Below are 115,343 nucleotides of genomic sequence, written 5' to 3'. Positions count from 1 at the left end.
ACCACGCCGAGCCCGCCCGCCTCGACCGCCTCCGGTCGGCCGAGCGCCTCCAGGACCTCGATGTCCCTGGCCAAACCCGCCGAGTTGCGCCGTGAGCCGCCCTGTTCCATGGCCGCATCGTAAGTCGTGGTTGCCATATCGCCAACGGCCGTTGTGCATAAGAACACCCCCTCCTTATCGTCCTCGACCATCGGCAACGCGGCCGAGAAGGAGGGCACCTCGTGACCGGACTCCACCTCGTACGACTGGACGACTTCCTGGCCCGCCGCTGGGAGGACGTCGTCGACCTGACGTTGCAGCACCTCGCCGCCGTGGCGGTCTCCCTGGCGCTGGCCACCGCGATCGGTGTCCTCATCGGCCTGCTCGTCTGGGACCGCCCGGTCCCCCGCGCGGTCTCGCTCACGGCGGCGGGCATCGCGATCACGATCCCGTCGCTGGCGCTGCTGGCGCTGCTGAGCCCGGTCCTCGGGCTCGGGTGGGCGCCGACGATCGTGGCGCTGGTCTTCTACTCGCTGCTGCCGATCGTGCGCAACACCGTCGTGGGCCTGCGGGAGGTCCCCTCGCACCTCGTCGAGTCCGCGCAGGGCATGGGGATGACGCCGGCGCGCGTGCTGCTCTCCGTGCAGCTGCCGCTGGCGTGGCCGGTGATCGTGACCGGCATCCGGGTCGCCGCGCAGCTCACCATCGGCATCGCGGCGATCGCGGCCTACGTCGCCGGCCCCGGCCTCGGTGTGTACATCTTCCGCGGGCTGTCCTCGCTCGGGTCGGTCAACGCCCTCAACTTCGCCCTGACCGGGACGCTGTGCGTGGTGCTGCTGGCGCTGCTCGTCGACGGCCTGTTCGTCCTCATCGCCCGCCACAGCACGCCGAGGGGCCTCCGTGTCTGAACCCACCACCACCGCGGGCGTCGGCATCGAGCTGGACGGCGTCACCAAGCACTACCCCGGCCAGCGGCAGAGCGCCGTCGAGGACTTCTCGCTGCGGGTAGAACCGGGCGAGCTGCTGATGTTCGTCGGCCCCAGCGGCTGCGGCAAGACGACCACGATGAAGATGATCAACCGGATCATCGAGCCGACCTCGGGCTCGATCACGATCGACGGCGAGGACGTCCTGTCGCTGGACCCGCACGAGCTGCGCCGCCACATCGGCTACGTGATCCAGCAGATCGGGCTGTTCCCGCACATGACCATCGCGGAGAACATCGCCACGGTGCCGAAGCTGCTCGGCTGGACCAAGCAGCGCACCGCCGAGCGGGTCGACGAGCTGCTGCGCACGGTGGCGCTCGACCCGGCCGTGTTCGCCCACCGCTACCCGAAGCAGCTCTCCGGCGGTCAGCAGCAACGCGTCGGGGTCGCCCGCGCGCTGGCCGCGGACCCGCCGGTGATGCTGATGGACGAGCCGTTCGGCGCGACCGACCCGATCACCCGGCAGGGCCTCCAGGAGGAGTTCCTGAGGCTGCAGGCCGACATCGGCAAGACGATCATCTTCGTCACCCACGACTTCGACGAGGCGGTCCGGCTCGGCGACCGGATCGCGGTGCTCGGCGAGCGCAGCCGGATCGAGCAGTGCGACACGCCCGCGAACATCCTGGCCGCCCCGGCCAACGACTACGTGGCCGGGTTCATCGGCCGCGGCGCCGCCCTGATGCGGCTCGCCCTGATCCCGATCGGGACGGTGGCGCTGGAGCCACCCGGCGGTTCGGCACCCAGGCTCGACGCGGACGGCTCGCTGCGCGACGCCCTCGACCTCCTGGTGCTCACCGGGGCCGAGCGGGTCGACGTCACCGACGCGACCGGTGCCGTGGCGGGATCCCTCACCCACGCCGGGATCTCCACCGCGCTGGGCGCGTCCCGGCAGGCCGCGGGGTCGACGCCATGACCGTCCACACCGGACCGCAGCGCACCCGCTTGCTGCGCCACGTCGCGACTCCACTCGCCGTGACCGTCGTGCTCGTCGCCCTGTTCGCCTGGGTCGGCACGCTCCGGCTCGACTCGATCGAGTCCCGCACGCTCAACGCGGGCTACCTGCTCGACCGCACGCGGGAGCACCTGGTCCTGACCGTCACCTCCTCGGCGCTGGTCGCGCTGCTCGCCATCCCCACCGCCATCGCGGCGTACCGGGTGCGGTCGCGGGTCGTCAAGGCGGTCGTCATCGCGCTCGGCAACATCGGCCAGGCCACGCCCGCCGTCGGCGTGGTGATCCTGCTGGCCATCGTCTGGCGGACCGGCTTCACCACGGCGCTGGTCTCGCTGGTCGCCTACTGCTTCCTCCCGGTGCTGCGCAACACGCTCACCGGCCTCGAACAGGTCGACGCCGCCACCCGCGAGGCGGCGCTCGGCATGGGCATGACACCGCGCCAGGTGCTGTGGCGCGTCGAGCTCCCCCTGGCCTCGCCGGTGATCCTGGCCGGGCTGAGGACGGCGCTCGTGTTCTCCGTCGGCGTCGCCACCATCGCCACGTTCATCAACGCGGGCGGTCTCGGCGACATGATCATCAACGGCCTGAAGCTCCAGAGGTTCTCCGTCCTGCTCGTCGGCGCGGTGCTCGTCGCCGCCATCGCCGTCCTCATCGACTGGGCCGCGGGCCTGGTCGAGGACTGGACCCGCCCCCGCGGTCTCTGACCCACCCCACGACACCTCCAAGGAACAGCCATGCCCAAGCACGCCCCCGCACTGCTCTGCGCGATAGCCGCGAGCGCCCTCGTCCTGTCCGCCTGCTCCGGCTCGTCCTCCCCGGCGGGCGACGCGAGCAAGGGCGAGGAGCTCAAGGGCCTCAGCGGCCAGATCGGCTCCAAGGACTTCGCCGAGCAGTACATCCTCGCCCACCTCACCACCAAGCTGCTCAACGCCCACGGCGCGACGCTGGAGGCCAACACCAAGCTCGTGGGCTCGGCCAACGTGCGGCAGGCGTTGGAGAACAAGCAGTTCGTCGGCTACTGGGAGTACACCGGCACCTCCTGGATCACCTACAACAAGCAGACCCAGCCGCTCAAGGACGCCAAGGAGCAGCTCGACGCCGTCAAGACCGCCGACGCCGCCAAGGGCATCGAGTGGGTGGCGCCCGCGCCGTTCAACAACACCTACACCTTCGCGATCCGCAGCGAGAAGGCCAAGGAGCTCGGCGTCACGAAGATGAGCCAGATCGCCGCGCTGCCCGCGGACCAGAAGACGTTCTGCATCGAGAGCGAGTTCTCCACCCGCGACGACGGCTGGCCGGGCGTGTCGTCCACCTACGGCTTCGGCGCGGGGAAGGACGACGTGAAGCTGCTCGACACCGGCGTGATCTACACGGCGACGAAGGACGGCAAGGACTGCAACTTCGGCGAGGTGTTCGCCACCGACGGCCGGATCGCGTCGCTGGGGCTGACCGTGCTGGAGGACGACAAGAAGTTCTTCCCGATCTACCAGGGCGGGTTCACCCTCCAGGCGCAGGTGCTCAAGGACCACCCGAAGATCGCAGAGGTCCTCTCCCCCATGGCGGGCAAGCTGACCACCGAGGAGATGCAGAAGCTCAACTCGAAGGTGGACGTGGACGGCGACGAGCCGGACAAGGTCGCCGAGGACTGGCTGACCGAACAGGGGCTGATCTAGGTGCTGATCGGGGAGAGCTTCGTCGGCGAGGGCGTCAACGCCGCCCACGTCAACACCGTGCTGGGCCACCGGGACGGTCCGGCGGGCACGGCGTGGGCGACGGCGCTGGCCACGCCGAGTGCCGGGCACGTGCCGTTCGTGGCGGTCCTGCGGCCGTCGCTGCCGGTCAAGCCGCTGACGTTGTTCGTGACCAAGGCGGCTCCCGCCGACGACGGGCACGGGCTGCTGATCTGGGGTCCGGCGCAGGCGGGGATCGCCGCGGGGGTGGCGGACGCCGTCGCCGCCGGGTCGATCCCGGAGGCCCACGCGTCGACCCACGTGCTGATCGCGGCGGTGTGGGTCAACCCCGCCGCCGACGACGCCGACGCCGTGTACCGCAACAACCGCGAGGCCACCCGGACCGCGCTGGCCAACGGCGCGGCCGACCTGCCGCCGTTGCACGCCGTGCTGGCCGCGCGCGACGAGCCGTCCAACCCGTTCTACACACCGGCGAAGGAGAGCACCTAGTGGCAGGCGACGCGCGACCGACCGTCGGGTTCATCGGTCTGGGCAGCATGGGTTCGGGCATGACGCGCAACCTGCTGCGCGCCGGGTACCCGTTGGTGGTCAACGACATCCGCCCCGAACAGGGGGCCGGCCTGGTGGACGCGGGGGCGCGGTGGGCCGACACGCCCGCCGAGACCGCGGCGCGCAGCGACCTGGTGATCACGATGCTGCCGACGCCCCGGCACGTCGCCGACGTGCTGGGCGGTCCGGCGGGGGTCCTGGCGGGGATCGCCGACGGCGGCACGTGGGTCGACATGTCCACGTCGGTGCCCGAGGTCGCCGACGGCATCCGGCTCGCCAACCCCGGACTCCACGTCCTGGACGCGCCGGTCAGCGGGATGTCGAGCGGCGCGGCGGCGGGCACGCTGCAGATCTTCGTCGGCGGCGAGGCCTCCGACGTCACCCGGCTCAGACCCGTGTTCGAGGCGATGGGCTCGCCGGAGCGGATCCTGCACGTCGGCGGGCACGGCGCGGGCTACGTGGTGAAGCTGCTGATCAACCAGCTGTGGTTCTCCCACCTGGTGGCCACCGCCGAGGTGCTGGCGGTCGGCGTCAAGGCGGGTGTCGACCTGGGGGTGCTGCGGTCCTCGCTGGTGGCCAGTCCGGCCAACAGCGCGTTCGTGGAACGCGACGTGCTGTCCGTGCTGGAGCAGGGCGACTACGACGAGGGCTTCGCCATCGCGCTGGCGTGCAAGGACCTCGGCCTGTCGATCGACCTGGCCCGCGCGGTCGGCGTGCCCACGGAGCTGTCGGCGCTGGTCGAACAGGTGTACCGGCGGGCCCGCGCCAGCTACGGGGACCGCGCGGGCGAGATGACGCCGATGCGGCTCTACGAGGACCTGATCGAACGGGAGCTGCGGCTGTGACGACTGAACGGGACCTGCTGGACCGGGTGCCCACCGGACTGCACGTCGACGGGGCGTGGAGCGCCGCGGGCGACGACCGCGTGTTCGACGTGCTCGACCCCTCCACCGAGGAGGTGCTCGCGAGCGTGGCCGACGCCGGTCCCGCCGACGGGCTGCGCGCGCTGGCCGCCGCCCACGCCGCCCAGTCGGCGTGGGGGCGGACCCCGCCGCGCGAGCGGGCCGAGGTGCTGCGGAGGGCGTTCGACATCGTCGTCCGCCGCACCGAGGAGATCGCGCTGCTCATCACGTTGGAGATGGGCAAGCCGCTGGCCGAGTCGCGGGCGGAGGTGGCCTACGGCGCGGAGTTCCTGCGCTGGTTCTCCGAGGAGGCGCCACGGATCTCCGGCCGGTACACCACCGCTCCGGACGGCCGCAACCGGTTGCTGGTGACCAAGAGGCCGGTCGGGCCGTGCCTGCTGGTGACGCCGTGGAACTTCCCGCTGGCGATGGCGGCCCGCAAGGTGGCGCCCGCCATCGCGGCGGGCTGCACGATGGTGCTCAAACCCGCCGAGCTGACCCCGTTGACGGCCCTGCTGCTGGCCGAGGTGTTCACCGAGGCCGGTCTGCCGCCGGGTGTGCTCAACGTCGTGCCGACCAGCGACCCGGCCGCGCTGACCGAGCCGCTGCTGGCCGATCCCCGGCTGCGCAAGCTGTCCTTCACCGGGTCCACGGCGGTCGGCAGGCGGCTCATCGCGGGCTGCGCCGACCAGGTGCTGCGGATGTCGATGGAGCTGGGTGGCAACGCCCCGTTCCTGGTGTTCGCCGACGCCGACGTGAGCGCCGCCGTCGAAGGGGCGCTGGTGGCCAAGCTGCGCAACGGCGGCGAGGCCTGCGTGGCCGCCAACCGGTTCCTGGTGCACGAGGACGTGGTCGAGGAGTTCACCTCGCGGCTGGTGGCGCGGATGCGGGAGTACCCGGTGGGCCGCGGCACCGAGGCGTCCACCCGGATCGGCCCGCTGATCGACGGGAAGACCCGGTCGAAGGTGTCCGGGCTGGTGGCGGACGCGGTCGACCGGGGAGCCACCGCCGCGATCGGCGGGAACGCGTTGGAGGGCAAGGGGTTCTTCTACGAGCCGACCGTGCTCGTGGACGTCCCGGCGGACGCCCGGATCCTCGCCGAGGAGGTCTTCGGACCGGTCGCGCCGATCACCGCGTTCGGCTCCGAGCAGGAGGCCGTGCGGCTGGCCAACGCCACCGAGTTCGGGCTGGTCTGCTTCGCCTACACCCGCGACCTGGACCGCGGCCTGCGCCTGGCCGAGGAGCTGGAGACCGGGATGCTCGGGCTCAACACCGGCGTGGTGTCCAACCCCGCGGCGCCGTTCGGCGGCGTCAAGCAGTCCGGGCTCGGGCGGGAGGGCGGCGCCGAGGGCATCGAGGAGTACCTCGAGACCTGCTATGTGGCCGTGGCCGACCCGTTCGCGACGCTGCCGCACGACAAGACGGGGGAAGCCTGATGGACTTTGACGACTTCGGCCTCGACCTGTTCTCCCTCAAGGGCCGCAGCGCCATCGTCACCGGCGGCAACACCGGGCTCGGGCAGGCGTTCGCGGTCGGGTTGGCCAAGGCGGGCGCCGACGTGTTCGTGCCCAGCGTGGTGTCCGACGACGGCGAGACCCAGCGGCTGGTGGAGGCCGAGGGGCGCCGGTTCGCCTCGACGACCGCCGACATCACCCGGCCCGGTGTGTGCGCGGAGGTGGTCGACATGTGCGTCGACCACCTGGGGTCGGTGGACATCCTGGTCAACTCGGCGGGCATCAGCCTGCTCGACGACGTCGAGTCGTTCGACCGCTCCAAGTGGGACCCGATGGTCGCGGTGAACCTCACCGCGGCGTTCGAGATCGCGCACGAGGCGACCCGGTACATGATCCCGCAGCGCTCCGGGAAGATCATCAACATCGCGTCGCTGTTCTCCTTCCTCGGCGGCCGCTCCTCCCCCGCCTACGCCGCGACCAAGCACGGCATCGTCGGGTTCACCAAGGCCTACTGCGACGAGCTGGCCCAGCACAACATCCAGGTCAACGCCGTGGCACCGGGCTACTTCGACACCAGGATCACCGAGGCGACGCGCGCCGACCCCGAGGCCAACCGCCGCATCGTCGAGCACATCCCGGCCGGGCGCTGGGGCAGGGCGGGCGACCTCATGGGCGCCGTCGTCTTCCTCGCGGGCCGCGCCTCCGACTACGTCAACGGGCACGTGCTGGTCGTCGACGGCGGTTACCTCGTCCGCTGAACCACCCCCGAACGAAAGCGAGACCGCACCGATGACCACCATCCCCGCCCCGACGCCGTCCACGGCGTCCGCGTCCGACCTGGACCGGGGCGAGATCGTCGCCGGGCTCGTCGACCTGCTCGGCCCCGAGAAGGTGAGCGTCGACGAGCAGGAGCTGCGCGAGGCGAGCGTGGACCGCTTCCGCAAGTACACCGCGGTGCACGGCATCTTCGACGGCCCGATCCCGGCGGCGGTGGTCCGCCCGTCGAGCACCGGGGAGGTGGCGGCGGTGCTGGCGTTCGCCGACCGGCACCGGGTCAACGTGGTGCCGCGCACCGGCAGGACCGCCACCGAGGGCGGGCTGGAGACCGTCGTGGAGGACACGATCGTGCTCGACGCGTCCACGATGGACCAGATCGTGGCGGTCGACCCGGTGAACATGATGGCCACGGCGCAGTGCGGGGTCCCGTTGCAGCGCCTGGAGGACGCGCTGCGGGAGCAGGGTCTGACCACCGGCCACTCGCCGCAGTCCAAGCCGCTGGCCCAGATGGGCGGGCTCGTCGCCACGCGGTCCATCGGCCAGCTCTCCACGTTGTACGGCGGGATCGAGGACATGGTGGTGGGCCTGGAGGCGGTGTTCCCCGGCGGTGCCGTGAGCCGGATCAAGAACGTGCCGCGCCGCGCCGCCGGTCCGGACATCCGGCACGTGGTGATCGGCAACGAGGGCGCGCTCTGCGTCATCACCGAGGTCACCGTGAAGGTGTTCCGGTACCAGCCCGAGCACAACCGCTACTACGGCTTCCTGCTCGACGACTTCGGCGCGGCCGTGGACGGGCTGCGCACCCTGGTCACCGACGGGTACCGGCCGTCGGTGTGCCGCGCCTACTCCCCCGAGGACGCGGGCCAGCACTTCGCGCACTTCTCCCGCGGCAAGAACGTCGTGGTGCTCGTCGCCGAAGGGCCTGAGGGCATCGCGCGGGCCACCGGGGAGGCCATCGAGCAGGTGTTCGCCTCCGCCGAGGCCGTCGACCCCCAGTTGGTCGAGGACTGGTTCGCCGACCTCAACTGGGGCCAGGACAAGATCGACGCCGAGAAGCGGGCCATGCTCGACACCCGGCACCTCGGCTACACCACGGAGGTGTCGGTCGACTGGTCGAACGCCGCGCCGCTGTACGAGGCGGTGCTGCACCGGATCCGCACGACGTTCCCGCGGGTGGACGACCTCACCCTGCTCGGCGCGCACTCCTCGCACAGCTACCAGACCGGCACGAACCTCTACTTCGTCTACGACTACGACATCTCCTGCCCGCCGGAGCAGGAGATCACCGAGTACCACATCCCGTTGAACGCGATCATCGTCGAGGAGGCGCTGCGGCTGGGCGGGTCGATGGTGCACCACCACGGCATCGGCAAGTACCGCACCCCGTGGACCCGCGAGGAGCACGGCACCGCGTACCCGATGCTGGAGGTGCTCAAGCGCGGCTTCGACCCCAACGGGATCATGAACGCGGGCACGATCTTCCCGCTGGCGGGTCCGTGACGGCGTACCTGGTCGCGATCGACAACGGGTCGCAGAGCACGAAGGTGTCGATCGTCGACGAGGTCGGGGCGGTGCACGCCTCGGCGCAGCGGCCGCTGCGGCCCTACGCCCATCCCCGACCGGGGCAGGTCGTGCACCCCGACGACGACCTGTGGGACTCGATCGCGGCCACCTGCGCCGAGGCGATGCGGTCGTTCACCGGCGACGTGTCGCGGATCGCGGGAGTCGGGCTGTGCACGATCCGGTTCTGCCGCGCCCTGCTCGACCACGACGGCGGCCTGCACGAGCCGTTGTTGAGCTGGATGGACGAGCGGCTGGCGCGCGCCCAGGAACCGAACCCCGCGATCCGGCACGTCACGACGTCCTCGGGCTACGCGACCTACCGGCTGACCGGGCGACGGCGCGACACCGCCGGGAACTACCAGGGCATGTGGCCCATCGATCCCACGACGTGGCGCTGGTCCACCGATCCCGAGCCCTACACCGCGACGGGCATGCGCCGGGACCAGCTGTTCGACCTGGTCGACCCCGGCGACCTGCTGGGGCACGTCACCGACGCCGCCGCCGCGACGACCGGCCTCCCCACCGGGCTCCCCGTGTTCGCCACGTCGAACGACAAGGCCGTCGAGGCGCTGGGCAGCGGCCTGCGCCGCGACGACGAGGTGCTCGTGTCGTTGGGCACCTACATCGCCGCGATGACCACCGGTGACCACCACTCCGTCGACGACTCGGGCCGCTTCTGGACCAACTTCGCCTCGGTGCCCGACCGGTACCTCTACGAGAGCGGCGGGATCCGCCGGGGCATGTGGACGGTCAGCTGGTTCCGCGACCTGGTCGGAGCCGACCTCGCCGAACTGACGGCGGACGCGGCGACCGTCGAACCGGGCAGCGGCGGCCTGATGGCCGTCCTGGACTGGTTGGCACCCACCGACCACCCGCACCGCCGCGGCGCTCTGCTCGGCTTCGACGGCACCCAGGGCAGGCACCACGTCTACCGCGCCATCGTCGAGGCGATCGCCCTGACCATGCACCAGCACTGCACCGCCATGGCCACCGCCCTGGACCGGAACTTCACCGACATCATCCTGTCCGGCGGCGGCTCCCGCTCAGACCTGATGGCCCAGATCTTCGCCGACGTCTTCGCCCGCCCAGTCCGCCGCACCCGGATGAGCGACGCCGCAGGCCTAGGCGCCGCCATCTGCGCCGCCGTCGGCAGCGGCATCCACCCCGACTGGAACACAGCCATCCGCGCGATGGCAAGCACCACCGACCTCACCACCCCAACCACCGACGGCATCCACGCCTACGCCTCGATCGCCCCCAGGTACGCACGCATCACCGAATTCACCGACCCCCTGTTCACCGCCCTCGCGACCACCGAGGACCACCCAGCCGGATAGGCCGGACGACCCCGCGCCCCTGTTCACCTCACCCACGACCACCCAGCCAGGTAGACCGGGTACCCCGCCCCCTGCACCGCACCCGCAACCACCTAGGGCCACCCGGCCGGATAGGCGGGGCGCCCCCGCGCCTATCCCTACGCACGCGCGACCTCACCCTCCAGCTTCTGGACGGTGGAGTGAGAACTGGTGTCAGGGTCTGCCTCGGTGCCAAGGGTTCCCGGTCCGGTGTCAGGGACGGGGAGGGATCTGACCGGTGCGCACCACCCGGCGCAGCAGCACCACTGCGGCCACCAGGCACACCACCAACGACACCAGGCTCGCTTCCGGACCGAACCCACCATCGGTCAACGCCACCGGACCGGTCAACGAGGTGTGCAGCAGCCCCTCCGGAGCCTGGTCCGAACCCGACACCACCGTGCCGAACCCACCCAATACCAGGATCAGCGCCATCACCGCGGTGAACAGGCCACCGCCGAGCAGCGCGCCCCGGCGCAACCCCGACCACATGTCCCGCCGAACCAGTTCGGGCACCTCCAGCCGCCCCTCCACCGGCGTGGTCGGCCGGCGGTAGACCAGCACCCCACCCACTCACAACCGCCGATTCCCGCCGCGCCCCCTTGGGCATCACCGCGACCAACCAAGCACAGCCCGCGATCAGTGATCCGATGTGGACTCGTGATGACCTCCCGAAGCAGTGAGTACAGCCGCGATCCACTCTTCACGCGCCCCGCGCCCACCTCCAGTTCGACCTGCCGGTGACCCCCGAACCACTCGACCATCGACGGCGAGGTCACCACCAGCCCGTCGGCGAGGGGAACGCAGCGGGTAAGACCCTGCGGACTGAGTCGCGGAATGCGCTGTCCCGCACCAGATCCGCTAACTTGATCCACGCCTGGAGCTGCTCGGTGATCTGCTGTCGCCATCAGGTATGACCAGTCAGGCCCTGAGGGGGCGGGGGTTACTGGGTGCAGGTCAGGTCGGTGGTGGGTAGGTTGCCGGTGTCGAGGTAGGCGTTCACGGCGGTGTCGACGCAGTCGGAGCCGCGGAACAGGTAGACGCCGTGGTCGCGGGCGCCTTCCAGGGTGATCATGCGGGAGCCGCTGAGTGCCCGGTGCATGGCTTGGCCCATCTCCAGGACGGCGTTGACCTCACCGGCAGCTTGGACCACCAGTGCTGGTGTGCCGTTGCGGACGCGGACCGGACGTTCCCGTGGTGGGTTCGGCCAGAACGCGCAGGGGGTGATGTTGTTGCCCAGCGGACCGAACAGGGGATTCCCAGTGCGCGCCGCCTCGATGTCGCGCCAGTACGCCTCGACGTCCCGTGACACTGGTGCGTCACCGCACTGCACGGCGGTCGCGGCGCTGTGTTGCGCGGACTCCCGACCGGTCAACTGGCCCGCCAACGTGTCCGAGAGGGCCTGGGTCGGCTCGGCGCCACCGGTGTCGGCTGCCTGCGCCAGCACCTGAACGGTGGCCGCGAGTTCGACCGCGCTCTCCTCGCTGTCGTCGACCAGGAGGCCGAGGACGAGTGCGGGGACGACGGTGTCGTCCACCAGGTACGGGCCCACCCGCAGCGGTGTGTCGGCGGCGGCACGGTAGACCCGGTCCACCGTGGCCAGCACCTGCTCGGCGGTGGTGCCCAGGTGGAACAGGTCGTCGTGCTGGGCGGCCAGCGCGGCCCACTCCCCCAGCGCCGCCGCACGGCGGGAGGCGGCCGTGCGGTCCGACAGGATCGTGACGCCCGGACGGTCCGGGTCGATGGCGCTGTCGAGCACGACCCGCCCGGCTCGCCCGCCGAACCGCTGGAGGTACTGGGCGCCCAGGTAGCTGCCCTGCGAGTAGCCGAGGAACGACAGCTTGGGCGCGCCGAGCGCGGCCCGGACGACGTCCATGTCACGCGCGGCGTCGGCCGTGGACGCGTAGGGCAGCACGTCGGCGTTGGTCCGGGCGCACCGGTCGGCCAGGTCCTTCGACAGCGCGACCATCCGGTCGAAGCTCTCCCGGTCGGTACCCGCGGACCGCGGCAGCCAGCCTGCCTGCCAGCCGCAGTCGATCGGCGAGCTGCGCCCGGAGAACCGGACGTCCATGCCGATGACGTCGAACTTGGCGCCGGTCACGCCCAGCCCTTGCCTGGCGAGCGGCACGGTGGACAGCACCGGGGTGGCTGGGCCACCGAGGTTGAAGAGCAGCGGACCGGCGTAGTGGGCTGTATCGGTGGCCTTGCTGCGAGCGATGGCGACGGTGATGGCGCGCCCGCCGGGGTGCGAGTAGTCCAGCGGCACCCGGATGTCGGCGCATTGCACACCGGCTTCGTCCAGCGCGCGGCCGTCGCCGTCGTCCGGGCCGCGTTGGCACGCTCTCCAGTCGACGTGTTGCCGGTGGTACGGACCGAGCCCCGCGTCCTGCGTCGTGTCGGCGCCCGCGACGGGGGCCGCAGCGAGTCCCGCAGCCGTGGCCAGCACCGCGCCCAGCAGTGCGCGTCGTGATCGGTTCATCGAATTCTCCTTGGGTGATGGGGTGACCAGGTCAGACGTCCCGGTGGTGCGGTCGCCACGCGGCGAGCCCGAGGATCATCCGCATCGTGGTGGACTTGCCCGCGCCGTTCGGGCGGAGGAAACCGGTCACCAGCCCAGGGCGGACCGTGAAAGTCAGCCCGTCGACGGCCAGCGCGCCGCCGTACCGCTTCGTCAGTCCCCGCGTCTCGATCATCGCCTGTGCTCCTCCGCGTCGTCCGGCAGGCATAAACGCTGCCAGGGCGGGAAGGTGCTGTAAGCCGGGCTACCAGCCCCACGGGCTTGGGGTTTTCCCCACCCTCGACAGCAGGCTTTCCCGGTGGTCGGCCGACGGCGGGATGCCTAACGTTGTGCCCATGACCTCAGCGAGCACCGATGCCAGGACGGACGCGCGGACCACCGGCCCGCTCGCCCTGCTGCGACCGCTGTCGTCGCACCGCACCTGGCAAGCCACCTTCCACGCGGTGGCGGGGATGTTCCTCGGCGCCGCGACGGGTGTGGTGGTCGTGCTCCTGGGCGTGTTGTGGTGGGCCGCCGTGATCAGCCTGGTCCAGGGGGCGAACGGCCACTGGCTGCTCACCGCGCTGTACGTGGTCGTCGCGCTGTTGGCCCCGCTGGCGGTGCCGCCGTGGGTGCGGTTCATCAGCGCACTCCAGCGGGAGCGGTTCCGGGCGCTGCTCGGTGTCGAGATCGCCGCGCCGGGGCACGCCCCCGGCTCCGGGTGGCGGTCGATCCTGCGGCCGTGGACCACGGGGGCCACCTGGCGCCAGCTCGCCTACCACCTGCTCACGCCGCTGCTGGGCGGTCTTGGCGGGGTGGTCGTCCTGGCCTGCTGGTCAGCGCCCGTGCTCCTGCCCTTGTCCGTGGGCACTCCGTCCGGTCCCGAGTACCTCCTGCGGTTCGTCGGGGCCATCGCCCTGCTGTTCGCCGCGCCGTGGGTCGCGCGCGGGGTCGCCGGAGCGGACACGGCCGTGGCCCGGCACCTGCTCGGTCGCGGCCAAGCCGAGGAGCTCGCCGAACGGGTGGAGTCGTTGGCCCGCAGCCGGGCCGACCTGACCTCCGCCGCCGACAGCGAACGGCGCCGGATCGAACGGGACCTGCACGACGGCGTCCAGCAGCGCCTCGTCTGCCTGGCGATGAACCTGGGCATGGCCCGCGCGACGCTGACCACACCAACGGAGGAGGCATTGGAGGTGATCGCTGCGGCCCATGACGAGGCCACCGCGGCGCTGGCCGAGCTGCGTGACTTCGTGCGCGGGCTGCATCCGGCCGTGCTCGACGACCGGGGGCTCGACGCGGCGCTGTCCGGCGTCGTCGCGCGGGCGCCGTTGCCGGTGAAGTTACGCGTGGACGTCCCGCGGCGGTGCTCGCCGAGCATCGAGGCGATCGCCTACTTCGCCGTGTCGGAGGCGCTGACGAACGTCGCCAAGCACGCGGAGGCGAGCCGGGCCGAGGTCGTGACGGAGCAGGTCGGCGACCGGCTGGTCGTCACCGTGACCGATGACGGTCGGGGCGGGGCGTCGTCCGAGGGCGCAGGCACCGGTCTGCGTGGGCTCGCGCAGCGGGCGGCCGCCGTCGACGGTGGTCTGACGGTGGTGAGCCCACCCGGTGGCCCGACGACCGTTACCGTGTCCGTCCCATGCGAGTAGTGCTAGCCGAAGACTCCGTCCTGCTGCGGGCAGGCCTCACCAAGCTGCTCACCGACGGGGGCTTCGAGGTCGTCGACGCGGTGCCGGACGCCGACCGGTTGCTGACCGCCGTCGACGCACACCGGCCCGATGTCGTGGTCGTCGACGTGCGGATGCCGCCGACCCACACCGACGAGGGCATCCGGGCCGCGCTCGTCATCCGGCGGTTGCACCCCGAGATCGCGGTGTGCGTGCTGTCGCAGTACGTGGAGGAGCGGTACGCCACGGATCTGCTGTCGGTCGGTACCAGTGGTGTCGGGTACCTGTTGAAGGACCGGGTCGCGCAGGTGTCGGACTTCCTCGACGCGCTGCGCAGGGTGGCCGCCGGGGGCACGGCGCTGGATCCGGAGGTGGTCGCCCAGCTGCTGGTGCGTCGCGACGATCCGATGGAGCGTCTGACTCCGCGGGAACAGGAGGTGCTGCGGTTGATGGCGGAGGGTCGCTCCAACAACGGCATCACGGCGGCGCTGAAGGTCGGCCACAGCGCGGTGGAGAAGTACGTGACCAACATCTTCGCCAAGCTCGATCTGCCGCCGACCGACACCGACCACCGTCGGGTGCTGGCCGTGCTCAAGTACCTGGGCACCTGAGAACAGTCAGGTTCCACCGTGGCGTAGCGAGGGTGTTACGCGGCCGACTGTTCGCCGTGGTGTCGGGCAGGGAGTGCAGTGCTGGGGGTGACCGATGAGTTCGGGGGCGTGCGGAGGTCATCACTGGTAGGACCGCTTGTCGACCGGCGCGGTCGTGATGGAGGAGGAGCATGGCGAAGCTCATCTACTCGATGATCACCTCGCTCGACGGCTACGCCGAGGCGGCGGAAGGCGGCCTCGGCACCGGGCCTGCCGAGGACGAAGAGGTGCACGCGTTCATCGGGGACGTCTTCCGTCCTGTCCGCACGTTCCTCTACGGCAGGCGGATATACGAGACGATGGTGTTCTGGGAGACCGCGCACACCGAGCCCGACCAGCCGCCGCAGTTCGTGGAGTACGCGCGCGACTGGCAGGCCGCGGAGAAGGTCGTGTACTCCACGACGCTGGAGTCGGTGTCCAGCGCGAGGACCAGGATCGAGCGGACGTTCGACCCGGACGTGGTGCGCAAGCTCAAGGCCGAGTCCGACCACGACCTCAGCATCGACGGCCCGACCATCGCGGCTCAGGCGATCGCTGCCGGTCTGGTGGACGAGTACCACCTGTTCATCACGACGACCGTGGTCGGTGGTGGCAAGCGATTCTTCCCCGACGGCGTGCGCTTGGACCTCGACCTGGTGGAGGAACGCGCGTTCGACAGTGGGCTGGTCTACGCGCGCTACCGCACCCGCTAAGCCACAGCGGTCGATGGCGCCGCTGGCGGCAAGGCCAGGTCAGGTGGGACCGAGACGCGGGGCGCAGGCGGGTCGGGTTCGTCGGTGCGCTGGCGCACCGACGACGGTGGACTTTGGCCAGGAGTGGTGGGCCGAGACGGTGGTATGGACTCCCCTTCGGCCACGAGCACAGGCAGAGCGAGTGCGTCGGTGTGCTGGTGGACCGCGATGGTCGACTTCGACCAGGTGTCTGGGCCGAGGCGGTGGCACGGTCTTGCTGGCGGCTGTGGAGCGCGGGTGGGGCGAGTGTGTCGGTGGGCTGGAGGACTACGACAGCGGGCTTCGACATAGCGACGCAGGCCGAGATGGTGGCACGGATGGCCTTGGGGCCACGGGGTGCAGGCGGGGTAGGTGTGCTGGGGCGGCATATGGCGGTGGATTTTGGTTGGGAGTGGGCGGGTTGGGTTGGTGGTATGGGATCCGTTCGGCCAGGGGCCGCTGGTGAGTAGGTGTGTTGGTGAAGCGGGTGCGCCTCGGTGGTGGTCGTCGGCGAGGAGTGGGTGAGGTGGTGGGGGCTTCTTTGGCCTTGGGGTGAAGGTGTATCGGTGGTAGCTGTTCTGGTGTGGGTGCGCTGGCGAACTGCCTTCGCGGGACTCGGTGACCCAGTAGGGTTGATCCGGTTCTGAACTCACGGAGGTCGGATGCGTGACCGCCCCAAGTCGGGCACTCGCCGCCCGTACCAGCAGCGGCCTCGGCCGGCTGCGGCATCAGCCGCCGCACCGCCCGCCACCCCGGTGTGGAAGCGGGTGCTTGGCAAGCCGGTGGTGTGGTTGGTGACGTTGTTGCTGGCGGCGACGGCGGCTTACTTCTCCGACTACGTCAAGAGCTTCTTCGGGGCGTTGTTGCCTGTTGACGAGGCTGAGGAGGCGTCGGGGCGGGCGCCGGTGGAGGTGCGTGACGTGCACTACCTGAACCTGAACTCGGCGTACTTCCTGAGCAGGCCACCGTCCGAAGAGGACATCGCGGGGTGGGATCGGAAGGCGGGTCCGCCGTCGGCCGAGTGGCTGGAGCGGCAGGGGGAGGTGCCGTTGGACGTGGCCCGGTGGGAGGTGACGTTGGAGGGCAGGCGGACGTCGGAGGTGGTCGTGACGGACATGCGGCCGAAGCTGGTGGCACCGTGCGAGCCGCCGCTGGACGGAAGTCTGGTCGAGACGCCGGCCCAGGGGGCGGGTGACAAATTCCGGTTCGGTGTGGCCGTGGACCGGCCCAATCCGGTCATGATGACGATCGGGGGTGGTACGGCGCCGTTCCCGTACTTCGAGCAGAAGACGATCAGGCTGCCCAAGGGTGAGAAGAACGTGGTCACCGTCGAGGCGACGACCTCGGGCCCGCACTGCCGTTGGACGATCGAGGTCGACTACATCGCCGACGGCAAGCGCGGGCAGATGTCGGTCACCGCGCCGGGCGGCAAGCCGTTCGAGGTGACGGGGCACCTCGACCCCGCGCGGTACTCGTCGGTATTCCTCGCCGCCCTGCGCAAGTGCCCGCAGCCCTACCGCCGAGTGTCCGGCGCCGAGTACGCCGAGATCCAGGCGGGCACCAAACCCGAGTGCGGGTAGGGAGAACGGTTCACGCCCTCCTCCGCCTGAGCACCACCACCGCGATCACGGCGGGCACCCAGCCCCAGACCACGCCGAACCTCGTCGCGTGGAGGACGTCATCGGTCGACGGTGGGAACGCCACGGCGTCGACGACCCCGCCCAACGCGCTCGCGATCACGACGACTCCCCACACCGCCACGAACACCGCGGCACTCCCGGCGGTCGGTCGGATGCCGCCAAGCGCCCAGCGCAGCAACAACCACAACACCACAAGGGACAGGACCGCCGACACCGATCCCGGCACCCACCGCTCCGCGCCGACCACCTCGCCGAACCCCGCCTCAGGGTCGGCCTGCGGCCGGAGCTGCAACCGCGGGTGCAGCACGACACCGGCCACCTCCTCGACCAGCCGGATCTCCTGTTCGGACTTCCCGGAGTAGGAGAAAGCACCGCCCAGCAACGCGAGCGCCACGATCGGCAGCGAGCAGGCCAACGCCAGGTTCCCCGTCCGCACGGGGCCGGCGTCGGTGGCGGGCGGGTCGGCGAGGGCGTCCCACGGGCGTCCGGCGAACGTCCACAGCAGCCGTTGGAGGAGGAACCCGATGACGACGATGCCGGTGCACAGGAAGCCGAAGTACAGCGCGTCGTAGGTCCAGAAGATCCCCGCGCTCGCCAGGTCGACCGCGACGCTCCCCGCCCCGTCCGACCGCGCGACCACCACCGCCAGCCCGACCAGGTCGGCCAGTCCCGCCGCCAGCAGCACGGCACCCGCCTGGAGCACCGCGACCCGCGCACGCCCCGCCGCGACCGCGCGGGTGGCCAGGTAGGCCGTGAACACCAAGGCCACCAGCAGGACGAGGCGCGGCAACCACTCCCACCCCCGCGTCTGCGCGAAGTAGGCCTCCTGCGGCGTCCGGTCGACGAAGTAGACCAGCAGGTGCGGCAGGACGGAGGCGGGCCCGCCCCGGTGGGACCGCGCGTCCGGTGCGGCGGCCCAGATCGTCAAGGGCAGCAGCGCCGCCACGTACAGGCACGCGTACGTCGACACCGCGAGCAGCGCGGCCGACAGCCCCCAGGCACGCCTCATCCCCCACCCCAATCCCCCAAGGCACCATTGTCGCCGACACCGGACCGGTCCGACACCGGTTTTCGATCAACACCGGTCCGGGAGGTGACGCGCCGACCGGGCGACGTCAGTGCCGGTTCGCCACGGCGGGTGGGATCGGCGGGTCGGCGTCGTAGGCGGACCGGGCCGCCTGGATGGCGGGCCCGTGCCGGTCGGCCCACGTGACGAGGTCCACGAGGCGCGGGGTGAGGTCGGCGCCGAGCGGGGTCAGCTCGTAGGTGACCTGGATCGGGACGGTGGGGGTGGCGGTGCGGCTGACGAGGCCGTCGCGGGTGAGGGTGCGCAGCGTCTGGGACAGCACCTTCTCGCTGATGCCGTCGAGGCGGGCGGCCAGTTCGGCGAAGCGGTGCGGGCGGGTCGTCAGCGCGGCGAGCAGCAGGGTGGCCCAGCGGCCGGTGATGTCGGCGCGGATCGGCAGCCTGGGGCAGTCGGCGCCGAAGAGGTCGCGCGGAGGACCCGACGGCTCGCTCATGGGAGGAGCTTACCGAAAGGTATGTACTTACCTTTGGTAGGTCGGGTCGCTACCTTTCGCCGGTCGGCACAGCGGCGAGGAGCGGAACATGATCGACCTGAACGGGCGCGTGGCACTGGTGACCGGCGGCGGGAAGGGCATCGGGCGGGGGATCTCGTCGGCACTGGCGGCCGCCGGGGCCGCGGTCGCGGTGAACTACGCCGCCGACCGCTCGGCCGCCGAACGGACCGTGGCGGACATCGTCGCGCACGGCGGCAAGGCCGTGGCGCTGGCCGGGGACGTCGGGGAACCCGATGACGTCGAGCGGCTGTTCGACCGGGCCGCGGCGGCGTTCGGGCCGGTCGACACGCTGGTGAACAACGCGGCGACCTACACGTTCGGGCCGTTGGAGGACGTGACGCCGGAGGAGTTCGACCGGCAGTACCGGACCAACGTGCTCGGCACCTTCCTGACCTGCCGGGCGTTCGTCCGGCGGGTGCCCGCGACCGGCGGGTCGATCGTCAACGTCTCGACCTCCGGCCTCGCGGGCAACCGGCCCGGCGCGGCGCTGCACCTGTCGACCAAGGCCGCCGTCACCACGCTGACCAGGGTGCTGGCCAACGAGCTCGGGCCGCGCAACGTCCGGGTCAACGCGGTGGCACCGGGCGCCACCGAGACCGAGGGCTCCCGCGGCCTGGTCGCCGACGAGGGGCTGGTCGCGGGCGTCGTCGCGGCCACCCCGCTGGGCCGTCTCGGACAGCCGTCCGACATCGGCCCCGTGGTGGCCTTCCTCGCCTCCCCCGACGCCGCGTGGATCACCGGTGACGTCGTCTTCGCCTCCGGCGGGCTGCGCTGACCTCGCAGGTCAGCGCCAGCCGAGCGCGGGGGCGACGTGGGTGAGGACGTTGTCGATGACATGGGTGTTGTAGTCGACGCCGAGCTGGTTGGGCACGGTCAGCAGCAGCGTGTCGGCCTCGGCGATGGCCTCGTCCTCGGCCAGCTGCTCCGCCAGCACGTCGGGCTCCGCGGTGTAGGTGCGGCCGAAGATCGCCCTGGTGTCGGCGTCGATGTAGCCGACGTGGTCGGCGCTGCCGCGGTCGTCCCCGAAGTAGGCGCGGTCGAGGTCGGAGGTGAGCGCGAAGATGCTGCGCGACACCGAGACGCGCGGCTCGCGCTCCCACCCGGCTTCCGCCCACGCCTTGCGGAACGTGCGGATCTGCTCGGCCTGCTGGACGTGGAACGGTGCCCCGCCCTCGTCGTTCTTGAGCGTCGAGCTCATCAGGTGCATGCCCTGCCGCGCGGCCCACACCGCGGTGGCGTTGGAGCTCGCGCCCCACCAGATCCGTTCGCGCAGCCCCGGCGAGTGCGGCTCGACGCGCAGCAGCCCCGGCGGGTTGGGGAACATCGGGCGCGGGTTGGGCTGGGCGAAACCCTCGCCCTGCAGCACGGTCAGCAGCACCTCGGCGTGCTTGCGCGCCATGTCCGCTTCCGTGTCGCCCTCGCCCGGCTGGTAGCCGAAGTACCGCCAGCCGTCGATGACCTGCTCGGGCGATCCCCTGGAGATGCCGAGCTGGAGCCTGCCGCCCGAGATGAGGTCGGCGGCGCCCGCGTCCTCGGCCATGTACATCGGGTTCTCGTACCGCATGTCGATCACGCCGGTGCCGATCTCGATGCGCCGGGTCTTGGCGCCGATCGCGGACAGCAGGGGGAACGGCGAGGCCAGCTGCCTCGCGAAGTGGTGCACCCGGAAGTAGGCGCCGTCCGCGCCCAGCTCCTCCGCGGCCACGGCGAGGTCGATCGCCTGCAGGAGCGCGTCGGACGCCGTCCTCGTCTGCGAGTGCGCGCTGTCGGACCAGTGCCCGAAGGACAGGAAGCCGATTTTCTTCACGCCCGTGGAACGCGCCACCGCGCTGATTGATTCCTCAACTACCCGCGGTCCGCCCGAAGTGGGACCTCAGCCCACCTTCGCGGCGCGGAGCTCGGAGAGGACCGTCGCGGCGAGCTCTCCGGTGTCCAGGTGGACGGTGTCGCGGCCGCTCATGACCCAGAAGAACATCGGCCCGACCAGGAGCGCGGTGACGTGCTCCGGAGGGGACGGCAGGGCCTCGTGCTCGGCGACGCGCTCCACGACCACGCGGGCGCTGTCGCCGAGCACGTCCTTGGAGGCGAGCAGGGCCGCGACCGCGCGGTCCTGCTGCGCCGCGGCGATGAGCGCGCGGTAGGCCGCCCCCGCGGCCGATCCTTCGAGGAAGTGCTTGAGGGAGTCGAGGTAGCCGACGAGGTCGTCGAGCGAGCTGCCCGTCGGCGGGACGGCCAGCTCCTCCTCCGCGTCCGCGACGGTGGCCTCGAACAGGATCTCCGCCTTGGTGGACCACCAGCGGTACACGGTCTGGCGTCCCACCCCGGCGCGCTCGGCGATCCCCTTCATGGTCATCGCGGAGTAGCCGACCTCGAGGAGGAGGTCGTCCACCGCGTGCAGGACGGCGTCGCGCGCCTGCTCGCTGCGGGGGCGGCCACCTCGGTTGACGGGCGTGTCCATGGCGCGGACCCTATCGCTCGACACGGCACCGGACGCGCCGCCGTGCGGGGCGACGCGTCCGGCGGACCTTCACGCGTTGACGGTGGCGAGGGCTTCCACGTCGTAGTTCTTCGCGTAGCCGTTCTCGACGCCGACCAGCAGCTCGACGACCTCGAAGTACTGGTCCCAGAAGGAGGTCTCGCGCAGCGCCTCCACGAGGAGCTGGTAGGAGTGGTGGTCCCGCGCCTCCCACATCCACACGTCGGTCACGCGCGCGGAGTAGAACTCGGTGTCGAAGAAGCGCGACCGCACGCCCTGCACCTTCTCCTCGATCGCCGGGAGCACCTCGGTGCGGAACACCTCGATCCGCCGCGGGACCGAGAGGGCGAGCCATTCGGAGGTGGTCTTCACCAGCATGAAAGCCGTCACGCCGGCTTCGAAGGGTTCTGCGGACATGGACTTGCCTTCCTGTAAGGGGTGTTCGAGCTAGTTGTGACGACCGGACCGGGCGGCGCGGAGCGCTCCGGCGACGACCACGGCACCGGCCAGCAGGGTGAGGACGCTGGTGACCCGCAGGGCCGTGTCGGCGCCGGCGACGAAGGCCGCGACCACGGCGTCGTGTTCGGCGGGAGCCGCGGCGAGCGCCTCGGCGACGGTGTGGGCGGCGGGCTCGTGGCCCTTCAGGCCCTCCGGCAGCTTCCCGGTGAACGCCGCCGTCAGCACGGTGCCGACCACGGCGACACCGAGGGCGCTGCCGAGCTCCCGTGTCGCGGCCTGGAGTCCTCCGGCGACGCCCGCCTGCTCGGCGGGCAGGGCCGCGGTGAGCTCGGCCGTGAGGCACGGCAGGGCGAGCGCGAAGCCGATGCCGACCACGACGAGCCACGCCGCGTAGGCCGGGTACGGCTGTCCGGTCGCGGTGGACAGTCCGAACAGGCCGGTGCCGATGGCGGCGAAGGCGGCCGTCAGGACGACGGGGATGCCCGTGCGCCGCACCAGGTCCGGGACGAGCCTCGACACCAGCAGCAGTGGCAGCGCCAGCGGCAGCGTCCCGAGCCCGGCCTGCAGGACGGTGTACCCGCGCCCGTACTGCAGGAGCGAGGCGTTGACGTAGAACAGGCCGAAGCTGCCGAAGAACATGACCGACATGCCGAAGGCCGCGCTGCTGAGCAACGGGATGCGGAACAGCCGGGGGTCGAGCAGGGGGTGGGTGGCGCGGAGCTCGAACACCACCCATCCGGCGCCCACCACGACGGCGAGCACGAGGGCCGTGACGACCACGGCACTCCCCCACCCCTGTTCCGGCGCCTCGATGACGCCGATCAGCAGCGCCACGACCGCGGCGACGAACAACGCCGTCCCGACCGGGTCCAGCGCACGGGAGGCGCGGTCGCTGCGGGACGTGGCCCGCACCACCCACACCGCGCAGACCAGCGCGATCGACGCGACGACCGCGAACAGCGTCCGCCACGTCCCACCGGTCAGCAGGGCCCCGCCGCCGATGTTGCCGACGATGCCGCCCATCCCGGACACCGCGCCCCAGACGGCGAGAGCGCGCCCACGCCGTTCGGGCGGAGTGGCGTGGACGAGCACCCCCACGCAGTTGGGGAGCACCATCGCCGCGCCGAGACCGGTGACCACCCGGCCGACCAGCATGATCGCCACGGTCGGCGACGACGCCGAGACCACCGCGCCCACCGCGAAGGTGACGAGTCCGGCCACGAGCACGCCCTTGCGGCCGAACCGGTCCCCCGCCGCGCCGCCGGGGATCACCAGGCAGGCGAAGACGACGACGTAGGCGTCGACGATCCACAGCAGCTGCGACGAGCTCGGGCTCAGCCCGCTGGCGGCGAGCTGCGGCACCGCCAGGTTGATCGCGGCGACCAGGCCGACGACCAGGACGGTGCAGACGCACACGCACACCAGGACCAGACCCGGACGCGACGGTCTGTCCACAGTGGCGGGCATCGCTTGGGTGGCGTTCATCCGTACTCCTCCACGCACCGGCAGGGCGTTGTCAGGCCGTGCCGTACGCGCCGGACTCGATGTCCTCCACCAGCGTCGGCCCGGTGGGGTTCCAGGACAGGGCTTCGCGGGTGCGGGCGCTGGACGCGGTCATCGTCAGGCCGAAGAAGTGCCCGACGAAACCGAAGTGCTCGGCCGCGTTCTCCTCGGGGACCGACTCGACCGGGATGCCGAGCACCTTCCCGATGGCCTCCGCGATCGTCCTGGTGGTGATGGCCTCCTCGGCGGTGGCGTGCAGCCGGGTCCCGGCGGGCGCGTTCTCGATGCCCAGCCGGATGAGCCTGGCCGTGTCGGAGCGGTGCACCGCCGACCAGGTCGTCGAGCCGTCGCCGATGTACCCGGAGACGCCCTGCTTGCGGGCGGCCCCGAAGAGGAAGTTCACGAACCCCCAGTCGCCCGCGCCGTGGACCGACGGGGCGAACCGGATGGCCATCGACCCCACCCCCTTGCCCACGTAGTCGAGGGCGAGGTTCTCGCTGCCGCCGCGGTCGGAGTCGGGGCCGATGGCGGGCGAGGCGTCCGCCTCCAGCACCGGGCGTCCGTCGCACAGTCCGGACAGGCCGTTGGCGACCATGAACGGCCGGTCGGTGCCGACCAGCGCCTCCAGCATCGTCTCGACGGCGGCCCGCTCGGCGCGGTCCGACTCGGCCGGGTTGCCCCAGTCGTGCTTGTTCGCGAGGTGGACGACCGCGTCGGCCTCGGACGCGCCGCGACGCAGCGAGTCGAGGTCGTCGAGGTCGCCCAGGAGGATCCGCGCCCCCTTCTTCTCCAGCTTCAGGGCCGAGTCCGCGGAGCGGGCCAGCCCGACGACCTCGTGCCCGGCGTCGAGCAGGTCGTCGACGGTCGCGGATCCGATCCAACCGGTCGCTCCGGTGACGAAAACACGCATGGGTCTGTCCTCTCCATCGCCCGTGAGGGCTTCAACGACGTGCGGGGCGGTCCACTCGGAACTGCGCGACGTCCCGAGGACGTCAGTTACGAGGCACCGTGTATTGGAACCATAACAGTATCGAGACACGGTGTCTAGCAACCCCGCACGAGGTCGGTCAGGAGCGGTAGTACCCGGCCAGCGCGGTGAAGGCGGCCTTGGGCTCCCAGGGCAGGTCGGGGTAGGCGTCGCCGGTGCGGCCTTCGAGGACCTTGACGACGCCGAAGCTGGCCAGGTCGAGGTCCCGGCGGGGGTCGTCGGGGCGGTGGGGGTAGCCGGACAGCGCGAAGAGGTAGACGAAGGCGCTGTCCACGCCCTCGGCGTCGAAGATCTCCAGGAGCTCGAGCAGGTAGGCGGCCTGGCCCGCCTCGTCGCGGACGTAGTCGCCCTTCAGCCGGACCGGGAGACCGGACTCGTCGTGCTCGACGATCCCCATGCTGCGCGGCGCCACGTCACCCGAGCCGCGCCAGGTGGCCGTGCCGAAACCGGTGATCGCGACCGGCTTCCCCTGCGCGACAAGGGTCCGCACCCCCTGCTGGTACTGGTCGGCGACCTCGGCGGAGCGGATGAGCTCGACCGAGACGATGTCGAACGGCGTCCAGTCGACCCGCTCGAACGGGATGCAGGCGTAGGTGAGCCGCCCCCGGAACAGCTCGCGGACCGCGGCGACGGCGTCCCGCAGGAAGGCGTTGACGCGGACGCTCGCCTCGGCGACGCGCTCGGCCCGCCCCTCGGGCGTACCCAGGAGCAGGTCGAGCCGCCGCGCCAGGCCGTCGCCGGGGAGGAAGCCGCGGTTCATGATGGTCAGCTCGACACCGGTCACGAACACGACCTCGCCCCCGGCCTCGCGGACCACCTCCGCCCGGCGGGCGCAGTCGGCGAACAACGCCAGGATCTCCGCGGGCTCCAGGTCGATCGGGTACGGCGAGAACCAGACCTCCAGCCCGAGGTCGGCGGCACACCGGGCGGCGAGCTCCAGCCGCTCCGGGTCACCGCCCACGACGTGCACGGCGTTGCAGTGCAGGTCGTCGCGGATGATGGTCAGCTCCCGCCGCACCACGTCGGGGTCGAAGGTCTCGACGGAGATCCGGCCGTCGACCACGAAGCCCGTGTCGTACGCGATTCCCTTGGCGCGCATGGGGTCCTGCCTTTCGTGACGGGGTGGGAGCGCCGAGAGTAGAACGAGAAAGTGCGTACACGCAACTTTGCGTGCACGCACTTCAACCGTCGGGCTCTCCGGCGGAGGACGGTCACCCAGCCCGCTTGACCCGTCCACCGCGGACCGCCGAGCGGAGCAGGAAAGCCGCCGCGACAAGGCAGGACAGGATCCCGGCCACGCCCGCCTCCGGGCCGAACGACCCGCCGGTCAGCACGGGGGAACCCGACAGGGCGGTGTGGACCAGGCCGCCGAACTCACTCGTCTTGCCCGACACCGCGGTGCCGAACCCGGCCTCGACGACGTTCCAGGCGAAGTGGACGCCGATCGGCAACCACAGCGCGCCGGTGGCGACGTGCGCCGCGGTCAGCAGGATCCCGCCTTGCAGGGCGATCGCGGTCGCGCCCCACAGCGTCGCGCCCACGCCCGCCTCGGACGTCCCCGCCAGGTGCGCCGCGCCGAAGACCACCGAGGACACCGCCAGTGCGGGCCAGGTACCGAAGCGGTCCTCGGCGAAGCGGAAGACCACGCCGCGGAACACCACCTCCTCGGTGACCGCCACGCAGGCCATCACGCCGAGCGTCGCCAGGAACCTGCGGGGGTCGCCCGCCGTCACGTGCCAGCCGCCGAAGACCAGGATCAGCAGCATCGTGGCCAGGAAGGCGGCGGCACCCAGGGCGCTTCCCAGCAGCAGTCCGGACAGCGCCCGGTCACGGGGCAGCTCGGCTACCGGCCGCCGTCCCTCCACGAGCCCGCAGAGTCCCGCGTAGAGGAGCAACGACACCGCCGCGACGACCACACCCACCACGAGGTCGACGACGCCGAGGTCGCCCAGGGCGACGACAAACTGCTGCGCCACCACCATGACGGCCACCGTCATGACCAGCAGCACCGGGAACCGCCACGCGGGTCGGACTCCGGCGGTGGAGCGCAGTCGCCGTCGGGCGCGGGACAGGGCGGACTCGATCACGGGGTGCCTCCGTTTTTCCGTGGTGCTCTGGGGATGGCGGAAAGGTAGGAGGCGAGGGCGTGGTCGCGAGTCCCCAGACCGAGGACGCCACGGGTAGCTCGCACGGGGGACAGTAGGCTGTCCGGCCATGCCGACGACGTGGTTCGCACACCGGTCTCGGGTGGTGCGGACCTGGTGGCGCGACCACGACAGCGCGGGGTGGGACCGGTGGCTCGCGGTCCTGTTCACCGTCCTGGCGTTCGTCCCCGCGCTGTCCGGCATGGGCGCGGAGTTCGGTGACCTGCCGCGGCGGCAGGCCGACCTGTTCTCGCTCGTCCTCGTGCTGGCTCAGACGGCGCCGCTCGCCGTGCGCAGGACCAGGCCCGCCACCTGCCTGGCGATCACCGGCACGGCCTTCGCGGTCCACGAGTCGCTCGCGTACGCGCCGCAGTTCAGCACCGTGACCGTCTACCTCGCGCTGTACTCCGCCGGTGCGCACCAGCGGCGGTTCCGGCGCACGACGGTCGTCGCGGCGACGGCCGCCCACGTCGTGCTCTGCCTCGTCCTGACCGCGCTCGGCTCCCCGGACCGGATGACCGAGTTCCTGGTCTTCTACCTGATCTTCGTCGCGTTCTGGGCGCTGGGCGCCCACGTGCGCCGCCAACGGGCCCAGGAGGCCGAACGGCGACGGCTGGCCGCGATCGCGGCGACGGCCGCCGAACGGTCGCGCATCGCGCGGGAGCTGCACGACGTGGTGACCCACCACGTGACCGCCATCGTCGTGCAGGCCGACGCCACCCGATTCCTCGCCGAGTCGCCGGAGCGGGTCCTCGCCGCGCTGACGGCGATGGGAGGGGCGGGCAGGCAGGCCCTCGCGGAGCTGCGGCACCAGCTCGACGTCCTGGAGGCCACCGGCGAGTCCGAGCCGCGGTCGCCGGTCCAGGGCAGCGTGCGGGACCTCGTGGAGCGGATCCGGACCAGCGGTCAACCGGTCGGACTGATCGAGGACGGCGACCCGACCGCACTCCCGGCCGACGTGGGGCTGGCGGTCTACCGCGTGGTCCAGGAAGGACTGACCAACGCGGTGAAGTACGCCGCCGGGCAGCCGACCGAGGTGCGGACCGGCTACCGGGACGACCGCGTGGAGGTCGAGGTGACCAACACCGCGGCCCCGGTGCCGATCCCGGTGGGCGCCGGGCGGGAGCTGTCCGGCGGGCGCGGTCTGACCGGGCTGCGCGACCGGGTCGCGGCGCTGGGCGGCGGGCTGACCGCGGGTGAGGAGCCCGACGGCCGGTTCCGGCTGCACGCGGTGATCCCGATCGCGGGTGGCGCGTGACCATCCGCCTGCTGATCTGCGAGGACCAGGAGCTGGTGCGCACCGGCTACGCCACGGCGTTCCGGGCGCAGCCCGACATGGAGGTCGTCGGGGAGGCCGCGGACGGCATCACCGCGGTCGACGCCGCCGAGCGGCTGGCCCCGGACGTCGTCGTCATGGACATCCGCATGCCGGGGCTGGACGGGATCGAGGCCACCAGGCGGATCGCGCGGCCCGACGTCGTGCGGCCGCCGAAGGTGCTCGTCGTGACGACGTTCAACACCGACGAGCACGTCTACGACGCCCTGCGCGCCGGGGCCAGCGGTTTCCTGCTCAAGGACGCCCCGCTCGCCGAGCTGGTGAACGGGGTCCGCACGGTCGCCGGCGGCGACTCGCTGCTGTCGCCCGCCGTGACCCGGAGGCTCATCGGGCGCTTCGCCGACCGCGTCCGCCCGGCCGCCGCCGTGCCCGCCCGCGACCCCTTGGCGCCGTTGGCCCCTCGGGAACGCGAGGTGCTGCGGCTGATCGCGCGCGGCCTGTCCAACAACGAGATCGCGGACGAGATGGGGCTCGGCTTCGAGACGGTCAAGACCTACGTCTCCCGCGTCCTGATGAAGCTGGGCCTGCGCGACCGGGTCCAGGCGGTGGTGTTCGCCTACCGCACGGGTGTCGTGCGCGCCGACGACTGACCGTCCCCGCCCAGGTAGCGGGTCAGCATGGCGACGAGCTCGTTCTCGAACACCTCGACCGGGATCGTCCCCGGACCGGCCATGAACTTGTGGACGTTCATCTCCACGGTGAACAGGATGATCTCGGCGGCGGCGTCGACGTCGTCCACGTGGACGTCGGGGTGGCGGGTGATGACGTCGCGGACCTGGGCGGTGCGCAGCTTCCCGTGGCGGTCGATCGTGTCGAGCAGCTCCTTCGAGACCGGCGCCTCCTCGATCATGACCCGGAGCAGCTGGGGGTCGTCGCGGTGGTTGTCGACCGCGTCGCGGACGAGGGCCTCGACCGCCGTCCGCAGGGTGCCCGGTGACAGGTCGAGGTCGTCGGCCCCGGCCCACGAGCCGCGGTCGATGTGCTGGATCAGCAGCGCGGCGAGGATGGAGTCCTTGTTCGGGAAGTACTGGTACAGCGAGCCGATGGAGACGCGGGCGCGCTCGGCGATGCGGTTGGTGGTGCCCGCGGCGTAGCCGTGCTCGGCGAAAACGTGAGCAGCCGCCGTGAGGATGCGCTCGCGGGTGAGCTCGCCGCGCACCTGGCGGGGCTTGCGACGTGGGTCTAGGCGGCGGTCCGACGACGACATCCCGGTCCTCCCCGAAGGCGGCGAAAGCGAGTAGTCAAATACCTGAGCGAATGCTCACAATATACCCATGAACTGCGAGAACACGACGTGATCCCCAAGGTGCGACGGCCTGGGTCGCGGACGATGACCACACTGGAGGTGCGCCGCCGGGAGGCGCTGTCGCCGGGCTTCGCGAGCCTCACGCTCGGCGGTCCGGCGCTGCGGGACCTGGTGGTGGCGGGCGGCGACCAGGCCGTCCGGCTGTTCTTCCCGCGTGCGGGCCAGACCGCGCTGCGCATGCCGACCGCGTCGAGCGAGGCGTGGATGGCCCAGGTGCTGCTGATGCCGAGGTCGGTCCGCCCGCTGGTCCGGAACCTGACGATCCGCCGCGCCCGACCGGCCGACGACGAGATCGACATCGAGTTCGCCCTGCACGGCGACTCGCCCTTGTCCTCCTGGGTGCGCCAAGCGCGGCCGGGTGACGCGGCGGGCGTCTTCGACATGGGCACCACGTACCGGCCGCCCGCGCACGCCCGGTGGCAGCTGCTCGTCGGCGACGAGACCGCGCTGCCCGCGATCCTCGCGATCCTCGACCAGGCCCCGCCGTCGCTGGCCGCGGAGGTCTACCTCGAGGTGCCGACCGCCGCCGACGTGCGGGACGTGGCGGCACCGCCGGGGGTGCGGGTCCGCTGGTCCAACCGCGACGGCCGCCGGGGCGTGCGACCGGGATCCCTTGTGCTGGAGGCGGTCCGCCGCGCGGTGCTGCCTCCCGGACCCGTGTACGCGTGGGTCGCGGGCGAGTCCCGGCTGGCCACGTCGGTGCGACGGCACCTCGTCGGCGACCGCGCCGTGCCCAAGGCGGACATCTCGTTCGCGGGGTACTGGCGGCACGGCTGGTCGGCACCGGGCTGAGAGGGGACTTCCGATGCAGTTGGGCACACTCCACCGCATGACGACCGTCGACGAGGTCGAGGCGACCCTCGGGAAGCCGCCGTCGAAGGTCATGCTGAAGCAGATCAGCACCCTCGACGAGGGCTGCCGGACCATCCTGGCGCACAGTCCGCTGGCGGGCTTCGGCTACCGCGACGCCGACGGCGTCGGCCGGACCACGTTCATCGGCGGCACACCGGGGTTCGTGCGCCCGCACTCCCCCACGCGGATCTCGTTCACCCTGCCCGACGGCGAGGCGCACGGCCCGGTGTCGTTCGTCTTCCTCCTTCCCGGTGTCGGGGAGACGTTGCGCGTCAACGGTTCCGTGGCCGAGCGGAAAGGCGCCGAGACGTTCGTCGACGTCACGGAGGCCTTCGTGCACTGCGCGCAGGCCGTCATCCGCTCGCGCCTGTGGCAACCACCCGGCCCGCCCCCGCAGGCACCCGAGGTCCAGGGCGACGGCCCGTTGCGCGGCCCCGGCATCGCGGACTTCGTCGCGGCCGCCCAGTTCCTCGCACTGTCCACTTGGGACGACGTGGGCGGCAGCGACACCAGTCCGCGCGGTGACCAGCCGACCGTGGCGCGGATCCTCGACGGCCGGACGCTCGTCATCGCGGACCGCAAGGGGAACAAGCGCACGGACAGCCTCCACAACCTCGTGCGGGACGACCGGATCTCGTTGGCCGCGCTGGTTCCCGGCCGGACCGGTGTGCTGCACGTCAGCGGCCGGGGCGCGATCACCGACGACCCGGAGCTGCTGGCGACGATGGCCCTGCGCGGGACTCCCCCGCACGCGGCTCTGGTCATCGACGTCGACCGCGCCGAGGTGACCGCCAGCGATGCCGTGGCGCGGTCGCGGGTGTGGACCGCGGCGACCCACCTCGACCGCGGCACCGCGCCGGACCTGATGGTGGTGGCCGGGGACCACCTCGCCGCGAACCTCGCCAAGGGCGACAACGGCCTGGCCGCGCGCCTGCTCAAGGGCGTCGCGAGGATCCCCGGCATCGGCCGGTTGTTGCGGCGGGTGATGAACCGCGCCTACGGGTCCGGGCTGCGCAAGGAGGGCTACGACGACCTCGAGGTCGACTCCCGGCGCACCGGGCCGTCGGACGGCCCCGGCGCGGCGACCCCGTTGCGGGAGGTGCGGATCGCCGAGGTGCGCCGGGAGACGCCGAGCGCGGTCACCCTCGTGCTGGAGGACGTCGAGCGGCCCAGGTCGTTCGACTTCCGGCCGGGGCAGTTCTTCACCCTGGTCGCGTACGTCGACGGCCGCCCGGTGCGGCGCGCCTACTCCGCGTCGTCGGCGCCGGGGGCCGCACGGCTGGAGGTCACCGTCAAGCGGGTCGACGAGGGCCGGTTCTCGACCCACGTCCACACCCTGCGGGCGGGTGACCGGCTGTCGCTGCGCGGCCCGTCCGGGTCGTTCCACACCGATCCGGCGGCGGCGCACGACGTGGTCATGGTCGCCGCGGGCAGCGGGGTCACCCCGATGATGAGCATGATCCGCACGCTGCTGGCGGCACCCTCGGGCGGCCGGATCTCGTTGCTGTGCAGCAACCGCGGCGAGGAGGAGGCCATCTTCGCCGACGACCTCCTGCGGCTAGAGGAGGAGAACCCCGAGCGGCTGTCGGTCACGCACGTCCTCACGTGGGCCCGCGGACGGCTCGACGCCGCCGGTGTGCGCGACTGGCTCGCCGGCCTGCGGTCACCGCGGGACGCCCGGTACTACCTGTGCGGGCCCGAGGCGCTGGTGGACGTGGTGCGGGGCGTGCTGACCGGGCTCGGCGTGCCGGACGACCACGTGCACCACGAGCGCTACACCAGCGGTGCGGACACGACCGCCACGACCACCGCACCGCAGGGGATGGTCGTCCTGGACGGCGCGCACGACGTCGGCACCGCGGTCGTCGAGCCCGGCCAGACGCTGCTCGACGCCGGGCTCGCGGCGGGGCTGCCGATGCCGTACTCGTGCACGGTAGGCAACTGCGGGGATTGCATGGTGCGGCTCCGCGAGGGCGAGGTGGCGATGAACGGGCCGAACTGCCTGACACCGCGGCAGAAGGCCGACGGTTTCGTCCTCACCTGCGTGGGCTGTCCGCTGTCCAAGGTCACCCTGGACATCGCCGAACCGTGACGGGAGTGGTGCCCGGTGGCGACACCGGGCACCACTCGCGCCGCCCGTTCGTCCGGGAAGATCGCCCCGCGGTCACCGGCGGACCGGTGGCCGGACCGGACCCCGCACCGGTTGCCGCCCAAGGCTTTCGCGCGGCACCAAGAGGGCTCGGTGCCCGCGCTGCTTTACTTCCCGCCATGGACATCCCGTCGATCATCACCAGGACCCGCGGACTGCTGGTCGAGCACTACGTGTTCCCCGAGGTCGCGGCCGCGCTGGACGCCCACCTCACCGCGCGCGGCGACCACTACGCGACCGCCACCACGCCCGAGGAGCTGGCCGTGCTGGTCACGGAGGACCTCCAGTCGGTCAACGGCGACCGGCACCTGCGGCTCAAGCACCACGTCGACGAGGCGCACGAGGACGACGAGGCGACGCGGTCGCACGTCGCCAAGGAGTTCGCCGAGAACATGGGCGGTGTGCCGCTGGTCCGCCTGCTCGACGGCGGTGTGGCGCACCTGGAACTGGCGTCGCTGCTGTTCCCGCTGGAGATGGCGGCGGAGTCGATCACGGCGGCGTTCACGCTCGTCTCGCACGCCGACGCGCTGGTCATCGACCTGCGGCGCAACCGCGGCGGCGACCCGCACACCGTGGCGTGGGTGTGCGGCTACCTGCTCGACGAGCCGACCCACCTCAACACGTTCCACACCCGTGAGGACGAGTCGTACCAGCAGTTCTGGAGCCCGGCGCACGTGCCCGGCAAGCGGTTCGGCGGCACCCGGCCGGTGTACGTGCTCACCAGCGGCGCGACGTTCTCCGGCGCCGAGGAGCTGAGCTACGACCTCCAGCAGCTGGGCCGCGCCACGATCGTCGGCGAGACGACCGGCGGCGGGGCGCACCCGCGCCGCGGCTTCGCCGTCCACCCGCACCTGGAGGTGACCATCCCGACCGCCCGCGCGGTCAACCCCGTGTCCGGGACGAACTGGGAGCTGGTGGGCGTCATCCCCGACATCGCGGTCCCGGCCGACGAGGCGCTGGACCGCGCGCACCGCGAGGCGCTGACCGCGTTGGGGCGCGGCTAGAACTACTGTCCCGCGCATGGTCGAACACGACACCCGCGAGGCCTACGACGCGGCCGCCCACACCTACGCGGCGCTGTTCCGCGACTCCCTGCGCGACAGCCCCCTGGACCGGATGGCGCTGGCCGCCTTCGCCGAGGTCGTCCTGGCGGGCGGGAACGGCAGGGTCGCGGACCTGGGGTGCGGCCCTGGCCACGTCACCGCGCACCTGCGCGGGCTGGGCCTGGCGGCGTTCGGGGTCGACGTCTCGCCGGTGATGGTCGAGCTGGCCCGACAGGCCCACCCGGACCTGCGGTTCGACGTCGGCTCGATGGCCGCGCTGGACATCGCCGACAGCGAGCTGGGAGGCGTGCTCTCCCGCTGGTCCGCCATCCACGTCCCGCCGCCCGAGCTCCCCGCCGTCCTGGCGGAGCTGCACCGCGTGCTGGCACCCGGCGGCCACCTCCTGCTCGGCTTCTCGGCGACCGACGGCCCGTCCCACCCGACGCGGGTGTTCGACCACGCGGTCGCCCCGGCCTACCGGTGGGCGCCCGACCACCTCTCGGCACTGCTGCGCGAGGCCGGGCTGTCCGAGGTGGCCAGGGTGGTCCGCGAGCCGGTGCCCACCGACCGCAGGCAGTTCCAGGAGGTCCACCTGCTCGCCCGCAAGGGCGCGCTCACCGGGTGACCTGACGGCCAGGGGAAGCGTTCGTCGGCCGGTGCACGACGGGCGGGTGTGCGGTCGCACCGACCACGCACCCGCCCGTCCTCGACTCACCGGACCGCCGTGACAGCCTTCACGGCCGTCGAACGTCCTACTTGGACTCCAGCACGAAGACCGGGATCTGGCGGTCGGTCTTCGTCTGGTACTCGGCGTAGTTCGGGAAGGCCGCGACAGCGCGCTCCCACCACCGCGCCCGCTCCTCGCCCTCGACCTCGCGCGCGGCGTAGGTCTTCTTCACGGTCCCGTCCTGCAGCTCGAACTCGGGGTGCGCCTTGATGTTGTAGTACCAGGTGGGGTGCTCGGCGGCACCGCCCTTGGACGCGACGACCGCGTACTTGCCCTCGTGCTCCACCCGCATCACCGGCGTGTAGCGCAGCACACCGCTCTTCGCACCGCGCAGCGTCAAGAGCACGATCGGGGCCCCGACGACCTCGATCCCCTCGGTGGTCCCGGTCTCCAGGATCCGCTTGGTCTGGTCCTGCACCCACGACGTGGGGCTGAGTGCCACAGTTTCGTCCGACATGCCCGGCAGAACAGCCACCGCCCCGCGTCTATTCCACGGGCGGGTCCACGACCGGGTGAAGTCGGGGCGACGGGAGCCCGTCAGCCCAGTGACGCGCTCGCCGCCCGCAGCTCGTCCAAGGCGGCCAGGGCGTACCCGGCGAACTCGTCCTCGGCACCGCGGTCGCCCTCCGACCACTCGGCGAACGCGCGCTTGAAGGCGAGGACACCCAGCTCGCTGGCCAGCGCGGCGGTCGGGTCCGGCACGCCGCGGGCGACCAGGGCGGCGGTCATGGCGGCCGCGAGGCTGACGCTCTTGAGGGCGTCGCGCTCCTGGAGCTCGGTGCTGGTGGCGATGGCGGCCTTCATCCGGGGGGCGAACTCGCGGTTGGCCGGGCCCATCGCGGTCGAGGCGCGCACGAGGCCGCCCGCGACCGCCTCGAGCGGGCTCGCGCCGTCGGGCGCCTCGGCGATCCCCTCGGTCAGCAGCCTGCTCAGCGCCTCCTGCCCGGCGACCAGCAGCTCGCGCTTGTCGGGGAAGTGCCGGAAGAACGTGCTCTTGGTGACCCCGGCGCGCTCGGCGATCTGCGCGACCGTCGTGGCGTCGTACCCCTGTTCGGTGAACAGGTCGACGGCGGCCAGGACGAGACGTCCGCGCGCGTCCGGCTCCCATCGACCCATGCACCGATCATAGCGACGGGACTCTTGTCCCATCACTCTGGTAGCGTGACGGGACAAGAGTCCCATCACCTCAGGGAGAGATCCATGCGCGTCTTCATCACCGGTGCCACCGGCCTGATCGGGTCCGCCGTCGTCGCGGAGCTGATCGACAACGGCCACCGCGTGCTCGCACTCACCCGCTCCGACGCGTCCGCCCAGGCCGCCGAGGCGGCGGGCGCCGAGCCGCTCCGGGGGTCTCTCACCGACCTCGACGTCATCCGCGCGGGCGCCGCCCAGGCGGACGGGGCCATCCACCTGGCGTTCGGCAACGACTTCAGCAGCCCCGAGGCCCTCGCGACCTGCATCGCCGAGGAGAACGCCGCCCTCACGGCCATCGGCGAGGCGCTCGTGGGCAGCGGCAAGCCCTTCGTCACCTGCTCGGGCACGCCCTACGCGCCGGGTCGCGCCTCCACCGAGGAGGACCCGGTGCCGACCGACGGCCCGGTCGGCGGTCGTGGCCGCTCGGTCGCGGCGGTGCTGGAGCTGGCCTCCAGCGGGGTCAGGAGCTCGGCCGTCCGCCTGCCGCGCACCGTCCACAACGAGGGCAAGGGCGGCTTCGCGGGCCTGCTGACCACCATCGCCCGGCAGACCGGGGTCTCCGGCTACCCCGGCGACGGCACGCAGCGCTGGCCCGCCGTGCACGCGCTCGACGCGGCCGTCCTCTTCCGCCTCGCCCTGGAGGGGGCCGAGGCCGGTACCGCCTGGCACGCCGTGGCGGACGAGGGCGACCAGGTGCGCGACATCGCGGCGGTCATCGGCCGACGGCTCGGCCTGCCGGTCGAGTCGGTGCCCGCGGAGGGCTTCGGTGCCCTCGGCCCGATCTTCGCGGCCGACCAGCCCTCGTCGAGCGCGCGCACCCGGCAGGCCCTCGGCTGGGAGCCGAAGCACCCGAGCCTGCTGGAGGACCTGGAGAACATCCGGGCCTGACCGACGCGAACACCGACCCCGACCGACAGGAGATCACCTCATGGAGTTCGTCGTCCTGGGCGCGCGCGGCAACGTGGGACGCCACGTCGCCGGTGGCCTGCTGACCGCCGGCCACCGGGTCAGAGCGGTCGGCCGGACCGCGCCCGCGATACCGGGGGCGGACAACGTCGCCGCCGACCTGGACCACCCCGAGACGCTGCCCGCGGCGTTCGAGGGTGCCGACGGGGCGTTCCTCTACGGGATGCTCGACCCGATGAGGCCCTACGACATCGGGAAGGTCACCGCCGCGGTGGTGGCCGCGGGGATCCGGCACGTGGTCCTGCTGTCGTCGGTGTCGGTCGTGGACCCCGACGCCGACAGCCCGGTCCCGCGGGTGAACCGGGCGATCGAGCACGCCGTCCAGCGGTCCGGGGTGGACTGGACGTTCCTGCGGCCGGGGTCGTTCGCCACCAACACCCGCACCTGGTGGGCCGAGTCGATCCGCACCGACGGCGTCGTCCGCCTCCCCTACCCGCTCGCGTGGTCGGCACCGGTGCACGAGAAGGACATCGCGGCCGTCGCGGTGACCGCGCTGACCGAGCGGGGCCACTCGCACCAGGCGTACACGATCCACGGTGCCGAGTCCCTCACCCTGCGACGCCAGGTCGAGCACATCGGGGAGGCCCTCGGTCGCCCGGTCCGGGTCGAGCGGGTCTCCGAGGACGAGGGGCGCGCGGAGGTCGCCAAGACCATGCCGCCGTTCGTCGCCGAAGCGATCGTGCGCCAGTGGGCCGCCGCCGACGGCGTCCCGGCGCTGACCTCGGTCATCGCCGAGAAGGTCACCGGCTCGCCAGCGCACACCTACGCCCAGTGGGCCGTCGACCACGCCGACGACTTCCGCTGAGCGCGGCCGACGGTGGGCGCGGTCAGAACCAGTGCACGCAGTGCGGTGGGCGGTCGGCGCGGAAGAGGGCGTCGGCGCGGGCGGCCGCGTCGGGGTGGTGGGCGCGGACGTGGCCCGCGCGCACGAGCGTGCTCGGGGCGGTGCCACCCAGGTAGACCGAGCCCAGGTCCCTGATGTCCAGGGACAGGTCGGGCTCCCGGTCGGTCGGGACGCAGTCGGCCTTGCCGTCCAGCACGGTCAGCAGGTAGCGGTGGTGCTCGCCCAGCGCCGGGTCGTCGACGTCGAGGACCAGCTCGCCGTCGGCGGACCAGCCCCGCGCGGCCAGCGCGCGCGGGACGTCGAGCAGCCGCACCCAGAGCCAGTCGGTGTCGTCGCCCACCTGGCCCGCGCGGAAGTCCGCGAGCTGCCAGCGCAGCGGGTGCCCTGGCGGTACGTGCTTGAACACCACCTCGGTGACCAGGTCGTGGTCGAGCACGTACCGGGCCAGCGCCGTGAAGACCGCGTCGTCGGTGGTGACGGTCTCGTCGACCGTCACCGTCACCGTCGCGCCCTCGCCGAGGGAGTAGCTGGCGTACCCGTCCGGGACACCGCCGGCGTCGCGGTGCACGACGACGTAGCGCGGCGTCGAGGAGACCGGCGGCTGTCCCGCGCCCGCCGCCCACCAGCGGGGCGGCCGGGACAGCGCGCCCGGCTGCGCGCGGCGGTACCGGTCGTAGACCTCCTCCAGGATCCCGCCGCACTCCGACCGGCGGAACAGCTCGACCGAGCCGGTCGCCGGGGCGCCGGCCTCTCCCCGTGCCCGCGGGGGCGTGAAGGCGGACTGGTGGCGGGACACCGTGAGCCGGGACGTGTAGGTCGCGGGTCCGTACCCGAACCTGCCGTAGATCGCGGCCTCGGAGGCGAGCAGCACGGAGGCGATCTCGCCGCGGGCCCGCAGGTCGGTGAGCTGGCGCCGCATCATCGCGGTGAGCACGCCCTGGCGCCGGTGCGACGGCACGACGCCGACGACGGTCACCCCGGCGACCGGGACGACCGCCTCGCCGGGGAGGGTGAGCTCGAAGGAGTACGCGCCCGCGGTGCCGATCGGCCGCCCGTCGACCGTGGTGGCGAGCAGGCCGCGGTCCATCTCGAGCGCCGACCACCAGGCCCCGCCGCCGTCGGCCGGGGTGTTGGGGAAGCGCCCGATCGCGGCGTGGAACGTGCCGACGAGGACGTCGAGGTCCTGGTCCGTGGTGGGTCGGATCTCCATCGTCGCCGCTGCCTCCTCGGTTGTCGGCACCACGACGTGCGGTGCGCCAGTGCAGTGTCGTCGACGGGGCAAGCGAATTACCGCGGTGGCACCGGGATTTCCGTTAACTGACAACGTGTCCGCGCGACCACGCGGAGCGATCACCGGTGGCTAGCGTGTGAGTCGACACCACGGAGGTGGCATGGACCGCACACACGTCCGTCGTGGGACTCGGCGCCCTGCCCTGCTGATCACCGCGCTGTTCTCGGTCGCCGCGCTCGCCGCAGGCAACTCCGGCGTGGCCGCCGCTCCCCTCGACGACCCCCTGCACCACTGGCAGCTCGACCACTGGCCGCGCCGGCAGCCCTGGCAGCAGTCCCCCGACTCCGCCCGCGTGGCGGCCCAGGCCGGGTTCCCCGGCCCCGTCGACCCGCAGAACTGGGTCAACCCCGACCACATGACGTGGGAGGGCGACTACCGGAAGATCCCCGGCACCAACTGGGCCGACCCCGCCGTCAAGGGCTCGGTGCGCACCTTCAAGGGCGCGCTGGTCCTGCTCGACTACCCCAACCAGCCGTTCGTCGTGACGCAGCCCGAGCGGTCCACCGTGTTCGGCAACCCCAGCGCGGAAGCCAGTGGCGTGCCCCGCGACCAGGTCGCCCAGTTCTACCAGGACTTCCTGAACAAGCCGAACGCCGTCAACCGCGGCCACACCGTGCACGAGTACTGGATGGAGGACTCCGGCGGGCGCTACGGCGTCGACCTCAAGGGGTTCGGCCCGTACACGATGCCGGGCAAGGACCACGAGTACGCCATGGAGTTCCAGGGCGGCACCGCCTGCCCCGCGGGCGACACGTGCAACCGCAACATCCGCACCGACGGCAACGCCGCCTGGCTCGCCGACGTGGGCGCGGAAGTGCCCAAGGGCTACGACTTCGTCTACTTCCTGTCCGCGGGCCAGGACGAGTCCGGGACGTGGCAGGAGTTCGGGATGATGAAGTTCCCGACCAAGGAGGCCGTGACCGACGACTTCGGCCCGCCCGACCCGGCCCTGCCGAACTGGTCGCGCACCCGTTACGTCGACTGGACCTCGTGGGCCGCGGGCTCCAGCATCTGGCCCAACGCGGGCGGCGGCTCGTCCACCCAGGCCGAGAGCTCCGGCCAGGGCGTGTACGCGCACGAGCTGAGCCACCTGCTCGGCATCGGCGACAACTACGGCAACCCCTACGGCAGCCCGCCGCGCCGCGACTACAACGGCATCTGGGACATGCTCTCCCGCGGCTCGTTCAACGGCCCCGGCGGCCCGCACTCGCGCTGGGTCATCCCGGCGACCGCGGGCGGGTCGATGGGCTCGCAGCACATGCTCCGCAACAAGATCAAGCTCGGCATCGTCGACGAGCGCAACGTGCTGCGGCTGTCCAGGGAGGCCCTGGCCGACTCCGGCCTGGTCGTCGCCAAGGTCACCGCCCGCACCGTCCAGACCGGGCCCGAAGGCCTGGCAGGCGTCAACATCGCCCTCGGCACCGGCGACCTGTCCCCCGCCTGCGACATCCGGACCGACCCGTTCTGCGACGGCGGCGGCTACCAGAACTACACCGTCGAGGTCGTCGACCGGATGGGCGTCGACTCCTTCACCCCCGACGCGGGCGTGCTGCTCGCCAAGACCAAGAACGAGGACCAGGCGCCGTTCGCCTGGGTCGTCGACGCCAACCCGCAGGACATCGGCATGACCGACTACGTCCTGCCCGACGGCACGAACGTCCCCATCACCGTCGGCGACTACCGCCAGCTGTCGGACGCCCTGTTCCACGCGGGCACCAACTCGGGCAGCGAGTACGAGTACGTCGACACGGCCAACCGCCTGCACTTCTACGTCCTCGACGTCAAACGCGACCCCCAGGGCCTCCTGTCCTACACCGTCGCCATCCGCTCCCTAGACGGTGCCGGTCCCCAACAACGCGGCGTCCGCGTCCTCCCCACCACCGGCCGAGCCGCCTCGAACGACATCGCCACCTGCAACTTCCCCCTCCTCAACACCGGCCGCACCACCACCCCCGCAGGCCAACACCCGGAACCCGTCACCCAGTACGTCGACGGCGACGTCTACCGCGTCTCCGCCAAAGCGGAGAACTCCGGCTGGACCGTCTCAGTCCCCAACGCCTTGACCACAGCCAAGTTCGGCACCCAGGTCAACGTCCCAGTCCTGGCCAAACGCACCAACGGCCCTCTCATGTCCAAGATCACCCTCACCGCCACCTCGGAAAGCAACCCAACCAAAACCACCACCGCCTCCTGCACCGTCGTGGGCAGGTAACGACACAAGCCAAGCGAGTAAACGCAAACGCAAACGCCCTACACAGCAACGCTGGAAGCGAGCCAACGCAAACGCCCCACCCAGCAACGCTGGAAGCGACAAGCCGCCCTACCCAGCGACGCTGGAAGCGAGCGGCGCTCGTCCGCTCGTGCGGTCGGCTTGACTTGGGGTTTTTGGGCTTACAATGAGTCGGCGGGCAGGCTCTACCACCTGCCCTTTTTCGCCCGACGAAGCCCAAAAAAGGGGCCCCAAGTCAAGCCGACCGCACCTGGGTCCGCTGCAGCGACACCCCCGGAGACCACGGCTAGCGACACCCCGGGAGTCCGCGCTACCAACACCGGGCGACACACCGCGCCTCCCAAACCAAGCGAGACACCCCCCTCAACGCCTCCCCGTCACCACATCCCCACCCCACACCCGCACATCCACGAACCCGTTCCCCTCCAACAACCCCACCGCCTCCTCATCCCCCAACGTCCCACCCCCGAACATCAGGTTCTCCAGCTCCCCCGCCCTCCCCAACGCCATCACCAGCGTCCCCCCGCCCTTCATCGCCCTCAGCACCCGAGGCAGCGCCTCGACGAGCACCTCACGCGGGATGAACTGCTGCGGCACCCACACCAGGTCGAAGGCCTCCACCTCGGCCAGTTCCCCCACCGACTGCTCCCGGATCTCGATCCGATCCCCGAACCCGGAGGCGGCGACCTCCTCCCGCGCCACCTCCACCGCCACCGGGCTCACGTCGATCCCCACCGCTCGCAGACCGGGGAACTCACCGCACAGCCGGATCGGGATCCCCGCCGCGCCGACTCCCACGTCCAAGAGCGAACCGGCGTCCGCCAGTGCCTCCCCGCAGCACCTCCCCATGATCGCCCGCACGATCCCCCCGCTGGTCCGCCCCCGGAACCGGACGAGCTCACGATTGCTTTCCGCCCACCCCGGCCCCGCACCGTCCGCGAACCGCACGGCCTGCGCCAACCGCTCCCGCACGTGCCCGCCGAGCGCCGACAGCGGCGCCCCCTGCGGCAGCCCGGCCAGGACCGCCGCACCGGGCCGAACCGGGTCGGTGTCCAACCAGCCCGCCTCGACGAGCAGCTGTTGCGCCAGCACCGACACCTCGTCGTCGGGGTCGGCCTCCCGTTCGAGAAGCCCTCGCCCCGCGAGCCGGCCGACCGCGGCGACCACCCAGAGCTGCTTGTTCAGATCATCGATAAGCGTCACACCGGGAAGGCGTAAACCGGCACCGAACGATCCGTTCGCTCACACCCGCCAGCGCGCCGGACCACCCGGCGCGGGCGCGTACCGGCACACCAGCCCCGTCCGCACGGACTCCTGCAGGTGCGCGCCCGCCCGTGGCGCCGACTCGGCGATCCGCGCCAACGCCGCCCGCAGCGTCCGCGTCACGTTGACGCGCGCCCGTTCCGCCTCCGACGGCGCGGCTCGGCGCCTCCCGCCCAGCCCGGCGGCCCGGCGCAGCTCGTCGAGCAGCGCCTCCCGTTCGGGGTCGTCGGGGTCCAGCACCGCGAGCCGCGCCCGGTAGGCCTTGAGCGCCGTGTCATCGAGCACCGGTTCGGCACCGGCGGCGACCAGCCCGGCCCCGCCCGCGGCGAGGTCGAGAGCGGAGATCTCCTGGCCAGGGGCGGAGACCAGCGCCCGCAGGTAGTGCAGACCGCGCGAGTCCCGCAGCCGGACGACCTCGGAACCCGCCTCCAGCAACCAGTCCTCGCCGTCGCGGCCCAGCCGCCACTCGTCGGCCGGGCGCGCCAACCGTTCCAGCAGCAGCACCATCCCTAGCCGTTCGGCGGTCGCGCGGGCTCGGCTCCGCAGCTCCTCGTCGCCGGTCAGGTCGGCGAGCGCGGCCTGGCTGTGGGCCAGCGCGGGCAGGGCGCCGATCTCCTCCTCGAGCACCGCGGCCGCCTTGAGGTGGACCAGGGCCTCCTCCCGCCGCCCGAGGACCTCGGCGAGCCGACCGAGCCGGTGGGAGACGCTGCCCCAGACCGTGCTCGCCCCGCTCCACACGACGAGCCTGCCCGCGAACGGTTCCAGCGCCGCGTACAGGCGTCGCGCGGCGGCGGTGTCGCCGGTGACGACGGCGACGTGGCCGAGGTCGGCCATCGCGGCGACCCACCGGGGTCCGGAGCCCGCGAGCACGCTGGGGAGCACCCGTCCCAGCTCCGCCGCGGCCTCGGCGTCGCGGCCGACCAGCGTCAGCATGCGCGCCGCGGTGGCCTCGAAGAAGTGCCCTGGGAACCGGCGCGCCATCGCGAGCACCGGCCCCAGCTCGGCCTCGACCGCGACGCGGTCGGCGCGCTCCCACCCCACCATCCCGAACCTCACGGTGGCGACCAGCCGCCGCGTGTCCGGCACGCCGAACCGCATGCCCAGCCGCACGACCTCGTCGGTGACCGCCTCGACCTCGTCGAACCGGCCGCGCAGCGCGGCGATCATCGCGTGCCTGCTCAGCGCCATCACCACGTCGCCACCCGACCCGGTCGCCGCCGCCAGTCGTTCGAACGTGCCGAGCACGGACTCCGCGGCACCGAGCCGACCGAGCTCGGTCAACGCGACGAACTGCCAGAAGAGCCCTTTCAGCTCAAGGGTCGCGTCGGCGGTGCTCCGGGCGAGCGCGACGATCCGCGCGCCGGTGTCGAGGCGGTCCTGTGCGGGCAACGGGTCCCAGCACGCGGACAACCGGGCGTCGAGCACGTCCGCCGAGGCCGACGGGTCGTCGCCCGCCAGCCGCAGGGCCTCGGTGACCAGGTCGTGGCGCCGGTCGCGCGCCGACGCGTCCCCGACCAGCTCGCGGGCCAGCCTCGCCAGCACGCGCGCCCGTGTCGGGTCGTCCGGCGCTCGCGGGACGGCGAGCTCCAGCAACCGGACCAGCGCGACGTCGATGTCGAGGAACTCGTTGGCGGACAAGGCGTTCAGCGCCATGGTGACGATCGGGTCGCCGGTCCCGTCCAGCGCGGCGAGCCGGTGCGCGACCCCCGGCAGGCCGCGCGAGGCCACCCACAAGGCGTTGGACGACGGCAGGACGGCGGCGAGCTCGTCCTCCGCCAAGCCGCCGATCCTGAGCTCGCGGCCGGTGTCGAGGGAGGTCGTCGCGGTCGCGACCACCACGGTGCGGCCCGCGCCGACCCGGCCCGCCAGCACGGCGAGCAGCGCGACGGCCGCCGGTCCGGCGCGGTCGACGTCGTCCACCACGACCACCGTGCGGTCCGGCGACACCAGGCGGCGGGCCACGTCGTCCAGCTCCAGCGGACCGGGCTCGCCCAGCAGCGGCGCGACGACCTCGTCCGGCACTCCCAGATCACGGGCGACCTGGGCCCACACCAGGGGTCCACCTCCCCGCAGGACGCGGAACCCGCGCCCGTGCGCCAGGTCGACGGCGGCGTCGGCGAGCGCGGTCTTGCCCGCGCCGCGCGGGCCGGTCACCACCAGCACCCCACCGTGCCCGGCACCCGCCCGGTCCAGTGCGCGGGCGAGCTCCTCGAGCTCGACGTCCCGGCCGACCAGCACCACTCGTCGACACTAGCCGACGACCTCTCGCCGACCGGCCTCGACGTCGAACGGGGAGGAGGAGTGCTGACGGCGCCGCATCATTATCGATACAGTGAAGTCGTACGACAACGAGGTCCACGTCAGAGCAGGGAGAGAAATGACTGCCATCGTCCGTGTGGTCGGCCGACAGATCCTCGACAGCCGGGGCAACCCCACCGTGGAGGTCGACGTCGAGCTGGAGGACGGTTCGCTCGGCAGGGCCGCGGTCCCGTCCGGCGCGTCGACCGGCACCAGGGAAGCGGTCGAGCTGCGCGACGGCGACAAGAAGCGCTTCCACGGCAAGGGGGTGCGCGCCGCGGTCGACGCCGTGAACGGCGAGATCGCGAAGACCGTCGTCGGCATGGCCGCCGAGAAGCAGGCCGAGGTCGACAACGCGCTGATCGCGCTGGACGGCACGCCCAACAAGGCCAGGCTCGGCGCGAACGCGACGCTGGGCGTCTCGCTCGCCGTGGCCAAGGCCGCCGCGGCCGCGCACCGCGTGCCGCTGTACCGCTACGTGGGCGGCGCGTACGCCCACCTGCTGCCGATGCCGATGATGAACATCATCAACGGCGGCGCGCACGCGGACAACGCGATCGACTTCCAGGAGTTCATGATCGCGCCGATCGGCGCCGAGACGTTCTTCGACGCCGTGCGCGTCGGCTCGGAGATCTTCCACACGCTGCGCAAGGAGCTCCACGAGGCGGGCCACAACACCAACGTCGGCGACGAGGGCGGTTTCGCGCCGAACCTCGGCTCCGCCGACGAGGCGCTGGAGTTCGTCGTCAACGCCGTCGAGAAGGCCGGTTACGAGCCCGGCACCGACGTGGCGCTGATGCTCGACCCGGCCGCCTCGGAGTTCTACCGCGACGGCGTCTACGACTACACCGGCGAGGGCCGCAAGCGCTCGGTCGAGGAGCACGTCGGGTACCTGGCCGAGCTGACGGCGAAGTTCCCCATCCTGTCCATCGAGGACGGCATGGCGCAGGACGACCTCGACGGGTGGAAGCTGCTCACCGACACCATCGGCGACCGCTGCCAGCTCGTCGGCGACGACGTCTTCTGCACCAACGTGGCCCTGCTGGGCGACGGCATCGAGCGCGGCATCGCCAACTCGATCCTGGTCAAGGTCAACCAGATCGGCACGCTGACCGAGACGCTCACGACGACCGACCGCGCCCACAAGGCCGGGTACTCGGTGGTCATGTCGCACCGCTCCGGCGAGACCGAGGACACGACCATCGCCGACCTCGCGGTCGCGATCAACTGCGGCCAGATCAAGACCGGCTCGCTGTCGCGCTCCGACCGCACCGCGAAGTACAACCAGCTCATCAGGATCGAGGAGGAGCTCGGCTCAGAGGCCCGCTACGCCGGGCGCTCCACCATCCGCACGCGCTGACTGCCGGGATCCTCGGGGGTGGCGCTCCCCTGTCGCTCGCGGCAGGACGAGCACCACCCCCGAGGGTCTGCCCCGGACACCGCCGCTCGTGATGCCACGGACGCCCTGGGCGAACCCGGTCATCTCCCAGTGTGGTCGCCTCCATGATCACCCGTGGAGCGGATTCGCTAGCATCGACCCGGTGACCGCGACGGACAACCCCATCAGGCGACTGCTCCGAGGCCTCCCCTCGCTGGCCGGTCCGCTCCCCTCCTTCGACCTCGACAGCGCGCCGGACGACCCGGACGCGCTGTTCGAGGAGTGGCTGCGCGACGCGGTCGAGTCCGGCGTCACCGAGCCGCACGCGATGACCCTGTCGACGACCGACCACGGCGGACGCCCGTCGGCGCGGGTGCTGATCCTGAAGAACCTCGACGGCGGGCTCTGGCAGTTCGCGTCCGGGTCGGGCAGCCGCAAGGGCAAGGAGCTCGCCGACAACCCGTGGGCGGCGCTCACGTTCTACTGGCCGAGCCTCGGCCGCCAGGTGCGCGTCCGCGGCGCGGTGGTCGTGGCCGACGCCGAGGACAGCGCGCGGGACTACCTGAACCGGTCCCCGAGCGCGCGGGCGGCGGCGAAGCTGTCGCGGCAGAGCGACGTGCTCGGCAGCCGCGAGGAGAGCGTCGCCGCCGTGGCCGAGGCGACCGAGGAGATCCTGCGGGACCCGGACTTCGTCGCTCCCGAGTGGACGGTGTACGGCGTGCGGGCCGACGAGGTCGAGTTCTGGCAGGGCGACGAGGGCCGCAACCACACCCGGCTGCGCTACACCGCGACCGGCGACGGGTGGTCCGCGGACCTGCTCTGGCCCTGACCGGTCGGCGCTACCGGGTGAAGGACCGTTCGTAGAGCTCGCGCAGCAGGTCGGTGTCGGGGTCCGGGATCGGGTCGTTGTCGAGGTTCCCCGTCACGGCGGCCACGAAGTCGTCGACGTGCTTCGGCTCGAACCCGTGCTCGCGCAGGTCGGCCTCCAGCCCCGCGACCCGGCGCAGGGCGGCGATCGCCTCGGCGGGGTCGTCGTGCCCGAGCATGCGGGCCACCTCGTCGAGCCTGCCCGCGGCGTGCGGGCGGACGCGGTCGACCCACGCCGGGTAGACCGCGGCCAGCCCCCGGCCGTGGGAGATCGGCACGCCGGGCACCGACCCGATGGCCTGCTGCAGCCGGTGCGGCAGGCAGGTGCTGGCCAGCGCCACGTTCGCCCCGCCCAGCAGCGCCGCCATCGCCATGTCGTCCAGCACGGCGTCGTCCGCGCGACCGGCGGCGACCTCGGGCAGGCGCGCCCCGAGGATCCCCAGCGCGCGCACGGAGAACTCGCGGGACTGCTCGGTCGAACGCCGAGCCAGGTAGCCCTCCACGGCGTGCGCCAGCGCGTCGAACCCGGACTCCACGGCCACCGCGAGCGGCACGGTGGCGAGCAGTCCGGGGTCGACGACCGCGAGCCGGGGGAACAGGGCGGTGCCGCGGATGCCGGACTTCAGGTTCCGCTCGGTGTCGGTGATGATCGAGCCCTTGGTGACCTCGGCCCCGCTGCCCGCGGTCGTCGGGACGGCCACCACGGGCACCAGGTCGGTGACGTCGTCCAGCGTCCGCCCGACCAGGGGGCCGATGGGGCCGAACCGCAGACCGACGGCGATCGCCTTGGCGGCGTCGATGGCACTGCCACCGCCGAGCCCCACGACGACGTCGCAGCCCTCGCGGGTGGCGACCGCCACGGCGGCGTCGACCTCGCTCGCCTTCGGGTCCGGGGACACCGCGTCGAACGTCGTCGTGCGCACGCCCGCGTCGTGCAGGACACCCAGCAGCGCGTCGAGCACGCCCGCCCGGCGCAGGGCGTGGCGCCCGGTCACGACGAGGGCGTGGCCGCCCAGCGCGCGGGTCCGCGAGCCGAGCTCCAGCGAGCTCCCCCGACCGAAGACGACCTCGGTGGGAACGGGCAGGTCGATGATCATGTGTCGCCTTCCTCGGTCGCGGGTGACCCGCGCAGCGCGTCGAGCGCCGGGCAGGTGCCGTGGGCCAGGTAGTGCAGGGCCGATCCTCCGCCGGTGGACACCGGTCCGTCCCAGGGCAGCTCCGCCGCGGTGTCCCCGCCGAGCAGGAGCAGGTCGACCGCGGGTGCCGTCAGCAGGTCGACCAGGTGCCCCGACCCCGTGGTGAACCCACGTGCGCAGTGGCCGGGTGGCCCCGCGACGAACGCCCTCGCGCCACGGGTCGCGAGGTGGGTGAGCCGGGCCCTCGTCGCGGCGGACACCACGAGGTCGACCACGGCGTGACCGGGTGGCACACCGTCGGACACCCGGACCGTGCGCGCCGGTCCGGTCGGGGGTGCCACGACGACCTCGTCCGGGAGCAGCAGCTCCGCCCGGTGCGGCCGTCCCAGCACGTCCCGCGCCACCGCCAGGCACTCCTCCGGCCGGGAGCCCAGCTCGGACCCGCCGACGTCGTACCCCTTGGCGCGCAACAGGGTGTTGAGCACGACCCCACCCGGGACGACGACGTCGTAGGTGTCCATGACGTGGGCGAGCCCCGTCAGCGTCTTCTCCGGTTTGCTCCCGCCCAGGACCGCGACGGAGGCCAGGTTGTCGCGCGCGCCCGCCCACGGGGCCAGCAGCTCCACCTCGCGCACGACGCTGTCGGCCAGGAAACCCGGTCGGAACGCCATGATCCCCACGTTGGAGGCGTGGGCGCGGTGCGCCTTGGAGAACCCGCCCGCGGCCACGAGGTCGCCCAGCGCGGCGAACTCCGCGGCCAGGGCGGGGTCGCCCGCCGTCTCGCCCGCGTGGTGCCGGGTGTTGCCGAACACCACCAGCTCCCCCGGCCCGATCCGCTCCGCGCGCCGCGCGGCGTCCGGACCGGTGTTGACCGGGTGGTAGTCCACCGGCGCGGCCAGCCGGGCGCGCAGGTGGTCGGCGACGAAGTCCAGGGCGAGCGCGGTGCCGTGCTCGCCCTGGTGCGAGAGCAGGGCGACCCGGCAGCCCGCGCGCAGCAGGAGGCCGAGGTCGGCCAGCTCGGTGTCGAGGCGTTCCGACCGGCGCGAGGAGGGGGTCACGTTGAAGCCCGCCGAGTAGATCCACCGCTGCCCGCGGCCGAGGGGGGCGTCCCTCAGCAGCGGCACTCCGCGCAGCGCCGGGGCGGTGCCGGTCTCAGAGCGCATACGCGCGCAGCCCCGCCGTCTCGGGCAGGCCCAGTGCGACGTTCATGTTCTGGATCGCCGACCCGGCCGCGCCCTTCACGAGGTTGTCGGTGACCGCGACGACCTTCACCACGTTCCGGTCGGCGTCGTGGTCGAGGCCGAGGTGGCAGAAGTTCGAGCCGACCACGTCGGCCAGCCTCGGGTACAGGTCGTACTGCTTGTCGTTGATCTTCCCGGTGCGGGCGTTGTCGTTGACCAGCACGAAGAACTCGCCGTCGTGGCCCGCGCCGTAGAACCGGGTGTAGGTCTCCAGCAGCTCCGCGCGCGAGGTCGGTCCGGTGAGTCGGACGTTGGCCTGCAGGTGGATGCCCCTGGCGAAGTTCCCGTGCGTGGTGTTGAGGTCCACGCCGACCTCGTGGCCGGTCAGCGCGCCGAACACGGCCTCGAGCTCGGGTCCGTGGCGGTGGCCTTCGAGGCTGTAGGCGAGCATGGACCCGAAGACCTCGGCGTGGGCCAGGTCCTTCTTCGGCGTGGTGCCCGCCCCGGTGGTGCCGTTGACGGCGTGCACGGCCACGTCGTGGATCCCGTCGCCGCGGGCGTCGAGCAGCGGGGCCAGCGCCAGCACGGCGGTGAGGGCGTAGCAGCCGGGGTTGGCGATGAGGCGCGCCTTGCGCACCAGGTCCCGGTTCAGCTCGGTGGCGCCGTACACGGCCTCGTCGAGCAGTTCGGGCGCCGCGTGCACCACCCCGTGGGCGCGTTCGAAGGCGGCCGGGTCGGCGAACCGGAAGTCCGCGCTGAGGTCCACCACGACCGCGCCCGCGTCCAGGTAGTGCCGCGCGGCCAGCATGGCGTGGCCGGTCGGGGTGCAGAAGAACACCACGTCCAGGTCCACCGCCCGCGCCTCCAGCTCGTCCACGGTGGTGAACACGAGGCCGGAGCCCGCGAGGTTGGGGTGGGTCCGCTCGAACGACCGGTCGTCGCGCACCGCGGGCAGGATCGTGCCGACGTCCGGGTGGCCGAGCAGCAGCCTGCACAGCTCGCCCCCGGTGTACCCCGCCGCGCCGACCACGCCGACCACGAGGTCACGTCCTCCGCCGCTCATCGCCCACCCCTCCCGTCCGAGACCGCCAGGACGACCTTGCCCACCGGGCCGCCCTTCGCCAGCACGCGCATCGCCTCGTCGGCGGCGGCCAGCGGGAACCTGTGCGTGACCATCGGGCGCGGGTCCACCTCGCCGCGCTCCAGCCAGCCGATCACCTCGGTGAAGTCCGCCGCCGTGGACAGCGCGGAGAACCGGACCACGACCTCCTGCGACACCAGCGGGTTGAGGTCGACGTCCTGCGGTCGGTCGAAGTAGCTGACCACGACCACCTCGCCGCCGGGCCTGGTCATCGCCGCCGCCTGCGCGAGCGCGCCGGGGTGACCGGAGGCCACCAGCACGACGTCCGCGCCGGTGGGCACCGCACCGGGGTCGGCTCCGTCCACGAAGGACTCGGCGCCCAGTTCCAGTGCCAGGGCGCGCTTCTGCGTCCCGATGTCCACGCACGTGACGGCGCGGGCGCCCAGTCGGACCGCGGCCACCAGGCAGCTCAGCCCGATGCCGCCGGTGCCGAGCACCGCGACGTCGCCGCCCGCCACGCCGGTGGCGAGCCGCACGGCGTGCAGCCCGATGGACAGCGGTTCGACCAGCGCGCCGAGTTCGTCGTCCACCTCGGCGGGCAGCCGGAAGGCCATGTTCGGGCGCAGCAGCACGTACTCCGCGAACGACCCCTCCCAGCCGAGGTGGCTGAGGTTGAGCCTGCTCGTGCACCGGTTCGTGGCCCCGGCCGCGCAGTCGACGCACTCCCCGCAGTGGGAGAACGCGGCCGAGCAGACCCGGTCGCCCTCGGCGAACCCCTCGACGTCCGCGCCCACCCTCACCACGTGGCCGCTGAGCTCGTGGCCGAGCACCACCGGCGCGGTCTTGTACGGGTGGTGCCCGGCGTAAGTGGCCAGGTCGGACCCGCAGATCCCGGTGCGGCTCACCCGCACCAGCAGCTCGCCGGGTCCGGGCTCGGGGCGGTCGACGGACCGGTGCTCGATGACCCGGTCGCGCGACAGGACGGCGGCCGCCATCGTCGTGGTCGGCACGCTCAGCACACCACGTTCGCGATGTCGCCGCCCGTCAGCGCCGTGCGGATCGAGTCGACCACGATCTCGCCGATCCGCCGCTGCGCGTCCAGCGACATCGCGCCGATGTGCGGGGTCAGGACGACGTTGTCGAGGTCCGCGAACGGGCTGCGGGTGCGCTCGTTGGACACCACGTCGAGGCCGGCACCCGCGATCGTCCGGTCCCGCAACGCCGCCAGCAGCGCGTCCTCCTCGACGACACCCGCACGGGCGACGTTGATCAGGAACGCGGAGTCCTTCATCAGCGCCAGCTCGCCCGCACCGACCATCCCGCGGGTGGCGTCGGTGAGCGGGACGGCGAGGCACACCACGTCGGAGGAGGCGAGCAGGTCCTTGAGGCCGACCGGTTCCGCGCCGCTCGCCGTGACGCCGCGGCGGTACTCCTCGTCGTCGCGGCGCGAGGTGACCAGCACCCGCATCGACAGCGCACGCCCCAGCGCGGCGACCCGCGAGCCGATGGCGCCGTGGCCGACCACACCGAGCACGCTGCCGCCCAGCTCGCGGCCCGCGAGGCGGGGCTTGTCCCAGATGCCCTCCCGCAGCTGCCGGTCGGCGAGGGCGATCTTCCTGGCGACGGCGAAGGTCAGGCCCAGCGCCAGCTCGGCCACGGCCGCGGACGAGCCGCCCGGCACGTTGAAGACCCGCACGCCCGCCGCGGCGAGCGCGACCAGGTCGAGGTTGTCGGTGCCCGAACCCGCGCGGCACACCAGCGACAGCCGGGTGGCGGCGGCGACCACGGACGCGTCGATCCGGACACCGCTGCGCACGATCAGCACGTCGACGTCGCGGACCAGCTCCCGCAGCTCCGCCTCCGGCGGCTGGAACCGGACGCGGACGTCGAAGTCCTCCTCCAGGCTGCGCAGCGCGGTCTCGTCGATCGGGTCGAGCACCAGGATCGACCGCTTCAACGTGGTGGTGCCGGTGCCGGGTCGTTCGGCCCTCGATGTCGTCAACTGCGTTCCTCTCCGTCGCGCCAAGAGATCGTCTTGCCGGGGTCGGTCAGAGCAGGTCGGGGGTGCGGCCGCCGGGCGGTCCAGCCGTCGCCGTCGGCGGTGCGGGGGTGCCTGCGGTGCAGGCGGCTCGCGTGGCCGTGCCAGAACTCGACGCGCCAGGGCACCAGCCGGTGGGCCGCCCACCCCTCGGGCCGAGGCAGGTCGTACCCTCTCGCGGTGCCCGCCGCGGTGGTCTGCCGGAGGGTCTCCCGCCAGTGGAAGGTCAGCGCCGCCCCCTGGTCCGCGGGAGGGTCGTCGAACTCGGGCAGGACAAGGGCGGCGCCACCGCCGAGCGTGTCTTGTGCGGACATTCTCGCTTTCCGTTCGAAGGGCGGCCTGGTAGGTCCGCCCTTGACCGTCGGGGCGGTTGCGATACTTCAGGTCTAACCACTTTCTTCCCGGATCGCCACCGACATGAGGGGTAGTGCGATACAGGACACATTTGCTTGGCGCGAACGCACCCCATTGATTTGTCGATACGCGACAGCAGTGGCCGAAAGTTTCGTAAAGTAGATGATTCCGCCTTTCGACGTCAAGTTAACGGCGAGTGTCGACAACAACTCGCCGTCCGCCCGGCATCGTGCCGCCGGCGACGGCCACCTCGCGTCGCCTGGCCATAGCATGATCGGTACAGGCGTTGCGACACAAGGGGAACCCCTCGAACACCAGAAGTCCGGAAGTGGACAACATGTCACCGGACATGCACTTCCCAGTCACCCGAACGGAGCAGGTACAGCAGGCGGCTTTCTGGTTAACTGCTGATATCCGCCGAACGCCGAATACGCGCGTTTATTCACCGTGCAATTCAGCGAGCAGCGGAATCGGCATTGCCGGTCCGGGAGGTATGTCCATTTTGCCGGACTGGCGTCCGGTGGATGTCGCACCCGGTTCCGAACCAATTGGGACGGTATCCGCGCGTTTAGCCGCCTGTCCAGTAGACGAAAGCGAGCACTTCATGCCGGACGCATTCGCGTCGAAGTACGGAAAGGCCGCACCTCCGCCGTCCAGGACGGTCCTGCTCAACCCCGGCCCGGTCAACGTGCACGAGCGGGTCCGCTCCGCGCTGGCCTACCCCGACGTCTGCCACCGCGAGCCCGAGGTCGCCGACCTGATGACCAGGGTCCGGGCGAAGGCCACCGCGGTGTGCGGCGGCGACGAGACCTGCACGAGCGTGCTGCTGGCGGGGTCGGGCACCGCGGCGCTGGAGGCGGCCGTCTCGTCGGTCGTCCCCGCCGACGGCCGGATCCTGGTGCTGGACAACGGGAACTACGGCCTGCGCATCCACCTCATCGTGGCCACCCACGGCATCGACGAGACGTACCTGGAGTTCGGCTGGACCAACCCGATCGACCCGGCGGCGGTCGAGCGGGCGCTGGTGGACGACCCGACGATCACCCACGTGGCGATGGTCCACCACGAGACCAGCACCGGGATGCTCAACCCGGTCCGCGCCATCGGCGAGATCACCCACCGGCTGGGCCGGTCCCTGCTGGTCGACGCGATCAGCAGCGTCGGCGCGGAGAGCTTCGACATGCTGGCCGACCACGTCGACTGGTGCGTGGCCACGGCGAACAAGTGCCTGGAGGGCCTGCCCGGCGTCAGCTTCGTCTGCGCGCCGAGGTCCCGCTTCGAGGAGCTGGCCGACGTGCCGGCGCACACGTTCTACCTCGACCTGCACGGCCACTACCGCGGCCAGGCGATCGTGGGCGCGCCGCTGTTCACGCCCGCGGTGCAGGTGATGTTCGCCTTCGAGCAGGCGCTCGACCTGGTGCTGGAGGAGACCGTCACCGGCCGGGCGGCCCGCTACGCCGAGCTCGCGGCGCAGGTCCGCGCGGGGCTCGCCGAACGGGGCATGGAGTTCCTGCTGCCCGCCGAGCACTGGAGCAACAGCGTCACCAACGTCATGGTGCCCGACGGCGTGCGCTACGCCGACCTGCACGACGGCCTGAAGGACGAGGGCTACGTGGTGTACGGCGTGCAGGAGGAGCTGGGCGCGGTGTTCCGGGTCGCGAACATGGGCCAGCTCGACGAGGCCGACATCAAGGGCTTCTTCAGCGCGCTCGACCGGGTGCTGCCCGCCGTCCGGACCGGGGGTGCCGCCTGATGGGCAGGACCGTCCGCCTCGCGGTGATCGGCGCGGGCCCCAGCGCGACGTACGTGATGGAGCGGCTCGCCGCCACCGCGGACTCGCTGGGCGAGGGGACCTCGCTGGAGATCCACGTGTACGACCGCTCCGGGCACTTCGGCGACGGCGAGGTGCACAGCGCCGAGCAGCCGACCACGAGCTTCCTCAACCGGATCGTCGGCCAGGTCGCCTTCGCGGCGGACGAGAGCGTGTCGGACGCGGGCCCGCTGCTGCCCAGGGAGCTGCGCCCGACGCTGCACGAGTGGTGCCGGACCAAGTTCGACGAGACGGGCGACCCGTCGTTCGACCTGAGCCCGGAGGACTGGCCCAAGCGCTACGTCCACGGGCTCGCGCTGCGGGAGCAGTTCGGGACCTACCTCGACCTGCTGCGGGCGCACCCCCGGATCGACGTGCTCCTGCACGGCACCGAGGTGGTCGACCTGGTCGAGCAGGCCGACGGCCTGCGCCCGGTCACCGCGGACGGCGCCGCCCAGGGGGTCGTCGACCACGTGCTGATGCTCACCGGGCACTCCGCGAACGACCCCGCGTCGCTGCCCCGGCAGCGCGCGTGGGCCGAGTTCGCCGCCAAGGGCCCGGCGACCTTCGTGTCCTCGGTGTACCCGCTGGAGGTGGGGCTGCCGGAGGACGTCGTGGCGCCCGGCCAGTCCATCGGGTGCGCCGGCATGGGCCTGACGGCTATCGACGTCGTCCTGCACCTGACCGAAGGCCGGGGCGGCACCTACGACGAGGTCGACGGCCGACTGGTCTACCGGCCGTCGGGCCGCGAGCCCGCGTCGATCCTGGCGTTCAGCGGTTCGGGCCTGTTCACCTTCGCCCGCCCGTTCAACGCGAAGGAGCGCGACCTCGCGAACCTGGAGCACCGCGGCGTGTTCCTCACCGAGGGCGCCGTGGACCGGTTGCGGGCCGCGGTCGGCTCCCCCGTCCTCATCGGCGACCGGGTGCGCCGCCAGCTGGACTTCGAGCGGCACATCCTCCCGATCGTGCTGCTGGAGATGGCGCTGCTGCAGCACACCACGCTGCTCGGTCCCGACGCCGGTGCCGCGCTCGCCGACGCCGCCCGGCCCGCGTTCGAGGCGTTCCTGCGCGACGCGGGCGGCGACGTCGACCCCGAGGGCGCCCAGCGCGTGCTGCTGCGCCCGCTGGAGCAGGCGTTCACCACGATGGCGGCCGTCCTGGACGCCGTCCTGCGCGGTGAACGGCCGATCGCCGGGACCGACCCCCTGCTGTCCGCGGCGCTGCGCCGCTTCCTGCACGTGGTGTACGGCGAGGCGGCCGCCGCGGAGCTGGCGGGGCTGCTCGACGACCCGGCCTCGTTCGCCGCGGCCGTGGCGGCCGCCACGTCGCCGTGGGGCAACGAGACCACCGTGGCGGGCAACGCGTTCTCCTGGAAGGACACCATCGAGCCGGTCGACGGCACGGTGGGCGAGGACGGCTTCCGCGAGGCGCTGCTGGAGTTCATGCGGCTGGACCACCTGCGGGCCGACCAGAACAACGTCGACAACCCGGTCAAGGCCGCAGCCGACGGCGTCTGGCGGGACCTGCGGCCGGTGCTCGCGCACGCGGTGGACTTCGGCGGGCTGACCGCCCGGTCGCACCGGACGTTCCTCGACGTCTACATGCGACACCACAACCGGCTGGCCAACGGCGCCGCGCTGGAGGTCATGGAGAAGATGCTCGCGCTCGTCGAGCACGGGCTGCTCGACGTGTCCGTCGGTCCCGGCGCGAGCGTGCGCGGGGTGGACGGCCGGTGGCGGGTCACCGGGCGGGACACCGGAGTCGAACGGGACTTCGACGTCCTGGTCGACGCCAGGGTGCACTCCTTCGACCCGGAGGCCGACCTCTCACCGATCTACCCGAACCTGCTGCGGCGCGGACTGGTCCGCAAGTGGCGCAACCCCGGCCAGGACGGCGCGCCGGACTTCGAGCCCGGTGGGCTCGACCTGACCGACGGCTTCCACCCGGTCCGGTCCGGCGGTTCGGCCGACGAGCGGCTCACGTTCCTCGGGCCGCCCAGCGAGGGCGTCATGTTCTTCCAGCTTGGGGCGCTGCGCCCGAACCAGGACCACCACATCATGCACGACGTCCTGCGCTGGCTCCACGAGTTCTGGGGCCACGTGCGGACCGCGGACGACCTCGACGCGGCCCTCGTCCGCTAGCCGGACCCGGTCCCGCGACGCGACGGACCGGCGGACCCGGTCCCCGAGAAACCACGGTCCACGAGACACACAGGGAGAACACCGAATGCTCAGGCGCGAACACCAGAGCTTCCGCACCGTGCTGGCCGCCAACAAGGTGGTCCGGCTCGCCGGCGCCCACGACGCCATGGGCGCCGCGCTGGCCGAACAGGCGGGGTTCCAGGGCGTGTGGGCCTCCAGCCTGGAGATGTCCGCCGCCCGCTGCCTGCCCGACGCGAGCGTCATGACGATGACGGAGTACCTCGAAGGCGCGTCGAACATGCAGAAGGCGCTGTCGATCCCGGTCGTCGCCGACTGCGACACCGGCTACGGCAACAACCTCAACGTGGCGCACATGGTGCACGAGTACGAGGCCGCGGGCATCACCGCCGTGTGCATGGAGGACAAGCTCTTCCCGAAGATGAACAGCTTCGCGGGCGGCGCGCAGACGCTGCTGAGCACCGAGGCGTTCGCGAGCAAGGTCGAGACCGCGAAGAACGCGCAGCGCGACCCCGACTTCTTCGTGATCGCCAGGACCGAGGCGCTGATCAGCGGGCTGAGCGTCGAGGAGGCGCTGGAGCGCTGCCACGCCTACGCCGACGCGGGCGCCGACGCCGTGCTGATCCACTCCAAGGCCAAGGTCAACGACCAGGTGCTGGAGTTCCTGCGGGCGTGGAACGGTCACCGCCCGGTGGTCGTCGTCCCGACCACCTACCCGGAGTGGCACGTCGACGACGCCGCCGCGGCGGGCGTGTCCGTGGTGATCTACGCGAACCAGGGGCTGCGGGCCACCGTGTCGGCGCTGCGCGACACGTTCAAGACGATCCTGACCCTCGGCGAGACGACCTCGCTGGAGTCCCGGATCGCGTCCGTCACCGAGGTCTTCGAGCTGCAGAACCTCGACGACTGGCAGAAGCTGGAGGTGTGAGCGTGCCTCCCGCCACGAACGCGGTGAGCGGGAGCGCCCGGCGGTGGCTGTCCGCGGTGGTCCCCGAACCGGGGGCCGCCCGCGGACTGGCCGTGCTCGTGCTCGCCCAGTCGCTGGGCACGGGGCTGTTCCTGACCTCCAGCGCGGTGTTCCTCACCCGCGTCGTCGGGCTGAGCCCCCAGCAGGTCGGTCTCGGGCTCGGTGTCGCCGGGCTGTGCGGCATCGCGGTCAGCACCCCGGCGGGCGCGCTCGCGGACCGGTTCGGGTCGAGGCGCCCGCTGGTGGCCGCGCACGTGCTGTGCGCGGCGGTGGTGGCCGCCTACGGGCTGGTCTCCTCGTTCACGCCGTTCCTGCTGGCCGTGGTGGCGATCGGGGTGTGCGAGGGCGCGGCGGAACCGCTGCGGGCGACGCTGGTGCACGAGCGGGTCGGCGCGGCCGCCGCCGTCGTGCGCGGCAGGCTGCGGGCGGTGTTCAACATCGGCTTCGCCGCGGGCTCCGCGCTCGCGGGGCTGGCGCTCACCGTCGGCACGCGCGCGGCGTTCGTCGCGGTCGTCCTCGCGACGGCGGCCACGCACCTGGCGTGCGCGTGGATCGCCGCGCGGCCGTCCGACGGCTCGCCGCGCGCCACCGGTCCTCGCGAACGGACGACCCGCGGCGCGTTCCGCGACGTGCGGTTCCTGGTGCTGACCGCGGCCAACGGCGTACTGGAGCTGCACTCGGTCGTGATCACCCTCGCCGTGCCGCTGTGGATCGTCACGAGCACGGCGGTCGGCGCGGGCTTCAACGCGGTGCTGCTGGTGCTCAACACGGCGCTGGTCGTGCTGTTCCAGGTCCGGATCGGCAAGGCCGCCGACGACCTGGCCGATGCCGCGCGGGCGCAGACCAGGGCCGGTCTGCTGCTCGCGGTCGGCTGCGCGGTGACGGCGCTGTCGGGCACCGGCGGCCCGCTGGTCGGCATGGCCGTGCTCCTGGTGGGCGCGGTCGTGGTCGCCTGGGGCGAGATGGTGCAGAGCGCGAGCGCGTTCACCCTGTCGTTCGAGCTGCCGCCACCCGGCAGGCAGGGCGAGTACCAGGGTGTGTTCGCGATGCGCAAGGGCGTTCGCCAGTCCGTGGGCCCGCCGCTGGTCACCTGGCTCGTCATCGGGACGGGCGTGGTGGGCTGGTTCGCGCTGGCGCTGGTGTTCGCCGCGGCCGGGGTGCTCGGCTCGTCGGCCGCGAGGCCGCGCCCGGACGCGACGACGTAGGAATTCGGAAGGAAACCCATGCAGGACAAGGTTGACCCGCACGTTCCCGTGCACGGGCTGATCGCCGAGCAGATCAGGGTGCGCCCGGACGCGGTCGCGGTCAGCGACGCCGAGCGGTCGTGGACCTACCGCGAGCTGTCGGAGAACGCGGACCGGCTGCTCGACGCGCTGCCCGGCCACATCGGGCGCGGCGACGTCGTGGGGGTCCACGTCGGCCGGACCGTCGAGGCGGCCGCGGCCGTGCTGGCGGTGCTCAGGTCGGGTGCGGCGTACGCGCCGCTGGAGCCCACCTACCCGCTCGACAGGCTGCGGTTCGTCGCGCAGGACGCGAAGTTCAGCGCCGTGATCAGCGACGACCCGGAAACAGCGGCACTGCTGTGCCCCGTCGTGGTTTCCACGTCGGACGTCCCCAGCGGACCGCGGCGCGAGCCCGCCGACGTGCGCCCGGACGACGCGGCGTACGTGATCTACACCTCCGGCTCGACCGGGCAGCCCAAGGGTGCCGTCTCGGCGCACCGCGGAGTGGCGAACATCGTGGCCCACGCCAGGGACAACTTCGGGTTCGCGCCGTCGGACTCGGTGCTGGCGATGGCGTCGTTCGCGTTCGACTTCGCCGCGCTGGAACTGCTGCTCCCGCTGGTCTCCGGCGGCACGCTGCACCTGCTCGACCGGGCCGTCGCCCGCGACCCCGACGCGCTGTCGGCGGCGTTGCGCGAGCGGTCGGTCAGCTACCTGATGGGCACGCCGTCGATGTTCGCCGCGATGCTCGGCGCGGGCTGGGAACCGCCGGGCACGCTGACGGTGGTCGCGGGCGGCGAGGTGCTCCCCCGCGCACTCGCCGACCGGCTGGCCGTGGTGAAGGCGACGTGGAACATCTACGGGCCCACGGAGACCACGATCTTCTCCACCTGCGAGCGGGTGGCACCGGACGGCGACGTGACGATCGGCCGTCCGGTGTCCGGCACCGTCGTGCACCTGCTCGACGGCGTCGACCCGGTCCCCGACGGCGAGGTCGGCGAGATCTGCGTCGGCGGCGTCGGCGTGGGCCTGGGCTACCTCAACCGGCCGCAGCTCACCGCGCAGCGGTTCGTCGAGGACCCGACGGGCGGCGACCACCTCGTGTACCGGACCGGCGACCTCGGCAGGCTGCGCCCGGACGGGCGGATCGAGTACGCGGGCCGGACCGACGACCAGGTGAAGATCCGCGGGTTCCGGGTCGAGCTGGGCGGGATCGAGGCCGCGCTGCGCGAGCACCCGGCCGTCGCCGAGGCCGCGGTGGTCGTGCACGACGGGCCGGTGCTGGCCGCCCACGTGGTCGCGCGGCCCGACGTGGAGAACCTGGACGCGACACTGCGCGGGTACCTGCGGGAGCGGCTGCCCGCGCACGAGGTGCCGCACCGGATCCTCGTGGTGGAGTCGCTTCCGCGCAACGGCAACGGCAAGGTCGACCGCCGGGCGCTGCGCCTGTCCCCCGTCGAGGCCGAGGTCGCGCGGGACGGCGACCTGCTGGCGATCTGGCGCGACGTGCTGGGGCGCCAGGACGTACGGCCCACCGACGACTTCTTCGACATGGGCGGCGACAGCCTCTCGGTGCTGCGGCTGGTGACCCGCGCGACCGCGGCGGGCGTGCCGATCTCGGTCCGCGACGTCTACCGGAACCCGACCGTCGCGGGACTCTCGGCGGTCGACGGCACCACCGCGGCCGCACCGGTCGCGGAGACCGCGACCCCGGCGCTCCTCCCGTCGCAGCACTGGTTCTTCGGCCTCGGCCACCCCGACCCCTCCCACTTCGTCGAGCCCGTCGTGCTCGCCGTGCGCGACCGGCTCGACCGCGACGCGCTGGCCAGGACGCTGACCGACCTGACCGTCCGGCACGCGGTCCTGCGGTCCCGGTTCTCACCGGACCACGAAGGCGTCTCCCTGGCCGCGCCCGACGCGTCGTTCCCGCTGTCCTGGCTCGACTCCACCGGCCTGGACGAGCGGGAGGCCGAGGCGGCGTACCGCGCGGCCGTGGACGGGCTGTACGGCCGGTTCGACATCGGGTCGGCCCCGGTGTGCCGCGCCCTGTACGCCGCGTCGGACCACGGCGACCGGCTGGTGCTCGCCTTCCACCACCTGGTGGTCGACGGGGTCAGCGTGCAGACGCTCGCCCAGGAGCTCGACCTGCTGCTCAGGGGCGAGCCCGTCGCCGCGCCGTCGCTGTCCGCGTTCGGGCACGCGGCCTCGTTGCGCCGGTCCGCGCTGGGCACGTCCGGCGCGCGGATGGCGCGGGAGTGGCTCTCGTTCCCGTGGCGCGAGGTGGGCCGGCTGCCCGCCGAGGCACCGCGGGGCGGTCTGGCGCGGTCGGAGATGGCCTCGTTCGCGCTCCGCTGCGGCGAGGGGCTCAGCGCGGACGTCCTCGGGCTGGCGCGGGGCTCGGCGACGAGCACCGAGCAGGTCATGCTGGCCGCCGTCGCCGCCGGGACCGCGGACTTCTGCGGGCACGACACGGTCGCGATCGACGTCTTCCGGCACGGCCGCACCCCGCAGCCCGCGGGCCCGGACGTCACCCGCACGGTCGGCTGGCTCGCGGGCGTGGTCCCGCACGTGCTGACCGTGCCGCGGCAGGCGGGTCCGGCGGGCGCGGTCAGCGCGCTGCGCCAGCAGCTCCTGCACGTCCGCACCGTCGAGCAGGCCTGGGGTCCGCTGCGCTACCTCGGCGCGGACACCGAGTGGGGACCGCGCTTCGCCGCGCTGCCGCGACCGCAGGTGTACGTGCACTACCGCGGTCGCGGCCTGCACGACCTGCCGACCTCCGACCTGTTCCGCCGCACCGACGACCACGTCGGCCAGGGCAAGTCGCCGGAGAGCAGGACGTTCTCGCAGATCGAGGTCAGGATCGACATCGTCGACGAGCGCCTGTCGTTCGACTGGAGCTACAGCCCGCGCATGTTCGCCGAGGGGGCGGTCCGCGACCTCGCCGCCGCCACCCTGCGGCACCTGGAGCTGTTCACCCGCGCGGTCCTGGCGGGCTGACGGGTGGGCGGGCCCCGTCACCGGGGTCCGCCCGCCCGTCGCGCGCCCTGCCGGTCGAGCTTGCCCGACGCCGTCCTGGGCAGCTCGTCCACCACGACCACGCGCGTCGGCACCATGTGGCGCGGCAGCCACAGCGCCGCCTCCTTGCGCAGCCCGCGTGCCGTGATCGGCGCCTTCGCCTCGACGTAGGCGACCAGCTCGGGTTCGGCCCCGGCGCGGTCCTCCACCACGACCACCGCCTCGGCGACGTCCGGGTGCGAGCGCAGGGCCGACTCCACCTCCCCCAGCTCGACGCGGAACCCGTGGAACTGCACCTGGTCGTCGAGCCTGCCGTGGAACACCAGTCCGGTGCCGTCGGGGGACCACGCGGCGGCGTCACCGGACCGGAAGTACCTGCGGGCCACGCCGTCCGGGCCGATGAGCTCCGGGAACCGCGCCCGGTTCAGGTCCTCGCGGCCGAGGTACCCCGGCGAGAGACCGGTCCCGGCGATGTGGATCTCCCCCCGGACGCCCGGCGGCACCGGGTGGCCCTCCTCGTCGAGCAGGAGCACGTCCAAGTGCGCCAGCGGTGTCCCGATCGGGGTTCCCGGTCCCTCCCGCCGCAGGTCCGCCGAGGTGACCCACCGGTGGGTGACGTGCACGGTGGTCTCGGTGATGCCGTACATGTTGCTGATCGCGGGCAGCCGCCGCCCGTCCGCCGCCCCGGTCCACGCGGCCACGGTGCCGGCGTCGAACGGCTCGCCGCCGAACACGACGTGCCGCAGCCGCGGCGCGGGGTCGATCACCAAGTGCCGGAAGGCGGACGGCACCATGCTCAGCACGGTGATCCCCTCCCGGTCGAGCAGTTCGCCGAACGCGCGGGGGTGCACGCGTGCCGCCTCGGGGACGACCACGACCCGGCCGCCCGACAGCAGCGGGCCCCAGATCTCCCACACCGAGAAGTCGAAGCTGTAGGAGTGGAACAGCGTCCACCGGTCGTCGTGGCCGAACCCGAACAGCGGTGAGGTGGAGGCGAACAGCGCCAGCACCTGCTCGTGCCGGATGAGCACGCCCTTGGGCCTGCCCGTCGAGCCCGAGGTGTAGATGACGTAGGCCGGGGCGGAGGCGCCCACCGGTGGTCGGGCCGGAGCGGGCCGCGGAGCGTCGTCCACATCGGACATCGCGACCACCCGGCGGCCCTCGCCCAGCGACGCGGGGGTGCTGTCGTCGCCGAGGACCACCTCGACCCCGGCGTCGTCGGCCATGTACGCCAGCCGCGCCCGCGGGTAGGACGGGTCCAGCGGCACGTACCCCGCTCCCGCCTTGAGCACGCCGACGACCGCGGCGACCACGGCGGCCCCCTGGCGGGCGCTCAGCCCGACCAGACCGCCGGGCCGTACGCCCGCCGCCAGCAAGTCAGCGCAGACGCCGTCGGACCACCGGTCCAGCTCGGCGTAGCTGATCCCCCGACCGGCGTCGACGAGCGCGACCGCGTCGGGCGTCCGCCCCACCTGGCGGCCGAACGCGGCGACCAGCGACGTCACCGGTGCCCCAGCCGCAGACCCGGAACGCTGCGGAACGTGCGGCCGCGCGGGGTGGGGTCGTCCGGCGCGGTCGTCCACAGCCCGTCCAGGCGCCGGGTCAGGCCGCGCAACACGCTCTCCAGCTCCAGCTGCGCGAGACCCATGCCCAGGCAGTGGTGCCTGCCCAGGCCGAAGGTCAGGAACGTGCGCCGGTCCCTGGTGGGGTCCCAGGTCCCCGGATCGGGGTACACCTCGGGGTCGCGGTTCGCGCTGGCGATGCAGACCTGCATCGACGCCCCCTTCGGGATGTCCACGCCCGCCAGCGCCACGTCGTGGGCCGCGTAGCGCAGCGTCACGTGCAGCGGCGGCTCGTGCCGCAGCGTCTCCGTGACCACGGCCGGGATGCTCGCCGGGTCGGCGCGCACGGCGTCGAACAGCCCCGGCTGGCCCGCGACGCGCGCGATGAGGTTGATCGTGGCCGAGCAGGTCGTCTCGGTGGCGGCGGCCAGCAGCAGGATCGCGTTGTCGATCGCCTCGGACTCGGTGAGGGTGTCGTCGGCGGTCAGCCTGGCGAGCATCCGGTCCGGTGCCACGCCGTCCCGCACCACCCCGCGGAGGTACGCGCGCAGCCGGTCGCGGTGCTCCACCGCGGTCGCGAACGCCACCGGGGCGTGGTCGACGAACAGGATGAGCGGGCGCATCAGGTCGTACACCGTCGAGTCCTCGGACTCGTCGATGCCCAGCACCCGGCAGGCGACCCTGGTCGGCAACCGCCAGGCGAACTCGTCCACCCAGTCGTCGGTGCCGCGCGCCAGCACGTCGTCGAGCAGCCGGTCCACCACCGGTTCGACGATCGCGCCGCCGTACCCGGCCACCTGGCGCGGCCGGAAGGGCCCGTTGAGCGCCTCGCGCATTCGGGCGTGGTCGGGGCCCTCGCTGTCCAGTGTGGACGGACCGAAGGCGGCCCTGCTGCGCCGGAACGGGTGGTAGGCGGTGAACTCCGGCGAGGTGAGGACGTGCCGCACGTGCCGGTAGCCGAAGACGAAGTACGACTTCATGCCCTCCGACCACGACACCGGCTCGTGCTCGCGGTACCAGTCGTAGAGCGGCCACGGGTCGGTCTGGAACGCCTCGTCCGCGAAGTCGAGCCCGCCCGGTGTCAGCTCACGCACCCGCACGGAGCGCCTCCTCCGCCAGGACGACCTCGTACAGGCCGCCGATCGTGTAGAACCGCTCGACGCCGTAGCGCGACACGTCGATCGGGTGCCCGACGAGCCCTTCCAGGTGCGTGATCATCCCGACCACGGAGAAGGAGGTGACGAGCCCTTCGTCGAACAGGTTGTCGTCCGGTCCGACCTCGACGGCGTCGCCGTCCTCGTCGAGACCGGTCAGGAAGTCGGTCATGGTGCGGTGGAACTGGTCGCGGTCCATCTACCCCTCATCTCGTGGCGGTGGCGGCGGTGGGCGAGTCCGCCAGTCGGTGCCGCCGGGCCGGTCCGGCGGCGAGGTGCCCGAGCGCGCACAGCAGTCCCAGCACCAGGCACCCGGTCCACACAGCGCCCGCTCCCAGGTGCTGGAGCACCACCCCGCCCAGCGCGGGCCCGACCAGCGCGGCGACGGGGAACGCCTGGGCGAACAGCCCCTGGTAGCGGCCGCGGGCGGCGGGCGGGGACAGCGCGGCGACCAGGCTGGGCACCAGCGAGGCCTGGAGCATCTCGCCCGCGGTCCAGACCACGGTGGACAGCACGTAGCCCCGCAGGTCGTGCGCGAGGGCGAGCAGCGCGAACCCGCCCCCCATGAACGCGGCGGCGAGCGCGAGCACGCGGGCCGGGTCGCGCCCGGCCACGGCCTTCGGCACCCACAGCTGCAGCGCGATGATCAGGCCCGCGTTCAGCGCGATCAGCCTGCCGTACACCGAGGAGCCGAACCCGTCCTCGCGCAGCGCGAGCGGCAGCGTGCTGATGTGCTGCATGAACACGACCCCGAACAGGACGGTCAGGCCGACCAGGGCGAGGAACGGCCCGTCGCGCCGGATGCGCGCGAACCCGGCGCGGGTCTCCGCGCCGGTGGTGCGCGCGGTGGCCGGGTGGGTCTCCCGGACCTTGGTGAACACGACCGCGGCGGTGACCACCGTCGTGGCCGCGTCGATCACGAACAGCGCCCGGTAGTCGGTGTCCACCAGCAGGCCGCCGACGACGGCCGCGCAGGCGAACCCGGCGTTGACGGCCCAGAACTGGAGAGCGAAGGCGCGTTCCCGCTGGGCGCCCTCGGTGAGGTCCACGATCATCGCGCTCGCCGCGGGCCGGGCCGCGTTGCTCGCCGTGCCCGCGACCAGCGCGCACCCGACCAGCACGGCCGGGTGGGCGACGAAGCCCATCGCCAGCGTGGCCGCGGCGGTGCACAGGTGGGCGACCAGGATGGTGACCCGCCTGCCCAGCAGGTCGGCGAGCACACCGCCCGCGAACGTGCCGACCAGGCCGCCGCCGCCGTAGGCGAGGCTGACCACGATGCCTGCCGCCGAGGCGGAGAAGCCCCGCACCTGGGTCAGGTACACGGCGAGGAACAGGATCACGAAGGACCCGAGCTGGTTGACCAGGATGCCGGTCCACAGGAACCAGAACCCCTTCGGCATCGGGGTCCGGCCGGTCACGACCCCGCCGCCGCCAGGTCGGCGGCGACCGCGTCGGCGAACCCGGTGCCGAGGACCGCCGCGTCCGCGACGACCCGGACGTCGACCGCCCCGGTGCCCTCCCGCTCGGTGCCGTAGACCCGGAGGCCGCCGTGCAGGACGTTGCCCGGCACCGGCGGCACGGTGAGCACCCGCCCCAGCCCACCCGCCAGGCGCGGTGGCTCGGCCGCGCCCTGGAAGTTGAACAGCGCGTACGGCGGGAGCGCCTCGGTGCGCCGGTAGCGCGCCCCGTAGTGGTGGGGCTCCAGCCGCCGGACGATCTCGGCGTGGTGGACGCTGTGGGCGCCCATCGCGCGCAGCAGTGCGCCTGAGGCCTGGTCGACGGTCGCTCCCACAGGGACCTTCGCGAGCAGCCACGTGGACAGGAACCCCGCCATCCGCAGCTCCGACCGGTTGGTGCGGCGCGCGCCCTGCACCAGGGTGGTGAAGTGCCCCGACCCGGTGCCGGTCGTCCGGGCGAGCGAGGCCGTCACGGCCGCGAGCAGCGCGGCGGCCCGTGACATCCGGGCCCGGTCCGCCGGTCCGGACAGGTCGACGGCCGTCACCGAGGTCTCCGGCGCGGCGGGGACGGCGGGGTCGCGCTCGAGGTCGGCGAAGAACGGCGGGTAGGTGAGCCCACCCGACGTCTCGCGCCAGTAGTCGAGGTCACGCTCGACCGCCGGGGACAGCGCGGCGTCGCGTTCGCGCCTGATGAACGCCTCGTCGGACAACGGCGCCGGACCGGCCGGCGACTCATTCCGGAGCAATCCCCACAATTCGGACAGAATCATCCGGAGCGTGTGCCCGTCGATCACGAGGTGGTCGAAGCAGACGCCTATCAGCGTCTCATCACCGTCGATCGAATGGACCATCCGAGTGAGTGCGCCACCCAGTACGGTCAACGGTGCGCACAATTCGTCGAAGAAATGTCCGCCATCAGTGGCGACGAACGTGGCGTCGATCGCACCCGAAAGCGCGGAATCAACCCGGTGGATGTCGTCGACGGAGTCCGCGACGAACCTCGCGCGCAGATTGCCAAAACGGGACAGAAGTCGTCCCCAAGCGACCTCGACGACCTCCACGTCGATCCTGCCAGGGAATATCCACGCGTAAGTCGGCTGGTCGAGGCAGTACTCGTTTCCCCACCACAGCAGCAGCCGTTCGCGCTGGGCCAGTGATATCGGCATCTTGTCGCCGAATATCGGCGTGGTCACCGACAAAGTCGGAGAACCCGTGCTCATGTCAAGCGCCTCCCCGATGGAAACACACACGGTTACGCTTCAGACGGCGGAACTGTTCCACGAATCCACATAGGCCAGGAAGAGAAACCGGCCGTGATCCACATCACGCTGCACTCGCTGTTCACCTCGTGTAGTTCTGGATTTCAGATGTGGTCCAGCGGCAACGGTCCGGGGGATCTGAATGCGAACGTGGAAGCCGACTCGAATCAGGTTCGGCAATCCCGTTGTCGATGACAATGGGACAAATCTCGACGGGATTCCATTCCGGGTCGTGCGCGAGGCGACCCGGAATTCCGGGAGCCCGCCGCGGACGGCGTGGGAGGTGCGGGCACTGGCCGCGTGGTCGTTGGCGCTGGTCGAGCTGGCCGGGGAGGCGGAGGTCCGGTTCCACCGCGGCGACGCCGGTGTGGACGTGCCCTTCTGGCCGGACACCCCGGTGGCCGAGTACCTGGACCGGGTCGCGGCCGCCGCCGGGGTGGACGTCGGCGAGGCGACGATCTCGGTCGGGCCGGACCGGACCGGGCCGCACCTGGACGTCCGGCTCCCGACCGACGGCACCGACCACCTCGGGCACGCCTCGTTCGACCCGTCGGCGCAGGCCGAGGTGGACGTCCGGCGGGTGCTCGACCACTTCCTGCGGCTGCTCGACCAGCTCGCCACCGCCGCCCCGGTCACGCCGGTGGGCGCGCTGAGCGGCGTGGGCGAGTCCGACCGGGCGCTGGCCGTCCGGTCCGGGCCCACCACCGCGCGGCGGACGGGCGCTGTCCACGACCGCGTCCAGGACCAGGCGCGCGCCACCCCGGACGCGGTCGCGGTGGTGGGCGACCACCGGTCGCTCACCTACGCGGAGCTGGTCTCGACCGCGGACCGGGTGGCCGCCGCACTGCACCGCCTCGGCGTGCGGACCGGTGACCTCGTGCCGCTGGTGGTCGACCGCGGTCCGCTGGCCGTCGCCGCGATGCTGGGGATCATGCGTGCCGGAGCGGCGTACGTGCCCGTGGAGCGCACGTGGCCGCGGCGGCGGGTCGAGCAGGTCCTGGCGGCCGTGGCCGCGGACGTCGCGGTCGTGTCGCCGGACCGGGCCGAGGAGCAGTTCGCCACGACCGGCCCGGCGCACCTGGTGTGGCTCGACGACGACGAGCCCGCCGGGACCGTCCACGCCGCCGCCGGTCGAGCGGGTGTCCGCGTGCACGGCCTGCCGGTGGCGGGGACGCCGTGGAGCCCGCCCGAGGTCGGTCCCGACGAGCTGGCCTACGTGCTGTTCACCTCCGGCTCCACCGGGGTCCCCAAGGGCGTGCAGGTGCCGCACGGCGCGGTGACGAACCTGCTGGACTGGGCGAACGACACGTTCGCCGTCGGCCCCGCCGACCTGGCGCTGCTGGTCACCCCGCTGGCGTTCGACCTGTCCGTCTACAGCGTGTTCGGTCCGCTGCTCGTCGGCGCCGGGGTCCGGATGCCCGCCGAGGAGGCCGCGGTCGACCCCGCGAGGCTGCTCGACCTCCTGCGCACCGAGCCGGTCACCGTGTGGAACTCCGCCCCGGCGGCGCTGGCGCAGCTGGAACCCCTCCCGACCGGGGGCGCGCCGGCGCTGCGGCTGGTCCTGCTCAGCGGCGACTGGATCCCGGTCGCGCTGCCCACCGCGGTCCACGAGGCGTTCCCCGGCACCGAGGTCGTCGCGCTGGGCGGCCCCACCGAGACCACGGTGTGGAGCAACTACTTCCGGTTCGACGAGGTCGACCCGGCGTGGACGTCGATCCCCTACGGGCACCCCATCCGCAACGTGAGCCGGTACGTGCTCGACTCCGCGCTGCGCCCGGTGGCCCAGGGCGTGCCGGGGGACCTGTACGTCGCGGGCGACTGCCTCGCCCGCGGCTACCTCGGGGCGCCGGAGCTCACCGCGGCCGCGTTCCTCCAGGACCCGTTCGGCGAACCCGGATCCCGGATGTACCGGACCGGCGACCGGGTCCGGCTGTGGCCGGACGGGACGATGGAGTTCCTGGGCAGGCTCGACCACCAGGTCAAGGTGCGCGGCCACCGGGTGGAGCTCGGGGAGGTCGACTCGGCGCTGGCGTCGTCGCCGCTGGTCGAGCGCGGCGTGGCGCACGCCCGCCGCGACGGGGACACCGCGGAGCTCGTCGGGTACGTCGTGCCCGCGTCCGACACCGTGACGGCGGCCGACGTCCGGGCCGCGCTCGCCCTGGTCCTGCCGCCGCACGCGGTGCCCACCGCGGTGGTCCTGCTGGACCGCATCCCGTTGACCGACAACGGGAAGGTCGACCGGCGGGCGCTGCCCGCCCCGACCGGCCGCGGGGGTGGGCGGGCGCTCAGCGCCACCGAGGCGAGGATCGGCGAGGTGTGGGCCGAGACGCTGGGGGTCGGCGGCATCGGGGCGGACGACAACTTCTACGACCTCGGCGGCCACTCGCTGGCCGCGACCCGCGCCATCGCCCGGCTCCGCCACCACCTCGGCGTCCGGGTGCCGCTGCGCGCCCTGGTCACCGAGCCCTCGCTGGCCGGGTTCGCGGCGCTGGTGGACGAGCTGCTCGAAGCCGAGCAGGCCCGGTGACGGGTCCGTTCCTGGGCAAGGGGCGGCCCGGCGCGTCGACCCGGCTGTTCCTGCTTCCCCACGCGGGTGGGAGCGCCGCGGTGTTCCGCGACTGGCTGGACGCGGGAGCCGGGCTCGAGGTCCGCGCGGTGCGCTACCCCGGCCGGGCCGAGCGCCTGGCCGACCCGCCGCCGGAGTCGGTGCAGGAGCTGGCCGACGACGTCGCGGTCGCCATCACCTCGTTGCCGCGGCTGCCCTACGTGCTGCTGGGGCACAGCATGGGCGCGCTCGTCGCGTTCGAGACCGCCCGCGCGCTCGTGCGCCGGGGCCACCCCGGTCCGGAGTCCCTGGTCGTCGCGGGCTGCGCGGCGCCGCGGTCGCCGCGCCCGCCGTTCCCCGACCACCTCCCGGACGACGACCTCGTCTCCTTGCTGCGCAAGGAAGGCGCGGACGTGCGGGCGTTGGCCGACCCCGAGATGCGCGAGCTCGTGCTGCCCGCCGTGCGCGCGGACCTGGCGGCGACCGCGCGGTACCGGATGGCGCCGGGTCCGCCGTTGGACTGCCCGATCACCGTGCTGTCCGGAGTGGACGACCGCGGGCTCGACCCCGCGCGCCTGCGGGACTGGCGGGCGCACACCACCGCGCGGTGCGACCTGCGGCAGCTGGCGGGCGGCCACCACTTCCTGCACGAGCACCGGGACGCGCTGCTGGGCGAGCTGCGCCCGCGGCCGACGACACCGGTGTGAGTCCGCACCCCGAACACGGAGGACACCCCACCATGGGCAGCAGTCTGGTCGACCTCTTCGCGCGCCGCGGCGCCGAGTTCCCGGAGCGGGTCGCGGTCGTGGACGACGACCGCGCGCTGACCTACGGCGAGCTCGACCGGGAGTCCGACCTGTGGGCGGGCGCGCTGCGGTCCACGGGCGCCGGACCGGGCGCGCTGGTGGGCCTGTGCGCGGACCGCTCGACCGGGCTCGTCGTGATGATGCTGGGGATCCTGAAGACCGGCGCCGCCTACGTGCCCCTCGACCCGGCCTACCCGCCGGCGCGCCTGGGGTTCGTCGTGTCCGACACGGGCTGCCGGGTGGTCGCCGGACAGGACCGGTTCGCCGGGCTGTTCACCGGCACCGGCGTCACCTTCGTCTCCGCCCCCGCCACCTCGCCCGCGCCACCGGTCCCCGTCGACGGGGACGCCCCCGCGTACGTCATCCACACCTCCGGCTCGACCGGCACGCCGAAGGGCGTGGTGGTCTCCCACCACAACGTCCTGCGGCTCTTCGAGTCGACCGGGGACGACTTCGGCCTTGGGCCGCGGGACGTGTGGACGCTGTTCCACTCCTTCGCGTTCGACTTCTCGGTGTGGGAGATCTGGGGAGCACTGCTGTTCGGCGGGCGCCTGGTCGTCGTGCCGTACGCGACGAGCCGGTCGCCGGAGGAGTTCTGGCGGCTGCTCAAGCGGGAGCGGGTGACCGTGCTGAACCAGACGCCCACCGCGTTCCGGCAGCTCTCGGCCGCCGCGCGGGACGAGGGCTTCGCGGGCCACTCCCTGCGGCTGGTGGTGTTCGGCGGCGAGCGCCTGGACCCGGCGGCGCTGCGCGACTGGTTCGACCACCACGGCGACGTCTCGCCGCGGCTGGTCAACATGTACGGGATCACCGAGACCACCGTCCACGTCACCGCGCGCACGATGCGCGCCGCCGACCTCGACCGCGCCGACAGCCCCATCGGCGAACCGCTGCGGGACCTGCGGGTGCACCTGCTCGACGCCGACCTCCGACCGGTCGCCGACGGCGAGAAGGGCGAGATCTTCGTCGGTGGCCCCGGTGTCGCGCTGGGCTACCTGGGCAGGCCGGAGCTGACCGCGGCCAGGTTCCTGCCCGACCACCTGGGCGGTGGCGGGCGGCTGTACCGCAGCGGAGACCTGGCCAGCCATGCCGCGGACGGCGAGCTGGTGTTCCACGGCCGCGCCGACGACCAGGTGCAGCTGCGCGGGTTCCGGGTGGAGCTGGGCGAGGTCGAGCACGCGCTGGCGTCGGCACCCGGTGTCGGGCAGTGCGCCGTGGTGCTGCGCGAACGCGACGGCCACGCCGAGCTGGTCGGGTTCGTCACCGGCGGCGCCGTCACGTCCACCGCCTTGCGGGCGGCGGCCGCCGAGGTGCTGCCCGCGCACCTCGTGCCGCGCGCCTTCGTCACGGTGGACGCGCTGCCGATGACCGCCAACGGCAAGGTCGACCGGGCCGCGTTGAGCGCGCTCGACGTGCGGGGACGACCGGCCGAGCTGCCCTACAGCGCGCCCAAGGGCGAGGTGGAGGGCGCCGTCGCCGACATCTGGGCCGAGGTGCTCGGCGTGCGCCCGGTCGGCAGGCACGACCCGTTCACCGGGCTGGGCGGGGACTCCCTGCACGCCACCGGTGTCCTCGGCAGGCTGCGCCGCCGCTTCGAGCCCGCCCTGTCGCTGGGCGACCTGTTCGCCGCGGGCACCCCCGCCGCGGTGGCCGCCCTGCTGTCCGAGCGGACGGCCGTCGACCCCGCGGAACCCTCGCCGGGCGACCCCACGGCGTTGTCGTCGAACCAGGCCAACCTGCTGTTCCTGGCCGAGCTGTCCCCGCAGGCGAGCAGCGCCTACAACATCACCGCCGCCGTCCGGGTCCACGGGGACCTCGACACGGCGCGGCTGGCACAGGCCGTGGACGAGGCGGTCGCCCGGCACGAGTCGCTGCGCACCGGGTTCACCCTGGGCGCCGACGGCCCCGTCCGGTCGGTCGGCACCGCGCCGCGCGGGCTGGCACGGCTGGTCCGCGTGCCCGACGAGCCCGAGGCCGCGCGGCGCGCCAGGAGCCTCGCGGCCCGGCCGTTCGACCTCGCCCGCCCTCCCCTGCTCCGCGCCGAGATCATGGCGCTGCCCGACGGCGACCACCTGCTGGTGGTGGTCGTCAGCCACCTGGTCGCCGACGGCTGGTCGGTGGACGTGCTGTCGCGCGAGCTCGCCGACCGGTACAACGGCACCTTCCGGGAGGACGGCCCGGCGCGGACGTTCACCGACCACGTGGCGTGGGAGCGGTCGGTCGACCCGTCCGCGGGGCTGACGTTCTGGAGGACCACGCTCGACGGGGCGCCGGTCGCGCTGGAGCTGCCCGCGGACCACCCCCGACCGCCGGAGCCCGCGTTCGCCGGGCGCAGGCTCACCCGGTTCGCGCCCGCCGACCTGCGGCAGGCCGTGGCGGCGCTCGCCCGTGCCGAGAACGCCACCCCGTACGCCGTGCTGCTCGCCGCGTACGGGCAGGTCGTGGCCGACCTCGCGGGGGTCGACGACGTGGTCGTCGGCTCACCGTCGTCCGGCCGTCCCGGCCCCGAGCTCGACGACGTGGTCGGGTACTTCGCGAACACGCTGCCGATCCGCCTCACCGCGGCGCCGGGGTCGACGTTCCGGCACGCGGTGCGGGCGGCGCACCGACAGGCGCTGGCCGCGGTGGACCACCAGTACGTCCCGTTCGACCGGATCGTCGCGGAGGTGGTCGGCCGGGACCGCGACCGCTCGCACCGGCCGCTGGTGCGGGTGGCCTTCACCCACCACGGCACGACCGGGTTCGAGCCGCGCCTGGACGGTCTGCGGACACGGATGGTGGACGTCGACGCGGGCACGTCCCGGTTCGACCTCCTGGTGGAGGTGCGGGAGGCGCCGGACGGCACCGCGTTCTCCGCCGAGTACGACTCGGCGCTGTTCACCGAAAGCACCGCGAACGCGATGCTCGACGGGTACCTGCGGTTCCTGCGCACCGCCGTGGACTCCCCCGACACCGTGCTGTCCCGGCGGAGCGCGGCACCGCGATCCGAGGCCGCCCCCGCACCGGTCGACCGGACGACCCCGCCCGGCCAGGGCTCCGACACCGAACGCGTGCTGGCCGGGATCTGGGCGGAGGTCCTGCGGCTGCCCGCCGTCTCCCCCACCGACGACTTCTTCGCGCTCGGCGGCGACTCCATGACCGCGCTCGCGGCGGTCGGCGCGGCCCGCGCCCGCGGGCTCGACGTCACCGTCGCCCAGCTGTTCCGCACGCCGACGGTCTCCGGGCTCGCGCACGTGTCGCGCACCGCTCCCGTACCACCGGCGGACCGGACCGCGCTCCTGTCGCCCGCCGACCGCGCCGCGCTGCCCGACGACGTCGAGGACGCCTACCCGGTGTCGGCGTTGCAGATGGGGATCGCCTTCCACTGCGAGATGGCGGACGACCCGACCCTCTACCACGACCTCGTGTCCGTCCGGCTGCGCGGACCGCTGCGCCCCGACGCCCTGCGCCGCGCCCTGCGCGACCTCGCCGCCCGGCACGACGTCCTGCGCACGTCGTTCGACCTGGGCGCGTACTCCGAGCCGCTGCAGCTGGTGCACCGGTCGGTCGAGGTCGCACCGACCGTACGGGAGGCGACGTCCGCCGACCCGCACGAGGCCCTGCGGCGGTGGTGGGCCACCGAGTGGCAGCGCGGCTTCGACCTGGGGTCCGCCCCGCTGTGGCGCTGCCACGTCCTCACCCACGCCGACGGCACCCACCACCTGTCGGTGACGGCCCACCACACGATCCTCGACGGGTGGAGCTTCGCCTCACTGATGACCGAGCTGCTGCTGCGCTACGACGAGCGCGACCTGCCCCTCGCACCGCCCGACGTCCGGTACCACGACTTCGTCCGGCTCGAACGCGCCGACCTCCGGTCCGCGGAGATCCGCTCGCACTGGACGGCCACCACCCGCCCCGCTCCCCCGCTCCCCCCGACCGCCGCCGGGAGCCGACCGCCCCGGATGGACCCCGACGCGGTGGTCACCGTCCCTTCCGGACTGTCCGAAGAGGTCAGACGGGTCGCGCTCGCCTTGGGCGTGCCCACCAAGTGCGTCTACCTGGCCGCGCACGTGCGGGCCGTCCGACAAGTCCTCGACGTGGACGAGGTCGCGACCGGCGTCGTGGTCAACGGACGCCCCGAGTCACCTGGCGCCGACCAGGTGCTCGGCCTCTTCCTGAACACCCTGCCCCTGCGCGTCCGCCCCGCGGCGATGGGCGACCACGAGCTGATCGCCGCGGTCGCCGCCTTCGAACGCGACAGCGCGCCGTTCCGCCGGTTCCCGCTGGCCGAGGTCCAGCGCGACCACGGCGCGCCGCTGTTCCACGTGCGGTTCAACTTCGCCGACTTCCACGTCCTGGACCGGCTGGCCGACCTCACGACGGTCGAGCCGGTCGACTGGTGGTCCAGCGACCGCAACGAGATCCCGTTGTCCGTCGAGGTCGACAGGAACCCCACGACCGCCGACTTCGAGATCCGCGTCCGCGTCGACGAAGCGCTGCTGCCCGCCGACACGGCACATCTCGTCGCCGACGGGCTGCTGGCCGCGCTCGGCCGGATCGCGGGCACCGCGGCGTAGCCGTCGGGTGCTCAGGTGCGGGTGGCCGACGGGTCGTGCAGGGGCGTCCTGGTCGCGCGGGTGACGGTCCGGGCGAGGGTGTTGCGCACTGCCAGGCCCGCACGGGTCCGGGGAACCAGCAAGGCGGCGGCCACGCCGGTGAGGCGGTGTTTCGCGTCCGCTCGGGGCCGGTGGTCGGCCTCGTAGGCGCGGAAGGCACCGGCGTGGTCGCCGGGGTGGGCGGCGAGGGCCGCGGCGAGGCCGTGCGCGCCCGCGATGGCGAGGCTGGAGCCGTCGCTGAGCAGGGCGACGGCGGAGGCGGCGTCGCCGACGAGGGCGACCCGGCCGCGCGACCAGGTCGGCAGCCGGAGGTTGCCGAGCGGCTGGAAGAACGGCGCGGGGTGCTCCTGGTAGGTCGCGACCAGCTCGGGGACGCGCCAGCCCAACGGGGCGTAGGCGGCGGCCAGCATGCGCTTCTGGAGCGCGGTGTCGTGGCGGTCGTAGCCGTCGTAGCCGTCCACGCGCGGGCCGCGGAAGGTGAACAGGGCGACCGGGGTAGTTCGTGACGGGTGGATGGCCAGCATGCGGCCGGGCGCGTTGAGCAGGAGCATCTCGCGCGGGTCGTCGACCAGGTCCGGCGACACGGGAACGCTCGCGGCGTACAGGGGCAGGTCGGTGACGAAGTCGCGTTCCGGCCCGAACACCAGCCCGCGGATCGCCGAGTGGACGCCGTCGGCGCCGACCACCAGGTCGAAGCGGCGGGGCGCGGCGCGGCGGAAGGTGACGTCGACGCCCTCCCCGTCCTGCTCCAGGGCCGTGACCGTCTCGTCGAAGAGGAACTCCGCGTCGTCGCCGACGGCGTGGCGGAGCACCGCGGACAGGTCGGCGCGGGTCACCTCGACCGACGGGGACCGGTCGGAGGACGTGGGGATCCGGGCGATCCGCCTGCCGTTCGCGTCCAGGAGGGCCATGGCGTCGACGGTGGTGGCGAGCTCGCGCAGCCGGGGCAGGACGCCCATCTCCTCGACGACCGCGTGGGCGCGGTCCTTGACGACCACGGCGGTGCCGCCGGAGCGCAGCTCGGCTGCCTGTTCGACGACGGTGGGGCGCATCCCGTGGCGGGCCAGCCAGTAGGCGAGTGCGGGGCCCGCGACGCCCGCGCCGAGGACCAGGACGGTGGGTGGGGTCATGGGCAGAACATATCGGCAGTGAGTGCAGAAATGCAATGATTGCAGTTCTGCCCCCGCTGCGACCGGCGGTAAGCTGGGCGGATGACCGTCCGTGACCGCAAGCGGGTCCGCACCCGCCGCGCGCTCGTCGATGCCGCCACCGAGCTGTTCGGGCGCCAGGGCTACGAGCGCACCACGATCGCGGAGATCGCCGACGCCGCCGACGTGGGCGCGCGCACCTTCTTCAGCTACTTCGAGAGCAAGGAGGAGCTGCTCTTCCCCGACCACGAGGCCAGGGTGCGCGCGGCTCTGGAGTGCGTCGAGCGGCGAGGGCCGGACGAGCGCCCCGCCGAGGTGCTGCTGCGGGCGATCGCGGAGATCGACGGCTCCGAGGACCTGGGCGGCGGGCTCGCCGCGCTGCGGTTGCAGCTGATGCGCGAGGTCCCCGCGGTGCTGGCCCGAGGCCTGCAGCTGTGCTGCCGGGCGCAGCTGGAGGTCGCCCGCGGCCTGGCCGCGGCCTTCCCCGACGAGCTCGACGAGGTGACCGCCGCGGCGTTGACCGGTGCGTTCGCCGGCGCGTCCGTGCAGAGCACGATCCACCTGCTGCTCACCGCACCAGGGCTCGACGCGGTGGCGCACCGGGACGCGGTCCGCAAGGCCACCCGCGCGGCACTCGCCCCGTGGTTGGCACCGGCGACCGTCACCGGTTCCTGACGACCCCTTCCGGCCCGTGTGGACGGAAGGGGCTCACGCGGGCTCGAAGTCGGTGGACAGGGCCAGCGGGCGCCAAGCGGAAAGCTCCTCGGCCACGGCGGCGAGCTTGCCCTCGACCAGTGCGACGCTGTCGCTGCCCAGCTGGAGCCGCGACGGCGGTTCGGCGGCGGCCACCAGCCGTCGGATGGCGGCCGCCGCCTTCACCGGATCTCCTGGCTGGCGGCCGTCGTTGCCCTCGATCGCCGTCCGCAGCACGCCGACCGTGCCCGCGTAGGCCGGGATGGTGGTCGCCGGGCCGCGCCTGCTGTCCGGGGTCAGGAACCCGGTGCGGAAGGAGCCGGGCTCCACGACCGTGACGCGGATGCCGAGCGGGGCCAGTTCGCCGCGCAGCGCCTCCGTGATGGCCTCCACGGCGAACTTCGAGGCGCCGTAAAGACCTCGGCCCGCGCCCGCGGCGAACCCGGCGCTGGAACCGATGTTCACGACGTGCCCCCCGCCTTGCTCCCGCAGCGTCGGCAGCACCGCCCTGGTGACGGCGAGCAGGCCGAAGACGTTGGTGTCGAACAGGTCGCGGGCCTCGGCGTCGGAGATCTCCTCGACCGCGCCGAAGATCCCGTAGCCCGCGTTGTTGACCACGACGTCGATCCGGCCGAAGCGCTCGACACCCGCGGCGACGGCCGCGGCGGCCCGCGCCTCGTCGGTGACGTCGAGCGGCAGGGCCAGCAGCGCGTCGCCCGCCTCGGGGAAGGCGTCGGTGACCGCCTCCGGGTTCCGGGCGGTCGCGACGACCCGGTCGCCGTGGGCGAGGGCCGAGGCGGTCAGCTCGCGGCCGAAGCCGCGCGAGGCACCGGTGATGAACCAGACGGACATGTCGACTCCAGGGATGCGGGCGCCCAGGGGACGCTTGTGGACGACGGATCGCTCACCGTCGGGGAGGGGACCGCCGGATCTCAGACCCGGTCGGAGGCGGCGGCGCTGCCGAGCAGGGCGAGCGCCTGCTCCTCGGGGCTGCCCGGTGCGGCGTGGTAGACCACCAGGTGCTGGCCGGGGGCGTCGGCGACGGTGAGGTTCTGGAACGACAGCGCGAGCGCGCCGACGGCCGGGTGGACCAGGTGCTTGGTCGTGGCCATCTTCGCCCGCACATCGTGGCGCGACCACAGCCGCGCGAACTCGGGGCTCCGCACCGACAGCTCGCCCACCAGCTCGACCAGCCGCGGGTCGTCGGGGTCGCGGTTCGCCGCGCGCAGCGCCGCGACGCACCCCTCGGCGATCCGCGCCCAGTCCCGGTAGAACAGCCGCGCCCCCGGCCTGAGGAAGATCCCCCGCAGCAGGTTGGTCTCCTCACCCAGCCAGGAGAACAGCGCCCCGCCGAGCGGGTTCGCCGCCAGCAGGTCCATGTACCGCCCGTAGACGAGCGCGGGTGTGGCGGGCCAGGCGTCCATCAAGGCGACCAGCCCCGGCGAGGCGTACTCGCGGCGGCCCGTCCGACGACGGCGCGGCACCGCGGGACTCGCGAGACCGCGCAGGTGCTCGGCCGCTTCGCCCTCCAGCAGCAACGCGCTCGCCAACGCCTCCACGACCTGCGGCGACGGGTGCCTGTCCCGCCCTTGTTCGAGCCGGACGTAGTAGTCGGTGCTGACCCCCACGAGCATGGCGACCTCTTCGCGCCGCAGGCCGGGCGTGCGGCGCGGACCGGTGGGCAGCCCGTGGTCCTGCGGCCGCACCAGCGCCCGCCGGGCCCGCAGGAACTCCCCCAGCCGGGGAACCACCTCCTGCTCGACCACCGCTCCACCTCCCTCCGGGGATGCTCCCCCGCCGCACTCGCGCCTGCCACCTGACAGCCAAGGTAGACAAGCGGCGGAGGATCCGGGTGGACCCGCGACACCCACCCACGCCGGACGTGCTCAGGGGGCGACGGTCGCGGCCAGGGTGGCGCGCACCCTCTCGCGGAGCCAGGCGTGGGCGGCGTCGGTGTCGTAGCGCTGGTGCCAGCTGGAGATCATCGCCGGGGGCGGTACCGGGACGGGCAGCGGCTCGGTCCGCAGGCCGAACGTGTCGATGAGGGGGCGCCAGATCGCCGCGGGCGCGCTCAGGACGGCGTCACCGCGGCTGACGATGAGCATGGCGCTCGCGGCGGTGCCGACCGAGGCGACGACGCGGCGGCGGAGGCCGTGGGTCGCCAGGATCTCGTCGACCGGGTCGGCGAGGCGGCCGCGGCGGGAGATCAGGATGTGCGGCTGGGCGGCGTAGGCGGCGAGGTCGAGGGCGCCCGCGCACGGGTGGTCGCGGCGCACGATCGCGACGACCCGGTCGTGGCCGACGGTCTCGGAGCGGAACTCGGGCAGGTCGGGCGCGGAGGAGCCGATCGCGAGGTCGACGCGACCGTGGCGCAGGTCGTCGGTGTCGGACGCGGGCTCGGCCAGGAAGCGCAGGCGCACACCGGGAGCGAGCTCCGCCACGGTGGTCAGCAGCGGCGGCGCCAACGCGGTGGTGAGGGCGTCGTGGCACTGGAGCGTGAAGGTGCGGTCGAGCTCGGCCAGGTCGAGCTCCCGGTTGGGGACGAGCACGCTCCTGGCCTGCCGCACCAGGTCGCCGACCTGTTCGCGGACTGCCAGCGCGTAGGGCGTCGGCGTCATGGTGCGGCCGGTGCGCACCAGGATGTCGTCGCCGGTCAACCGCCGGATGCGCCCCAGTGAGCGGCTGACCGCGGGTGAGGAGAGCCGCAGCCGGTCGGCAGCGCCGAGCACGCTGCCCTCTTCCAGCAGCGCGTCGAGGACCGTGAGCAGGTTCAAGTCCAATTGCATGACAGTAAACCCTAGCTTAGCAAGAGTGCATTGGACTTAATGGGCGTCGGGCTCGAAGGTGGACACGAGCCGCTCGACGCGACGGCGCAACCGCACGAGGAGCCCAGGAGGAAGCCCCGTCATGGAGAACCTGCTCGAACAGGTCAAGGCCGTGGTCGTCAGCGCGGGTGCCGCACTGCACGACCAGTACACCGACACCGCCCGCCCCACGACCAAGGCGGAGATGGGCGCGGTCGGCAAGCGCCTGGACGACCTCGTCTCCGGCATCCTGCGACCCGCCCTCGCCGAGATCCGCCCCGAAGCGCGCTGGGTCGGCGACGACGAGGAGATGGCGGAGCTCCCGCCCGGCGAGTGGTGGGCCGTCGACCCGATCGAGGGCGGCGTCAACTTCGTGCACGGCACGGACCAGTGGGCGGTGACGGTCACCCTGCTCAGGGACAACACGCCGGTGCTCGCGGTCGTCCACCAGCCGGTCGGCTTCCGCACGTGGACGGCGGTGCGGGGCGGGGGCGCCTTCCTCGACGGCAGGCCGCTCACCGTGTCCGCCAAGACGGAGGTCGACGCGGCGGTCGTCGCGATGACCCAGCCCCGCACCCGCAACCGCGACTTCGGCGACGCCGTCGCCGCGCTGCTCGACGAGGTCCTGCTCATCCGCTCCACGGTGCCCAGCACGTTCCCGCAGCTCGACGTCGCCGAGGGCCACGTGGACGCGTACTGGCAGTACGAGTGCGACCTGGTCGGCGTGGCCGCGGGCGTCCTGCTCGTCACCGAGGCGGGCGGCGTGGTGACCGACCTGCGCGGCGAGCCGTGGCGGCCGGGGCACGCCGACGTCCTGGCCGCCGCACCGGGCGTCCACAAAGGACTGCTGGCGCTACTGGGAACCGGGGACGGCCGCTGACCAGGTCCCCCGTGCGAGCCACCCGCGGGTGTCCGCTCCGGCGGGATGTGCCGGGACGCGCGGCCGCCTACCGTTGGTGGCGCGGGGAAAAGCGCCACCACGGAGCAGTCGGAGGAACGGACCATGACGTCAGCGGCGTTGAGCAGGCCGAGGGACAACCGCAGGATCGCCGGCGTGTGCGCGGGGCTCGCCGAGCGGTGGGGCATGAAGGCCGGCACGGTCCGACTGCTGTTCGTGCTGTCCTGCCTGCTGCCCGGACCGCAGTTCCTCGTCTACCTCGCGCTGTGGGCGATCGTCCCGTCGCGGTGAGGTCCGATCCGGGCGGTGGCGCGAGGTGGTCCGGCGGGCGCGGTCAGCCCAGCTTCATCCGCCTGCGCAGCATCCGGTCGAGGAGGCGGTCGGGGACGAGCCGGGCGACGCGGACGATGACGGCGGCGTCGCGGCCGACCTGGTAGCGCGTGCGCGGTTTGCGCGCGGTGATGGCCCGTGCGACCACGGCGGCCGCGCGTTCGGGTTCGACACCGTCCTTGTCGAACGCCTCGATCTGGGCCAGGAAGGCGTCGGTCAGCTTGTCGTAGCGGGCGTGCTGGTCGGGGGTCATGGTCCCCGCGAGCCGCTTGGCGGTGGCGACGCCGCTCTCGTTCATGGACGTCCGCACGGCGCCGGGGGTGACGACCACGACCTCCACCCCGAACTCCTCGACCTCCCGGCGCAGCGCGTCGCTGACGGCCTCCATGGCGAACTTCGCGCCGGAGTACGGGCCGAAGCCCGGCATGGCGACCTTGCCGCCGACCGAGCCGATGTTGACGACGCGGCCGCCGTGGGCGAGCAGCGCGGGCAGCAGCGCCTGGGTCACCGCGATCTGCCCGAACACGCCGACGTCGAACTGCCGCCGCCACTCGGGCAGCGCCACCGTCTCCACCGGCGCGTTGACCGCGATGCCGGCGTTGTTGACCAGCGCCCGCAACGGCCGGTCGCGGTCCCGCGCCACCCGTTCGGCCAGCGCGGCCACGTGGGCCTCGTCGGTGATGTCGAGGATGACGGGCTCGATGCCGGGAGCCGCCAAGCGGTCGGCATCGGCCTGGCGGCGCACGCCCGCCAGCACGTGGAAGCCGTCGGCCGCCAGGCGCTTCGCCGTCGCCCGGCCGATCCCGGTGGACGCGCCGGTCACCACCACCAGCTCCGAGGTCTCGTGGCGGGTGGAGTTCGCGTCGGTGTGGTGCTGTCGGTTCATGGGGACCACCGTCCACCAGCGCGACTGCCCGTGGCAGCCAGGGATCGTCCTGGTACAGCCGGTACCAGGCTGCGGACGGGGTCGTGCGGGAGACTGGCCGGATGAACGACCTGGGTGACGCGCTCCGCGCCTGGCGCGACCGGCTCGCCCCGGAGGCGGTGGGGCTCACGCGGAACTCGCCCCGGCGCGCCTCCGGGCTGCGGCGCGAGGAGCTGGCCGTGCTGGCGGGCATCTCGATCGAGTACGTGGTCCGGATCGAGCAGGGCCGGGCCTCGACCCCGTCAGCGCAGGTGTGCGTGGCACTGGCCCGCGCCCTGCAGCTGTCCGACGAGGAGCAGGCCCACCTGATGCGCCTGGCCGGGCACACCGCCGACCCGAACCGCGTCCCGCGGCTGGTCCCCGGCAGCGTGCACCGGATCATGGACCAGCTCTCCGGGCACCCGCTCTCGGTCTACGACGCCACGTGGCAGCTGCTCCACTGGAACCCGCTGTTCGCGGCCACGTTCGGCGACCCCACCGCCGTGTCCGCGGACGAGCGCAACATGCTGCTGCGCCAGTTCGAGGGCTCGACCGGGCGCGTGCGGTACACCCCGGCCGAGCTCGCCGCGTTCGAGGGGTCGCTGGTGGCGGACCTGCGCGCCACCACCAGCCGGTACCCCGACGACCGGGAGCTGACCGCGCTGGTCGCCCGGTTGGAACGCGGCGCGCGGTTCCGCGAGCTGTGGGCGCTCGGGGCGGTGGCGGCGCACCAGAGCGGGCACAAGGTCGTCGAGCACCCCGAGGTCGGCGACGTCGACCTCGACTCCGACACCCTCACCACGCAGGGCTCGAACCTGCGGGTGGTCGTCTACACGCCGCGTCCCGGAACGGACGCCCGGAGCAAGCTCGACCTGCTGTCCGCGATCGGCACCCAGCAGCTCACGCCGCGCGGCACGTGAGCGCCCTCTGCGGTCAGGTCCCCATGAGCTCGGCCGCGAAGACGTCCTCGCTGCGGAGCAGGCGGTCCGAGAGCCCCTGCTCGTGGTGGTAGCGCAGGAAGGCGTCGACGGCGGCGCGGTTGGCGGCCATCCCGTAGTCGTCGCGGCCGTCCTCGAAGAGGCGCCCGTCCCGGTCGAGCATCTGCGGGAAGTACCAGGGCGCGGCCGGGTCCGGGGTCCGCCCCTCGCGGTAGGCCCGTTCCGCCAGTGCCTTCGACGCGCCGAACGCCCGGTGCACGGCGGTCGCCAGGCCGGGGTTGGCCTCGACCAGCTCCCGGCGGGCCACCACGACGTGCATGATCGGGAAAATCCCGGTGCGCCGGTGGTAGTCGGCCTCCCGCTCGTCGGCGTCGGCGAACAGCCGCCGCACCCCCGAGCCCTCCCGGTGCACCGCCTCCGGTGCCACCGCGGAGATCAGCGCGTCGATCTTGCCCGCCTCCAGCATCGGGCCGAGCGCCTCGCCGTCGCCGACGTGGTGCACGTCGACCGCGTCGGGGTGCCGCGGCGGGACGAAGTCCATGGGGCCCATGGGCTCGTTCGTCCCGCCGACCAGCCAGCGGCAGCGCTCCGGCGCGAAGCCGAACTCGTCGGCCAGGATGCCCTTCGGCCAGATCCCCATGTCGTGGCCGTACACGGCGAACTCGCCGATGGTCGCGCCCGCGAGGTCCGCGGGGCCGGTGATGCCGCTCGCCTCGTTCACGTAGACCACCGAGTGCTGGAACTTCCTCATCATGAACACCGGGATCCCCACGAACGGCGGGTCGTCGAGGTCCATGGTCCGCAGCAGGAAGGTGAAACCGAGCTCGGCCACGTCGAACTCGCGGCGCTCGACCACCCGCCGGAACAGGTCCGCGACGTCGTCGCTCGTCTCGGTGCGGAGCGCGAAGCCCGGCACGTCCACCTCGCCGTCCAGCAGGGCCGCGGTGTGGTCGTAGCGCATGCAGCTCGCCGAGATCGTGATCGGGTCCGCCATGTCTTGTCACTCCAGGTGTCGTGGTGGTGGCACGTCGTCGGGGTCACAGCCAGGTCGTGGCCAGCCAGGCGGTCACGGCAGCGACGACGACGAGGGTGGCGTTGAGGGCGATCTGCCGGTCGCCACTCGTGAGGTGGACGGGGATCGCGCCGAGCTGCAGGAGCACGAACCCGATGGCCGCGGCCAGGGCGAGCCAGGGCGCGACCCCGGTGAGCGGCGGCAGGACCAGCCCGACCGCGCCGAGCAGTTCGAGCACGCCGATGGCCCGGACCGCGGGCAGCGGCATGCGGTCCACCCAGGCCATCATGGGCCGGAGCCCGTCGCGGCTCCGGACGATCTTGACGCCGCCCGCGTAGGCGTAGAAGAGGGCGAGCAGGCCTGCGACGATCCAGTACGCGATGTCCATGTCTTCCGTTTCGCGGTGGTGCGGGTGGGGGTCAGGCGGGGTCCGTCGCGGGCACCGTGGCGTAGCGGCTCATCACCCGGATGTTGGCCTGCGGCGTCATCGGCTGACCGCTCGCGATCATGTCCTGGAGGTCGCGGAAGTACTGCACGTACAGGTCGGGGGTGAAGGTGCTGAGCATGACGGCGGGCTCGTCGGTCACGTTGGCGAAGGTGTGCGGTGCGCCGGGCGGGACCATCACGAGCGTGCCCGCGGTCGCGTCGTAGTCCTTGTCCCCCACCGTGAACCGCACCGCGCCGGAGATGACGTAGAAGCCCTCGTCGTGCTGGGCGTGGCGGTGCTGCGGCGGTCCGGGCGTGTGCGGGGCGAGCACGGACTCCGCGATCCCGAGGCGGTGCCCGGTGTTGCTCCCGTCCTCCAGGACGCGCAGTCGGGTGGTGCCCAGGACGATCGTCTCGCCGTCGCCGGGACCGACCACCGACACGGCGGGGTCCTCGGCGGTCTTCTGTTCGTCAGCCATGGTCCGATTCCACAGCCGGGGCGCGGCGGCTGTCCAAGACCCGTTCCGCGCTCCCGATACCCGGCGGGTATCGTCACAGCGTGGAGCTACGCACCCTGCGCTACTTCGTGACGGTCGCCGAGGAGCTCCACTTCGGCCGGGCCGCCTCGCGGCTGCACATGAGCCAGCCGCCGCTGAGCCGGGCCATCCAGCGGCTGGAGGGCGAGGTCGGCGCCCCGCTGTTCGACCGCTCCCCCGCGGGCGTCGCGCTCACGTCGGTCGGGACCGTGCTGCTCGACGAGGCGCGGGCCCTCCTCGACCAGGCCGACCGGGTGCGCGTGCGGGTGGCCGCGGCGGCGGGCACCGCGGGCATCACCGTCGGCATCCTCGGCGACGCCACCGACACCGGCGCCACCCGGCTGGCCGCCGCCTACCGCCGCGAGCACCCCGACGCCGACATCCGGATCCGCGACACCGACCTGACCGACCCGACGTGCGGGCTGCGCGCGGGGTCGGTCGACGTCGCCCTGACCCGTGCGCCGTTCGACGGGACCGCGCTGGCGGTGCGCGAGCTGCGTGCCGACCCGGTCGGCGTCGTGCTGCGCGCCGACGACCCGCTGGCCCGCCGGGACCACCTGCGGCTGGCCGACCTCGCCGACCGCCGCTGGTTCCAGTTCCCACCCGGCTCCGACCCCGCGTGGCAGGCGTACTGGAACGGCGGCAAGCCGCGGGAAGGTCCTGTGGTGCGCGTCGTGCAGGAGTGCCTGCAGGCGGTGCTCTGGAACGGCACGATCGGCATCGCCCCGCTCGGCCACGACCTGCCCGAGCACCTGGCCGTGGTGCCGCTGGTCGACATGGCGCCGAGCCGCGTCGTGCTGGCCTGGAACGAGGGCGACACCAACCCGCTGATCCGGTCCTTCGTCCGGATCGCCACGGCGGTCTACCGCTCCACCGCGTCGTAGGCCTCAGCCGTCCTCCACGCGGACCAGGAGCGCTTGGTCGACGCGGTTGCCGATGCCGCGCGCGGACCGTCCACTCAGGTGTCGGCGCCGAACAGCCCGGCCAGCAGGTGGGCCGCGGTGTCCGGGGCCCGCACGGTGAGCTCCAGCGCGGTGGGCGTCAGGTGCAGGGTGAAGTCGAAGAACGCGCAGCACTCCTGTTCGGCCGCCGCGAGCGCCGCGAGCTCCGCGGCCGCCCCTGGGCCCGCGGGGAACGTCAGGGTCACGCCGTCCGCGGTGTCACGCCGTCCGGTGGCCCGTGCCGCGACCCGACGCCACTCGGTGGTCCGCTCGGCGAGTCCGGGGCCGTCGAGCGTGCACGCCACCGGACTGCCCTGCCGGGACGCCGCCGGTGCGGTGGTGCACCCGCAGTCGGGTCCGCACGCGCCCGCCGGTGCCGGTGCGGACAGCCGCTCGTGGACCGCGGCGAGCCGGGTGGAGAAGGCGGCGAGCTCGGCCCGGCGGCGGTCGGCGGCAGCGAGGCGATCGGCGACCAGCGGCAGCATCCGGTCCCGCACCGCCGCGCACACGCCCCGGTCCCACACGCCGAGCAGGTCGCGGATCTCCTCCAGCGGCAGGCCGAGGACCTTCGCCGAGGTGATGAACTCCAGCCGCCGCACCGCGTCCTGCCCGTAGATCCGGTAGCCGGCGGGGGTGCGGGCGGCGGGCAGCAGTCCGGCGGTCTCGTAGAAGCGCAGGGTGGTCGCGGGGACACCGGTCCTGGTCGCGAGCTGGGAGATCCGCAGGCTGGTCACGCCGCGACCGTAGACCTTCGACCCGGCTCGAAGGTCAAGCCCGCGCCCCCTACGGGACCTGCCAGAAGTTCTCGAAGAGCACGGCCCCGGTCGCGTCACGGGCCACCGCGTGCACGGCACCGGAGGACGTGGGGCTCGCGCTGACCTCCGCCCGGAGCACGGCGGCGAAGGTGCCGCCCGCCACCGCGGCCGGGCGCAGGGGCTCGTCGTCGGTGCCGATCTCGACGGTCGCGACCTCCGGCGCGAGCTCGCCGCCGATGGCGATGCCGCCGTCACCGACGAACCGGGCGTCCCTGACCACCGCGGGCGCGCTGCTGTGCACGAGCAGGACCCGGACGGCCGTCGCCGTGTCGCCGGTGGACTCGCACGTCACGAGGCTGCTGGAGCTGCGGCCGAGCACGACCGCGCCGCCGGGGTAGGTCACCGCGGCCCCGGTCTGGTAGGAGTCCGGGTCCGGCAGCGGGACGGCCGAGCGCGCCAGGCAGTCCCCGAGGGCCCTGCCCGCCTCGGAGGTGCGGTCCGGCGCGGGGCCGTCGGGGCGGTCGCTCGCCACGACGGCGGGCGTCGTGGGCGCGGTGAGCACCCGCACGGCCGTGGGGTCCTGCGAGCCGGTCTCGCTGATGGTCATCGCGACCCCGGTCGGGTTCACCCCGGTCCTGGCGACGAACAGGTGGTCACTCGTCTCGGCCCGGACCGCGACGACCCCGTTCGGGCCGCTGCCGTCGAGCCCGACCAGCCGCCAGTCCACGTCGGTCACCCCGGCGACGACCCCCTCCCGGCTGACCAGGACGGCGGACGTCCCGGTGGCCGGTGCCGCGTCCGGGTCGCTCACCGTGGCCGTGGTGGGCGTGGTCTGGCAGAACAGCGGCTTGCCGTCGGCTCGCGCGGCGACCACGCCGACCTGGGCGTCGCCCACCGTGAACACGGGCCGCCAGCGGGAACGGTCGGGGTAGCGGCCCGCCGTCCCCCGCTGCCCCACGGCCGTCCAGCAGCGGTCGAGGGCGGCCGCGGCCACCGCCTCGTCCAGCACCGGGCCGACCGCCGCGGCCTGCTGGGGCGCCCGCGTCACGGCCTCCGGCGGCTGTCGGAGCACGAACACCGTCCCCGCCAGCAACACCATCGCGGCGGCGACGACCAGCAGCCGCGCGGACCTCCGCGGCCGGTGCTCCGGCCCGTGGTCGAACTCGGCCCGCAGCCGCGCCTTCAGCTCGGCCGGAAGCGCGCGCGGGGTGACGACCTCGACGACCGGCAGGTCCTCGACGGCGAGGGCGAGGTCGGCACGCACCGCCGCCTCGGCGACCCCGAGGTGCGCGGCCACGTCGGCGACCGGCAGCCCACCCAGCAGGCACAGCTCCGCGACCTCGCGCCGCCCCCGTGGCAGCCGCCGCACGGCGTCGGCCAGCTCGTCGACCCGGTGCACCAGCACGTCGTCGTCATCGTCCACGGGCGTCGACGGCGGACGCCGCCGCGCCGTGCCCGCTTCCTCTCCCGCCATCGAGTACAGCAGCGGCAACGCGCTGTCCCCGACCGGGGCCGTCCCGGCGCGGGTAAGCCACGCGGCCAGGAACGTCGCCGACGTGACGTCCTGCGCCCGCTCCCAGGACCCGGTCAGCCGGTGCGCGTGGTTCCACACCGCCTCGACGTGCCGGTCGAACAGCACCCCGAAGGCCTCGCGGTCACCCCGGCTCCACACCTCGGCGTCGCCCGGTGTCGTCCCACTCGTCACCCCCGACAATCTGCCGGCACCCCGGCCCGCGGTCGACCGAAGGGTCCACTCCGCCCAGGCGGCCGGTGGTGCGGGGACATCGGTCCCGCACCACCGACCGGACCCGTCAGCGGAGTCCGTGACGTCGTACGAGTGGCCGGAACGGCGGACTGGCGCGACGTGGCGGAGCCAGGACGCCCGCGCGCACCCGTGGGTGCCCGACGCGCGTCCGGAGGTCGAACCGCGCGGAACGGCCGACACAGCAGGAGTCGTTCCCGCGGCGCGTCGGGTTCCGACGACTTCGCCACCTCATCCGATCGAGGCCGTCACGACGTGCGGACGACCGGTCAGCGGGTGCGGCACGACGGCGCTGCGCACCCCGAACACCTCGGCGACGCGGTCGACGTCGAGGACCTCGGCCGGGGTCCCCTCGGCCACCGCCTTGCCGCCGTGCAGGAGCACGAGCCGCCGGCAGTACGCGGTGGCGTGGTCGAGGTCGTGCAGCGCGGCGATGGTGGTGAGCCCCAGCTCCCGCACCAGGTCGAGCAGCTCCAGCTGCGCGCCGATGTCGAGGTGGTTGGTGGGCTCGTCCAGCAGCAGCACGGGAGCCTCCTGCGCCAACGCCCTGGCCACCAGCGCCCGCTGCCGTTCGCCGCCCGACAGCGTGGCGAAGACCCGGTGCGCGGCCCAGCCCATGCGGACCCGTTCCAGTGCGTCGTCCACGATGGTCCGGTCGACCGCGGTGTCCCGGTCGAGCATCCCCTTGTGCGGGGTGCGCCCCATCGCGACGATCTCGCGCACGGAGTAGTCGTTGTCCAGGTCGTGGTCCTGCGCGACGACGGCCGTGCGCAGGCCCGCCTTGCGCGCGCTGGACCGCCACACGTCGTCCGGTCCTATGTGGACCGCGCCGGTGGTCGGTCTGAGCGCGCGGTAGACGCAGCGCAGCAGCGTGCTCTTGCCCGACCCGTTCGGACCGATGATCCCGGTGATCGTCGAGGCCTCCGCGACGAGGTCGACGCCTCCCAGGATGGTGGTGTCGTCGACGACCACCGAGACGCCGTCGACCCGCACCCTCATCGCAGGGCCCGCTTCCTCTTGCGCAGCAGCACCAGGAAGAACGGCGCGCCCAGTGCGGCGGTGAAGATCCCGACGGGCATCTCGTTGGGCCGGTCGACCGTGCGGGTGACGAGGTCGACCAGGACCAGGAAGACCGCGCCCGCGACCAGCGACACCGGGATCACCTTGCGGTGGTCGGGTCCCACGACCAGCCGCACGGCGTGCGGGACGACGAGACCGACGAAGCCGATGCCGCCCGCGACGCTGACCACCGCGGCGGTCAGCAACGAGGCCGCCACGAGCAGCAGGACGCGCAGCCGGTGCACGTCCACGCCCAACCCCGCCGCCGTGTCGTCGCCGACCGACAGGGCGTTCATCGACCGCCCCTGCGTGGTCAGCCAGACCGCGGTGACCGCGGTCGCCACCACGACCACGGGGAGGTCGTCCCAGGACGCCCCGGCGACCGAGCCGAGCATCCAGAACATGACACCGCGCAGCTCGGCCGGGTTCGCCTGGAGCTGGAGGTAGCTGGTGACCGCGGTGCCGAGGTAGGCGACCGCGACACCGGCGAGCACCAGGCTGCTGCCGATCAGCCGTCCGCCGCGCTGCGCCATGGCGAACACGACCCCGAGGCTGACCAACGACCCCGCGAACGCCGCTCCCGCGACGCCGAGTCCGGCGACCAGGCCGACCCCGCTGGTGAGCGCGATGACCGCGCCCAGCGACGCCCCGGCCGAGACGCCGAACAGGTAGGGATCGGCCAACGGGTTGCGCACCAACGTCTGCAGGCACACCCCGGCGACGCTGAGCCCGCTGCCCGCCAGCCCGGCGAGCAGGACCCTGGGCGTGCGGAACTCCCAGACGATCTGGTCGGTCAACGGGTCCAGCCCCGCCGGGTCGCCGCGCAGGTGGCCCCAGACCACCCTCGCCACCCCTCCGACCGGCACGTCGACGGTGCCGACCCCGATGGCGAACGCCGTGATGCCGACGAGGGCCACCGCCAGGACCACGAGCAGCACCGCGAAACCCGCACCGGACACCAGGTGCGGGCCGCTACGCGCCGTGGGCCGCATCGGCGATCTTCCGCACCGCGATGGCGTTGAGCGGCCCGAGGTAGATGCTGTCCGACACCGACGTGAACGTCCTGGTCTTCGACGCCTCCCACTGCGGGAACTTCCTGAACAGGTCGTCGGCGAACAGCTCGGCCTTCTCGGAGGCCTGGAAGAGGCCGATCACCAGCACGTCGACCTTCGCCGACGCCAACGCCTCCGCGTTGATCTCGGCGAGCTCGGCGGTGCTCTTGCCGCCGAACGGGTTGGTGCCACCGGCTCGCGCGATGATGTCGTCGTAGACACCACCGCCGAAGACCGCGGGCAGCCCGTTGTTGTTCATCATGGACATTCCGGGGTAGACGACCAGCACGCTCTTGGTCTGCTTGCCCGAGATCCTCCGCGAGACCTCGGCGAGCTCGCTCCTCGTCCCGTTGACCAGGTCCGCGGCCCGCTGCTGCACGTCGAAGACCTGCCCCAGCTGCATCAGCAGCTCGGTGGACGACTCGACGGACTGGGCCCGGTAGCGCGCCTCGTCCTCCGGGCGCGGCACCGGTGCGCCGAACGCGCAGTTGGCGGGCGTGACGAAGCTGTTGATGCCCGCGGCGGCGAGCTGGTCCCGGTCGGCCGACCCGATCTTCTCGTCGAACCCGCCCGCCCAGGTGGAGATCACCAGGTCCGGCTTGAGCGCGAGCACCTGCTCCCGCGGGACCTCGTAGTTCTGGTTGAGGGTCAGCCCGCCGGTGGGGACCGCGGCGACCTTGGCGACCATCGCGGGGTCGTCGGACACGCCGTAGGACTGGCTGTTGGCCAGGACGCGGTCGACGATCCCCAGTGCGATGAAGCTCTCGACCTCGGCGACCGACGTCCCGTTGAGCAGGACGACCCGGCTGGGCGCCCGGTCGAACGTGACCTTGCGGCCGCAGTTGTCGATGGTCAGGGGATAGGCGGTGGGTGCCGCGGTGACCGGGGGCGGCGCACTGGCCTGCGTGACGACGGCGGAGGCCGTGTCCCCCTTGCCGCAGGCCGAGGTCGTCATGAGCATCGACGTGGCGAGGGCGAACCAGGCGACCGCACGCGGACCGCGACGACCGCGCGCCGTGGGTGATGTGGTGTGCACGGACAGGTAGTCGGCTCTGCCCGCGACCTGGTTCCCGTGACGTGGCAACAGTTCTAGGAGCTGTTTGGGTTTGGATCATGTGGTTGAGGTCAGGGTCCTCAACCACATGACCGCAGCTCGTAGACGTAACCCGGCCTCGTAGCTTTCCGCTGACTTGTCAGAGCGGGTGGCCGGCCCACGCCATGTCTTGATCTTCTGAAAGCAGCTTTCGACGGTGTTGCGTTGTGCGTAAAGCACGGGATCGAACGAGACCGGGCGTCCGCTGGTGGAGCCCTTCCTCTTCCGGTTGGCCTGCTGGTCGGACTTCTCCGGGATCACCGCCGTGATCCGACGACGACGCGGACAAGCCCGATTTGCCTTGGAGGAGCAGGCCTTGTCCGCGGCCACCGCGCCCGGACGGGTATGGGGCCGACCGACCTCGCCCGGGACCCGGATCTTGTTCAGCACGGCCTGGAACCGTGGGGAGTCCGCGGCCTGACCAGGCGTGAGCACGAACGCCAACGGCATCCCGCCCACGTCGACCACGGCGTGGATCCTGCTGCTCAGCCCGCCTCGGGACCGGCCGAGCCCGGCCGCCTCCGCCCGCGCCTTGCGACGTCGCCGGAGACCGGCACGATCCTGACCGATGGATGTGCCCACGCAGTCCTTGTCCGTCTTGGCCTGCGGCTGATCACCCGCAGCACCCACTGCCGCGTAGGCAACAAAGCCCCTTTTTCCTCGGTCGGTGCCTGTTCCAGCGCATCGAGGGTCCCACCGGCGACCGCGAGCCCGGCCGATTCGTGGTGCGCCCGCACGATCGTGGAGTCCACGCTGACCAGTTGCAACCCGAGCTGCCCACGAGACACCGCCAGCCCGAACCGGTTCCGTGTTCTACCAGTCCTAGAAGCTTCTATCTAGATCCGAACTCCAAACAGCTTCTAGGAGGAACCGGGGGCGAGCACCGTGGGCTTCGCGAACGTCTGCCGGTACTGCGTGGGCGAGACGTCGAGGTCGCGCAGGAACGCGCGGCGCATCGCCTCGGCCGTCCCGTACCCGCACCGGCGCGCGATGCCCACCACGCCGTCGCGGGTGTCGGTCAGCATGCGCTGCGCGGCCTCCAGGCGCACCAGGTCCACGTAGCGGCCGGGCGTCACGCCGACCTGCTCGGTGAACGCGCGCGAGAACTGCCGCGTGGACAGGCCCGCGCGCTGCGCCATCGCGGGGATCGACAGGTCCGAGGTCAGGTTGGCGACGGCCCAGTACTGGACCTCCCGCAACGGGTCCGAGCGGGCGATCTGCGCCGAGAGCTGCACGCTGAACTGCGCCTGGTTGCCCGGCCGTCGCAAGTAGACGACCAGGAGCCGGGCGATCTCGTGCGCCACCGCGCGGCCGAAGTCCTCCTCCACCAAGGCGATGGCGAGGTCGACCCCGGCCGTCACGCCCGCCGACGTGGCGATCGGGCCGTCCCGGACGAAGATCGGGCTCGGGTCGACCTCGATCGACGGGTACATGCTCGCCAGGATCTCGCAGGACCCCCAGTGCGTCGTCGCCCGGCGGCCGTCGAGCAGTCCCGCCTGCGCCAGCAGGAACGCCCCGGTGCACACCGACACCACCCGCTCCACACCGGGAGCGCGCTCGCGCAGCCAGGTCACGAGCCGGTCGTCGACGTGCTCCACACCCGGTCCACCGGGGACGAGGACGACGTCCGCGTCCTCGACGTCGAGCAGGTCGAGGTCGGGGACCACGTGCAGGCCGCCCGCGCAGCGCACGGGCCCGCCCCCGAGCGAGGCCGTCCGCACGACGTACGGGGGCGTGCTCTCGCTCCCGGCGAAGTTGACCGCCGTCGTGAACACGTCGAGGGGACCGGCCACGTCCAGCGGCTGCGCCCCGTCGAACAGGACGACGAGCACCGAGCGGGATCTCACCTCCGCGATACTCGCACCGCGCCGGGGGTTGCTCAACCCGACTCCTCCACCAGCCGCCGCTCCCCCGGGTCGCCCGCGCGTCCGATGAGGTCGTTCACGGCGCCGACGAGACGGCCGAAGGCCCGGTCCGCCGCGGGCACGCGGGGCGCGAACTCGATCCACCCGTGCACCAGCTCGGGGTCGAGCTGGACCACCGCGGGCACACCGGCTTCCAGCAGCCGCCGGGCGTAGTCCTCCTCGGCCGACCGCAGCATGTCGTGCCCGGCGACCACCACGACGGCGGGCGGCAGCCCCGCCAACGACGTCGCGCGCCCCGGCAAGGCGTAGGGCGAGCCGAGTGCCCGTTCGTGCGAGGCGTACTGCCGGATGACGAACGCGATGTCCTCCAGGCGCATCCCCGGACCGTCCTGGAACGCAAGCATGCTCGGCGTGGCGAAGTCGTCGTCGACGCCGGGGTAGACCAGCACCTGGGCGTCGATGCGCGGACCTCCCTCGTCGCGGGCCCGCAGGGCGACGCAGGCCGCGAGCGTGCCGCCCGCGCTGTCCCCGGCGACCAGGAACGGCAGCTCCGGCCGCAGGGAGGCCGCCCAGACCGCCGCGTCGTAGGCGTCCTCGAAGGGAGCCGGGAAGGGGTGCTCGGGCACCATCCGGTAGTCGACCGAGACCACGACGGCCCCGGTGTCGCGGCACAGCCGCCGGGTGACGAGGTCGTGGGTGTCGACGCCGCCCGCGAGCCAGGAGCCGCCGTGCAGGTACACGACGACCGCGGTGGGGGTCCGCGGACGGTAGACGCGGACGGGGATCTTGCCGCCGCCACCCGGCACCTGCTCGTCGGTCACGTGGTGCACCGCGACGGGGTCCGCGCCGCGGGTGAAGATCGCGATGGCGTCGCGCATCCCCTGGCGCAGGTCCTCCGCGCTCAGGTCGGCGGCGCGGACCGGCGAGGGCGGGCCGAGCTCGTCCAGCAGCGCGACGACGTCGGGGTCGATGGGCATCTCGTGCATGTCACTGCTCCGGGTCGGGTCGTCCTGGGAGGTGGGGGTCTCGGGGAAGCGCGGCCGTCAGCGCTTCCGGTAGATCCGGGCCCGGCGGAGGTGGTCGACCGCCACCGCGCTGACCAGGATCGCGCCGATCACGATGCTGTTGTACTGCGGCGGGATACCGGTGAGCACCAGCGCGTTGTCGATGAGGGACAGCAGGACGGCGCCGACCGCGACGCCCTGGACGCTGCCCATGCCGCCCATCAGGCTGACGCCGCCGATGAGCACGGCCGTGACCGCGTTGAGGGTGGTCGACGTGCCGCCCGCGGTGACCTGCCCGGCACCGACCTGGGCGGAGTAGACCACGCCCGCGAGGGCGGCCGTCGCGGCGGCGATCACGTAGAGCGCCAGGTCGAGCCGGAACACGCGCAGCCCGTTGCCGACCGCGGCCTGCCGGTTGCCGCCGAGCGCGCGGACGTTGACCCCGAACCGGGTGCGCTCCAGCAGGAACCAGAACAGGACGCCGACGGCGACGGCGATCAGCACGTCGTTGGACACGCCCAGGACGCTGCCCTGGGCGACCCGCTGGAAGCCCGCCGGGAGCGGCAGCACGTCGGCGCCGTCGGTCACCAGGTTGTCGATGCCGGTGAGCATGTAGAACGTCCCGAGCGTCGCGATGATCGGCGGCACGTGCAGGTAGGTGACCACCGCGAAGTTCACCGCCCCGACCGCGCAGCAGACCGCCAGACCGGCCGGGACCGCCAGGGGCCAGGGAACCCCCTCCACGAGCAGCTTGCAGGTCGACAGCGCGCCGAGGGTGAACACCGCACCCGCGGAGAAGTCCAGGCCACCGCCGATGACGAGCAGCGCGGCACCGCAGGCCATCACGAAGTAGATGACGCTGCTGCGCAGGATCGAGGTCAGGTTGCTCTCGGAGAGGAACAGCGCGGAGCGGGCCGTGGCGAAGACCCCGATCGCGATCATCACCAGGACGAGCGTGGTCTCCTGGCGCACCAGCACCTTCGTCAGCAGGCTGTCCCGCGCGCCGCCGTGCTCCGCCGGGCGGTCCTGTGTGGACGGTGGTTTCGCGGTCACGGTCATCACGCCACCTCGTCGTGGTGCGGGGCGTCGGGCGGGACGGCGCCGGTGATCATGCCGACGACCTCCTCGCGGCCGACCTCGTCGACCCGCCTGGTGCCGACGGTCCGGCCGAGGCGCAGGACCGTCACGCGGTCGGCGTGGGAGAACACGAAGTCCAGGTCGTGGCTGACGATGACGACCGCCTTGCCCGTGGCCCGGAGCTCGTCGATGATCCCGCCGACGTGCGCGGTCTCCTGCACGCCGAGCGCGGCCGTCGGCTCGTCCAGGAGCATGATCGGCTTGTCCATCCGGACGGCGCGGGCGACCGCGACGACCTGCCGCTGACCACCGGACAGCAACCCGGCCGCGGTGCGCACGTCGCCGACCCTGACCTTGAGGTCCTTCAGCACCCTGGCCGCCTCGCGCTCCATCCGGCGGCGGTCGAGCACGATGCCGAACCTGCGCGGCAGGTTGCCCAGCGCCATGTTGTGCGCGATGTCGAGGCACTCGACGAGGGCGAGGTCCTGGTACACGACCGCGATGCCGCGTTCCTGGGCGTCGGCCGCCGACCGGACGTGGCCGATCTCCTCGCCGTTGACGAGGACCTCGCCCTCGTCGGCCCGGTGGACACCCGCGACGATCTTGATCGTCGTCGACTTCCCCGCGCCGTTGTCGCCGACGATCGCGTGCACCTCACCGGCGTGGGCGTCGAAGTGGACGTCCTCCAGCGCGGACACGGAGCCGAACCACTTGCGGACGCCGCGCAGCCGCAGGGCCGGGGCGGGCATCAGACCCACCCCTTGTCCAGGAGCCCCTGCACCTGGTCCTTGCCGACGACCTGGATCCTGACCGGCGCCTCGGCGGGCTTCTTGCCCTGGTGGACGTCGACGACCCCGTCGACCAGCTGCTTGCCGAGCGTGCAGACGTCCTGCATCAGCATCAGGTTCGCCGTGCCCTCCTCCATCGCCTCGGAGCCGCCGTTGTCGTGGCCGCCCGCGAGCAGGAACGTCCTGCCCAGCAGACCGCGGGACTTGATGGCGGAGACGGCGCCCGGCGTGGTGGTGCCCATGTGCGTGACGATCGTGGTGACGTCGGGGTGCGCGGTCAGGAGCGCGTTGACCTGCGGGAGGGCCTTGGCGGCGTCGTCGCCGGTGTACACCTCGCCCGCGATCGTGACGTTGTCGGTCTTCGCCACCGCGCCCTTGACCCCGTCCAGCCACGACTTGCCGAGCCCGGTGTCGGCCGCCGCGACGAGCCCCAGCACGTGCTTGCCGGGCTGGGCGGCGACCGCGCCGACCAGCGTCTCGCCGATCGACGCCCAGTCCGGGCCGATGTTGTAGTCCGAGCCGCTGCCCTCGCCGCCGGGGCCGTAGATGGTCCCGGTCACCACCCCCGCCGCCTTGGCCTGCTTGAGGACCTCCGCGAAGCCCTCGCCCGCCGGGAACGTGATGATCGCGTCCTTCTTGTTGGCGGTGGCCTGCCGCACCTGCTGGATCATCGCGGTCGCGTCCAGCGCCTGGCCGGTCGGCCCGCTCTGGGCGAGGTCGGCGCCGCGCTGCTTCGCCTCGTCCGCCATGCACTCCCCGATCTGCCGCCACGTCGGGTAGCTGGGCAGCGGGTTGACGAACTGAATCGTCATGGCGCCCTGGCCCCCCGCCGACGAGCCGCCGCCCGCCCGGTCCGCGCAGCCCGCCAGTCCGGTGACCAGGATCGCCGACGTGGTGATGGCCGCCCATGTTCGGACACGACCCGGACGCGCGGTTGTGGTGGTGGTCATCGGAGCTCCTCCTCGAGCGGGACCGCGGCACGGGCCGTGTTGGTTTTTCCGGTGTTCATCCTTCGCGCGGTGCGGTGGTCGACGGGAAAAGTGATGTCAGGTCGCGCGCGCGGAAAGCAGCCCCATCGCGCTTTCGACGACTTCCGCCGGAGCGGAATCGAGGGTGCCCGCGTTGTAGGGCGGTTCCGGCGCGTATTCGATGATGAGCTGGACGGTTTGCGCGGCCACGTCGCCGACGAGCAGACCGGCCACGGTCAACGCCATGTCGATACCCGCCGACACGCCCGCCGCGGTCGCGTAGTGGCCGTCGATGACGACCCGCTCGCTCACCGGAGTCGCACCGAAGTCGGCCAGGTGCTCGAGCCCGCCCCAGTGGGTCGTCGCCCGACGCCCCTCCAGGAGCCCGGCCGCGGCCAGGACCAGCGACCCCGTGCAGGCGGAGGTCGTCCACTTCGAGGTCCGGTCGACCTTCCGCAACCACCGGTGCAGCGGTCCGTCGGCCATCTGGTCCAGCTGACCAGGGCCTCCGCCGACCACCACCACGTCCGGACTCGGCACGTCGTCGAGGCTCGCCACGACCTCGATCGTCAGGCTCCCCAGGTCGTTGAGGACGAGACCGGGGTGCTCGGCGACGAAGACGACCTCGGTGTCGGGCAGCCTGCCGAGGACCTCGTACGGACCGATGACGTCCATCGAGGTGAACCCGGGGTAGAGAACGATCGCGACCTGCATGGAAGGAATCCTCCGGATGTCCGGTTGTGCGCGTTTCCGAGTGGGGGAATTCCTTTCGCCGCCCGACCGACCGATGAGCGCAACCCCTTGCGGGCACGATCGTGTGCACCGCGTTGACGTTCCGCTCCACCACGGGAATTCCGCGGCTCTTGTCGACCGGCCTGGCCCAATGGCGTTCCGGATCCACCGAATTCGATGGTGTCATCCGGTAGGGGTCACGACAACGACGCGTGCCCCACCATTTCGGCCATGGCTGAAACGGTGGGGCACGCGTCGGGACGGCAGGCGGTCGGTCTCACCACTCCACGGGAACGGCGGCGATACCCCCGCCCAGCTGGAGGTCGTTGATCATGGGGATCCGGTCGATCGGCACGGCGAGGCGGTAGTCCGGGAGGCGGGTGAAGAGGGCCGCGTAGACCTCCTGCATCTCCATCCGCGCCAGGGGCGCGCCGATGCAGTACCAGGAGCCGTAGCTGAAGGCGATGTGCGGGTTGGGCGAGCGGGTGACGTCGAAGCGCTCCGGGGCGTCGAACACCCGGTCGTCGAAGCCCGCGGCGTAGTGGTCGCACAGGACGAGCTCGCCCGCCTTGATCGTGACACCGGCGATGTCGATGTCGGCGTGCGCGTAGCGGGGCTGGCAGGACTCGCTGGTCTTGCTCATCCGGACCACCTCCTCGACGGCGCCCGGCAGCAGCGACGGATCCTTGACGACCAGGGCGCGCTGGTCGGGGTGCTCGGCGAACAGCGCGATGCCCGCGCTCAGGTTCTTCGGCGTGACCAGGTAGGAGAAGCTGGTGATGGCGATCAGCTTGGTGATGAAGTCGTCGTCGATGCCCGCCGCGCACAACGCCGAGATCAGGTCGTCGCCGGGGTTGGCGTGCTTGTACCCCACCAGCTCCAGCAGGTGGTCGAACAACACGAGCCTGCCGCCCTCGGCCTTCTCCGAGTCGACCACGTCACCCGCGGTGGACAGCATCATCATGAACTTGTCCGGGTCCGGCAGGCCCAGCAGGTCGCAGAGCACGAGGAAGGACACCGGCAGCGAGAGCTCGCCGTGCAGCTCGGCGGACGAGCCCTTGGCGATGATCCCGTCCAGGAGCCTGTTCGTCGTCTCGGCGATCCTCGGCCGCAGCGCCATCATGCGCTTGGCGGAGAAGTGCGGCGTGAGCGCCGAGCGCATCCGGCCGTGGATCTCGGCGGCGACGGCGGGGTCGTCGCTCAGGATCCCCATGTCGAACAGCGGGTTGTCCAGGTAGCGAGCCCGGTGGGCCGGGTCCTTGTGCGACGCGCCGAGCCGGTCGTCGACCAGCAGCTGCTTCAGCTCCGCGTAACGGGTCACGAGCCATGCCTCGTCCCCGGCCAACGTCCGCACCTTGACGACCGGGCCGATGGCTCGGGCGTCACGAATCATCTCGTTCAGCCGGCCCACGAGCGGCCGCTGGGAGCCAAGGAAAGGGAGTTCCCTGGTCGTGGTCATCGATACCTCCGAAGCTGTGCCTGGACTACGCCAGGATCATCCAGCGGATCGGGCCGAGAAATCCCTAGTCTCACCGGCTTCGGCGGCTCGCGGACCACCCGCCGGGCGGGTCAGTCGAGTCCGCGGACGATGTGCTCCTCGTCGTCGTGCTCATCCTCGACGGCCACCGGCGCCACCGGTGCCGTCCCGTGCTCCAGCAGGTCCGGGGTCGTGTCCACAGCAGACATCGTCGTCTCCTCATGGTCGGGCGGCACGGCGGTCGCCGGTCACCTCATCGGACGCCCTTGATTCGCGCCACCGAGAGCGACGACAGGGCGGAAAGGACGAGCGTGAGCAGGAAGATCGGCGCGTAGGTGCCGAAGGCGTGCACGACCGCGCTGCCCGCCAGCGGGGCGATCGTCGCGGGCACGGCCACGGCCAGGTTCAGCAGTCCCATCCCCGCCCCGGACTCCGCCCGCGACGGCAGGGCCTCGGTGACGACGGCGAGGTCGACGGCCTGGTAGATGCCGAAGCCCAGGCCCGAGCAGAACACGAACACGATGATCGCGGGCAGCGTCGGCGACAGCAGGGGGACCACCGTCGCGGCGGCGACGATCGCTCCCGCCGCCGCGACGAAGACCCTCCTCCGGCCCACCCGGTCCGACAACGGGCCGCTGAGCACCGTCGTCAGCGTCATCCCGAGCAGCGTCGCCAGGCCCACGAGGGGGACCACGCCGACCGCGCTCTCGCCGAGGCCGACGTAGTCCTGGAGGATGTAGAGCATGTAGGTCGTCGTCATCGCGTAGCCCAGGTTCATCAGGAACCGGCCCGCGAAGGCCCAGGCGAAGTCCGGGTACCGGGTCGGGCTGACCCAGTACGCCGACCGGAAGTGCTTCCAGGTCAACGGTTCCGGCCGGTCGCCGAGGGTGGAGTCGTCGCGGTCGAGGACCGCGAGGAGCACCGCCGCCAGCACCAGGACCCCGGCCAGCGAGGTCCACGCCAGGAAGACGTCGTCGGCGAGGAGGGCGGCGAAGACCGCGCCGAGGATGCCGCCCGCCAACGACGCCGCGCCGTAGACCGCGGCGAACGTGCCCAGCAGCGGCTGCGGCACGCGGTCGGGGATCATCGCGTGCAGCAGCCCCGGCACGAAGTTGAACGCCAGGTGGAACAGCGTCCACAGGACCACGAGCTGCCCGAGGCCCGTGGCGCCGCCCACGCCGAGCAGGCACAGGCCCGACAGGACGGAGCCGCCGAGGATCCACGGGACGCGCCGCCCGAACCGGCTCCTCGTCCGGTCGGACAGCGCGCCCGCGAACGGCTGGACCACCATGGACACGACGGCGCCCGAGGTGGTCAGCAGCGCCAGTGCGTCGACCTTGCCCGCTTCGCCGAACCTCATCGCTTCCAGTCCGAGCAGGACCGAGGACGCGCCCAGCACCAGAGCCTGGGCGAAACCGTTGAGCCCCAAGGTCCAGATCAGCGGGCGCAGCGGCCCGCCGATCCTCGGCCTGGACACGGGGGCGGTGTCCGCCCCGTCGACAAGGGAAACAGGTGGCGTCATGCCGCCATGCCCTCTCCTACCAGCTCGTGGTGAGCAGGTCGCCGTAGTCGCGCTGCTGGGAGGCCGAGCGGAGGTCCGCCTCGACCATCATCACCATCAGCTCCTCGAACCCGACCGTCGGCTGCCAGCCCAGCGCGGCACGTGCCTGGCTGGAGTCGGCGCACAGCGTCTCGACCTCGGCCGGGCGGACGAGGGACGGGTCGATGTGGACGTAGTCCTGCCAGTCGAGGTCCACGCTCTCGAAGGCGATCCGGACGGCGTCGCGAACGGAGTGCATCGTACCGGTGCCGATCACGTAGTCGTCCGGCTCGTCCTGCTGGAGCATGAGGTGCATCGCCCGCACGTAGTCGCCCGCGAAACCCCAGTCGCGCACGGCGTCCAGGTTGCCCAGCGCGAGCTTGTCCTGCATCCCCAGCTTGATCCGGGCGACGGCGAGCGAGATCTTCCTGGTCACGAACTCCGCGCCGCGGCGCGGGGACTCGTGGTTGAACAGGATCCCCGAGACGCCGTACATGCCGAACGACTCGCGGTAGTTGCGGGTGATGAAGTGCCCGTAGGCCTTGGCGACGCCGTACGGGCTGCGCGGGTGGAACGCCGTCGTCTCGCGCTGGGGCGCCTCGGCGACCTTGCCGAACATCTCCGACGACGAGGCCTGGTAGAACCGGATCCGACCACCTCCCGTCCCGGACCCGTTGAGACCGCTGACCATCCGGATCGCCTCCAGCATGCGCAGCGTGCCCATGCCGTTGATCTCCGAGACCAGCTCGGCCTGCTGCCAGGACAGCGGTACGAACGAGATCGCCCCGAGGTTGTACACCTCGTCGGGCTGCACCAGGTCCACCGCGGCGACCAGGCTCCCCTGGTCCATCAGGTCGCCGTTCACCAGGTTCACCTCGGACACGAGCTGGCTGATCCGCATCTTGTGCGGGTTCGCCTGCCCGCGGATCAGCCCCCACACCTGGTACCCCTGCGCCAGCAGGTGCTCGGCCAAGTAGGAGCCATCCTGACCGGTGATCCCGGTGATCAGCGCACGCCTCGACATCTGTTCCTCCACACGAAGAAAGAGTTACGTCTACGGCGGGCGGAAGAACCCACCGAACCACGCCCGACCGGGCCACGAGGGCCGAGACTCGCAGTGATCGCGGCGCACTGTCAACGACATCAACGGGTTGCTAGGGATTAAGCAGGACTCGTCGGCGCGGTCCGGGTTTTCCCTACAGTCCCCCGGACCCGACCGGACGCGCAGGACTAGCCATTACCGAGCCCCGGATGGGATCTACTCGCAGTGAGCGGACCCGGCACCAAGCCCTCGACGCTTCCCCGAGGGCGCGGAAGCCTTGTCCCGCAGGGAAGTCGCACCGCGCCAGGACCGGCGCCCGCGACATCCCGTGCACCGAACGACGATCGATACCCGCCTCCGGAGGACGCAGTGGCAGACAACGACACCGCCGAGGACAGGTGGCTGCGCCGCTACCTCCCGTCCGAGAACGCGGCCATCCGGCTCGTCTGCTTCCCGCACGCGGGCGGGTCGGCCAGCTTCTACCGCCCCGTAGCGCTGAGCCACGCCCCGCGCACGGACGTGCTGGTCCTGCAGTACCCCGGACGGCAGGACCGGCGGCACGAGCCCTTCGTCGAGACCGTCGAGGAGTACGCGGACCGGATCGCCGAGCTGCTGGCCGCCCTGCCGCCGAAGCCGACCGTCTACTTCGGCCACAGCATGGGCGCGGTGCTCGGTTTCGAGGTGGCGCACCGGCTGGAGCCGGACGGCCGGGGCCCGCGGTCGTTGGTCGTGTCGGGCCGCCGAGCGCCGTCGACCTCGCGCCCCGAGGAGGCCACCCGCACCGATGACGCGGGGATCCTGGCCGACATGTCCCAGCTGGAGGGCACGGGCTCGGCCGTCCTCGGAAACGAGGAGATCGTCCGGCTCGCCCTGCCCGCGATCCGCAACGACTACCGCGCCATCGAGCTCTACCGGCCCAACGACCGGGTGGTGCGCTGCCCGGTCACGGCGCTGATCGGCGTGCGGGACCCCAAGTCCACTGTGGCCGAAGCCGAGCGCTGGCAGGAGCACACGAGCGGCCGGTTCCGCCTCCGCCGGTTCCCCGGCGGGCACTTCTACCTGACCGAGCAGCACTCCCAGGTGAACGGCGAGATCGCCGCCGAGCTGGCCGAGGCCGCGCTCGCCCCGGTGGGACGCGGGGCCTGACCGGCGGACGTCGGCGGACAGCGCTGTCCGCGGACGTCCCACTGCTCGGTCAACGGGCTCCACCGCCGCGGGACCGCTCGCCGCCTTCCGCGTTCGCGGTCCGCCGGAGGGGTCGGGCGGGCGAAGCCCTCCGGGTCACTTGACGAACTCGGTCGTCACCTTGGGCGGCCACTGGCCGATGCCGAGGATGCCGGTGGAGTAGCTCTTCGACACGAGCGCGGGCCGGTTGGGCACCTTGAGCTTCCTCATCAGCGTCGCCACGTAGTACTCCACCGCGCTGCTGCTCAGCAGCAGCTTCTCGGCAAGCTGCACGGTCGAGTCGCCCTTCGCGACGCCTTCGAGGATGCGCGCGTGCAACGGGTTGAGCAGCTTCTTGTTCTGCCCGGCCGATCTGGGCTCCTGCTCCGCCTTGTCGGGCTTCACCAGGACCATGATCGAGCCCGCCAGGCCGACGCCGTCGGCGACCGCGATGCCCGTCAGCTCGCCGACGAACATCCGCTGTCTGGCTCTCACCGCGACCATCTGCTCGACGAACCGCGGCCGCTCGCCGAGGGCGAGCGAGGTGAACTGGGGTTCGATCCGCGACAGCATCCCGGGGTGCAGCAGGTCGCGGAAGTCCTGCCCCACGACGTCCTGCCTGCTCCAGCCGAACTGCTGCGAGAAGTACTTGTTCGCGGTCAGCACTCTCAGGTCCAGGTCGAGGTTGGCCATGGATATACCTGATTGCTCGAATATCAACCCAAACACGTTGGGGCAATCACAGGATTGCTGACTGACATCACCGAGCAACACAAATTCCTCCCAATTTCTTTCGGGTTGGGTTCTCGATTTCGACCTCGGCCTGAGCGTACGTGGCAATAAACGACCCGAACAGCGGCGCAACCCGTTCTTTCCTAACTATGCGGGCGGCGCGGGACGAGGTGTGGTCCGCCCGAAACCCCTGGACCTGCACAAAGATGACCCACCCTTGCCGCACCCGCACGCTTGTGACGCCACCCACACCAACAGGTGAACCATTATTCCCACCCAGTGGGCACACTCTCAGCCGCCGAAAATCGGCGGACGACCTGACATAAAAGTGCCATTGTCCGAATGCGCATTCCACCGGACATGCGGTGAAGTGGGCTCCGAACGCCGACAAGCCGGGCGCCTCCGTGGAGGCCGCCCGGCTTGTCGGGTGGATCCGCGGCCCCGACCGGACCGGTCGGGGACACCGCGTGGTGGGCGTCAGGACAGGCCGAGCTCCCGGTCCAGGTAGTCGAAGACGTCGTCGTCGGACGCCGACTGGAAGTCGAGGTCCCCGGTGGCCGCGACCGGTACCTGCGTCGCCGCCCACTTGGTCTTGAGCACCTCGATCCGGGAGGCCACCTGCTTGTGCACGACGTCGTCGACCCGCATGTCGTCCAGCAGCTTGGCGAGCCCGTCCAACTGGTCGAGCAGCGCCGACGGGCCCATCTCCACGCCGCCGGTGACCAGCTGCGGCATCAGGTACTCCACCAGCTCCGCGGGCGTCGGGTAGTCGAACAGCAGCGGCGCGGGCAGCCGGAGACCGACGGCCGTGCCGAGGCGGTTGCGGAACTCCACGGCGATCAGGGAGTCGAAGCCCAGGTCCTGGAACCGGGCGTCCGGCTGGAGCGCGGTGAGGTCCTTGTGGTTCAGCACCGCGGCGGCGTGGTCCCGGATCACGTCCAGCAGGATCGCGTGCCGCTCCTGCCCCACAACCCCGCTCAGCCGCCGCACGATGGTGTCGACCTGCTGGGCACCGGCCACCGCGGCCCGGCGGACGGGCCTGCGGACCAGACCCCGGAACAGCGCGGGGATCTCGACCGGCCCGCCGAGGTCGAGCCGCACCGGGACCAGCACCGGTTCGCCCGCGGCCGAGGACGCGTCGAACAGGGCGAGGGCCTGCGCGGCGGACAGGTCCAGCACCCCGGACCGCCGCATCCGCTGGACGTCGACCTCACCGATGTCCGCGGTCATCCCGTCCCCGCGCTCCCACGGTCCCCACGCCAGCGACAGGCCGGGCAGGCCCTGCGCCCGGCGTGACCTCATCAGCGCGTCGAGGAACGCGTTCGCGGCCGCGTAGGCGCCCTGCCCGGCGGCACCGGACAGACCCGCCATGGACGAGAAGACCACGAACGCCGTCAGGTCCAGGTCGCGGGTGAGCTCGTGCAGGTGCCACGCGGCGTCCACCTTCGGGTCGAACACCCCGTCCACGCGGTCCGGCGTCAGCGACGCGATCACGCCGTCGCCCAGCACGCCCGCGGTGTGGATCACCGCGCGGACCGGGTGGTCCTCGGACACCGTCCGCAGCGCGTCGGCCACCGAGGAGCGGTCGGCCGCGTCGCAGGCGACCACCCGTGCCTCCGCGCCGTGCCCGGCCAGTTCGGCCACGAGGTCGGCGGCACCGGCGGCCGCCGGGCCCCGACGGCTGAGCAGGAGCAGGTTCCGGACGCCGTGCCCGACGACCAGGTGCCGGGCGACCAGCCCGCCCAGGCCGCCGGTGCCGCCCGTGATCACCACGGTGCCGTCCGGGTCCCATTCCTGTCCGGCGCCCGAGGTGTGCGCGGGCACCAGCCTGGCCGCGCTCAGCTCGTCACCGCGCACCACGACCTGCGGCTCGTCCATCCCGAGGATCCGGGCGAGCGGCAGCGCCGCGTCGCCCTCGTCCAACAGGTCGACCAGCTGGAAGGCACCGGGGTTCTCCGTCTGCGCGGACCGGACCAGGCCCCAGGCGGCCGCCGCGGCGACGTCCTGCCCCGTGGTCGCGCCCCTGGTGACGAACACCAGCCGCGACCCGGCGAACGCCTCCTCGGCCAACCAGTCCTGGACCAGGGCCAACGTCCACGCGGTGAGGCTGTGCGCGGAGGTCACCACCTCGCCCGTCCCCGTCACGGGGACCAGGACCGCCGAGGGCACCGGTTCGCCACCGAGCGCCAGCGAGGGCAGGTCGGGGACGGACGAGGCCTCGACACCCGCGGAGGCGAGGCGTTCGACCAACCCGAACGCGTCCGGGCCGAGGACGGCCGCCGTGGCGACGTCCACGCCCGCGGTGCGGACCGGCGTCCAGTCGACGCGGTAGAGCGAGTCCCGTGCGGTCGAACGAGCCGCCGCCACCTGCTCGGCGCTCACCTCGCGCAGCACCAACGAATCAACCGACACGACGACCTCGCCCGCGCCGTCGACCGCGACGAGGGACAACGCGTCCTCGCCCACCGCCACCAGGCGGACCCGCACCGCGGACGCGCCCGAGGCACCGAGCGACACGCCCTGCCACAGGAACGGGAGCCTGCTCCGGTCTCCCAACGACATCACACCGGCGGCGTGCAGGGCCGCGTCGAGCAGGGCCGGGTGGATGCCGTACGCGCCCGCCGCCTCCTGCTCGGTGTCGGGCAGGCCGACCTCGGCGAAGTACTCCTCGCCACGCCGCCACAACCCCCGCAGACCGCGGAAGACGGGACCGTACTCGAAGCCCGCGTCCACCAGGCGGTCGTAGAGCCCGGCGACGTCGAGGGTTTCGGCGTCGGCGGGCGGCCAGGTCCCGGAGTCGAACGCGGTCTCCCCCGCGCCGGAGGCGAGGAACCCGACCGCGTGCCGAGTCCACCGCGCACCGTCCTCTTCGGACCGGGTGAAGATCCCGATCTCCCGGCGGCCCTGCTCGTCGCCGGCTCCCACCCGCACCTGCACCGGGACCGAGCCGACCTCCGGCAGCACCAGCGGCGAGGCCAGCGTCAGCTCCTCGACCAGGTCGCACCCGACCTCGTCGCCCGCGCGCAGCGCCAGCTCGACGAACCCGGTGCCGGGGAACAAGGTCCGCCCCATCACCACGTGGTCGGCCAGCCACGGCGACGACCGCCGCGACAACCGCCCGGTCAGCACGACGTCGTCCTGACCCGCCAGCTGGACCGTGGCGCCGAGCAGCGGGTGCCCGGCGGAGGCCAGTCCGGCGCCGGTCACGTCACCGGTGCCCGCCCCCGGCTCCGGCCAGAAGCGCTGGTGCTGGAAGGCGTAGGTGGGGAGCTCGACCAGCCCGGCGCCCGTGTCGGCGAAGAAGGCGTCCCAGTCGACCCGCACCCCGCGGGTGTGCAGCGACGCCAACGCCGTCACCGCCGCGACCTCCTCGTCGCGGTCCTTCCGCAACGCGGCGACGGTCGCGACACCGGGTACCAGCTCCTGGACCATCGCCGAGAGCACACCGTCGGGTCCCAGCTCCAGCACGACGTCCACGTCCATGGCCGTGACGCCGTCGGCGAACCGCACCGGCTCGCGCACGTGCTCGACCCAGTAGGTGCCGGTGCACAGCATCTCCGCCGTCGCGACCTCGCCGGTCACGTTGGACACCACGGGGACCACCGGCTCGTGGAACGAGACCGACGCGAGCGCCGCCTCGAAGTCGGCCAGCATCGGGTCCATCAGCGGCGAGTGGAAGGCGTGCGACACCGCCAAGGACTTCGTCCGCACCCCCCTGGCTGCCAGCTCGGCCGCGATCGACTCCACGCCGTCCAGCGTTCCGGAGATGACCACCGAGGACGGCCCGTTGACCGCGGCCACGGACACCTCGTCCTCGTGCCCGGCCAGCAGCGGCAGCACGTCGGCCTCGGAGGCCGCGACCGCCACCATCGCCCCGCCGGACGGCAGCGCCTCCATCAACCGGGCACGAGCCGACACCAGCGCGCACGCGTCCGCCAGCGACAGCACCCCGGCCACGTGCGCGGCCGAGATCTCACCCAGCGAATGCCCGGCCACGACCTCGGGCCGCACACCCCACGACTCGACCAACCGGAACAACGCCACCTCAAGGGCGAACAGCGCGGGCTGGGCCCACCCGGTCCGGTTCAGGACCTCCTGGTCCTCACCCCACACCACGTCCCGCAGGCCCTCGAACTCCCCCACCACCGCGTCGAAAGCGGTGGCGAACACCGGGAAGCGCTCGTACAGCCCACGACCCATCCCGAGCCGCTGGGAACCCTGACCCGAGAACACCACACCGACCCGACCACGCCCGGCGACACCCTCGACGACCGCGTCGCCGACCAGGGCCACGCGGTGGTCGAAGTGGGAACGCCCCACGGCCAACGACAGGCCCACGTCCGCGGCACTGAGCCCCGGCCGGTCACCGACCCACGCCCGCAGCCGCTCGACCTGCTCGCCGACCGCGGCGGCGGACTTGCCCGACAGCACCCACGGCACCACCCGGTCGACGACGGCCGGGGATTCCTCGGCCGCCACCGCGGGAGCCTGCTCCAGGATCACGTGCGCGTTCGTGCCGCTGATGCCGAACGACGACACCGCCGACCGTCGAGGACGGTCGACCCGCGGCCACTCGGTGTGCTCGGTCAGCAGCTCGACCGCGCCCTCCGACCAGTCCACGTGCGTCGACGGCTCCGTCACGTGCAGCGTCTTGGGCAGCAGCTCGTGGCGCATCGCCATGACCATCTTGATCACGCCGGCGACACCCGCGGCCGCCTGGGAGTGGCCGATGTTCGACTTGATCGACCCCAGCAGCAACGGGCGGTCGCGGTCCTGCCCGTAGGTCGCGAGCAGTGCCTGCGCCTCGATCGGGTCACCCAGGGTGGTGCCGGTTCCGTGCGCCTCCACAGCGTCCACTTCGGACGGTGAGAGCCCGGCGCCCGCCAGTGCCTGGCGGATCACCCGCTGCTGCGACGGACCGTTCGGCGCCGTCAACCCGTTGGACGCACCGTCCTGGTTCACCGCCGAACCACGCACCACGGCCAACACCCGGTGGCCAAGGCGCTGCGCGTCCGACAACCGCTCCAGCACGAGCATCCCGACGCCTTCGGACCACCCAGCGCCGTCGGCGGAGTCGGAGAAGGACTTGCAGCGGCCGTCCGGGGACATGCCCCGCTGCCGGGAGAACTCGATGAACAGGTCCGGCTTCGACATCACGGTCACCCCGCCTGCCAGCGCCAGCGAGCACTCCCCCGCCCGCAACGCCTGCGCCGCCAGGTGCAGCGACACCAACGACGACGAGCACGCCGTGTCCACGGTCATCGCCGGGCCCTCGAACCCGAACGAGTAGGAGACCCGGCCGGAGGCGACGCTCGGGGCGCTGCCGTTGCCGCGGAAGCCCTCGAACTCGACGCCCGACAGCAGGTCGCCGTAGTCGCTGTACATCACGCCCGCGAAGACACCGGTCCTGCTGCCGCGCAAGGACAGCGGGTCGATCCCGGCCCGTTCGAGGGCGTCCCACGAGGTCTCCAGCAGCAGCCGCTGCTGGGAGTCCGTGGCCATCGCCTCGCGCGGGCTCAGCCCGAAGAACCCCGCGTCGAAGTCACCCGCGTCGTAGAGGAAACCACCCGTCCGCGCGTAGGACGTGCCCGCGTGAGCGGGGTCCGGGTCGTAGATCCCCTCCAGGTCCCAGCCACGGTCGTCCGGGAACTCCGAGATCGCGTCGACACCGTCGGCCACCAACCGCCACAGGTCCTCGGGCGACCGCACCCCGCCGGGGTAGCGGCACCCCATGCCCACGATGACGATCGGGTCGTCGGTGACCGGGGGCAGGGCGCTGAGCGGGACGGCCGCCTGCGCCGCACCACCGAGCAGGCGGTCCAGCAGGTAGGCGGCCAACGCCGACGCGGTCGGGTAGTCGAACACCAGCGTGGCCGGGAGCTTGAGCCCGGTCGCCGCGCTGAGGCCGTTGCGCAGCTCCACGGCCGTCAGCGAGTCGAGCCCGAGCTCCTTGAACTTGCGGTCCGGGTCGATCGCGGCGGAGTCCCCGTGCCGCAGCACCGCCGCGACCCGGGTCCGGACGACGTCCTCAAGCAGTTCTTGCCGGTCGGCCGCGGACAGCGCCAGCAGGCGCTGGACGAAGCCGCCCGCGTCGACCCGCGTCCGGGCCGCCGCCCGCCGCTTCGACGCGGGAACGAGGCCCTGCAACAACACCGGGACGTCCGAGCGCGTGCGCATCCCCTTGACGTCCAGCACCATGGCCGGCACGACGGGGTCACCGCACGCGATCCCGGCGTCGAACAGCGCCATCCCCTGCTCGACGGTCATCGGCGGCATCCCGGCCTGGCCGATCCGCGCGCGGTCCGCGGCGGCCAGCCCCGTGGTCATGCCCGTCTCGGTCGCCCAGGTGCCCCACGCCAGCGACACGGCGGGCAGGTCGTCCCGCTGCCGCCGCTGGGCGAGCGCGTCCAGGAACGCGTTCGCGGCGGCGTAGTTGGCCTGTCCCGCGGCGCCGAACGTCCCGCCCATCGACGAGAACAGCACGAACGCGGTCAGGTCCAGGTCGCGGGTGAGCTCGTGCAGGTGCCACGCCGCGTCCACCTTGGGCCGCAGCACGCGGGAGACCCGCTCCGCGGTCAACGAGTCCAGCACGCCGTCGTCCAGGACACCGGCGGTGTGGACCACAGCGCGCACCGGGTGCTCGACCGGCACCTCGGCCAGCGCGACGGCGAGCGCGTCGCGGTCCGCGACGTCGCACGCCCGCACCACGACGGACGCGCCCAGGTCGGTCAGCTCGGTCACCAGGTCCTCGACGCCGGGGGCGTCGGGGCCGGACCGGCTGAGCAGCAGCAGGTGCCGGACGCCGCGGCGGTTCACCAGGTGCCGCGACACCTGCCCGCCGAGGCCACCACCGCCGGTGATCACCACCGTGCCGTCCGGGTCCCACCGGACGTCGGACACCGGGTCGGCGTCCGCACGGGCCAGCCGTGCCGCGTGCACCTGTCCTCCGCGCACCAGCAGCTGCGGTTCGCCCGATCCCAGGACCACGTCCAGCGGCAGGTCGCCGCCGTCCCAGTCGACCAGGACGAACCGGTCCGGGTTCTCCGTCTGCGCGGTCCGGACCAGTCCCCAGACGGCCGCGGCCACCAGGTCCTGGCCGGACATCGCGCCCTGGGTCAGGACCACCAACCGCGAGTCCACGAACTCCTCGCCCGCCAGCCATTCCTGCAACAGGCCCAGCACGCTCGCCGCGGTCTCGTGCACAGATGTCACGACACCGGCCTCACCCGCGACGGGGACCAGGACGACACCGGGTACCGCGGCCGACCTCAGCGCGGCCAGGTCGGCGTGCGCGGTCGTCGTCACCCCGGCCGACTCCAGCGCCTCGGTCAGGTCGAACAGGTCCGGTCCGAGGACGGCGGGTACGCCGACCTCCGCGCCGGGAGCGGTCACCAGCGACCAGTCCATCCGCAGCCGACCGCCCGACGGGGCCGGGTCCGAGCTCGCCAGCTGCTCGGCGGTCACCGCCCGGAAGTCGAGCGAGTCGACGGACACGACCAGCTCACCCTCGGCGTCGGCGGCGACGATCGAGACGCCTCCGTCCGTGCGGACCAGCCGGACCCGCAACGTCGACGCGCCGGTCGCGTGCAGGGAGACGCCCGACCACGCGAACGGCAGCAGGGACGTGTCCGAGTCGTACCCCGTGAAGACCGCCCCGTGCAGGACGGCGTCGAGCAGGGCCGGGTGGATGCCGAACGCGTCCACACCGGGTTCCTGGTCGGACAGTGCCACCTCGGCGAAGACCTCGTCCCCGAGCCGCCACGCGGACTCCAGGCCCTGGAACACCGGGCCGTAGTCAAGCCCGCGATCGGCCATCCGGGCGTAGAAGTCGTCCAGCGCGACCGGTTCGGCGCCACGGGGCGGCCACACCCCGGCGGCGAAGGAGTGGTCGGCGGTGGTTCCGGTGCCGGTGCTCACCACACCACCGGCGTGGCGCACCCACTCGTCGTCGGCTCCGCGGGAGAACACACCGATCTCGCGGTGGCCCTCCTCGTCGGCCGGTCCCAGCCACACCTGGACCGCGACCACACCCTGGTGCGGCACCACCAGCGGTGCCGTCAAGGTCAGCTCCTCGATCCGGTCGCACCCGACCTCGTCGGCCGCCCTGGTCACCAGCTCCACGAAACCCGCGCCGGGGAACAGGATCCGGTCGAGGACCAGGTGGTCGACCAGCCACGGCAGCGACCGCACCGACACCTGTCCCGTGACGACCGTGCCCTGACCGCCGCCCAGCTCGACGGCGGCGCCCAGCAACGGGTGGCCGACAGCCACCAGGCCCGCGCCCGACACGTCACCCGTCCCGGTCGTGGCCTCCGGCCAGAAGCGCTCGTGCTGGAAGGCGTACGTCGGCAGGTCGACCCGCACACCGGCACCGCCGAACACCGAAGCCCAGTCCACCGCGACCCCCGCGACGAACAACGACCCCAGCCCCGTCAACACCCGGTCCAGGCCACCGTCGTCACGACGCAACGACCCCACCAGCACCGCATCCGCACCCGCATCCTCGATGGTGTCCTCGACGCCGACCGTCAGGATCGGGTGCGGGCTCGACTCCAGGAACACACCGTGGCCCGTCCCGAGCAGGATCCGCAGGGCGGTCTCCAGCTGCACGGTCTCGCGCAGGTTCCGGAACCAGTAGCCCGCGTCCATCGTCGAGGTGTCCAACCAGTCACCCGTCACCGTCGACAGGAACGGCACCTCACTCGACCGCGGCTCCAAAACCGCCAACCCATCGAGGATCGCGCCCTCCAACTGCTCCATCTGGGCCGAGTGCGACGCATAGGCCACGGCGACCTTCTTCGCCCGCACACCATCGCCCACGCAGGAGTCGATCAACTCCTCCAACGCCTCGACCTCGCCCGAGACCACGACGTTCGACGGCCCGTTCACCGCGGCCACCGACAGCTTCCCGTCCCACCGCAGGAGCCGCGACTCCACGTCGACGCGGGACGCCGTCACCGACGCCATGCCACCCTGGCCCGACAGTTCCCTGGCGACCAGACCACTGCGCAGGCAGACGATCCGCGCACCGTCCTCAAGGGACAGAGCACCCGCCACACACGCAGCCGCGATCTCACCCTGCGAGTGACCGACCACCGCAGCGGGAACCACACCCCACGACCGCCACACAGCGGCCAACGACACCATCACAGCCCACAACACCGGCTGCACCACATCATCACCCGCAAGCGGCGGCGCACCTTCCACACCCCGCAGCACGTCCACCAACGACCACCCCACGAACGGGCGCAACGCCCGCTCGCACTCACCGATCCGCTCCGCGAACACCGGGGACGCGTCCAGCAGCGCGACACCCATGCCCACCCACTGCGAACCCTGACCGGGGAAGACGAAGACCACCTTCCGGTCGGCCGCGGCCGGACCCCCACCGCCGACGACCAGGTCGCCGGGCAGGCCTTCGGCCGCGGCCCGGAGCCCGGCCACGAGCTTGTCCCGGTCACCGCCCACCACGACCAGCCGGTGGTCGAAGGTCGACCGGGACGACACCAGCGAATGCCCGACGTCCACCGGCCGCACCTCGGGCCGGTCCGCCAACCAGGACACCAGGTTCCCGGCCTGCTCCCGCACCGCGGCCGCCGACTTGCCCGACAGCACCCACGGCACCGCGACCGGCTCTTCGCCGAGCGGCTCCGCCACCTCGACGCCGGGTGCCTGCTCCAGGATCAGGTGCGCGTTCGTGCCGCTGATCCCGAACGAGGACACCGCGGCCCGGCGCGGCCTCCCTACCTCCGGCCAGTCGGTGCGCTCGGTCGACAGCTCCACGGCACCGGCCGACCAGTCCACGTGGGACGACGGCTCGGTCACGTGCAGCGTCTTCGGCACCACGCCGTTGCGCATCGCCATGACCATCTTCACCACGCCCGCCACACCCGCGGCAGCCTGGGAATGCCCGATATTCGACTTGACCGACCCCAGCAACAACGGTCGGTCACGATCCTGACCGTAGGTCGCCAGCAGCGCCTGCGCCTCGATCGGGTCGCCCAAGGTCGTCCCGGTGCCGTGCGCCTCCACGACGTCCACGTCGGCCGGGGACAGCCCCGCGCTCGCCAACGCCTGGCGGATCACCCGCTGCTGCGACGGACCGTTCGGCGCCGTCAGACCGTTCGACGCGCCGTCCTGGTTCACCGCCGAACCACGCAGTACGGCCAACACCCGGTGGCCGAGGCGCTGGGCGTCCGACAGCCGCTCCAGCACGACCATGCCGACGCCCTCGGCCCAGCCGACGCCGTCCGCGGAGTCCGAGAACGGCTTGGACCGGCCGTCGGGCGCGAGCCCACGCTGGCGGGAGAACTCGATGAACAGGTCCGGCTTCGAGATCACCGTGACACCACCGGCCAACGCCAGCGAGCACTCACCGCTGCGCAGGGCCTGCGCCGCCAGGTGCATCGTCACCAGCGACGACGAGCACGCCGTGTCCACAGTCACCGCGGGACCCTCGAACCCCAGCGAGTACGACACGCGGCCCGAGGCCACGCTCGGGGCGCTGCCGTTGCCGCGGAAACCCTCGAACTCCACCCCCGACAGCAGGTCGCCGTAGTCGCTGTACATCACACCGGCGAAGACACCGGTCTTGCTGCCGCGCAACGACAAGGGGTCGATGCCCGCACCTTCCAGCGCGTCCCAGGACACCTCCAGCAGCAACCGCTGCTGCGAGTCCGTGGCCATCGCCTCGCGCGGGCTCAGCCCGAAGAACGCCGCGTCGAAGTCACCGGCCTCGTGGAGGAAACCGGCCGAGCGCGCGTAGGACGTGCCGGTGTTGTCCGGGTCCGGGTCGAACAGCACGTCGAGGTCCCAGCCGCGGTCGGCGGGGAAGTCTGATACCGCGTCGACCTCGTCCCGGACCAGCCGCCACAGGTCCTCCGGCGACCGCACGCCACCGGGGTAGCGGCACCCCATGCCCACGATCACGACCGGGTCGTCGGCGACCGACGGCAGGGCGCTGACCGGGATCAGCTCCTCTCCCCCGGCGCTGAGCAGCTCGTCGAGCAGGAAGCCGGTCAGGGCGGCCGCGGTCGGGTAGTCGAAGACCAGCGTCGCGGGCAGCGTCAGGCCGGTCGTCGAGTTCAGCCTGTTGCGCAGCTCCACGGCCGTCAACGAGTCGAGCCCGAGCTCCTGGAAGTTCCGGTTCGGGTCGACCGCGGTGGAGTCCGCGTGCCCGAGCACGCCCGCGACCTGGGCGCGGACCATGTCCCGCACCAGGACCTGGCGTTCCGGTGGGGACAGCGGCGCGAGCCTGCGCGCCAGGCCGTCCGCGGTCTGGGCGGACGACCGGGCCATCGCCCGGCGGGTGCGGACCGGGACCAGACCGCGCAGCAGCGCGGGCACGTCGCCCTTCAACCGCACCGCGGGCAGGTCGAGCAGCGCGGGCGCCAGGACGGCCTCGTCGTGGCCGAGTGCCGTGTCGAACAGCTCCAGCCCCTGCTCGACCGTCAGGGCGACAACGCCTTCCCTGGCGATCCGGCCGCGGTCGCTGTCCGTCAGGCCCGCGATCATCCCGATCTCCGGGTCCCACGCGCCCCAGGCCAGCGAGACCGCCGCCAGGCCGTGGTTCCTGCGGTGTTCGGCCAGGGAGTCCAGGAACGTGTTCCCGGCGGCGTAGCTGCCCTGCCCCGCGTTGCCCAGGAGTCCGGCGACGGAGGAGAACACGACGAACCCGGCCAGCTCGCGGTCGCGGGTCGCCTCGTGCAGGTTCCAGGCGGCGTCCACCTTGCCGCGCAGCACGGCGTCCAGGCGGTCCGGGGTGAGCGCGTCGATCACGCCGTCGTCCAGCGTGCCCGCCGCGTGCACCACGACGCTGACCGGGTGCTCGTCCGCGACGGTCGCCAACGCCGCGTCCAGGGCGGCGCGGTCGGCCACGTCGCAGGCCACGAGCGCCGCGGTGGCACCGTGCTCCACCAGCTCGGCCACCAGCTCCGCCGCGCCCTCGGCGGCCGGACCTCGGCGGCCCAGCAGCAGGAGGTGCCGCACGCCG

The 115,343-nt window shown here is 72.7% G+C and carries 95 protein-coding genes and 1 pseudogene (2 of these 96 only partly in view); 41 read left to right on the top strand and 55 right to left on the bottom strand.

Features of this window, described 5'->3' with window-relative positions; all coding sequences use genetic code 11:
• On the bottom strand, positions 1 to 110 hold the beginning of the coding sequence (locus CLV43_RS24655) for an IclR family transcriptional regulator (RefSeq protein ID WP_106189634.1). It extends 742 nt beyond the left edge of the window; only the first 110 of its 852 coding nucleotides appear in the window; the start codon lies at positions 108 to 110; its stop codon lies beyond the left edge, outside the window.
• 111 nt (positions 111 to 221) lie between these two features.
• Between CLV43_RS24655 and CLV43_RS24650 the strand changes: the two genes are divergently transcribed.
• From CLV43_RS24650 to CLV43_RS24610, 10 genes are read left to right on the top strand one after another with little or no spacing between them, the layout of a single operon-like run.
• A complete protein-coding gene (locus tag CLV43_RS24650) occupies positions 222 to 887 on the top strand; it encodes an ABC transporter permease (protein WP_211304530.1) in 666 nt (221 codons plus the stop codon).
• The gene (locus CLV43_RS24645) at positions 880 to 1,878 is read left to right on the top strand and encodes an ABC transporter ATP-binding protein (RefSeq protein ID WP_106189633.1); all 999 of its coding nucleotides are present in this window, start codon (positions 880 to 882) and stop codon (positions 1,876 to 1,878) included. Before CLV43_RS24650 ends, CLV43_RS24645 begins: the two co-directional genes overlap by 8 nt.
• A complete protein-coding gene (locus tag CLV43_RS24640) occupies positions 1,875 to 2,621 on the top strand; it encodes an ABC transporter permease (protein ID WP_106189632.1) in 747 nt (248 codons plus the stop codon). Before CLV43_RS24645 ends, CLV43_RS24640 begins: the two co-directional genes overlap by 4 nt.
• Before the next feature lie 30 nt (positions 2,622 to 2,651).
• Entirely contained in the window at positions 2,652 to 3,590 is a 939-nt protein-coding gene (locus CLV43_RS48565; protein ID WP_211304529.1) for a glycine betaine ABC transporter substrate-binding protein, read from the top strand.
• Positions 3,591 to 4,097: a formaldehyde-activating enzyme gene (gene fae, locus CLV43_RS48560; protein WP_211304528.1), complete on the top strand. Its 507-nt coding sequence runs from the start codon at positions 3,591 to 3,593 to the stop codon at positions 4,095 to 4,097.
• The gene (locus tag CLV43_RS24630) at positions 4,097 to 5,002 is read left to right on the top strand and encodes an NAD(P)-dependent oxidoreductase (RefSeq protein WP_245886918.1); all 906 of its coding nucleotides are present in this window, start codon (positions 4,097 to 4,099) and stop codon (positions 5,000 to 5,002) included. Before fae ends, CLV43_RS24630 begins: the two co-directional genes overlap by 1 nt.
• A complete protein-coding gene (locus tag CLV43_RS24625; RefSeq protein ID WP_106189631.1) occupies positions 4,999 to 6,495 on the top strand; it encodes an NAD-dependent succinate-semialdehyde dehydrogenase in 1,497 nt (498 codons plus the stop codon). Before CLV43_RS24630 ends, CLV43_RS24625 begins: the two co-directional genes overlap by 4 nt.
• Entirely contained in the window at positions 6,495 to 7,271 is a 777-nt protein-coding gene (locus CLV43_RS24620; protein WP_106189630.1) for an SDR family oxidoreductase, read from the top strand. The genes CLV43_RS24625 and CLV43_RS24620 overlap by 1 nt, the downstream gene beginning before the upstream one ends.
• Positions 7,272 to 7,302: 31 nt before the next feature.
• Positions 7,303 to 8,790, top strand: coding sequence for an FAD-binding oxidoreductase (locus CLV43_RS24615; protein ID WP_106189629.1), 1,488 nt, complete (start codon positions 7,303 to 7,305; stop codon positions 8,788 to 8,790).
• A complete protein-coding gene (locus CLV43_RS24610; protein WP_106189628.1) occupies positions 8,787 to 10,190 on the top strand; it encodes an FGGY-family carbohydrate kinase in 1,404 nt (467 codons plus the stop codon). The genes CLV43_RS24615 and CLV43_RS24610 overlap by 4 nt, the downstream gene beginning before the upstream one ends.
• A 231-nt stretch (positions 10,191 to 10,421) precedes the next feature.
• Here the strand turns inward: CLV43_RS24610 and CLV43_RS24605 are convergent, their stop codons facing one another.
• From CLV43_RS24605 to CLV43_RS24595, 3 genes and pseudogenes are all read right to left on the bottom strand, one after another.
• Entirely contained in the window at positions 10,422 to 10,772 is a 351-nt protein-coding gene (locus CLV43_RS24605; protein ID WP_106189627.1) for a hypothetical protein, read from the bottom strand.
• A 379-nt stretch (positions 10,773 to 11,151) separates the two neighbouring features.
• A complete protein-coding gene (locus tag CLV43_RS24600; RefSeq protein ID WP_106189626.1) occupies positions 11,152 to 12,687 on the bottom strand; it encodes an alpha/beta hydrolase in 1,536 nt (511 codons plus the stop codon).
• A 64-nt stretch (positions 12,688 to 12,751) separates the two neighbouring features.
• Positions 12,752 to 12,901, bottom strand: a pseudogene (locus CLV43_RS24595) (ATP-binding cassette domain-containing protein); the annotation flags it as partial.
• 160 nt (positions 12,902 to 13,061) lie between these two features.
• Between CLV43_RS24595 and CLV43_RS24590 the strand changes: the two are divergent.
• From CLV43_RS24590 to CLV43_RS50105, 4 genes are all read left to right on the top strand, one after another.
• Positions 13,062 to 14,354 carry a sensor histidine kinase gene (locus tag CLV43_RS24590; protein ID WP_211304527.1) on the top strand — a complete coding sequence of 431 codons (1,293 nt, stop codon included), beginning with the start codon at positions 13,062 to 13,064 and terminating at the stop codon, positions 14,352 to 14,354.
• The gene (locus CLV43_RS24585; RefSeq protein ID WP_106189625.1) at positions 14,345 to 14,983 is read left to right on the top strand and encodes a response regulator; all 639 of its coding nucleotides are present in this window, start codon (positions 14,345 to 14,347) and stop codon (positions 14,981 to 14,983) included. Before CLV43_RS24590 ends, CLV43_RS24585 begins: the two co-directional genes overlap by 10 nt.
• A gap of 170 nt (positions 14,984 to 15,153) precedes the next feature.
• Positions 15,154 to 15,714 carry a dihydrofolate reductase family protein gene (locus CLV43_RS24580; protein ID WP_106189624.1) on the top strand — a complete coding sequence of 187 codons (561 nt, stop codon included), beginning with the start codon at positions 15,154 to 15,156 and terminating at the stop codon, positions 15,712 to 15,714.
• 812 nt (positions 15,715 to 16,526) lie between these two features.
• On the top strand, positions 16,527 to 17,312 hold the full coding sequence (locus CLV43_RS50105; protein WP_146174891.1) for a hypothetical protein: 786 nt from the start codon (positions 16,527 to 16,529) through the stop codon (positions 17,310 to 17,312).
• A 10-nt stretch (positions 17,313 to 17,322) separates the two neighbouring features.
• Here CLV43_RS50105 and CLV43_RS24570 read toward each other — a convergent pair whose 3' ends face one another.
• Positions 17,323 to 18,381 carry a hypothetical protein gene (locus CLV43_RS24570; RefSeq protein WP_106189622.1) on the bottom strand — a complete coding sequence of 353 codons (1,059 nt, stop codon included), beginning with the start codon at positions 18,379 to 18,381 and terminating at the stop codon, positions 17,323 to 17,325.
• A gap of 106 nt (positions 18,382 to 18,487) precedes the next feature.
• Positions 18,488 to 18,892 (bottom strand): winged helix-turn-helix transcriptional regulator, encoded by a 405-nt coding sequence (locus tag CLV43_RS24565; protein ID WP_106189621.1) that lies wholly within the window; start codon positions 18,890 to 18,892, stop codon positions 18,488 to 18,490.
• 88 nt (positions 18,893 to 18,980) lie between these two features.
• On the opposite strand from CLV43_RS24565, the gene CLV43_RS24560 reads away from it, so the two are divergent.
• The gene (locus tag CLV43_RS24560) at positions 18,981 to 19,727 is read left to right on the top strand and encodes an SDR family NAD(P)-dependent oxidoreductase (RefSeq protein WP_106189620.1); all 747 of its coding nucleotides are present in this window, start codon (positions 18,981 to 18,983) and stop codon (positions 19,725 to 19,727) included.
• 9 nt (positions 19,728 to 19,736) lie between these two features.
• Here the strand turns inward: CLV43_RS24560 and CLV43_RS24555 are convergent, their stop codons facing one another.
• From CLV43_RS24555 to CLV43_RS24525, 7 genes are all read right to left on the bottom strand, one after another.
• The gene (locus CLV43_RS24555; RefSeq protein ID WP_106189619.1) at positions 19,737 to 20,759 is read right to left on the bottom strand and encodes an LLM class flavin-dependent oxidoreductase; all 1,023 of its coding nucleotides are present in this window, start codon (positions 20,757 to 20,759) and stop codon (positions 19,737 to 19,739) included.
• A 66-nt stretch (positions 20,760 to 20,825) separates the two neighbouring features.
• Positions 20,826 to 21,410 carry a TetR/AcrR family transcriptional regulator gene (locus CLV43_RS24550; protein WP_106189618.1) on the bottom strand — a complete coding sequence of 195 codons (585 nt, stop codon included), beginning with the start codon at positions 21,408 to 21,410 and terminating at the stop codon, positions 20,826 to 20,828.
• A gap of 69 nt (positions 21,411 to 21,479) precedes the next feature.
• Positions 21,480 to 21,845 carry a darcynin family protein gene (locus tag CLV43_RS24545; protein ID WP_106189617.1) on the bottom strand — a complete coding sequence of 122 codons (366 nt, stop codon included), beginning with the start codon at positions 21,843 to 21,845 and terminating at the stop codon, positions 21,480 to 21,482.
• Positions 21,846 to 21,875: 30 nt separating this feature from the next.
• Complete coding sequence (locus CLV43_RS24540; protein ID WP_245886913.1) at positions 21,876 to 23,372, bottom strand: MFS transporter; 1,497 nt, start codon at positions 23,370 to 23,372, stop codon at positions 21,876 to 21,878.
• 31 nt (positions 23,373 to 23,403) lie between these two features.
• Positions 23,404 to 24,300, bottom strand: coding sequence for an SDR family oxidoreductase (locus CLV43_RS24535; RefSeq protein WP_106189616.1), 897 nt, complete (start codon positions 24,298 to 24,300; stop codon positions 23,404 to 23,406).
• Between the two features lie 157 nt (positions 24,301 to 24,457).
• Positions 24,458 to 25,477: a glycoside hydrolase family 113 protein gene (locus CLV43_RS24530; protein ID WP_106189615.1), complete on the bottom strand. Its 1,020-nt coding sequence runs from the start codon at positions 25,475 to 25,477 to the stop codon at positions 24,458 to 24,460.
• A 112-nt stretch (positions 25,478 to 25,589) separates the two neighbouring features.
• A complete protein-coding gene (locus tag CLV43_RS24525; protein ID WP_245886910.1) occupies positions 25,590 to 26,465 on the bottom strand; it encodes a CPBP family intramembrane glutamic endopeptidase in 876 nt (291 codons plus the stop codon).
• A gap of 127 nt (positions 26,466 to 26,592) precedes the next feature.
• Here CLV43_RS24525 and CLV43_RS24520 point away from each other — a divergent pair, with 127 nt between their 5' ends.
• Together CLV43_RS24520 and CLV43_RS24515 are read left to right on the top strand one after the other, a co-directional pair.
• The gene (locus tag CLV43_RS24520; RefSeq protein ID WP_106189614.1) at positions 26,593 to 27,780 is read left to right on the top strand and encodes a sensor histidine kinase; all 1,188 of its coding nucleotides are present in this window, start codon (positions 26,593 to 26,595) and stop codon (positions 27,778 to 27,780) included.
• Positions 27,777 to 28,448 (top strand): response regulator, encoded by a 672-nt coding sequence (locus tag CLV43_RS24515; protein ID WP_106189613.1) that lies wholly within the window; start codon positions 27,777 to 27,779, stop codon positions 28,446 to 28,448. The genes CLV43_RS24520 and CLV43_RS24515 overlap by 4 nt, the downstream gene beginning before the upstream one ends.
• On the opposite strand, the gene CLV43_RS24510 is transcribed toward CLV43_RS24515, so the two are convergent.
• A complete protein-coding gene (locus CLV43_RS24510; protein ID WP_106189612.1) occupies positions 28,415 to 29,065 on the bottom strand; it encodes a TetR/AcrR family transcriptional regulator in 651 nt (216 codons plus the stop codon). The two genes, CLV43_RS24515 and CLV43_RS24510, sit on opposite strands and share 34 nt — an antisense overlap.
• Positions 29,066 to 29,188: 123 nt before the next feature.
• Here CLV43_RS24510 and CLV43_RS24505 point away from each other — a divergent pair, with 123 nt between their 5' ends.
• The 4 genes from CLV43_RS24505 to CLV43_RS24490 all read left to right on the top strand — a co-directional run bounded on the left by CLV43_RS24505 (position 29,189) and on the right by CLV43_RS24490 (position 33,833).
• Positions 29,189 to 29,956 carry a siderophore-interacting protein gene (locus tag CLV43_RS24505; protein ID WP_170155991.1) on the top strand — a complete coding sequence of 256 codons (768 nt, stop codon included), beginning with the start codon at positions 29,189 to 29,191 and terminating at the stop codon, positions 29,954 to 29,956.
• A gap of 37 nt (positions 29,957 to 29,993) precedes the next feature.
• Positions 29,994 to 32,108, top strand: a complete 2,115-nt coding sequence (locus CLV43_RS24500) for a 2Fe-2S iron-sulfur cluster-binding protein (RefSeq protein ID WP_245886907.1) — start codon at positions 29,994 to 29,996, stop codon at positions 32,106 to 32,108.
• 176 nt (positions 32,109 to 32,284) lie between these two features.
• A complete protein-coding gene (locus CLV43_RS24495) occupies positions 32,285 to 33,169 on the top strand; it encodes a S41 family peptidase (RefSeq protein WP_106189609.1) in 885 nt (294 codons plus the stop codon).
• 16 nt (positions 33,170 to 33,185) lie between these two features.
• On the top strand, positions 33,186 to 33,833 hold the full coding sequence (locus CLV43_RS24490; RefSeq protein ID WP_106189608.1) for a class I SAM-dependent DNA methyltransferase: 648 nt from the start codon (positions 33,186 to 33,188) through the stop codon (positions 33,831 to 33,833).
• A gap of 127 nt (positions 33,834 to 33,960) precedes the next feature.
• Here the strand turns inward: CLV43_RS24490 and CLV43_RS24485 are convergent, their stop codons facing one another.
• Entirely contained in the window at positions 33,961 to 34,392 is a 432-nt protein-coding gene (locus CLV43_RS24485) for a nitroreductase family deazaflavin-dependent oxidoreductase (RefSeq protein ID WP_106189607.1), read from the bottom strand.
• A gap of 80 nt (positions 34,393 to 34,472) precedes the next feature.
• On the bottom strand, positions 34,473 to 35,051 hold the full coding sequence (locus CLV43_RS24480) for a TetR/AcrR family transcriptional regulator (protein ID WP_106189606.1): 579 nt from the start codon (positions 35,049 to 35,051) through the stop codon (positions 34,473 to 34,475).
• Positions 35,052 to 35,135: 84 nt separating this feature from the next.
• Here CLV43_RS24480 and CLV43_RS24475 point away from each other — a divergent pair, with 84 nt between their 5' ends.
• The gene (locus CLV43_RS24475) at positions 35,136 to 36,017 is read left to right on the top strand and encodes an SDR family oxidoreductase (protein WP_106189605.1); all 882 of its coding nucleotides are present in this window, start codon (positions 35,136 to 35,138) and stop codon (positions 36,015 to 36,017) included.
• Between the two features lie 40 nt (positions 36,018 to 36,057).
• Positions 36,058 to 36,900: an NAD(P)H-binding protein gene (locus tag CLV43_RS24470; protein ID WP_106189604.1), complete on the top strand. Its 843-nt coding sequence runs from the start codon at positions 36,058 to 36,060 to the stop codon at positions 36,898 to 36,900.
• A gap of 22 nt (positions 36,901 to 36,922) precedes the next feature.
• Here the strand turns inward: CLV43_RS24470 and CLV43_RS24465 are convergent, their stop codons facing one another.
• Positions 36,923 to 38,149 (bottom strand): GNAT family N-acetyltransferase, encoded by a 1,227-nt coding sequence (locus CLV43_RS24465; RefSeq protein WP_106189603.1) that lies wholly within the window; start codon positions 38,147 to 38,149, stop codon positions 36,923 to 36,925.
• 181 nt (positions 38,150 to 38,330) lie between these two features.
• Here CLV43_RS24465 and CLV43_RS24460 point away from each other — a divergent pair, with 181 nt between their 5' ends.
• Entirely contained in the window at positions 38,331 to 40,442 is a 2,112-nt protein-coding gene (locus CLV43_RS24460; RefSeq protein WP_106189602.1) for a M6 family metalloprotease domain-containing protein, read from the top strand.
• A gap of 381 nt (positions 40,443 to 40,823) precedes the next feature.
• Here CLV43_RS24460 and CLV43_RS24455 read toward each other — a convergent pair whose 3' ends face one another.
• Together CLV43_RS24455 and CLV43_RS24450 are read right to left on the bottom strand one after the other, a co-directional pair.
• Positions 40,824 to 41,663: an SAM-dependent methyltransferase gene (locus CLV43_RS24455; protein ID WP_106189601.1), complete on the bottom strand. Its 840-nt coding sequence runs from the start codon at positions 41,661 to 41,663 to the stop codon at positions 40,824 to 40,826.
• A 39-nt stretch (positions 41,664 to 41,702) separates the two neighbouring features.
• On the bottom strand, positions 41,703 to 43,964 hold the full coding sequence (locus CLV43_RS24450; protein ID WP_106189600.1) for an ATP-binding protein: 2,262 nt from the start codon (positions 43,962 to 43,964) through the stop codon (positions 41,703 to 41,705).
• Between the two features lie 136 nt (positions 43,965 to 44,100).
• Between CLV43_RS24450 and eno the strand changes: the two genes are divergently transcribed.
• The gene (gene eno / locus CLV43_RS24445; RefSeq protein WP_106189599.1) at positions 44,101 to 45,381 is read left to right on the top strand and encodes a phosphopyruvate hydratase; all 1,281 of its coding nucleotides are present in this window, start codon (positions 44,101 to 44,103) and stop codon (positions 45,379 to 45,381) included.
• A gap of 181 nt (positions 45,382 to 45,562) precedes the next feature.
• Positions 45,563 to 46,228, top strand: coding sequence for a pyridoxine/pyridoxamine 5'-phosphate oxidase (locus CLV43_RS24440; protein WP_245886904.1), 666 nt, complete (start codon positions 45,563 to 45,565; stop codon positions 46,226 to 46,228).
• Between the two features lie 10 nt (positions 46,229 to 46,238).
• On the opposite strand, the gene CLV43_RS24435 is transcribed toward CLV43_RS24440, so the two are convergent.
• Genes CLV43_RS24435 through CLV43_RS24410 form a run of 6 tightly spaced genes read right to left on the bottom strand, consistent with a single transcriptional unit; the run spans position 46,239 to position 52,016 of the window.
• Positions 46,239 to 47,363 carry an iron-containing alcohol dehydrogenase gene (locus tag CLV43_RS24435; protein WP_106189597.1) on the bottom strand — a complete coding sequence of 375 codons (1,125 nt, stop codon included), beginning with the start codon at positions 47,361 to 47,363 and terminating at the stop codon, positions 46,239 to 46,241.
• Positions 47,360 to 48,565 (bottom strand): phosphoglycerate kinase, encoded by a 1,206-nt coding sequence (pgk, locus tag CLV43_RS24430; RefSeq protein WP_106189596.1) that lies wholly within the window; start codon positions 48,563 to 48,565, stop codon positions 47,360 to 47,362. Before pgk ends, CLV43_RS24435 begins: the two co-directional genes overlap by 4 nt.
• Positions 48,555 to 49,646 carry an N-acetyl-gamma-glutamyl-phosphate reductase gene (argC, locus tag CLV43_RS24425; protein WP_106189595.1) on the bottom strand — a complete coding sequence of 364 codons (1,092 nt, stop codon included), beginning with the start codon at positions 49,644 to 49,646 and terminating at the stop codon, positions 48,555 to 48,557. Before argC ends, pgk begins: the two co-directional genes overlap by 11 nt.
• Positions 49,643 to 50,674, bottom strand: coding sequence for a zinc-dependent alcohol dehydrogenase (locus CLV43_RS24420; protein ID WP_281262178.1), 1,032 nt, complete (start codon positions 50,672 to 50,674; stop codon positions 49,643 to 49,645). The genes argC and CLV43_RS24420 overlap by 4 nt, the downstream gene beginning before the upstream one ends.
• 2 nt (positions 50,675 to 50,676) lie before the next feature.
• Positions 50,677 to 51,666, bottom strand: a complete 990-nt coding sequence (locus CLV43_RS24415) for an NAD(P)-dependent oxidoreductase (RefSeq protein WP_211304526.1) — start codon at positions 51,664 to 51,666, stop codon at positions 50,677 to 50,679.
• Positions 51,663 to 52,016: a pyridoxine 5'-phosphate oxidase C-terminal domain-containing protein gene (locus CLV43_RS24410; protein ID WP_106189594.1), complete on the bottom strand. Its 354-nt coding sequence runs from the start codon at positions 52,014 to 52,016 to the stop codon at positions 51,663 to 51,665. The genes CLV43_RS24415 and CLV43_RS24410 overlap by 4 nt, the downstream gene beginning before the upstream one ends.
• 644 nt (positions 52,017 to 52,660) lie before the next feature.
• On the opposite strand from CLV43_RS24410, the gene CLV43_RS24405 reads away from it, so the two are divergent.
• From CLV43_RS24405 to CLV43_RS24385, 5 genes are all read left to right on the top strand, one after another.
• Positions 52,661 to 53,809 carry a pyridoxal-phosphate-dependent aminotransferase family protein gene (locus CLV43_RS24405; RefSeq protein WP_106189593.1) on the top strand — a complete coding sequence of 383 codons (1,149 nt, stop codon included), beginning with the start codon at positions 52,661 to 52,663 and terminating at the stop codon, positions 53,807 to 53,809.
• A complete protein-coding gene (locus tag CLV43_RS24400; protein WP_106189592.1) occupies positions 53,809 to 56,007 on the top strand; it encodes an FAD/NAD(P)-binding protein in 2,199 nt (732 codons plus the stop codon). Before CLV43_RS24405 ends, CLV43_RS24400 begins: the two co-directional genes overlap by 1 nt.
• Positions 56,008 to 56,092: 85 nt before the next feature.
• Entirely contained in the window at positions 56,093 to 56,953 is an 861-nt protein-coding gene (locus tag CLV43_RS24395; RefSeq protein ID WP_106189591.1) for an isocitrate lyase/phosphoenolpyruvate mutase family protein, read from the top strand.
• Positions 56,954 to 56,955: 2 nt separating this feature from the next.
• Positions 56,956 to 58,197, top strand: coding sequence for an MFS transporter (locus CLV43_RS24390; protein ID WP_170155990.1), 1,242 nt, complete (start codon positions 56,956 to 56,958; stop codon positions 58,195 to 58,197).
• Positions 58,198 to 58,215: 18 nt separating this feature from the next.
• The gene (locus tag CLV43_RS24385; protein ID WP_106189589.1) at positions 58,216 to 61,212 is read left to right on the top strand and encodes a non-ribosomal peptide synthetase; all 2,997 of its coding nucleotides are present in this window, start codon (positions 58,216 to 58,218) and stop codon (positions 61,210 to 61,212) included.
• A 17-nt stretch (positions 61,213 to 61,229) separates the two neighbouring features.
• Here CLV43_RS24385 and CLV43_RS24380 read toward each other — a convergent pair whose 3' ends face one another.
• From CLV43_RS24380 to CLV43_RS47910, 5 genes are read right to left on the bottom strand one after another with little or no spacing between them, the layout of a single operon-like run.
• The gene (locus CLV43_RS24380) at positions 61,230 to 62,735 is read right to left on the bottom strand and encodes an amino acid adenylation domain-containing protein (protein WP_106189588.1); all 1,506 of its coding nucleotides are present in this window, start codon (positions 62,733 to 62,735) and stop codon (positions 61,230 to 61,232) included.
• The gene (locus CLV43_RS24375) at positions 62,732 to 63,892 is read right to left on the bottom strand and encodes a cytochrome P450 (RefSeq protein WP_106189587.1); all 1,161 of its coding nucleotides are present in this window, start codon (positions 63,890 to 63,892) and stop codon (positions 62,732 to 62,734) included. Before CLV43_RS24375 ends, CLV43_RS24380 begins: the two co-directional genes overlap by 4 nt.
• On the bottom strand, positions 63,879 to 64,145 hold the full coding sequence (locus CLV43_RS24370; protein WP_106189586.1) for an acyl carrier protein: 267 nt from the start codon (positions 64,143 to 64,145) through the stop codon (positions 63,879 to 63,881). Before CLV43_RS24370 ends, CLV43_RS24375 begins: the two co-directional genes overlap by 14 nt.
• A 7-nt stretch (positions 64,146 to 64,152) precedes the next feature.
• Positions 64,153 to 65,364: an MDR family MFS transporter gene (locus tag CLV43_RS24365; RefSeq protein WP_106189585.1), complete on the bottom strand. Its 1,212-nt coding sequence runs from the start codon at positions 65,362 to 65,364 to the stop codon at positions 64,153 to 64,155.
• The gene (locus tag CLV43_RS47910) at positions 65,361 to 66,113 is read right to left on the bottom strand and encodes a hypothetical protein (RefSeq protein ID WP_170155989.1); all 753 of its coding nucleotides are present in this window, start codon (positions 66,111 to 66,113) and stop codon (positions 65,361 to 65,363) included. Before CLV43_RS47910 ends, CLV43_RS24365 begins: the two co-directional genes overlap by 4 nt.
• An 87-nt stretch (positions 66,114 to 66,200) precedes the next feature.
• On the opposite strand from CLV43_RS47910, the gene CLV43_RS47905 reads away from it, so the two are divergent.
• The 4 genes from CLV43_RS47905 to CLV43_RS24345 all read left to right on the top strand — a co-directional run bounded on the left by CLV43_RS47905 (position 66,201) and on the right by CLV43_RS24345 (position 74,572).
• Positions 66,201 to 66,560 carry a hypothetical protein gene (locus CLV43_RS47905; RefSeq protein WP_211304524.1) on the top strand — a complete coding sequence of 120 codons (360 nt, stop codon included), beginning with the start codon at positions 66,201 to 66,203 and terminating at the stop codon, positions 66,558 to 66,560.
• A gap of 334 nt (positions 66,561 to 66,894) precedes the next feature.
• Positions 66,895 to 69,189 (top strand): non-ribosomal peptide synthetase, encoded by a 2,295-nt coding sequence (locus CLV43_RS24355; RefSeq protein WP_146174889.1) that lies wholly within the window; start codon positions 66,895 to 66,897, stop codon positions 69,187 to 69,189.
• Positions 69,186 to 69,914, top strand: coding sequence for a thioesterase II family protein (locus tag CLV43_RS24350; RefSeq protein ID WP_106189583.1), 729 nt, complete (start codon positions 69,186 to 69,188; stop codon positions 69,912 to 69,914). Before CLV43_RS24355 ends, CLV43_RS24350 begins: the two co-directional genes overlap by 4 nt.
• Positions 69,915 to 69,946: 32 nt before the next feature.
• Entirely contained in the window at positions 69,947 to 74,572 is a 4,626-nt protein-coding gene (locus tag CLV43_RS24345; protein ID WP_106189582.1) for a non-ribosomal peptide synthetase, read from the top strand.
• A gap of 11 nt (positions 74,573 to 74,583) precedes the next feature.
• On the opposite strand, the gene CLV43_RS24340 is transcribed toward CLV43_RS24345, so the two are convergent.
• Positions 74,584 to 75,741, bottom strand: a complete 1,158-nt coding sequence (locus CLV43_RS24340) for an FAD-dependent monooxygenase (RefSeq protein WP_106189581.1) — start codon at positions 75,739 to 75,741, stop codon at positions 74,584 to 74,586.
• Positions 75,742 to 75,822: 81 nt separating this feature from the next.
• On the opposite strand from CLV43_RS24340, the gene CLV43_RS24335 reads away from it, so the two are divergent.
• Positions 75,823 to 76,434 (top strand): TetR/AcrR family transcriptional regulator, encoded by a 612-nt coding sequence (locus CLV43_RS24335; protein WP_106189580.1) that lies wholly within the window; start codon positions 75,823 to 75,825, stop codon positions 76,432 to 76,434.
• Positions 76,435 to 76,467: 33 nt separating this feature from the next.
• Here CLV43_RS24335 and CLV43_RS24330 read toward each other — a convergent pair whose 3' ends face one another.
• From CLV43_RS24330 to CLV43_RS24320, 3 genes are all read right to left on the bottom strand, one after another.
• Complete coding sequence (locus tag CLV43_RS24330; RefSeq protein WP_106189579.1) at positions 76,468 to 77,304, bottom strand: oxidoreductase; 837 nt, start codon at positions 77,302 to 77,304, stop codon at positions 76,468 to 76,470.
• 80 nt (positions 77,305 to 77,384) lie between these two features.
• Positions 77,385 to 78,218 (bottom strand): helix-turn-helix transcriptional regulator, encoded by an 834-nt coding sequence (locus CLV43_RS24325; protein WP_106189578.1) that lies wholly within the window; start codon positions 78,216 to 78,218, stop codon positions 77,385 to 77,387.
• A 120-nt stretch (positions 78,219 to 78,338) separates the two neighbouring features.
• On the bottom strand, positions 78,339 to 79,238 hold the full coding sequence (locus tag CLV43_RS24320) for a LysR family transcriptional regulator (protein ID WP_106189577.1): 900 nt from the start codon (positions 79,236 to 79,238) through the stop codon (positions 78,339 to 78,341).
• Between the two features lie 121 nt (positions 79,239 to 79,359).
• Here CLV43_RS24320 and CLV43_RS24315 point away from each other — a divergent pair, with 121 nt between their 5' ends.
• Positions 79,360 to 80,136, top strand: a complete 777-nt coding sequence (locus tag CLV43_RS24315) for an inositol monophosphatase family protein (protein WP_106189576.1) — start codon at positions 79,360 to 79,362, stop codon at positions 80,134 to 80,136.
• A gap of 123 nt (positions 80,137 to 80,259) precedes the next feature.
• Positions 80,260 to 80,445 carry a PspC domain-containing protein gene (locus tag CLV43_RS24310; RefSeq protein WP_106189575.1) on the top strand — a complete coding sequence of 62 codons (186 nt, stop codon included), beginning with the start codon at positions 80,260 to 80,262 and terminating at the stop codon, positions 80,443 to 80,445.
• A gap of 43 nt (positions 80,446 to 80,488) precedes the next feature.
• Here the strand turns inward: CLV43_RS24310 and CLV43_RS24305 are convergent, their stop codons facing one another.
• Positions 80,489 to 81,370 (bottom strand): SDR family NAD(P)-dependent oxidoreductase, encoded by an 882-nt coding sequence (locus CLV43_RS24305; RefSeq protein ID WP_106189574.1) that lies wholly within the window; start codon positions 81,368 to 81,370, stop codon positions 80,489 to 80,491.
• 101 nt (positions 81,371 to 81,471) lie between these two features.
• Here CLV43_RS24305 and CLV43_RS24300 point away from each other — a divergent pair, with 101 nt between their 5' ends.
• A complete protein-coding gene (locus CLV43_RS24300) occupies positions 81,472 to 82,308 on the top strand; it encodes a helix-turn-helix transcriptional regulator (RefSeq protein ID WP_106189573.1) in 837 nt (278 codons plus the stop codon).
• A 13-nt stretch (positions 82,309 to 82,321) separates the two neighbouring features.
• Here CLV43_RS24300 and CLV43_RS24295 read toward each other — a convergent pair whose 3' ends face one another.
• The 3 genes from CLV43_RS24295 to CLV43_RS24285 are packed head-to-tail and all read right to left on the bottom strand — an operon-like array spanning position 82,322 to position 84,243.
• Positions 82,322 to 83,320, bottom strand: a complete 999-nt coding sequence (locus tag CLV43_RS24295; protein WP_106189572.1) for a substrate-binding domain-containing protein — start codon at positions 83,318 to 83,320, stop codon at positions 82,322 to 82,324.
• Positions 83,321 to 83,363: 43 nt separating this feature from the next.
• The gene (locus CLV43_RS24290) at positions 83,364 to 83,726 is read right to left on the bottom strand and encodes a DoxX family protein (RefSeq protein ID WP_106189571.1); all 363 of its coding nucleotides are present in this window, start codon (positions 83,724 to 83,726) and stop codon (positions 83,364 to 83,366) included.
• 31 nt (positions 83,727 to 83,757) lie between these two features.
• Complete coding sequence (locus CLV43_RS24285; RefSeq protein ID WP_106189570.1) at positions 83,758 to 84,243, bottom strand: cupin domain-containing protein; 486 nt, start codon at positions 84,241 to 84,243, stop codon at positions 83,758 to 83,760.
• 80 nt (positions 84,244 to 84,323) lie between these two features.
• On the opposite strand from CLV43_RS24285, the gene CLV43_RS24280 reads away from it, so the two are divergent.
• Positions 84,324 to 85,184, top strand: a complete 861-nt coding sequence (locus CLV43_RS24280; protein ID WP_211304523.1) for a LysR family transcriptional regulator — start codon at positions 84,324 to 84,326, stop codon at positions 85,182 to 85,184.
• Positions 85,185 to 85,258: 74 nt separating this feature from the next.
• Here the strand turns inward: CLV43_RS24280 and CLV43_RS24275 are convergent, their stop codons facing one another.
• The 15 genes from CLV43_RS24275 to CLV43_RS24205 form a co-directional block, all read right to left on the bottom strand.
• Complete coding sequence (locus CLV43_RS24275) at positions 85,259 to 85,975, bottom strand: MerR family transcriptional regulator (protein WP_106189569.1); 717 nt, start codon at positions 85,973 to 85,975, stop codon at positions 85,259 to 85,261.
• Positions 85,976 to 86,024: 49 nt separating this feature from the next.
• A complete protein-coding gene (locus tag CLV43_RS50325) occupies positions 86,025 to 87,701 on the bottom strand; it encodes an RNA polymerase sigma factor (protein WP_342749810.1) in 1,677 nt (558 codons plus the stop codon).
• Positions 87,702 to 87,989: 288 nt separating this feature from the next.
• Positions 87,990 to 88,757: an ABC transporter ATP-binding protein gene (locus CLV43_RS24265; protein WP_106189568.1), complete on the bottom strand. Its 768-nt coding sequence runs from the start codon at positions 88,755 to 88,757 to the stop codon at positions 87,990 to 87,992.
• On the bottom strand, positions 88,754 to 89,809 hold the full coding sequence (locus CLV43_RS24260; RefSeq protein ID WP_106189567.1) for a FecCD family ABC transporter permease: 1,056 nt from the start codon (positions 89,807 to 89,809) through the stop codon (positions 88,754 to 88,756). Before CLV43_RS24260 ends, CLV43_RS24265 begins: the two co-directional genes overlap by 4 nt.
• Positions 89,790 to 90,953: an ABC transporter substrate-binding protein gene (locus tag CLV43_RS24255; RefSeq protein WP_245886902.1), complete on the bottom strand. Its 1,164-nt coding sequence runs from the start codon at positions 90,951 to 90,953 to the stop codon at positions 89,790 to 89,792. Before CLV43_RS24255 ends, CLV43_RS24260 begins: the two co-directional genes overlap by 20 nt.
• 27 nt (positions 90,954 to 90,980) lie before the next feature.
• Positions 90,981 to 91,544: an IS5 family transposase gene (locus tag CLV43_RS24250; protein WP_170155987.1), complete on the bottom strand. Its 564-nt coding sequence runs from the start codon at positions 91,542 to 91,544 to the stop codon at positions 90,981 to 90,983.
• Between the two features lie 278 nt (positions 91,545 to 91,822).
• Positions 91,823 to 92,809 carry a GlxA family transcriptional regulator gene (locus CLV43_RS24245; RefSeq protein ID WP_106189564.1) on the bottom strand — a complete coding sequence of 329 codons (987 nt, stop codon included), beginning with the start codon at positions 92,807 to 92,809 and terminating at the stop codon, positions 91,823 to 91,825.
• A 32-nt stretch (positions 92,810 to 92,841) separates the two neighbouring features.
• Positions 92,842 to 93,813, bottom strand: coding sequence for an alpha/beta hydrolase (locus CLV43_RS24240; RefSeq protein WP_106189563.1), 972 nt, complete (start codon positions 93,811 to 93,813; stop codon positions 92,842 to 92,844).
• A gap of 57 nt (positions 93,814 to 93,870) precedes the next feature.
• Entirely contained in the window at positions 93,871 to 94,890 is a 1,020-nt protein-coding gene (locus CLV43_RS24235; protein ID WP_106189562.1) for an ABC transporter permease, read from the bottom strand.
• On the bottom strand, positions 94,890 to 95,657 hold the full coding sequence (locus CLV43_RS24230; RefSeq protein ID WP_106189820.1) for an ATP-binding cassette domain-containing protein: 768 nt from the start codon (positions 95,655 to 95,657) through the stop codon (positions 94,890 to 94,892). Before CLV43_RS24230 ends, CLV43_RS24235 begins: the two co-directional genes overlap by 1 nt.
• A complete protein-coding gene (locus CLV43_RS24225; protein WP_106189561.1) occupies positions 95,657 to 96,646 on the bottom strand; it encodes a sugar ABC transporter substrate-binding protein in 990 nt (329 codons plus the stop codon). The genes CLV43_RS24230 and CLV43_RS24225 overlap by 1 nt, the downstream gene beginning before the upstream one ends.
• Positions 96,647 to 96,742: 96 nt before the next feature.
• Positions 96,743 to 97,378 (bottom strand): DJ-1/PfpI family protein, encoded by a 636-nt coding sequence (locus CLV43_RS24220; protein ID WP_106189560.1) that lies wholly within the window; start codon positions 97,376 to 97,378, stop codon positions 96,743 to 96,745.
• A gap of 295 nt (positions 97,379 to 97,673) precedes the next feature.
• Positions 97,674 to 98,789, bottom strand: coding sequence for a cytochrome P450 (locus tag CLV43_RS24215; RefSeq protein ID WP_146174888.1), 1,116 nt, complete (start codon positions 98,787 to 98,789; stop codon positions 97,674 to 97,676).
• Between the two features lie 337 nt (positions 98,790 to 99,126).
• Complete coding sequence (locus CLV43_RS24210; protein ID WP_106189558.1) at positions 99,127 to 100,395, bottom strand: MFS transporter; 1,269 nt, start codon at positions 100,393 to 100,395, stop codon at positions 99,127 to 99,129.
• A gap of 16 nt (positions 100,396 to 100,411) precedes the next feature.
• Positions 100,412 to 101,437, bottom strand: a complete 1,026-nt coding sequence (locus tag CLV43_RS24205) for a GDP-mannose 4,6-dehydratase (protein WP_106189557.1) — start codon at positions 101,435 to 101,437, stop codon at positions 100,412 to 100,414.
• Positions 101,438 to 101,824: 387 nt separating this feature from the next.
• Here CLV43_RS24205 and CLV43_RS24200 point away from each other — a divergent pair, with 387 nt between their 5' ends.
• Positions 101,825 to 102,601, top strand: coding sequence for a thioesterase II family protein (locus CLV43_RS24200; RefSeq protein WP_106189556.1), 777 nt, complete (start codon positions 101,825 to 101,827; stop codon positions 102,599 to 102,601).
• A 135-nt stretch (positions 102,602 to 102,736) separates the two neighbouring features.
• On the opposite strand, the gene CLV43_RS24195 is transcribed toward CLV43_RS24200, so the two are convergent.
• Both CLV43_RS24195 and CLV43_RS24190 read right to left on the bottom strand, forming a co-directional pair.
• Positions 102,737 to 103,348, bottom strand: a complete 612-nt coding sequence (locus CLV43_RS24195; protein ID WP_281262179.1) for a LuxR C-terminal-related transcriptional regulator — start codon at positions 103,346 to 103,348, stop codon at positions 102,737 to 102,739.
• Between the two features lie 480 nt (positions 103,349 to 103,828).
• Positions 103,829 to 115,343 carry the 3' portion of a type I polyketide synthase gene (locus CLV43_RS24190; protein WP_106189554.1) on the bottom strand. It continues 9,290 nt past the right edge of the window, so only the last 11,515 of its 20,805 coding nucleotides appear in the window; the start codon falls outside the window, past its right edge; it ends in the stop codon at positions 103,829 to 103,831.

This window comes from Umezawaea tangerina (genome assembly GCF_003002815.1).
In the GTDB taxonomy this organism is placed as follows: Bacteria; Actinomycetota; Actinomycetes; order Mycobacteriales; family Pseudonocardiaceae; genus Umezawaea; species Umezawaea tangerina.
Note: the sequence above shows the minus strand (reverse complement) of the source record. Positions and strands in the feature narration are given on the sequence as shown.

Coding starts and splice junctions, on each gene's coding strand:
- CLV43_RS24640 (WP_106189632.1), top strand. CDS start 1,875: ATGACCGTCCACACCGGACCGCAGCGCACCCGCTTGCTGCGCCACGTC.
- CLV43_RS48565 (WP_211304529.1), top strand. CDS start 2,652: ATGCCCAAGCACGCCCCCGCACTGCTCTGCGCGATAGCCGCGAGCGCC.
- CLV43_RS24620 (WP_106189630.1), top strand. CDS start 6,495: ATGGACTTTGACGACTTCGGCCTCGACCTGTTCTCCCTCAAGGGCCGC.
- CLV43_RS24615 (WP_106189629.1), top strand. CDS start 7,303: ATGACCACCATCCCCGCCCCGACGCCGTCCACGGCGTCCGCGTCCGAC.
- CLV43_RS24600 (WP_106189626.1), bottom strand. CDS start 12,687: ATGAACCGATCACGACGCGCACTGCTGGGCGCGGTGCTGGCCACGGCT.
- CLV43_RS24590 (WP_211304527.1), top strand. CDS start 13,062: ATGACCTCAGCGAGCACCGATGCCAGGACGGACGCGCGGACCACCGGC.
- CLV43_RS24585 (WP_106189625.1), top strand. CDS start 14,345: ATGCGAGTAGTGCTAGCCGAAGACTCCGTCCTGCTGCGGGCAGGCCTC.
- CLV43_RS24580 (WP_106189624.1), top strand. CDS start 15,154: ATGGCGAAGCTCATCTACTCGATGATCACCTCGCTCGACGGCTACGCC.
- CLV43_RS24570 (WP_106189622.1), bottom strand. CDS start 18,381: ATGAGGCGTGCCTGGGGGCTGTCGGCCGCGCTGCTCGCGGTGTCGACG.
- CLV43_RS24565 (WP_106189621.1), bottom strand. CDS start 18,892: ATGAGCGAGCCGTCGGGTCCTCCGCGCGACCTCTTCGGCGCCGACTGC.
- CLV43_RS24560 (WP_106189620.1), top strand. CDS start 18,981: ATGATCGACCTGAACGGGCGCGTGGCACTGGTGACCGGCGGCGGGAAG.
- CLV43_RS24550 (WP_106189618.1), bottom strand. CDS start 21,410: ATGGACACGCCCGTCAACCGAGGTGGCCGCCCCCGCAGCGAGCAGGCG.
- CLV43_RS24545 (WP_106189617.1), bottom strand. CDS start 21,845: ATGTCCGCAGAACCCTTCGAAGCCGGCGTGACGGCTTTCATGCTGGTG.
- CLV43_RS24540 (WP_245886913.1), bottom strand. CDS start 23,372: ATGAACGCCACCCAAGCGATGCCCGCCACTGTGGACAGACCGTCGCGT.
- CLV43_RS24535 (WP_106189616.1), bottom strand. CDS start 24,300: ATGCGTGTTTTCGTCACCGGAGCGACCGGTTGGATCGGATCCGCGACC.
- CLV43_RS24530 (WP_106189615.1), bottom strand. CDS start 25,477: ATGCGCGCCAAGGGAATCGCGTACGACACGGGCTTCGTGGTCGACGGC.
- CLV43_RS24520 (WP_106189614.1), top strand. CDS start 26,593: ATGCCGACGACGTGGTTCGCACACCGGTCTCGGGTGGTGCGGACCTGG.
- CLV43_RS24510 (WP_106189612.1), bottom strand. CDS start 29,065: ATGTCGTCGTCGGACCGCCGCCTAGACCCACGTCGCAAGCCCCGCCAG.
- CLV43_RS24505 (WP_170155991.1), top strand. CDS start 29,189: ATGACCACACTGGAGGTGCGCCGCCGGGAGGCGCTGTCGCCGGGCTTC.
- CLV43_RS24500 (WP_245886907.1), top strand. CDS start 29,994: ATGACGACCGTCGACGAGGTCGAGGCGACCCTCGGGAAGCCGCCGTCG.
- CLV43_RS24495 (WP_106189609.1), top strand. CDS start 32,285: ATGGACATCCCGTCGATCATCACCAGGACCCGCGGACTGCTGGTCGAG.
- CLV43_RS24490 (WP_106189608.1), top strand. CDS start 33,186: ATGGTCGAACACGACACCCGCGAGGCCTACGACGCGGCCGCCCACACC.
- CLV43_RS24485 (WP_106189607.1), bottom strand. CDS start 34,392: ATGTCGGACGAAACTGTGGCACTCAGCCCCACGTCGTGGGTGCAGGAC.
- CLV43_RS24480 (WP_106189606.1), bottom strand. CDS start 35,051: ATGGGTCGATGGGAGCCGGACGCGCGCGGACGTCTCGTCCTGGCCGCC.
- CLV43_RS24475 (WP_106189605.1), top strand. CDS start 35,136: ATGCGCGTCTTCATCACCGGTGCCACCGGCCTGATCGGGTCCGCCGTC.
- CLV43_RS24470 (WP_106189604.1), top strand. CDS start 36,058: ATGGAGTTCGTCGTCCTGGGCGCGCGCGGCAACGTGGGACGCCACGTC.
- CLV43_RS24465 (WP_106189603.1), bottom strand. CDS start 38,149: ATGGAGATCCGACCCACCACGGACCAGGACCTCGACGTCCTCGTCGGC.
- CLV43_RS24460 (WP_106189602.1), top strand. CDS start 38,331: ATGGACCGCACACACGTCCGTCGTGGGACTCGGCGCCCTGCCCTGCTG.
- eno (WP_106189599.1), top strand. CDS start 44,101: ATGACTGCCATCGTCCGTGTGGTCGGCCGACAGATCCTCGACAGCCGG.
- CLV43_RS24435 (WP_106189597.1), bottom strand. CDS start 47,363: ATGATCATCGACCTGCCCGTTCCCACCGAGGTCGTCTTCGGTCGGGGG.
- pgk (WP_106189596.1), bottom strand. CDS start 48,565: ATGCGCTCTGAGACCGGCACCGCCCCGGCGCTGCGCGGAGTGCCGCTG.
- argC (WP_106189595.1), bottom strand. CDS start 49,646: ATGAGCGGCGGAGGACGTGACCTCGTGGTCGGCGTGGTCGGCGCGGCG.
- CLV43_RS24410 (WP_106189594.1), bottom strand. CDS start 52,016: ATGTCCGCACAAGACACGCTCGGCGGTGGCGCCGCCCTTGTCCTGCCC.
- CLV43_RS24405 (WP_106189593.1), top strand. CDS start 52,661: ATGCCGGACGCATTCGCGTCGAAGTACGGAAAGGCCGCACCTCCGCCG.
- CLV43_RS24400 (WP_106189592.1), top strand. CDS start 53,809: ATGGGCAGGACCGTCCGCCTCGCGGTGATCGGCGCGGGCCCCAGCGCG.
- CLV43_RS24395 (WP_106189591.1), top strand. CDS start 56,093: ATGCTCAGGCGCGAACACCAGAGCTTCCGCACCGTGCTGGCCGCCAAC.
- CLV43_RS24385 (WP_106189589.1), top strand. CDS start 58,216: ATGCAGGACAAGGTTGACCCGCACGTTCCCGTGCACGGGCTGATCGCC.
- CLV43_RS24370 (WP_106189586.1), bottom strand. CDS start 64,145: ATGGACCGCGACCAGTTCCACCGCACCATGACCGACTTCCTGACCGGT.
- CLV43_RS24345 (WP_106189582.1), top strand. CDS start 69,947: ATGGGCAGCAGTCTGGTCGACCTCTTCGCGCGCCGCGGCGCCGAGTTC.
- CLV43_RS24340 (WP_106189581.1), bottom strand. CDS start 75,741: ATGACCCCACCCACCGTCCTGGTCCTCGGCGCGGGCGTCGCGGGCCCC.
- CLV43_RS24335 (WP_106189580.1), top strand. CDS start 75,823: ATGACCGTCCGTGACCGCAAGCGGGTCCGCACCCGCCGCGCGCTCGTC.
- CLV43_RS24330 (WP_106189579.1), bottom strand. CDS start 77,304: ATGTCCGTCTGGTTCATCACCGGTGCCTCGCGCGGCTTCGGCCGCGAG.
- CLV43_RS24320 (WP_106189577.1), bottom strand. CDS start 79,238: ATGCAATTGGACTTGAACCTGCTCACGGTCCTCGACGCGCTGCTGGAA.
- CLV43_RS24315 (WP_106189576.1), top strand. CDS start 79,360: ATGGAGAACCTGCTCGAACAGGTCAAGGCCGTGGTCGTCAGCGCGGGT.
- CLV43_RS24310 (WP_106189575.1), top strand. CDS start 80,260: ATGACGTCAGCGGCGTTGAGCAGGCCGAGGGACAACCGCAGGATCGCC.
- CLV43_RS24305 (WP_106189574.1), bottom strand. CDS start 81,370: ATGAACCGACAGCACCACACCGACGCGAACTCCACCCGCCACGAGACC.
- CLV43_RS24300 (WP_106189573.1), top strand. CDS start 81,472: ATGAACGACCTGGGTGACGCGCTCCGCGCCTGGCGCGACCGGCTCGCC.
- CLV43_RS24295 (WP_106189572.1), bottom strand. CDS start 83,320: ATGGCGGACCCGATCACGATCTCGGCGAGCTGCATGCGCTACGACCAC.
- CLV43_RS24290 (WP_106189571.1), bottom strand. CDS start 83,726: ATGGACATCGCGTACTGGATCGTCGCAGGCCTGCTCGCCCTCTTCTAC.
- CLV43_RS24285 (WP_106189570.1), bottom strand. CDS start 84,243: ATGGCTGACGAACAGAAGACCGCCGAGGACCCCGCCGTGTCGGTGGTC.
- CLV43_RS24265 (WP_106189568.1), bottom strand. CDS start 88,757: ATGAGGGTGCGGGTCGACGGCGTCTCGGTGGTCGTCGACGACACCACC.
- CLV43_RS24260 (WP_106189567.1), bottom strand. CDS start 89,809: ATGCGGCCCACGGCGCGTAGCGGCCCGCACCTGGTGTCCGGTGCGGGT.
- CLV43_RS24240 (WP_106189563.1), bottom strand. CDS start 93,813: ATGCACGAGATGCCCATCGACCCCGACGTCGTCGCGCTGCTGGACGAG.
- CLV43_RS24235 (WP_106189562.1), bottom strand. CDS start 94,890: ATGACCGTGACCGCGAAACCACCGTCCACACAGGACCGCCCGGCGGAG.
- CLV43_RS24230 (WP_106189820.1), bottom strand. CDS start 95,657: ATGCCCGCCCCGGCCCTGCGGCTGCGCGGCGTCCGCAAGTGGTTCGGC.
- CLV43_RS24225 (WP_106189561.1), bottom strand. CDS start 96,646: ATGACCACCACCACAACCGCGCGTCCGGGTCGTGTCCGAACATGGGCG.
- CLV43_RS24220 (WP_106189560.1), bottom strand. CDS start 97,378: ATGCAGGTCGCGATCGTTCTCTACCCCGGGTTCACCTCGATGGACGTC.
- CLV43_RS24215 (WP_146174888.1), bottom strand. CDS start 98,789: ATGATTCGTGACGCCCGAGCCATCGGCCCGGTCGTCAAGGTGCGGACG.
- CLV43_RS24210 (WP_106189558.1), bottom strand. CDS start 100,395: ATGACGCCACCTGTTTCCCTTGTCGACGGGGCGGACACCGCCCCCGTG.
- CLV43_RS24205 (WP_106189557.1), bottom strand. CDS start 101,437: ATGTCGAGGCGTGCGCTGATCACCGGGATCACCGGTCAGGATGGCTCC.